Genomic DNA, 115343 nt, shown 5'->3' with positions numbered 1-115343 from the left:
TACACTAACTTATGCAATCATTAATAAGGTGAATAGTGAAACTGTTAAAACACAAACAAGCATTTCAGTTTTGCCCTTAAAAACTATTGCAAACACTAATCGTGATCATTTATTTGCTTCTGTTTATCTAAAACCATTTTTAAATGGAAGTATTGAAAATCCTTCGTATTACTTTCAAAGGAACAACAACCGAAAACGTTTTGAACTGGACTTATTACTACTTAATCAAGGTTGGAGTAAATACAATTGGAATACTATTTTTAATGCTGAAAAAACTCCAAAACTAAAAGACAATTCTGGACTTACAATTTCTGGTTATGTTGTTCCTTTTAATAAAGAACAAAACTTAAAAAATGTGTTGCTGTACTCCAAAGTCAATGAAAACATCAAAATGGTTAGCCTAAATAAAGACAACACTTTTCATATTGAAAATCTAGTATTCCAAACAGATTCTGAGTTTGAATTTTCTGCGCTTGACAATTCCGGGAAACCTGTTAAAGCCAATTTCTTTTTTACAGTAAAACCATTAGCTAAAGTTTTAGATAAAAAATTTGATATAGACGTTACAAATCCATTTTCTAAAGTTATTTTAAGTGAAAAAATTACTGATAATTTTGGAGGCGAAGTTCTAGACGAAGTGATTGTTAATGCTAAAAAATTAAAGTTTGATAAATTTACAAGAGGACGATTTGGTGTTAAAGTAGATTCTTCTTTATATGTTTATCCAACGGTTGAAGATTATTTTAAAATTATGGAAGGCTTACGATTAGTTAACCATGAAGGAGGAGGAAACGATCCTGATGGTTTTTACTGGACGTACATGGATGGTTCAAAAGCGTTTTTCATTATAAACGGAGTGCGTGCTACTCACATGAATGGTCGTTTAACAACTTCAATGAAAAATGTACTAGAACTTTACCACGGAGGACGCAATGGATATGGACGAAGAAACAGCCACTTAATTTTTACTAACGGAAAAGAACGCGAAATACCCGAACATTTAAAAACCTCCAAAGTTTTTAAACTTAAAAACGGATTTACATTTCAAAAAGAGACTTACAAACCAAAATACATTAATTACGAAAGTGATTCCTACCAAAAATTTGCAGTGATCGCCTGGGAACCTATGGTAAAGACTAACCAAAATGGCTATAACAACATATCGTTTACCAATCCAGGAAAAAACGATTTACTCTTTTATATTGAAGGCTATACTGAAACTGGAGAACCGTTTAGTACAATAACACCTTATAAAAACATGAGGAGTAACTAAAAGAGAACAAACTCAAAAATTACATAAAATTTCATTGTCTTTTTTGTTTAAGGCTTGTAATGTGAATTTAATGTAACTAACATAACTTCCACAAACAAAAAACCAGCAGAATGTGCCTTGTTAGTTTTTTGGTGTGTCTGATTCACCCTTCGAGAACCTAAGTTTTTGAACATCCGAAAACTGAGGATTCAAAATGCACAAGGACTATACCTCGACAAGCTCAGTGTGACAGCTCACCTTTCGATTATGCTCAAGGTTCGGGATACACGAGACTGAGCGAAGTCGAAGTCCGATTCGGTTTGTATTTCAAAAACTTCTCGACTCCGCTCGAGGTGACAGATTTGGTTATTTGGTCCGACAATCATTTAGATTTAAAAAACCTGTTCTCGATACACCGCGCCCAAAAGCGCGGCACTCGGACTGACGTTTTTTTTGAGTACTTCAGCCTTCAAGTCACCTTACCCTTCGAGAACACTTCGACAAGCTCAGTATAACACCTCAGGGTTCGAGTTTATTTAAAGATAGCAGGAAGTATATATTTCTCTAGTATATTCTCTGGTTGTTGTAGTAATTTTCGGCTTCTATAATTTCCAGAAGTGATTACTACTACAGATTGTAGCTCTGGGATCACACAAATATATTGTCCTCCAGCACCTCTTGCTTCTATAGATGAAATCTTCTTATCTCCTACGGTATACGTTTTATGCCACCATAGATATCCATATTCATTTTTGTCTTTTACGTCTTGTAAACGTCTGTATTTTTTAAAGGATGCATCTACCCAGTTCTCTGATAAAATCTGTTTTCCTTTCCACTTTCCTCTATCAAGATATAATTGCCCAAACTTTAGCATATCTCTTGGCGTTAAATACATACCACCTCCAAAATAAGGTGTAGTTGCTGTATTCTCTGTCTGTATGATATAATTGTTAATTCCTAATGGAGAAAATAATTTTTGATCCATATACAACTCTAATGGAGATTGCAATTGCTGATCTAAACTTACACCCAATAAAAATGGATTGGCCGAACCATAATTAGCGTGCGTTCCTGGCTCATGAGTCATTTTTGCTTCTAGCGTTGTTTTTAACCAATTATCAGAACTCTGATAGTTATTCTCCGATGCATCACCGTCTACATCCAATCCAGAACTCATTGTCAATAAATCTTCAAAGTTGATCTTAGATTTTAAAGTATCTTTTGTGTACTGAAATTCTTTAGGTATAAAATCATATAGCTTTTGGTCTACACCGGTTAGGATCTTATCATCAATGGCGATTCCAATCATCGCAGAAGAAATACTTTTGGATGCAGATCGCTGATCGTGAGAAATACTAGGATTATGTCCATCAAAATAGGCTTCAAAAATCAATTTCCCTTCTTTGGCAATAAGAACACTGTGTGTATTAGGCAACTCTTTTTTATTCACTTCATCAATCAACTTTGATAAAGAAGTGCTTATCGCTCCAACATCTCCAGTACTTGCTGTGATCCAACCGTCATTTAACGTTGCTGGTTTATGTATGCTTTGATTTTTAGGGCCACTCGGTTTTAATAATGACAAATCAATATCAGAACGTTTAAAATTCGTAACCGCTACGGTTTGCTTGCCTAATAAAGTTTCTAGTTGAATAGTATCTTCTAACAGTTTAGCCCTAAACCTAAGGCCTGTTTTATAATCCCTAAATAAAATAGCTTCTCCTTCTTTTTTGCTGCCATTAACCCAAGTTCCTGTGAATCGTTGATCACCAAAAAACGGATACATGGCAAGACCAGCATCTTCATTATTTTCTACACCTAGATACATTGCTTGTGATTGCAGGCTATCCACCATAAATGGATTCCAAACACCGCTATAGGTAACATCGTTGGCCTTTTGTAAAGTAAGGTGATACATTAAAATTCCAGATTTTATAAATCCAGTTACTGCTGTTTTGTCTGAGGTAAAAGAAAGATCAAAATGAATATCATCATCAATACTTCCCTGAAGACGTTTAGTATTGGTTACTACTAGCTTTTCTTTTATGGTCGCTTCAGGATTCGTAATGGTTAGCTCATATGAACTAGTTGGTGACTCTTCTAAAACGAGATTAAAATTTAAGGTATTTGCATTTGCTAGTGTTCCTTCCCAGTTTCCTTCATAGGTGTTCGGCTCTTGTTGAGAACAACCTGTTAGAAAAGATGCAAAAAGAAATACTATTGTCATTACATTTTTAAACATGGTTTTTTATACTTTTATGAAAGTCAAAAGTACTTTCTTACTCCTTCAAAAAATTGTATCAGATTAACATGATACCAATTTTATTATAAAATAACGTATTCATACTTGTTCATTCTTCGCGCTATTTTCTTGTTCTAAATTTCCGTAGCTAAGGCTATGCAAATTCATCACGGCGGCATAGCACAAAAAAGCAACTCCGTTTTCTATACGACATTTTACAAATAAATTGGTATTACAGATTTTTATCTAGGTCTTTTCTGTAAAAACTGGGATTCATTTCAAAATAGGATTTAAATACACGATTAAAATGACTTTGATCAGAAAAGCCCGTTTGATAGGCAATTTCGGTTAATGAGTTTGATGAATCCAACAGCAAAGGAATTGCTTTTTTGATTTTATGTTGTCTGATATATTCACCCAGACTAGCAGAAAGATATTTTGGTACGGATCTGGATATATGCACAGGATGTACACCTAATTGATCAGAAAGATATTGAAGACTCAACTCCGAGGTGTCGTAATGTAACAGTTCTCGTAATCTAATAATCCAATCAGGAATGTTCTTGGAGTCATTCTCTTTAATCTCTCCTAACCCTTCACTGATTTGCAACAATAATAGCTCTACCGAAACTTCACTATACTGATCCGACAGTACAAATTCGTGATATAGTTTTGCAAAAAGGAAATGTATTCTAGGGTTTTCTATTAATTGGCTTCCTTCTAGGAGATTGATAGTTATTCCATTACTTTGAAACCAATCTTGCTGAAATTCTAAATGAAACCCACTTGCTTTTTCAGAGTGCTTAGAACCATAATGTGCTTCTTGCCAATTATTGAACATAATGCTTCCTGATGGACACAAGGTTTTTGCTTTGGAATTACAATCCATCATATTACCTTGTAGCACAAACATAAAATACGGATTCTCATGATAGTGCCAGGCTGTTTTTTCTACCGTATACTTGTATTGAGATAGTAGAATACCATTAAAGGAAACTTCTGAGTTTTGTTTTCCATAATATGTCCCCTCCTTTAATATTTTCATTCATTGTTAGGCTTGCTCAGAATATCTACTATAAAAATTCTGTGAATTTCTAAGATAGCAAATTACATTGAATCCAGGTTTAATAGGAAAGAAGAATATATTAAAATCATCTGTTAGCTTTCGAGTTACCCCACTCTTCATCACCTTTAGGCTACCACTTCGACAAGCTCAGTGTGACAGCTCAAGGTTCGTTATTCTCGAGGACAGTACTTAGGCAAGAATCGAGTAATCGAAGTCCGGTTCGTCACCCTTCGAGAGCACTTCGACAAGCTCAGTATAGCACCTCAGGGTTCAAAATAACTGAGAGCTGTACTTCGACAGGCTCAGCATTCTCAGGATTGAAGCCTGGATCATTCGTCTACGGAAACCGCTGATGTGTCGACTACTTTTTCAGGAAAATAATTCTTGGTATTTTCATCAATCAATTCTTTCAGTTTGCTTAAATTTTCATCTTCTTGCTCCTTCATAGAACCTGTCATAAATGAAATCAAAGATTTTGCAAAAACCCCATTTCCTTTAACCATTGATTTAGAGTTGATCATAGTCTTACCATCCTGTTCTTTAAAAAACATTTCATAATCCATATCCATAAAATCCATGGTAAACGTCATTGCCATATGCTCATTTGGTTTTATAGCTGTTATGGTCTCTTCCATCACTATTTCTTCTCCTCTATCTTCTACATAGATTTTAGAAACGGCTCCGACTGTATTCGCAGTACCACTTACTAATTCGGTTTTTTTAAATCCCTCAAGCCATTTCGGCAAATTGGATTCATCTGATATCACTGCCCAAGATTCATTGGCAGGTTTATTGACTGTTATTTCACTTTCGTAAGACACTGATGGTGTTAAGAATCCTTTTCCAAAGAATATTAACGCCAGTACTATAATTAGATATAGTAGATATTTTAAATACTTCATTTTGTGGTTGTTTTTATTGTTTTTTGTTAGTTGTCAAATGGGATTCTCCATTAAATATTTAGTTCAATATCAACTTAGTTGTTGTAGTTTATTTCATAAAGAGAAGTTTTGTCTTCCTATAAATTTATTAAATTAAATTTAAATATTTTCATCACACACCACCTATTTATCAGGATGTTACATTTTATTCAGGCATTTAAGCAGTGTAAAAATCAACCTCTTCATTGATTTTTACAAGTATTTTACAAAAGACACGAATCAACATATATTAGAAAACCCAGCAAGATGAATCTTGCTGGGTTTTCTAATATATGTCAAAGTTTAGTGATTTTGTTTCCTCTCCCCCAGGGAGAGGATTAAGGTGAGGGTGTGAACTAAAACCCCTCATCCTAAATCCAACGCTCCTTCTCGCCCATCGCTAAACGCTGTCGTCCAAGGAGAAGGAACTCTAACTCAGGGTTCGTTTATTTACTCTCAGTAATCCAAGTATTGATTTTATCTTCTAACAGTGCTAATGGAACACAACCTGTTTCAAGTACTTCGTTATGAAACTTGCGGATATCGAATTTATCTCCTAACTCCTTCTCTGCTTTGGCACGTAGTTCTCTGATTTTAAGCTGTCCGATCTTATAGGATAGCGCTTGACCAGGATTAGCCATATATCTTTCAATTTCTGAAATTATTCCTGCTTCAGATTCTGCTTCGTTATCCAATGAATATTGTATCGCTTTCTCACGTGTCCAACCCTTAGCATGTAATCCTGTATCTACTACTAAACGGATTGCCCTATGCATCTCTGCTCCTAGCATCCCGAAATATTGATACGGATCTGTGTATAGTCCCAATTCTTTTCCTAATGACTCTGAGTATAATGCCCATCCTTCTCCATAACCACTATACCAAAGTGTTTTACGGAATTTTGGTAATTCTTTACTTTCTTGAGTTAATGAAATTTGATAATGATGTCCAGGAATCGCTTCGTGTAAAAACAAAGATTCATCACTATACACATTATATTTTGTTGCGTCAGGAATTGGTGTATAAAATATACCTGGTCGAGTTCCGTCTAATGATCCTGGATTATATTCTGCACTGGCAGAATTTTCTCTAAAGGCTTCTGTACGTCTTACTTCAAAAGCGGTTTTTGGTTTTACGTCAAATAACTTTTCGATCTGTGGTTTCATACGATCATGAATCGCATTAAAATTATCGATTACCTGTTTTCGTTCTTTAAAAGGCATCAACTCCTTTTTATTACGTACATAATCAAAGAATGATTTTAGATCTCCTTTATATCCAACTTGTTCTTTAATTTTCTCCATTTCACCAGAAATACGAGCTACTTCGGATAATCCTAAAGTATGAATTTCGTCTGCTGTCATATTGGTGGTTGTATATAATTTGATCTGATGTTTATAGAACGTTTCTCCATTAGGAATTTCAGAAACACCAGAGCTTTCTCGTCCAGCTTCCATATAATCAGTACTCATAAACTGATGTAAGCTTTTATAAGCAGGAATAATCTTTTCTGAAACCATGTTACTATACGCTTCCGTTAACTTCTTTTTATCTTCTTTAGAAAAACCTTCCGGAAAATTCTTAACTGGTGAATAGAATAAATGTGCTTCAAGATCTTCTACAGTAAGTGCTTCTAATTGTGGTAACACTTTAGTAATTAATGATTTTGGAAGCACATAGCCTTCTTTCATTCCTTCTTTCATTTTTTCTTCTGCAGAAGTCATCCAAGCTAAATATCCATCCAAACGTTTTAACCAGTTATTATAATCTTCTACCGTTTTAAATGGTTGTGCGCTGGCTCCGCTTGCTAATTGCCCTGCTCTTAAATTGATCGACCACATCTGATCAATAGGAAAATAGTCTTGACGATACTCAAATCCGGCCAGATTCATATCACATTCCCATTGTAGAATGGCTTTGGTCATTTGTTCACTTTTAGAAAGATCAGTTATATCAAATTCACCTAGTTTCTCTTTATAACCAGTGTAATATGTTTTTATCTTGGCTACCGTTTCGTCTGCTAACGGATTAGGAAACTGATCATTAAAACGATTATCACCAGCAAATGTAGCTTGTACAGGATTGAGTTTTAGTCCTTCTTCATAATACGCATCCAGCATTTCATTAAATGCTGCACTTATATCTACCGTTGTATTTTCTGAGGTGGTTTCTACCTTTTTTTCGTTTTTACATGCCATAAAAACGAGGGCAAAACAGGTTGCCTTAAGAATTCTTTTAATCATAATAATATATTTGATTGGAGTACAAATAATAATTTGTTCAAAGCCTAAAAGTAAGCATATCGAATTGTACAGGTGGTTAAGGTTTTCTTAATACAGAGGTTCGCGGTTTTTATATAACAAACCATCACAAAAAGTTCATGTGAATTAATAACTTTTCGAATATTTTTTCTTTTCTTCTAATTGAGTTACTTGCTTACCGTTACCTACTAGAAATTTTGTAGGGAGTGTTTCTCTATCCTTAAATCGCTGTAGAAATACGATGAAATGTAAATGCGGCCCGGTAGACCACCCTACATTACCACTGTATCCAATATGTTGACCCTTTTTTATCATTTCTCCAGGTTGCACTTTAGCACCACTCTTTTTAATATGGGTATATTCTGCAAAAGTTCCATCAGAATGATATACTAATATGTAATTATTAAACTTGGCGCAATCCTGCTCTGTACAAGTTTTATCAAAGCTTTGTTCTACAAGTACTACCTTCCCATCTCTTGCGGCATATATAGCAGTTCCTATTGGCATTTTAAAGTCCAAGGCATATTCGTTATGGTGAGAGACTACACCATTATATCCTTGTGTTACCATATACTCAGCTCCTTTCTTAAAAGGTAAATGATATGCATAATCTTTATCGTAAGAAATCTGTAAATGATTCCCGTGATTATATCGTACACTAAATCCTAATCTCAGCGCTTTTTTTCTGTCTATAACCGTAAGATCTGCTACATAGAATTTGGTGGTCTGCGCTGGTACTTCTATAATTTTAATATCTCCAATACTGGATGAAAGGTTCTCTATTTTAAAATTAATCTCTACAGAAACCGGACAAAACTCACCATTATCTGCATAGATTTTATATCCATTCTCATTTTCCTCATAATATACCTTAAAATTTTCTTGTGCAAAAGTGGATATCGATAGTAGACTACAAATCCAAAAGATAACGCTGTTCATATTCAATTCATTTCCAATTACTAGAATAAAATACAGTTTTTTAATCTATAATTCCTAATCAGAAATATTTTTAACTAAATCTCTTAATAATTAAACTTGTATGTTATACCTCCTAGCACTTGTATTCCTTGTACAGGAAAGTTAGACCAACGTTCGTAATTTTCACCGGCTAGGTTGTTTCCTTTTACAAAAACAGACAATTTATCATTAAATCGATACCCAAGATTTACATTCGCATCAAAATAAGTATCTAAAGTTATCGTAGTTTCAGGAGTTGGTGGTGAAAAAGCAACAGAAGTATTAATATCTTTTCGTTCTCCTACATAAAACAGTTGTGCACCTGCAAACCATTGATCTGTAATCTGGTAATCCAGTAATGCAGCTACTTTTAGGTCTGGTAAATTCCAAGCTTCTTGTTCATCCTCGGTGTTATAACTAAAATATTCTGCAGATACTCCCAATTTAAATTTCTTATTGATATTAAAATTCAATTCTCCATATCCACTCAATGTCAAAATATCATCATATCGATATGAAAAGGAATTACCAAAATCATACCCTTCTAATTGTAATATTTCTGGTCTATTGTTTACAAACAAAGCCTTATCATTTTCGGAAGCATAACCACCTCTAAAATTATAACTCACCACATCAGAGATTTTTCCTTTCAACCCTATGTAGGCATCAAATTGATTATGTGTGGTAGTCAAAAATAACGTTGGCGACACGTATGGATTGGCTTGTACTGCATCTCTATAAGTGTTTTGTTTTAAACCTCCTTCTAAACCTCCGTATGCAATTACGGCTTCATCCAATAATCGATAGGAAGCGGTAACTTTAGGATAGATAAAAAAATCGTTATCATTATTCTGACTATCTATACTATAAAAAACCGCTGCTCCTAGATTCAATGTCAAATTATCTCTTAGCACTACTAAACTTGGCTGAATCCCTAAATTAAGAATACTAAAGTCATTAGGTGTCTGTAGCGTAAGATTCAGTGGCCTATCAAAATTTCCTCCTAGATAATCAATGATAAAATCTGTAGTGATTAATTCATCTGCAACTTCAAACTCGAATGTTGGGGTAAAAACAGCATGATGTTCTGCTGTACTCAATGCATCTCCAAAATATCGATAGTTTAAGGAAGCTCTTTTAAAATATAAATCATCAAACTGCAATTTGCCCCCCAACTTGGCCCCAAAATAATTCTGTTGAGGGTCAATTGCATCAATTTCTGCTTGTGTCAGTACAGGAGTTTCTGGTAAACCATACCAATTATATAATTGGTGCTCCGCTCCTACTTCTATTCCGTATGTAAAATCTTTGGTTCGTGAGGTGTAGTTCAGATCTAAAAACGTATTATAAAATTTATCATCGAGCGCTACATCTTCTATTCCTCCTTGTGAGGAGTTATGATGTAAGTACAACCCCATATTATCCGTTCGGTTTATCTGAAAATTGCTATAAAATTCCGCTAATACCGAAGTGAAATTACCAAATCCTAAGGTTGCATAATTATCATACAATGGAATTTTTTTTGGTCGGTCTATATTCGCAGCTCTACCTTTTGCCGGAGTAAATGTAGATGCCACAGGAACCGAAAAAATACTATATCGTAGCTGCTTTTTCTTTTGAGTAACCGAATCATTGAGGACCGGTGTAGATTTCACTTTAAAAGCATCACTGATCGTTGGTGTATAGGTCTTCACGATAACCACACGTTCTGTTTCTATAGTTTCCTCTTCTTCTTTTTCCTGGGCAAAAGTATTACTCACTATTGTAACACTTAGACATAAAAACAGTATTATTTCAGACCTCACTGGCCTTCTTAATTTCTTACAATATCTAAACATAAGATACACTCGTTTAATAACTGATTACTATTGTTCGGTTTGGATGGATGAATTTGTTTTAGCTTCTTCGGCTTTGATTTTTTTGAGTTCGGATCGTGCTTCATCAATCACATCCTGATAATCAGTAAAGTTTTTGATAACACTTTCTAAAATATAGGTGGCTTGATAGGCGTCCTCTAATCCATAGAAGTTTTTAGCCATCAAGACTAAACCTTTGGCTCCATATAATTTATAACCCGAATAATCTTTAGCTAACTTTTGCACGGTTTCATTGGATGCTTTATAACTGCCTTCTTTGTTTTTAAAATAAGCATCGTAATACAAGGCTTCTGCTGCAAGTTCTCCAGTAGCAATTTTTCGAACCTCTGCGTAGGCTCTTTTGGCTCTGGCATCATCTGCAGTTTGTAATGCGGCACGCGCAATAAAAATCTGCGCATCACTTTTTACATCATTCTGGATTTTTGGGTTCTGCAATACCTTTTCGGCATATGCAATGGTTTCCTGATAATGTACCAGTTGATAATGGGATTTCATCAAATTAGACTGTGCAAATATGATATTCTGCGGAAAATCGGCAGCTGTTTCCAGTCGTTCTAACACAGGAATCGCTTTGTCATAATTACGATTCTCTAGATAGATTTGAGATAATCTCGCCAATGCTTGTTCCGTGAATTCTGTGCGGTCTTTTTGCAACACATATTCATAATGCGGAATCGTAGCCTGCTTATCTCCTTGTTTGAAAAACAATTGTGCCAGATAAAAATGACTCTTTAATGCGTGAAGACCATTTGGAAATTCATCCAGATATTTTTGGAAACCGGCAATGGCTCCATTATCATTATTTTCTAAAAACTGTTTTTCTGCTGCTTCATAAGATGTATTATCCAGATCTGCATCAGTTACATCTACAAAGCTTAATCCTTTTACCCAACTAGAGTATTCATCTGTTCTACCTAAATCCACATAGATCAATCTAGCTGTATTTACTGCTTGTACTGCCTCATCCGTTCCCGGATAATCGGCTACTACTCTTTTAAACTTTATTAAAGCTCTATTTCCCTGATCACCATTATAATAAATCAACCCTTGTTTTAACAATGCTTTGGGCACATACGAACTCCTTGGTACTTCCTTAACCAATCGATCATAGGCTGCAATACCATTTTGGGTTTTATTTTCTGCTACATAGGTATTTCCTAAAGCGAACATGGCATCATCGCGATAGGTAGATCGTGTATATTTTTTCAGGAATAGTTCCAGATCACTGATTTTCTTATCATTCTTTTTCACAAAACCGTAACTAATCGCTTTCTGATAATGGGCATAGTCTGCATCAGCTCCCCCATTTTTAATTGCTTTGTTATACGCTTCCATCGCCGGCCAATACTTACTGGAAATAAAATGACTGTCTCCAAGTCTAAGATATGTATCCGTTAGTCTTATCTCATCAACACCTCCTTTTTTGGAATAGGTATCAAAGAAATCTGCAGCTTGTGGATATTGTTTTAGTTTAAAGTAGGTATATCCAATATTATAATCGATTTCAGCATACTCCGTAGTTGCTGATGCACCTTCACTTCCTTTAAACTGTTTGAATCCAATAAGAGCTTCTTCAAAATTACTCTGTAAATAATCACATTCTGATTTCCAGTAAATAGCTTTTGCAGTAAATTTTGGATCCGTTTGCTGAGCCAAAGATTTATCAAAATATACTTTGGCTTCTGCATAATTACTTTCATTGTATAATTCTACACCACGGAAATAAGCTACTTTTTGATACACTACCTTATCATCAAAATTACGACTGCCTTCTAACAAGTCCATAGCCTCTTTATAATTCTTAGATGTGATATATGAACTGATCAATAATTCCTGTATCTCTTCTTTGAATTCGGAATTAGGATAGGCTTCTGCATAGGATAATAATACTTTTGGTGTACTCTCATATGAATTACCAATCTCATAACTCAACTTTGCATAATTATATAGTGCATCTTCCTTAATCTTAGCCTCAAAATCCATTTCTGAAGCATTCTTAAAGGCGTTCAGTGCTTGTTGTTTTTGATCTGTCTTTAAATATGATTCTGCTAAATGGTAATACGCATTCTGAGCAGTAGCATTACGACCATCTACAATTTTATTAAATTCTGAAATGGCATTGGTATAATCACCTCCTTTATAATAAGCATATCCTAACTGATAATAATCGGTATTGTTCCATTTTCCTTTTCGGCCTCTGTAAGCCTTCAGATGTGGTATCGCTTTATCGTATTGACCAAGATTGAAATAACTCTCACCAATAATCTTATTCAGTTCTGATTTTTCTGAAGGTTTCGATCTAGAAAGTTGTCCTAATCCATCATTGATAGCTTCCTCGAATTTTCCAGATTTAAAATTCATATCACTCTGGAAATATGACAAATTCTTATTGTATTTATCTAAATCCTTTACTTCATCAAAAAGTTTATCTGCTTCCTGATAATTATCTCCTTCATAAGCTATAAAACCAAGATAATATTTTGCCTGAGCACCGTATTTATCAGTCTCTTCTACTTTGGTTAAGAACTTTTTTGCTTCATTAAATCGCTGAATTTTAAAATATGCATATCCATTATTGAAGTTAAACTTTTCTTTTTCGGAACGGCTCATATTACCTTCATCTACCTTATCGTACCATTTACGGGCGTAGGCATATTTACCATTATCAAAATAGTAATTGGCTACATCAAGATATGCTGCATTACGTTTAATACTTGTAGGATATTGTACTACAAACTCTTCCATCAATGCATCTGCTCCTTTTTGATTAAGCCATACTGCACAATTGGCTATATAATAGGTGCATTCTGCATCAATATTCTCGTCATCTACGGCATCTCTAACTTTATCAAACAAATTCTGAGCTGCCAGAAACTGCTTATTATTATAAAGTTCTAAAGCCTGATTATACAGTACTAATTCGTTAGTGTAAATTGCCGATTGTTGCGCAGAAATCTTCGAATATAGGATCGCAACAAAAAGCATCAAAGTGATGTATTTGTTCATGTAAATATTTCTTTCAAAGTTTAGATTCCGGATTATACCAGAATACCAGTTTAATAGAAATTTCAAGGTTTCCCTTGACCAATTTTTCTTAAAGTAAATATCGCTTCCCGTGAATAAATTTTGTGTTAAAGATACCCTAATCTTCATCTTAATAACGAAATAATTTGGAGATAATTACATCAATCATCATTTTTCGGATCAGATATGATTGCATTTATAATTTTTGTATACTTTTTGGCTCCTTTATGATTCAAATGATCAGGATCATATAAATCAGATTTCTCTAATCGAGAATCTTGACGCAAATCAATATACATCACATTATTATTATTGGTTGCCAAATCATTACAGGAGCTTGTTATTTTTTCAAGCTTATTTGAATCCAGTAATTCTAAATACCCTTTATAAACGGGCATATCCACCAAATAGACATTACAATTTATCTTCTTACAATACGCTATAATGGATTGAAGTCTAATGATATTTTCTTCAAAATTTAACAAGAAATCTTCATGTCGTTCTGCTGTAGCTTTGCTTTCTATATCCAAAAGCTCTCCGCTTGTATTTTCATAATACGTCCCCCAACCATTCGCATCGCATCCTATGATTGTTCCTTTTTCTAAATATTTATGAATTAAAGAAACAGAGTTATCAAAACGGCGTGTCATTGATAAACTATACTTTTTAAAATCAAATGGACCAATAATTGGCACATCTAACTCCATTTGACTACGATAAAAATATTTCCGCCATACATCTTCTTTAGTATTTTTTAATTGACTCAAACTATAATAACCAATAGTAATAATAACATTCTGTAAGTTTGAAAGACTATCTACATGCTTCTCGAATAGTAATTGATCAAAATATAAACTTTGGCTTATATTGGATAGATTTAATGCCTTTATATCAAGGTATTCCGGATTAATACCAAAAAAAGCGTGAGAATCACCCAAAATCAATGTTTCTATATCATCATAGCTCGTTCTAATTATTTGATGTTTATAAGAGTAATTAGACTCCACAGTTATATAGAAATACTCTAAACCTCCCCATACAATTAAGATAGGCACCAGAAATACTACTATTTTTTTAATAAAAACCTTCATCATTAAAACTGAAAATATATAAAGGTTTGTAAATCTCCTCCATAATAAAACACCAAAAACAAAGTCCCATAATAAATCAAATATCTAATCGGTTTTGAAGATATATAGGAAATATCCAGTAGATGTTCTCTCTTTTCCTGAAACCATTCTATTAATAAATACCCAATCAACAAAATCAAAAACAACTTATTTCCTTCAGGTATAGAAAAGAAGGATCCAGAAAAAATCTGATCGATGTACCCAAAAGCTTCAACACTGGTTTCCGCTCTAAAAAACACCCAAGCAATGGTTACGATAAAAAAGGTAATCCCTACTCTAAAAAAATCAATAATAAGGGATTTTTGATCTTTCAGAAACACTCTTAATTTTGTATTCTTACCTATAAACACAGTACATATCAATACGATTCCGTGAATCAATCCCCAAAATAAAAAAGTAAGATTGGCACCATGCCATAATCCACTTAGTAAAAAGACTATTAGTATATTAAAAATCAATCTGGCATTTGAAACTCTATTACCTCCCAAAGGTATGTATACATAATCTCTGAACCAGGTAGAAAGTGAAATGTGCCATCGTCTCCAAAACTCGATTAGATTTTTTGATAAATACGGAAAGTTAAAATTCTTCATCAGATCAAAACCTAGCAATCTTGCAGAACCAATAGCAATATCAGAATACCCGGAAAAATCACCATAAATCTGAAAACCAAAAAATATGGCTCCACAAAACAATGTACTACCTGAATACTCTGTATAATTTTCGAATAGATTATTGGCAATCAACGCACAATTATCTGCAATCACCATTTTCTTAAACAATCCTCCAAGAATTAATCGCAATCCATCAATGCTTTTATTGTAATTGAATATTCTGGTTTTCTGAAACTGCGGTAATAGATTAGAAGCTCTTTCAATAGGCCCAGCAACCAATTGAGGAAAAAACGAAACAAATGCAAAAAATGAAACAACATCATCCGTAGGCTCTATTCGTCTTCTGTATACATCTATAGTATAACTCAATGTCTGAAAGGTGTAAAAACTAATACCTACAGGAAGAATAAGTTGTACAGAACTGTAAGATATAGGCTTCCCGAATAACAAAAAGGCCTCTGTAAACGTTTCTATAAAAAAATTAAAGTATTTAAAAATAAAAAGTACACCAAGATTAAAAAACAAACTGATTCCAAATAGTATTTTTCTCTGATTACGTAACGCGGATTTCAATTGTCTGCCAACTAAAAAATCAATCAAGGAACTCAAAAATATTAATGATAAAAATCGCCAATCCCAAAAAGAATAAAACAGGTAGCTTATTATAAGAAGAAAAACATTTTGAATCCTTATCGATCGATTAAATAAAAACCAATACAGCACAAAAACAATTGGAAAAAATAACGCAAAATCAACAGTATTAAATTGCAAAATGTATGTGATATGAATTCTTTGGAAAAGTACTTAAAATCAACGTGGATAAAAAAACATTTTTAATAAATGCATTATTGCATAAACTTTTTACTTTTACTAAAATTAATAAATTCAGAATCTCATACTATGTCAGAACCGGTTCTAAGCCTTAAAAACGCTTCAATCTATCAACGCGAAAACCTAATTCTATCAGATGTTAATGTAGAAGTTAACAAAGGAGATTTTGTATATCTGATCGGAAAAACGGGTACCGGAAAAAGTAGTTTTATGAAAACTCTTTATGGAGACATTCCTTTGATAGAGGGAGAAGGCAGTATCGTAGATTTTGATTTAAGCACATTAAAAGAAAACCAAATTCCTTTTTTAAGAAGAAAATTAGGGATTGTTTTTCAGGATTTTAAACTCCTTAATGACAGAACCGTAAAGGACAATTTATTGTTTGTACTAAAAGCTACTGGTTGGACTGATCAGAAAGCCATGGATAGTAAGATTGATAATGTACTGGATAAAGTTGGGATGAAAACCAAGGACTTTAAGTTCCCATATCAATTATCTGGTGGAGAACAACAACGAATCGCAATCGCCAGAGCATTACTTAATGACCCAGAACTCATTCTTGCGGATGAGCCAACCGGAAACTTGGATCCACAGACTTCTGTGGAAGTTATGGAAGTACTACAGGATATTAATAAAAATGGTAATACCATCTTAATGGCCACACACGATTATGCTTTGTTACTTAAATATCCATCAAAAACATTGAAATGCGAAGGCAACAAAGTTTTCGAAGTAGTACAACGAAAAGGGTAAGTGTGGAGTCAGAAAAAATCATGCCTTGGATTCATAGTAATTATAAAACAATTTATGAAGCTTCATATGATGGACATCCATAGCGAATGCTCTTAAAGATCTCGCTCATTATGGAACTGGATGATGAAAAAAGTACTGAATAAGCTTTTTGAATTTGAAGATGGATACTAAAAAAACACCACAGTGACTTTGTTTTCGGTATATACAAAAACTAATTCTTTTCTTTTGGAACCGTATTAAAATATCTATCTAAAAAAACAAAAAGAACAATAAATAGTACCCAATCGTTATAAAAAACATATCGTTTATCAGAATGAGTTGCAATGGCAAGAAGCGCAATATTAGAAAAAGTACATAATATAACAAATGAAATAAACTTTCCTAAAACCAAATCTTTTCTCCTTAATAATAACAAAATGCCAAAAGCAAAAAGTACTATATGCAACAAAAGATATTTACTATTTCCTAATGATGCCTTAATATTCTGGATATACAACTTTAGCCATTCTTTAAAATTATCCAACAATAACGGCTTATACATTTTCAGTAATAAATTATCCGTAGCTATGTATTGCATATCAGAAGACAGCCCTTTTTTCTCAAAATGTTGCAATCCATATTCATGAATAGTTTGATTACAGATATTGACATAATTTTGTCTAAAATGATCAAATGAACTTATAGAATCATAAGTATTTGCAAATGAACTTGTCCATTCTTTTTCATCCAATCTTTTTTTGACTGATTTAAAATATTCTCTTTCTTCTTTCGAATTAAAAAGCACTACATCTTCTTTATCGGAAACATAAAAAACAGCGGCTCCAATGCTTGGTCCTGTAAAAGGTGTAGCTACAAAGTGTCCATACTGATAATAATGAAAACTTTTATCGAATAAGTTCGATAAAAATGGAATTGTAATAAACAGTAATCCAACCAATGCATAACTCCTCTTATTAGTTATTATTAGCATATACGTGGTTACGATCAAACCTATCGGAACTAAAGATAAAAACTGACCTCTAACAAAAATCAGAATTAGTAGAACCATTGCTCCGTAAATCAGATTCTTTTTTTGCAATCTTACCAAACCATAAATACAATTGGCTATAAAAATTAAATACAAGGGATATGCAAGTGCTTCAGTCTGAAGTTTATTAGCAGTTAGATGAAGATATAACAATGGAGCTAAAAGTATTAATAAGCTTAGTACAGAAAATAGCTTTTGAAACTTTAAAATTCTCCTTAAACAAGTATGAAGAATCCATACACCATATATATTGATCGTTAGCTGAACAATCAACAATGGATATTCAAAATAGCTTCCGAATATTTTTTTAAAAAAAGAAAGAAATATAATATAACCTGAAGATCTATTAATCTCCATTGACAAAAAGGCGTAACTATCTAATTCGTATATAACTCCACGATATAAAACCAAAAAACAGGCAAAAAAATAAACCAAAAACTCCGATTTTATATACTGTCTTATATTTTTAAGCAAAGTATTTATCATTAGCTTTTATTTTGAGGCTTTTCAGAAGAGTCTTCTTTTTTATACACATGTGGATTTTCTCGAATTCCTTTTTTGAAGATTTTTCGAACTCCCATTCGCAGAGATGAATCTAGTTTTAGTATTTTATCTTTAAAAAATTGACCAGGCCTCCCTCTAAATGTGGTTACGTGAAAAGATGTTTTAGCATCTACAGGTTCTGTAGAAAAATAATAATTGGAAACACAACATCGTACTTGATCTTCTTTTACCTTGCCAACTGAGTGCCAAGAGTTCTTGTGAGTTGCCATAACCACCAATCTATTGAACTTCGAATTTATTGATACAGGATCGCTTTTTAATCCGTTTGGCCATAATTCCAAGCTTCCTCCATTACTAGATTCCCAATTTGGAGTAACATAATATAGTAAATTGAGTACACGCCATAGCTTTATGTCTTTATCATGAGAATTATCTAAATGTGGATTTAAGTAATTTCCTTTTCCCATCATAGAAATTCCTCCAGCATAAAGGTTTTTATCAGGCACCACATTATTATAATTACAAATCACAGCAATAAGATTAACAATTCTATCATCTTGAAATGCATATATAATCTCTTCTAATAATGGATGATACTTATTCATCTGTGCAGCTACATACTTATATTCTCGAATACTTTTTTTAACCTTTACATCTTTGGTTCTTGGAAACTTATCAAATATGTCTCTAGCCAAATCATCCGGTAAAAGATCATCTAAATAAAAATATCCAATACCTTCACTTGTCTGGTGAAAGTGATTTTTTAAAACTTCTTCATTATCTTTGAGTTTTAAAAAAATAAGATCGGCTATTTTATCTCTATTGAGGTGACTCATCTATCCAATTACAAATTTGACCTAAAAATAATTATAAACTTCTAGTAAAGCATCTTTAAATGTTATCAATTTTAATTCCTGTTTATAATTACAACACTACTTCATTAATAAATGAAATACACGAACAGGCAATTTTTTCTGGTATTGATTTTGAGATACTCGTTTTTGATGATGGATCTAATGAATATACCAAAGAAAACTGTGCGATTAATACCTTGTCTTTTTCTGAGTATAGGATATTACCCAACAACATAGGCAGAAGCGCTATTAGAAATTCATTGGCATCAACAGCTCAATACGATTTTCTTCTTTTTTTAGATGCAGATATAGAACCTTACTGTGATACATTTATCAAAAAATATGTAGAGGTACTTACTTCTAAAACAGAAATCATATCAGGTGGTCTTCTATACAAAAATACCAAACCTAAAAAAGATCAAATGCTTCGATGGAAGTATGGACATAAAAAAGAATCTGTTTTGGCAAAAGAAAGGAAAGAAAAACCTTATTTATCCTTTCTTAGTTCTAACTTTTTAATAAGAAAATCATTATTTAAGACAATTACTTTTAATGAGAATATACCAAATCTAGCCTGCGAAGACACGCTCTTTGCACTAGATGCTAAAGCTAAAGGAATCACCATAGAACATATTCATAATCCTGTATTTCACCTAGGACTGGAAAACAACAATGTGTTTTTAAAAAAATCACTAGAGTCCGTAGAAGTTCGACAATCATTAATTCAGAAAAGACTATTAAAACCAACGGATACTAAAATTACGGATTTAGCATCAAAAATTGAAAAAAACAGACTTCGCGGTCTAGTTGTAATATTTCATAAGTGTACAGAAAAATTATTCAAGAAAAATTTAATTTCTCACAATCCCTCATTACTTATATTTGATCTATATCGACTCGGCCACTATTTTCAACAACAAAAGAAATGAGTAGTAAACCACTATTTTCAATTATTATACCACTGTACAATAAAGGAAACACTATTTCTAATACGTTAACATCCGTGTTAAAACAAAGTTATGTTGATTATGAAGTTATTATTATTAATGATGGCTCTACTGATCATAGTGAAGAAATTGTTTTGAATTTCAACGATAAAAGAATACACTATTTTTTCACCAAAAACAATGGTGTTTCTATAGCTAGAAACCTCGGGATAGAAAAAGCGAATGGAAAACTTATTGCATTTCTTGATGCAGATGATTACTGGTATCCTAATCATCTAGAAATATTATCCCAATTATATCAAAAATTTCCAGATGCTGGTTTATACACAACCTCATATGAGAAAAGATTTAATTCTAAAGCTACTTTTACAGCAAATTTTAATAAGATTGATTCCCAAGGTAAGTCTTTTATGTTAGTTGAAGATTTTTTTGATTCGAGCCTTATAGACGTAATTGCGTGGACTTCAGCCTGTGCAGTTCCTAAAAACATTCTCGATACAATTGGTGTTTTTGATACTTCTATTACCCACGGAGCCGGAGAAGATACGGATCTTTGGATTAGGATTGCCCTTACCTATGAAGTAGCGCTTGCTACATATGTAACCGCCACCTATATTTTAGATGCAAACAATAGAATTTCGAATACGAATACGCTGAAAAGGAATTTTATGGATTTGAATAAGTTTAATGAAGAGGAAATAGGAAATCAAAGTCTGAAAAGATATTTGGATCAAAATCGATATGCAATATCACTGCTTTATAAATCGGCTGGGGATCACGAAACAGCAAAGAAATATAAAAAAGAAATTGACTATAAAAACCTTAATACAAAACAAAAAATATTATTGGCAGCTCCTAAATTTCTTTACAATTTTTTAAAAACTATTAAGAGTAAATTAATTTTAAATGCAGGTATCAAACTATCCGCGTTTGAATAGTGAAAAGTCGTTAAAATCTCTGATATAATCTTCTTCTTCAAAAACTTCGGAAGCTAGTACAAGGCAAACTGAACCAGAAGAAAAATTCTCTAACTCCCTCCATATTCCGGATTTAATCAATAATCCTTTATTTGGCTTATTAAGGGTAACCTTCTTTTGGTTTTCACCATCATGTAAAATCACATCAAAACTTCCACTTAACGCTATAAGAAATTGACATAAATTTATATGCGCGTGGCCACCTCTACTCGCATCACTGGGAACATCATATAAATAATACACTCGTTTCGTTTCAAAAGGAATAACATCCTTCTCCACTACCGCTATATTTCCCCTTGGATCTTTTATCTTAGGAATCTCTATGATCTTACAATCCTCAACGGTGGTTGTGTTTTTTATCTTTTGCGTGGAAGTATTGCTTGCCATTGTGGAATTATATTTTCTATTTTAAATTTTGATACACTTGCGATCGTTCCATCTTTACAATTTTTGTAAAAATCACGATCGTCTATCATTTTGTCCAAAGCCCTACTATATCCGGATGCATCTTTGAACGGTACTAAGATACCATTCTTACCTGTAACTATAACCTCTGAGGGGCCTGATTTACAGTCTACAGAAACTACAGGTGTTCCCATAGCTAAGGATTCTATCAAAACCATCGGAAAGCCTTCATAATTGCTCGTTAAAGTAGTAAACAATGCATGTTTTACATATGGAAATGGATTTTCTGAAAACTCCTTAAAAACTACATATTCTTGTATTCCACAGGATTTAACAAGGTTTTGAATCTTTGCTTTATCCGGACCATCGCCAATTATAAAAAGTTTTATTCCTTGCTTAGGTAAATTCGATTGAGAATAGGTCTTGATTAAAAAGCTATAGTTTTTTGCCTCATCCAAAATTCGGCCATAGGATAATATATATGGTTCTTCTGGTACATCAACCTTAGCTTTTGATAACATATCCCAATGAGCTTCGTCAAATGCATTATATATACATCTTCCTTTCTCTAAACCATATTTTTCCTTAAAATGAATCACCGAATCTATAGAAACCCCTACTAATTCGTATGAATTTTGATACAAATGCTTACCTAAAAGCTTATTATTAGGAAAATAACTACTTAGGTTATAATTATGAACTACAAACACCGTATCTATTTTCTTATATACAAAAGTATTAATAAACCATTGTTTAAACCACGAAGGGCGGGATGCTGCGTCAATGATATAATCAAATTTATTATTGCTCAGTGTCTTTCTGCTAATAATAAACTTACGCCAGCGTTTGTGTAATCCTCTATAAGCTGAAGTTAGCGATTCTAGATTTACTAAGTTTCCTTTATAATCATACACGATGTCATCCAAAATACTTATGATTGTTACATCATATCCTGAATCTAACAACATCTTTGATAAGATAGCACTCGATCTTTCTGCTCCTCCTACTCCTAAAGAAGAAACCATTATGCAAACTCTTATGTTGTTTTTTTGATCCACCTTAATTAAATATCTCTATCTGGTCCAAAAAATGATTTCCTGAATACCAGCATCAATAATAGAAAATAAAAGACATAATTAAAAAAATACGCCATAGAAGCACCAATAAAACCGAATTGATTTATCAAATAAATACTTGCCAGATATAAAAAACCAAACGAAATGATCTCTGTAATTATATAATACCAAAACATTCTTTTAGCCAGGAACTGGTATGCTATTACTAAAGAAGCTATTTTAAAAAAATCTCCAAACAATTGCCATAAAAACAAAGGTTCCATAGGCATAAAATCATCAGAAAAAAGAATTCTGATTATTATATTTCTTAGAAAATAGATAATTAAGAACCCAAGAACAAATACAGGTAAGATTGTCTTATAAAAATTTATGACCTCCAATCTAAAATATTTACTTCTCTTTATTTCTGCCAATTTAGGCAGCAGATAAATCGTTAACAAAGTTGTTATAAAGAGCATATATTGACTACTAATACTCTGTATCGCCTCCCAATATCCTGCTTCTTCTGCTCCATCTGTATTAATAATTAAATTTCTAATTCTAATAAGAATCGCAGGTAATATCGTAGCAGATATCAATGCCATTATCGCATAAGAACTTAGTCTTTTTATGTATTTCAAAGAGACTTTTGTAAACTTTAGAGGTTTAATAATATTTTTTAGCTTGGTCATAATCACGACTGTAATTAGAAGTGAAATTGCAGGATTTATTATGATCGCTATAAATGCACCTTCCAACCTATATTCCCATACTAAAAAGACAGTAATTAATAAACCTATCAAACTACTGGCGATATTAATCCCTATATATACCTTATATTTAGAATAGCCATTGATTATTGCCAGACATAATGTATTGATAGAATAAAAAGGTAATGCAATCGCTATCGCTTTAAAAATAAAACTATAGTCATATTCTTTACCAAATATCAGTATATTCCAAAAATTAGGATCAAGATATAACCAACCTGATAAAATTATAGTAACTACAAAACAAAATAGATAGGTAGTTGATAACATTGCTATTAACTCCTCTTTATTGCTTTTAAATTCTGCTATATATTTTACAACTCCATTATACAACCCTAAGGTACCTATGGATTGTATTGAAGTCAAAACGTTACGAAGATTACCCATCAAAGCTAGCCCTTCCGGGCCTAAGAATATTGCTATCACTTTTAGGCTTATAACACCAGTAATCATTTTTACAAAAACACCAATCGCATTAAAAGAGCTAACTTTAATTAAAACATTGTTTTTTAATTTATCAAAGTATGAGTTCACTCTATTAATATTGATTTAGTGTCTTTATTATCTGCTCGATTTGGTGATTTTCTAAGCCTATATTCAAAGGAATACTTACTACTTCTTCGTGAATTTTTTCGGTGATTGGTAATGAAAGGTTAGAAAACTGTTTTAACGCTTTTTGGTGATGTGGTGGAATTGGATAATGTATAAGGTATCCTATTCCTGTTTTTTCTAAATAATCACAAAATTCAAAACGATCAGCTATTCTTACAACAAAAAGATGAAATACATGATTTTCTGAACCATCCCAGAATGGTAACTGAATTTTTTCGTTTTTAATTTCTGACAAATATCGTTTAGCTATTTGCCTTCGTAATTTATTATCTTCCTCAAGGTCTTTAAGTTTTTCTAGCAAAAATGAAGCTTGTAATTCATCTAATCTGGAATTTACTCCCGGATAATCATTTTCATACTTTATTGACGAACCATAATTACCTAGACTTCTTACAATTTTTGCTAATACTGCATCATTTGTAGTTACTGCACCCGCATCTCCATATGCTCCAAGATTCTTAGCCGGATAAAAACTAAAAGAAGAAGCATTACAAAGATTTCCAGCCACATTATCACTATCATCTTTTGCACCGTGTGCCTGAGCAGCATCACTAATAATCAATAAATCATGCTGTTTTGCTATTGCATTAATCTCTTTCATCTTTGCTAATTGACCGTACAGATGTGTGGGAAGAATTACTTTTGTTTTATCAGTTATATACTGTTCAATTCGATGAGTATCCAGATTAAAAGTCTTTTCATCTGGTTCTACCAATACTGGTTTGAGTCCAGAATATTTTATAGACAAAATGGTTGCTATAAATGTGTTTGCTGCCACAATTACTTCATCACCAGGATTTATTTTACCTAATTCAATATATCCTCTTAGAATAAGCGTCAGTGCATCTAGACCGTTACCAACACCAATACAATATTTAGTGCCGCAAAATTTGGCAAACGTATGCTCAAACTCTTCTACAAAACCTCCTTTGATATACCTACCTGAATCTAAGAAATCAGAAAACCGACTTTTAAGTTGTTTATGATAACGACTATTAATTTTATGTAGATCTAAAAATGGAATCGACGGTTTATGTTTTGTCATTATCAAAAATATCTAACTACCTTTATTAATTCTATAAGCGCAAAAAGAATTCAGTAGGATTCTGTTTTTATTATTAAAGTATTAAAAATACCTTTACAACAAAGATATTTGTTTTTGTGTAAGCCCATAAGAACGTATCATATTTTTTTTAGAGTCTTACGCATAAAGACTTAATATTATTTTAATGAACATATTACTAGTAGGAGAATATAGTCGGTTACATAATTCGCTTAAAGAAGGTTTGATAAAAAATGGGCACCAGGTAACTATTGTTGGTAACGGAGATGTTTTCAAAAAATATCCTGTAGATATTGATGTTGATGGAACGTTTGTAAAAAATAATTTTCTTCTGAATAAAATCAGACATTTAATCTTTAAACTCACTTCGATTGATATCGCATCTATTGAAACTTTTATAAGATTCAAAAAGCATAAGAAATCTCTATTAAACTATGATTTTGTTCAATTGATTAATGAAACTCCTTTTAATATTGGATCTTATTTTGAAAAAAAACTCTTAACATTCCTTTTTCAAAATAACAAAAATGTCTTTTTACTGGCTTGCGGAGATGACTACAGATATATATCCTATTTACTTTCAGGAAAATTTGCATATAGCACAATAAGTCCTTTACTAGACAATCCGAATCTAAAAACAGCGTATCGGCATACATTAAAATTTGTATCTAAAAAACAAAAACAAATTCACGATTTTGTATTTAAACACATTAAAGGTGCTATCCCCGTAAGCGTAGAATATCATATTGCGTACGAAAACACATCCAAGACATTACCACTAATTCCTAACCCAGTAAATGTTGATAAAATTGAGGTTGTTCCTTTTGCAGATAATGGAAAAATAAAAATACTACACGGGATTAATAGGGCAAATTATTTAAAGAAAGGGAATCGATATTTTGAAGAAGCATTAGCTGTTATCATCAAAAAGTATCCAAATAAAATTGAAGTAATTACTACCGAAGACCTACCTTATAAAGAATATATAGCCCATTTTTTATCGGCTCATATTATTTTGGATCAAGCACAAGCTCATGATCAGGGATATAATGCTTTAGAAGCTATGGCTATGGGAAAAGTAGTTTTTACAGGTGCTGGAGCTGCTTTTAGAAAGTATTACAACCTAAAAGACATAGTTGCTATCAATACATCTCCGGATAGCTCTAAAATTGCGGAAAATCTAGAACAACTCATACTTAATCCTAATCAAATTCAAGAAATAGGAAGAAATGCCAGAGCTTTTGTTGAAAAAGAGCATCATTACAAGGCTATCGCAAAAAAATATGTGGATACTTGGAGAACTAACTGTTAGAAAAACCAGCCGCTTGTATTAACTAAAGACCTAATCTGTAAAAATCCTGTGTATAGATCTCACATCCCAATTCTTCTTTCTGTTTTAGTAGTCCAAAATTATTTTCGGTTACCGTTCCCATATCAAAGAATCTATATCCCTCTTCCCTATATCGATTAATCAACGAAATAAAAAGAAAATCAAGTGCTCTGTGTTTTTCGCCCTGATCCGTAACAGCTCCGTATTGAGACTTTATCACCTCTTTGGTTTTAAAAATAGTAATTCCTGCTAGAACTTCATTATCCAGGCTAATCACAAATTGTTTTATGGATTCAGGAAATTTATCTTTGAGTACATGAATTTCTTCTAATGAATGTACAGGTTTAGTACTATGCTTTTCTTCTAATCTTGGAATCAACACTTCATTCCAGAAACCAGAAAAATCATCTACTTCTGCTATCTCAAATCCAATACCTCTTCTCTTTTCGTAATGCTTCAGCTTACTTTTATGAATAGTAGAAGGCAAACTATAGTCTATTGCCAAATTGAGATCTCTACGATAGCATTCAACACCATACTCTGAAAAGAAAAAAATAAACTCATTAGATGGTTTTTTATGATAAAAAACCGGAATTGATTTAATATATAAACAATCAATTTTATTAGAACGAAGAAAATTGATTATATCAGAAAGAATGTTTCTCACTTTTTCTCCTCCAATACTAGTCGCTAATATCAATCCTCCATAGGTCAATCCCTGATGAGAATGCACCTCTTTCTCTCGAATATTAGAAGGAAAAATCGCTACTAATTTTGATTGATCATAAATCAATAAAGAAAAATCCTGAAATCGATCCGAATGATATTCCATGAAATCCCTATGAAATAAAAATGTACCGTTTTTAGAATTATCTATAAAACTATTCCATAAAGAATAATCATCTTTATGATATCTCTTAATCGTATACGTTTGCAAAATAATTATTTAGGAAAGTGAAAATACTTAATTTGTTTGAGTATTCGGAATATTAGTCTTACTTTTAGCTAACAAGAAAATTAGTTACGTTTTTTTCTTACAAAAAGGTAATAAAATTTATACCTGATATTGCTGCGTTAGTAATGATTATTGGTAACGACAAATTGAGGGACACCCCGTAAATTACAAAAGCCGCACACCCCACAGTATTTATAAGAAGAAGTTTTTTGATGTTATGCATTAGAAAGGATACAAGCACCATAAATGATGCAAAATATCCTGCTAGTTCTACTATAAAGTTTTGATTTACAAATACAAATAAATGCATTTTATCGATAAAATAAGTATTTTACCGTTACTTTAAAGGATTTTACAAGTTTTTAATCGGTTTAAGTCTTTACATTTGTCGGAGATAAAAAATATTGAAAATAAATAATTTACCCCTCAAAAACGAATTGATCCCAAAACCATAATTACCCCATAATTTCGACAAAAAATCCCGAGTTTCCTCGGGATTTTTTAATTGTATATAAATTAGAAATTAGATTAAACGATCTTATTTCTTTTACGTTCTACTTCAGTTAAGAATACTTTTCTTAATCGTAAATGATTAGGAGTTACTTCTACATATTCATCCTTCTGAATATATTCTAAAGCCTCTTCTAAAGAAAATTTGATTGCAGGAACAATCTTAGCTTTATCATCTGCACCAGAAGAACGTACATTACTTAACTTCTTAGTCTTAGTGATATTTACAGCCATATCATCTCCACGAGAATTCTCTCCGATCACCTGTCCTTCATAAATATCTTCTCCTGGATCTACAAAAAACTTACCTCTATCTTGTAATTTATCAATTGAATATGGTATCGCAGAACCTTTCTCCATAGAAACCAAAGAACCGTTGATACGACCTGGAATATCCCCTTTAAGAGGTTGATACTCTTTAAAACGGTGCGCCATAATTGCTTCACCTGCAGTAGCAGTCAATAATTGATTACGTAAACCAATAATTCCTCTTGACGGAACCATAAATTCGCAAACCATACGATCACCTTTAGCTTCCATGCTTAGCATTTCTCCTTTTCGCATAGTCACCATTTCCACAGCTTTACCAGATACACTCTCCGGTAAGTCAATGGTTAATTCTTCTATCGGTTCACATTTAACTCCGTCAATTTCTTTGATAATAACTTGCGGTTGTCCGATTTGTAATTCATATCCTTCACGACGCATTGTTTCAATCAATACAGATAAGTGAAGTACACCTCTACCAAATACTATGAATTTATCAGCACTATCCGTCTTATTAACTCTAAGTGCTAAGTTTTTCTCTAGTTCTTTCTCTAATCTTTCTTTAATATGTCTTGAAGTAACAAATTTTCCGTCTTTACCAAAAAACGGAGAATCGTTAATAGTAAATAGCATACTCATCGTAGGCTCATCAATTGCAATCGTTTTTAATCCTTCAGGGTTTTCGATATCAGCAACTGTATCACCAATTTCGAATCCTTCTAAACCAACTAAAGCACAAATATCTCCAGCTTCTACTTTATCTACTTTCATTCTCCCTAAACCTTCGAAAGTATGAAGCTCTTTAATTTTAGATTTCTTTATAGTACCATCTCTTTTAACAAGAGAAACCTGCATTCCTTCTTTCAATGTTCCTCTTTGTAAACGACCAATTGCGATACGTCCTGTAAATGATGAGAAATCCAAAGATGTAATTAACATCTGTAACGTTCCTTCTTCAATCTTTGGTGCAGGAATGTGTTCCATCACCATATCTAATAAAGGTTCTATATTATCCGTTTCATTCTTCCAGTCATCACTCATCCAATTGTTCTTAGCAGAACCATAAACCGTTGGGAAATCCAACTGCCATTCTTCTGCTCCTAATTCGAACATTAAATCAAATACTTTCTCGTGTACCTCATCAGGAGTACAATTCTCCTTATCAACCTTATTTACAACCACACAAGGTTTTAAACCAAGATCAATTGCTTTTTGTAATACAAAACGTGTTTGTGGCATCGGCCCTTCAAAAGCATCTACCAACAATAAAACTCCATCAGCCATATTTAATACACGCTCTACTTCTCCTCCGAAATCGGCGTGACCTGGTGTATCAATAATGTTAATTTTTGTCCCTTTATAGGTAACAGAAACATTCTTAGAAGTAATCGTGATTCCTCTTTCGCGCTCTAGATCGTTGTTATCCAAAATTAAATCTCCTGTATTTTCGTTTTCACGAAACAATTGACAGTGATACATAATTTTGTCTACCAAGGTAGTTTTACCGTGATCTACGTGAGCAATAATAGCAATGTTTTTTATAGCAGTCATATACGCCTGAATTTAAGGCTGCAAATGTACGTTATATTTTGATAGGTTGTATGTTAAATTGAAAATATTAAAAAAGCCTCAAAATCAAGTATTTAAAACCTTCTTTTGAAGCTCATTAAATTTTACAGCACACTATTAAATATAGAACACTATTTACCTATAACCCAACCAAGAGAGAAACCTACTATTGGAACAATAAAACTGTCTTGATTATCGAAAGAATATCCAAGTCCTAATTCTAAATTTATGTTCAATTTTGATCTATATGTTCGTTGTAAACCCCATACGGGTCCAATTGTTGTGGCGTAATCTATATCTGTATCCAGATCTCCTATTATCGGATTTCCAGGGGTGATCGAGGAAGTTAGCGCAAAATAGTTGGCTGAATTAAAATCAGTTCTTTTGTTTTTACGCACTCTCCTATCAAAATTATAATAGTATCGGTAGGAACCTGCAAAAACGGGAAAAACACCAAATTACGTATCTCGATCAGAACCTCCCGTGATCGCAAAACCCGTTCCCAAACCTAAGTTAATCGATGATTTTGAAGTAAGTCCAACTTCGTACTCTATTCCCGGAGTTAGAAGGTTAACCTTAAACATTTGGTCCTTTACCCCTATTGAACCATTTTGAGCGAAACCTAAGAAGGAGCCTAACATAAAAATAATTGCAAGTGCTTTTTTCATGAATATCGTTTTTTTGTGTGAAAGCTTTATGATTATCAAACTTCTTGCCAGATAATCTTTTTATTCAATTATTAAAACGCATATCTTTGCTTTTTTAAAATATCGTTATGGAACTTTCTAAGATCAAAAATCTAAAAAACCTTGATGCTAATAATTTTTTCCTTCTTGCCGGACCTTGTGCCATCGAGGGAGAAGAAATGGCATTACGAATTGCTGAAAAAGTGGTAGAAATCACTTCTAAGTTAAAAATTCCATTTGTTTTTAAAGGTTCTTTTAAGAAAGCGAATCGTAGTCGTATTGATAGCTTCACAGGTATTGGAAATGAAAAGGCTTTAAAGATTTTACGTAAAGTTGGAGAAACTTTTGAAGTACCAACGGTAACAGATATTCACGAGAATGAAGATGCTGCGATGGCGGCAGAGTATGTAGACATTTTACAAATCCCTGCATTTTTAGTTCGACAAACAGATTTGGTTGTAGCCGCGACAAAAACCGGAAAAACTGTAAATCTAAAAAAAGGACAATTTATGAGTCCTGAAGCAATGCAACATGCTGTTAGAAAAGTAAAAGATAGTGGTAGTGACCTGGCGATGATCACAGATAGAGGAACTATGTTTGGATATCAGGATATGATCGTAGATTTTAGAGGAATACCAACTATGAAGGAGTATGCCACCACGGTTCTGGATGTAACACATTCATTACAACAACCTAATCAATCTAGTGGAGTAACAGGTGGTAGACCCGATATGATAGAAACTATTGCACGAGCAGGAATTGTAACAGGCGTAGATGGCTTATTTATGGAGACTCATTTTGATCCTGCTAATGCAAAAAGTGATGGAGCGAATATGTTAGATCTTCAATATTTAGAAAAATTATTAAGCAATTTGGTCGCCATCAGACAGACTGTTAATTCGTTATAAATTTTTCGTTTCTGTAAGTATACGCCTGCTTAAGAATCTCCACAAAGATTTCTTCTTCAATTTCTTCTGGCTTACGATAGCGTAATGACTTAACGTATTTTCTTTTATCAGTCTCTAGCTTATCTACATAGTCTGTAAAATATTGAGCTCCCCAAAAACCAACATCCACATACCCTCTTGTTACATTTAGGTAACAAATTGGACTCTTACCTACGTAATAAAAAGGCACCCTCCATTTAAACAATAATTCAACTTCCGGTAACGTAGTTTCAATTACTACCTGTAAATGAAGTAACATCGACTTAAACGGTTCTGGTTGTTTTAGAATATACTCTTCTGCTGGTTTCATAGTATATATTTAATTTACTAAAACTAAAAAATCATTTGCACAATTCAATATTTTATTTTTACTTTGTATTTCAAAGTACTTTTAACATGAGCACAGAAGATTATTTAAAAGATATTACAGAGATCAAGGATATGATGAATAAATCATCTCGATTTTTCTCTCTAAGTGGTTTATCAGGAATCCTGGCAGGGATCTATGCAATCATCGGCGCGGCCGTTGCTTATTACCTAGTGAGTATAAGCGGAAGAGAATACTTAATTCTGGATGGTAAAATCTTTAATTACATCCTAATTGATTTAGCCGCCGTTGCTTTTTTAAGCATTGTAACCGCCGCAATATTAAGTAGCAGAAAAGCTATAAAAAATAATGAAACCTTATGGAATGGTGCTTCTAAAAGATTGCTTACTGCTTTTTTAGTACCACTAATCACAGGTGGGATTTACATTATGATTAAAATATTTAGCAATCATTATGGTATGACAGGTTCTTTGATGCTCATTTTTTATGGGTTAGCACTGGTAAATGCATCAAAATACACTATAGGTAATGTAAAATACTTGGGATATGCAGAAATTGTTTTAGGTTTGGTGTGTGCCGTATATCCCGGCTATGGCTTTTGGTTTTGGGTCTTTGGATTCGGAGTGATGCATATTGTATATGGAAGTTTAATTTACTTTAAGCACGACAGATAAACACGAATAATACATACGGTTTGTATATTTTTTTTATAGTATTAACCGCGGGAAGTCTAGATATGTTCTGAGCTTGAAAACAAGAAAATGGGTAGTATAATTAACAACATAAACAAAGCATTTGATCATAGGATACGATTAGGGATCATGTCTATTCTTATGGTCAATGAATATGCTGATTTTAAAATGTTAAAAGAACTTTTGGGTGCGACCGATGGCAACTTGGCTAGCCATACCAAAGCTTTGGAAAAAGAGGAATATATAATAGTGGAAAAATCATTTATCGGAAGAAAACCAAACACAAGATATAGTGCCACCAAAAAAGGCCGTGAGGCATTTAAAAAACATGTAGAAGCAATTGAAAAATTATTGAAACAGTAAAACACACCCAAGAAATACTAATACGATAAACCGCATTGTATTTCTATCCTTCTCAAGAGGGAATTAATAAAATATATTTTTTTATCAATTTACTTTGAAATTCAAAGTACTTTTAAAACACCAAATGAGATCAGTTTTATTAGAAATTTTATATGAATGGAGTAAAATTCCATATCAAAAATGGTTCAAAAAAGAAGAGCCTTGGGATATATCAGTATCACAATTATTGAAGTATCCTACAACCAGTCTTGGGTTTCATCTAGGAAGTTTTTTGCTACAGCATGATTTCACACCTCAACCTAAATTAGAAAACCATGATGTATTTCATGTCTTAACAAAAACAGGAATTACGGTGCCTGAAGAAATATCTATGCAGTACTATCTTCTAGGTAATGGCAAAAAGAGCTTATACCTCTACACTGTAATTACGATTGGTACGCTACTCTACCCCGATAAATTTAAAGTATTCAGAACCGCCTATAAAAATGGACGTAATGCATATGTCTTCCATCAATTGGATTTCAAAAAATTATTAGATCAATCACTAGACACTATACGAACCACATTTTTAATTTCTACATCATGCAAATAATACAATCTGTAAATAGAAATGCACTTATCATTGCAACTTTCAGCTTTTTACTTGGCACCATACTTTTATTATTACACCTTATCACCTATTGGGATCAAGTCATACTCATTGGGTTGTTTTATGTATTGATCGCTACAGTTCTTAATGGTATCACTTTCATTGGGTTATTAGCTAATACAATTATAAACCATCATTATTATAAGGAAAATCTAACAACCATATCGGTATTCTTACTCAATATTCCGATCGCCATCGGATACTTTCTTATTGTAATCAACAATCCCTTTCATAACACTTTCATATAATGAACATAATTCATAAACAATTACCTTTTATTAAAGGTTTCAGCATCGCTGTCGTATTTAGCATCATACTTCTATCTATAAGAATAGCGAAGGTAGAATCTAATTTTTTCTTATTCTTAGTTTGGAATCTGTTTTTAGCCTGTATTCCGTATGGAATAACTACGATATTAAGTTTCAGCAAAATATACAAGAATAGATTTTTGTTTGGAATAGGATTCATCTTTTGGCTAGCATTTCTTCCTAATGCTCCATATATCCTTACCGATTTACAACACATCCGTCTCAGCACGTTGCAATCCGTATGGTTTGATGTATTGCTGATTCTATCTTTTGCCATCAATGGATTGATTGTAGGATTCGCCTCTTTACGAACTATGCAGGAATTGCTTCAAAAACATTTTTCCAAAAAGACAACCAATTTCATAACACACCTCACACTATTATTATGTGGGTTTGGGATTTATATGGGAAGAATATTGCGATGGAATAGCTGGGATCTTCTCCAAAATCCCATGAATATTCTAGGAGACATATTTCAGCGAATCATATTCCCAATAGAACACATAAACACTTGGGCATTTACTATGGGTTTTGGTGGTTTCTTAATCATAACATATCACTTGTTCTATCATTATAACAAAGAAAACAACTAAAAATACAATCACTATAAATTTCAAATACTATGGAAACTCAAAAACAAAAAAAGTCCTTTGGACAGTGGATAAAAACTTCAATTACAGTTCGTATGCTTATGGTTGGAATACTAATTTTAGTATTATTAATTCCACTTTCTTATATCAAAAACCTGATACAGGAAAGAGCCTACAGACAAGAAGAAGTGGTAAGCGAGATTAACCAAAAATGGGGAAATGAAGTATTACTATATGGACCAATCCTGAAAATCCCTTACCAAACTCATAAACTCAAAAAAATCTGGGACGAAAAAACCAAATCCTATCTTCAGGAGGATATCATCTCCGTTCATCAGGCTTTCTTTTTTCCGAATACACTGGATATCAATACCAATGTAGAATCTGAGAATTTAGGAAGAAGTATCTATGAATCGGTTGTATATACTGCCGATATGAAAATTAAAGGTTCTTTTACTGCTCCCAACTTCGAAATTCAAGATATTAAAGCAGAAGATATATTGTGGAACAAAGCTACTGTTATAGTAAACTCTACAAATTCTAAGGGAATTAGAAGCAATTTAGAATTAAAAATTGGATCTGAAAATTACCCATTACAATCCAGATATACTCAAAACTCCAATACCAACAGATTCGAAACAAAATTTCTTAAAGATTCTTCTTTACCTAAAGAAAACCAGATCAATTTTGAAATGGATCTAAAAGTGAACGGCAGTGAGCAATTACGCTTTATACCTGTTGGAAGGGAAACCAATGTCGCAATGACTTCTAACTGGGCTTCACCAAGCTTTAATGGCAACTATTTACCCGATACCAAGACCAAAGAAATCACTGAAAATGGATTTAAAGCAAACTGGAAGGTATTACAAATAAACAGAGAATTCGAACAAGAGTTTTTTGGAGAACTACCTCATATCAATTCATCGGCTTTTGGAGTTAAGTTATTAATCCCTGTTGATGAATATCAAAAGAGTGAACGTGCTGCTAAATATGGATACCTGGTAATTGCATTAACCTTTTTAGTATTCTTTTTGATACAAACGGTTAGCAAGATTACCATTCATCCGTTTCAATACCTAATGATCGGATTGGCACTTACTATGTTTTACACCTTATTGATCTCGATTTCTGAGCATTCTAGTTTTCTTTACGCATATGGAATCGCCGGAATTGCAGTAGTACTGCTTATATCGATTTACTCTAAAGCTATTCTTAGAAGCTTTAAATTCATGGGATTGATTGGTGCTTCGCTTGCTGCTTTATACACTTTCATTTTTGTCATTATTCAATTAGAAAATTATGCATTATTAGTGGGAAGCATTGGATTGTTTTTAATCCTAGGAACCATTATGATGATATCCAGAAAGATTGATTGGGTAAATGATGGGGTTTGATGAGTTGTGAGTTGTGAGTTGTGAGTAAACTAAAAACTCACAGCTCGAACTCTGAATAATTTAGAATAAAATTATGTTTCATTTCATGAAAAGAAATCAAATCAAAAAAAGCGTATGGTATATTAGTATTGGAGCACTAATGGCATTATTAATCAATTATGCCGTATTAGAAGAAATTTTGATTCCTGATCGCTGTTACTATCACGTCAATGAACCCACAAAATTATTTGACATATTCTATTCGTTCCCTGCCTATAATGGCGGACATCCGGTTCCTAGTATATTCAATTTTATATGCACCGCTTTTACCGGAGCAATTATAGGGTTGATGAATTATGAATTAATTCGTTACTTAAAATCGAAAATCAAAATGCTGGTTAGTTAGTTGAGAAAGTCGTGCTTCATATTTTTGAAGTGCGGCTTTTTTTTTAACAAAGATTTGTCGCTTTCGGAATTGCGTTCAAAAATAAAACTGTTAATTTCCGACTCTAAATAGATTCCACTCTCTACCTTCACTAACGTTATGGTAGACAAGTACATTGGAATAACAAAAAGAAAACTCTAATGAAAAAGAACATTTTTATAACCTTAATAGCAATCACTACTTTAAGTATATTTTCTTGTAAACAAGAGGAAAAAAATCAAAAAATAGTAACCGAAGAAATACAGTTTACCAAAGAAGGAGAGCTTTCTATTTATAACATAGGAGATTCTATCCCTAAGCAAGTTGTTGCTTTGGATATCGAAATTGCGGATAATGATTATGAAAGAGAAACAGGCTTAATGTATCGTAAGTCTATGGAAGAAAAAAGAGGTATGCTTTTTATCCAGAAAGATTTTAAACCTCAGAGTTTTTATATGAAAAATACTTTGATCCCATTAGACATTATCTATATAGATGATGAGTTTAAAATTGTAAGTTTTCAGAAAAATGCAAAACCACTAGACGAAACATCTTTACCATCAGGAAAACCAGCAAAATATATTTTAGAAATTAATGCTGGATTATCTGATCAATGGAATCTAAAAGTTGGAGATTCCATCTATTTTAAGAAAAATTAAATTTATTAGTATCAAATAAAAACCCCTTAAAAAAATAATTTTTCAAGGGGTTTCCCTAGGGATACAATTGGAAAATTTATTTAATAACTTTCACAACCTTATTAATAGTTTTATTACTGAATTTTACAAAATATATTCCTTTTGCAACATCAAGCGGTATTGATATTGTTCCATTCTTACTAGATACAGTATCTGAGTAATACAAGCCTCCTTTTACATCTCTAACAGTAACATTGAGAGATTTAACTTCCCCTAATAGATTAAAATTAATTCCATTCTGAAAAGGATTAGGGTACGGTGAAGAAATTAGGGTTGTATTTGCTCCTGGCACCTTATTTAATGGATTACTTACCCAGCCATTATCATACCATCCTTCTCCACAGATTTCTAAATCTGCTGTCTGCTGTCCACCATTTATACTAAAAATAACTTTTGCACATTCTACACCTGATAACGTATATTCATACCATCCATCTCCATCTATATCGGTCATTTCAACGCCGGGCCAAGAAGTAGTTAAAGATGCAGGAGTTGTTTCCCAATAATACAAGGTTACGGAATTCCAATTTGTATTGTTATTATTATAATGGATTATCAATTCGTCATCAGAAACATCACCTGGACATGCAGTTGGACACACATCATACCATAGATTAGTGGATGGATCATACCACCCATCTATTACTCTAGTTAAGTCATCAGATTGTTCTCCATTGTTATTATTATTAAAAACAACACCTATTTCGGCATTTTCTTCAATCAAAAATGAATACCACTGAGAGGATTGTTCTCTATTCATTGATCTACCTGGCCAATTCCAACCTGGTAGAGGTTGATTTGTATTTTTATCAAATAAATACACACATACATCATTCCAACTAGAAACATTTCGATAATAAACAGTGTATGATTGAATTTCGGTAATACTATAATCTTCAGAAATAATAGTTGACTGACCCGTACTATTATAAGCAATAGCTTTTAAAGTAGTATCTTCTGTAAAAGTTAATTCATTTTGATATAAAGAACTTGAGTCTGAAGGTTCTGATCCATTCGTAGTATAATAAATTATTCCTTGGCTACTAGATGATAAATTAACTGATACGCTTCCTTCATAAGATCCTCCTTGCGGAGCAACTGACAATTCCGGTAACCCTAAAATCCCAGGACAATCCGAAGGACATTGATCATACCAAATATCTTCTGAATATACATACCAACCATTTACGTTTCTAAATTGATCGTCTGACTGCTCTCCATTTCCATTTGTAAAAACAAGACCAACTTCTACTGATTCTGCTATGGTAGCAATATACCACGGTGAATCTTGCTCTTTAGTCATTAACTTACCTGGCCAATTCCACCCTGGTAATGCTACATTATTATTTTTATCAAAAGCATATACATAAACTTGATTCCAGTTAGAGGTATTCTTAAAGTGAATGTCATAAGAAGGTAGGTCGCCAAATGTATAATTTCTAGTAATCACTTCCGACGCGTTTTCATCAGCATCAAATGCTATTGCTTTTAATGTGATTAGTTCACTATCACTATCTCCAATATCAAAAGAAGTTATATACTCTGTACTTGATTGATTTGGTTCTGATCCATCCGTAGTATAATAAACTTCTACCCCACCATTATCGGCAGTTGTAGAAGCTTCCATTACTACGGTGATAGCATCATCATAATTTCCAGAATCCGGAGTAACAGTAAGAGTTACTTCATCACTACTATTAAACCCTCCAACATAGACATGCTGAATAGGTGTCTTAAACACGTTTCCTTTGGTATCCACTGCTTCTACATAATAATCTACTAACACATCGGATAACCCCTTAATCTCTGCATAGCATAAATCTGCAATTGCGGTTGGCTCTATAAAGAAATCAATTTCTGGATCTTGTGTTATGTTTCCTTTAGGGAATTGTTTTTGAGTCATTGATTGACTATTCCAAGAACTGACACCTTCTCCTCCTGAATATGTATCATTAACATTATCAGAGATAGGATTTTTACCATCATTATCCGTTCTGTATTTCAATTCAACCGATGCTAATCCACTCACATCATAGGCAAATGTCCAAACATGAAAATCAGAAGTGTTTTGAACTTCTTGATATGCATATATAGGTCCAAAACCCTTACCTCCCGGGTTATATGGAAAACGCTGTGGTATAAATACAGAAGGTGCAGTATTATCCTGATTGGGAGTATCACCTATTTCTTCCTTAGCATGTTCTATCGCAATATTACCTGCTAAAGTTTGCTTTACTTCCATATCAATTGCTTTTCCGTAATACATATAACCACTCGTCAGAGATGGTAAGAAAAAATGCCAAGCTTTTTCTGCATTGGAAGCTCCGAAAGAAGGATCAATTACCTTAGCTATATCTACCCCTCCACTATTATCTTCTGCTGTTAATACGTAATTTTCCGCAGCAGTAATTACAGCCCAATTTCTAGCATCTTCTGTCCATCCATCAGGATTAAATCTATAATCGGCAGTATCATACAAAGGCCATAACCAATTAATAAATTGAGGATGTCCCCAATCATTCGCAGCATTGACCCAAGATCCATCTTCTACTTTTACAATATCACTTTCTGGAACTGGATAAGAATTTAAAAATTGCTGTATGGTAGTAGGATCGTATCCTTTAGAAGCAGCTGCATTAGCAAACCCAGGAACAGACTCCTGATAATAACTATCTCCACCTCCCCAAGCATTATCCCCGTCATGAGCTAGTAATACAATTGATGGCTGACTAGAATTACTAAAAGGAGCGATATTCGCATCTATTTCTCCTGTTCCCATAGAACTGAATCCATTCTGATAACTTAATAGATCAGCCATAGGAACTACGTCCATTTTATACGCTTGACCAGTTTCTGGATCAATATATTGTGCTTTATGTGCTTGATAACAATAAGGAGCAGCAAAAGTTCCTCCTCTTCCATCAATTTGACCCTTCCACCAATTCTGACCGTTAGTAGTTACTTTATCAGCTGCGTTAGGTGGATCGATATTTACGCCAGATGTACCATAATCTAATGGATAATCATTCAATGTACGAGACAAATGGCTATTTGCTACTACCGACCATTGAAAACCTTCTTCTACTAAAACCTTTATAATCCTTTCCGAAAATGAACATTCTGCTGGCCAAAAACCTTTAGAATATTCACCTCCAAAAGTTTCTGTCATTAATAATTTATGAGTTTTTAATTCCATTCTCAAAGCGCGTTCACTTATTAATGGCGCTAAGGCGTGATGAAATGTAAATCCTGTTAAGTCCATCCTAGGTTGTCCTCCAGATGTTTTCCAACTTTTGGCTTCTATAAAATTATTTTCCCAACCTTGGCTATACCCCCAAACACCAGCATTACCCAAGCTATTTACATTTTCTATCAGACATCCTGAATAATTAACCTGCGCACCACCATTTGGTAACCCCAATAATGTTTGAACAGAATTTTTGGGGCCGTATTGATATGCCTTTACTCGATCATACTTTCCGAAAATTTCCTCTAAATTATTTAAGGGATGACTTATTCCATCCTCGTATACATTCCAAGAGTCTCCTGAAGATTTCAAATTATGAGACTCCATAACCGTTTGATATCGATTAGGATTCTCTTTACTTTTTTCCGGCCAATAATTAGGTTGTTGCATATGCCACAAATAAGAAGTGTGGACTTCTTGCGCTACTATCCCAGAATAGAAAAATAGTAGTAGTAAAAATAAGTTAGTGTTTTTCATGAATCTTGTGTGTTAAATATATTGTATTGTGCTGTTAACAGCATTTATATATTCCAAAAAACAACTATTACCTGCAAAGAAAGTTTTCCCAGATCTTATATTTGCAAACTACTTATAAATATTTCGGTATAATTAGTATTAAAAAATAACAACTAAAATTTTCGATTATATACAACTACATAATACTAAAAGGGTGTAGATATTATTTTAAATCATGTTTTCAACTATCGATAAGCCAAAAAATTAACTATTTGATGATGATATTTTCAAATGTAAGTAATTAAAAAAGTAAACTTCTTATTCAACTGTCCCGCAAACGATATAGTGTTAACAAAAAGAAAAAGATCCCTAAAATTGTAACTTAAATATTGAGAAATTCAAATAAAAAAGCTGCATTCTTTTTAGAATGCAGCTTTTTTTTATTATTAAAGTTTCTAGAAAAGAAAGCTATTCTTCAGTTTTCTTCTTTTCTTTTAAACCTACTTTCTTCACTGTATCATACATTACAGGAGTTGCAATGAATAATGAAGAATATGTACCTACTAGCACACCAATAATTAATGAGAACATAAATCCTCTTAATGGTTCTGCAAAAATAAAGATTGCGATCAATACTAATAAAGTCGTTAAAGACGTATTTAATGTACGTCCTAATGTACTATTTAATGCAGCATTTACATTTTTATCTAATGTCCATGTTGTATGCTCTGCTAAGTACTCCCTAATTCTATCAAATACAACCACGGTATCATTCAATGAATACCCTACAACGGTTAATATCGCAGCAATAAATGCCTGATCTATTTCCATATTAAATGGCATAAATTTCCATGTTAATGAGAACACACCTAATACTACTAATACATCATGGAATACTGCAGCTACAGCACCTAAACTAAACTGCCATCTTCTAAATCGGAATAAGATATATAAGAACACCACAATTAACGATCCGATAACCGAAATAAACGCTGCTTGTTGAATATCATCCGCTATCGTCGGTCCAACCTTCATAGAACGCATAATCCCTACTTGCTTATCTTCATCTCCATTAGAAAACTGATCATAGGTCAATCCATCTGTTAAATAAGGTTTTAATGCATCGAACAATGATCTAGAAATTTCAGAATCAACTTCTTCACCAGTTTCATCTACCTTATACTTGGTTGTAATCTTTAATTGATTATTAGCTCCTAATGTTTTTGCCTGCGCACTACCAAAAACAGCTACTAAATCCTTTTCTACATCCGTAGGCACAACATCCTTAGCGAAACGAACTGTATAGGTTCTACCTCCAACAAAATCAACACCTTCATCTAAACCTTGTCCTGGTGTGAATAAAGATATAAGTCCTGCAGTAACAATAATACCAGAAATCACATAAGCTATCTTTCTTTTTGCAAGGAAATTGATATTTATATTCTTAAATAAATTCTTAGTAGCAGCTGTAGAAAATGCTAATTCTTTACCGTTTTTACCATATCCATCAATAAATAATCTAGTAATGAATATTGCTGTAAATAATGAAGTAAGAATACCAATTAATAAGGTAGTTGCAAATCCTTTAATTGGTCCTGTACCAAAGAATAAAAGTATTAAACCTGTAAGACCCGTGGTAATGTTGGCATCTAATATCGATGATAGTGCATTATTAAAACCATCTTTGATTGCATCTACCTGGGATTTACCTTTCGCAAGCTCTTCTTTAATCCTTTCGAAGATAAGTACGTTTGCATCCACAGACATACCGATCGTTAATACAATACCTGCAATACCAGGTAATGTTAACACAGCTTTTAATCCAGCTAATACTCCAAAAATAAATAAAATATTTACTACTAATGCAACATCAGCAAAAGCTCCTGCTTTTCCATAGTAAAAGATCATCCAGATTAAGATTAGCACTAATGCAATACCAAAAGACATTACACCACTATCAATAGCTTCTTGTCCTAACGACGGTCCTATTACTTCACTCTGAATAATATCTGCTGAAGCAGGTAATTTACCCGCTCTCAAAACATTTGCTAAATCCTGTCCTTCTTCTACAGTAAAGTCTCCAGAAATTTCACTTCTACCTCCAGAAATTGGTCCTTTAGAAACACCTGGTGCAGAATATACAATATTATCTAAAACTATAGCGATTTGACCTCTGGTCTGAGAAGCTCTTCCGGTCATTTCTTCCCATTTCTTAGCTCCTTTACCATCCATTTGCATGGTAACCACTACATTATTAACCTGATCATATGATTGAGCCGCATCTGTAATTACTCCTCCACTTAATTCTGGAGTATCATCACGATTCCCTTTTAATGCATATAAATCTACTCTTTCTCCTTCTTTTTCAGGCTTACTCCAAGCAAACCTAGTGTATCGTAAAGCCTGAGGCAATAAAGCTCTAATATCTTTTCTTTCTAGATACTGATCAAACTGCTCCACATCTTTAAGCGCAACAGAAATCAACGCTCCAGGAACTGATGGAGGACCTGCTAAATCATTAATTGGATTTACCTGAGTTTCTATATCAGTAGAATCTTCAGAATCAGCTAATAATTTTTCAATCTCTGCATCTGCATCAGATTTTGTAGTATCCGCCTGAACAGTATCTAATACTTTTTCTGAATCAGCAATTTCTGATTCTAAAGTATCTTTTACAACCTCTTCTTTAACTTCTTCTTTATTGTTTTTAGCTTCTAATTCTTTTTTAAGCTTTTCATTCATTCTGTTAAGAAAAAGTCCAAGTTCCTGAGAACCTTCTACATCCCAGAATTCTAATTGAGCTGTACTCTGTAAAAGTTTCTTAACACGATCTACGTCTTTTGCACCTGGTAATTCTACCAAAATACGCCCAGATTCTCCTAAACGCTGGATGTTAGGTTGTGTAACCCCAAACTTATCAATACGTTTACGTAATACTTCGAATGCAGAAGTTACAGATTCGTCAATCTTTCTTTTCAGAACCGGTTTTACTACATCATTTGTCATATCAAAAGTGATATCATCACTTAAGTTCTTATTCGCAAAGATATCTGGTGATGCTAATTGCGCATCTGGGATATTTTCAAACTCTGCAAAGAAGTCTTCTACATATGTATTCTGACTATCTTTCTGTGTTTGATCTGCAGCATCTAACGCCTGTACAAAAGCAGGGTTTTTAGAGTTATTAGCCAATCCTTCTAATATATCTCTTACTGAAATCTGAAGAATCACATTGATCCCTCCTTTAAGGTCAAGTCCTTTATTAAGTTCTTTTCCTTTGGCATCATTATAGCTAAAATTCGCAAAAATCGGATCCTTCCCGATAGAATCTAAATAATTTTTCTCTGCTGTTTCTCTTAATTTAGAAGCATCTGCTTCTGGATATTTAGCTAAGGCATAATTCTCAGCTTCCTTTTCTTTTGTGTATGTTAAATATGTGAACGATAATTGGTAAATACATACCAATCCAAATAAAATCGCAAACACTCTAACAAGTCCTTTATTTTGCATTGTTATTTATTTTAGTTAAATCTTCTGAACAAATGATTATTGCAATCACTTAAGATTCAACGATTACTAGTTTATTAATATTCTGTTGATTAGAAACCCTTGTCATAATTTTGACATTAGCTTTATTTTATAAAGTCGAAAGTAGTTCAAAGAAGTAATGATCACTCTTTGTTTTTAACTTTTAAAATTTGCTGAAATTAAAGGGTTTTGTAAAAATTCATACCCTTGTACTAGGAAATTGGCCCAGCTCTTACTTCTGGAATTTGGTATGAAGTATTATCAATCCCAATAGCGATTGCGACATTTACTTTTAAGGCAAGTTCTGTGAGATTACTTCTATTATTGTTGCTATTTTCAGTAGCGAAACTATACCCATAAGAACCTGAAGCTCTATTATCTTGTTTTTGCTTTATTTCTAAAACATAGATACCATTAAAATCAGTATCCGTGTCTGTACTTTTCTGAATTTTATAAACATCAAGATTGTAATCAGCAGAGTTCTTATCTAAAGGTAATTGATCATTTGATGTATTCTGATCATAAAAAACATGGTCTAGAGCTACGTGCTGCTCTTCTGAAAGTATTTTTTTTATACTCTCTACATCCGCATCACTATAATAGGATATCTTAAGTTTTCCATTATATAACTCTTCAGATATACGAGTGTTTTTAACTCCGATGGACTCCAATTGCTTCTTTACAATTGTTATCACATTTTGAGCTTCTAAAGAAGTAATCTCAATATCCGTAAATTCTAGAACAATTTCTTGATTAGGTACCACAGTTTGTTGTTGCATTACCACGAGTAATGCAAACGCACTGATTAAAATCTTGAAGTACCATTCCTTCTTCACGCCGCAAATATAGAAAAATTAAAACTGCATTTCTAAAGTCTTCTAATAAATATAAGTCATAATAGTTTGTACGCTAAAAAGCTTCTATTTTATTTTTTTAACTTCAACATTAATTATTTTCATTTTCGGGATAGAACCTGACATTAAGATATTAGCAAAATCCTGCGCCTCTTCTTTAGTAAAATCTCCAGATATTTCAGAACTACCTCCGTGTATTGGACCAGATGACACGCCAGGAGCACTATATACCTGATCATTCAAAACTATGGCAATATTAGATCTTTGTTGAAAAACTTTTCCTGTCAAATCTTCCCATTTTTCGGCACCCTCTTCATTCATTTGCATTGAAATCGCTGGCATGCCCAATGCATTATACGTCGGAAAAGCATCTACCACTACATCACCACTAAGAGCAGGTTTACCAAGTTTATTTTTCTTAAGAGCATATAATGGAATATATCCTGTCTCTTTTTCTTTTATACCCCATAAAAATTTTATGAATCTCTTTTTTATTGGCAATGCAGACTCCACTTTTTTAGAAGATATAAATTGATTTACCCAAACAGTATCTTTTTCTGCTACATAAAACAAAACTGCATCTCCTGAATAACTGCTTCCTTTAATCAAGTCATAAAATGGATTATCTTCAGATTCTTTATTGATTTTTGATGCTTCATTAACTTGTACAAAAAAAAGTGACAAATCCTCTGAGTTATACGTTTCATAGAAATCTAATTTTCCTGGATTTAGAATATAATTTTTAAATCTATCTTCTAGAAAATTAGTAGCTATTGTAATTTTGATATGATTTTTATTAGGTAATACTGATAGTTCAGGGTTTTTAGTTATTTTTTGCAACCTCTTATTTAACTTTAAAATGATTAAGTCAATTTGCTTATTAGAATTGATTTTTTCAGGTAATTCTAAAGTCATCTCAATAATCTTATCTGGTTGTGGTCCAAAATCACAAGAACATAGTAAGAGCGAAAAGAAAAAACTTAATGTAATTATTAGAAATTTATAGAACTGGATTTTGATCATATATTTAAATTTAAAAACAAAGAGCCGCTATTAAATAGCAGCTCTTATATATATTAACAAAAAGGATACAATAGCCTATAGCTCTAATAATCCATTTGTTTTCTTAACTCCTTCTGCACTTTCAGCGAGTTTTGCTTTTTCAGCATCACTAAGTTCAATTTCTACTATTTTTTCAATACCGTTTCTACCTAACACAACAGGCGCTCCGATACATAGATCATTTAAGCCATATTCTCCTTCTAATAATACAGAACAAGGGAATATCTTTTTCTGATCACAAGCAATAGCTTGAACTAATCCAGAAACAGCAGCTCCCGGTGCGTACCAAGCAGAAGTTCCTAATAAGCTCGTAAGTGTAGCTCCACCAACTTTAGTATCAGCAGCAACTTGTTCTAAACGATCACCAGATATAAATTCTGAAACTGGTACACTATTTCTAGTTGCTAATCTTGTAAGTGGCACCATACCTTTATCACTATGACCTCCAATAACCATCCCATCTACATCAGAAATAGGAGCTCCTAATGCTTCAGCTAATCTGTACTTAAAACGAGCACTATCTAAAGCGCCACCCATACCGATAATTCTATTTTTAGGAAGATCAGTAGTTTTATGAACAAGATATGTCATCGTATCCATAGGATTACTTACTACAATGATAATTGCATTTGGAGAATGTTCGATCAAACTAGAAGAAACTGTTTTTACAATCCCTGCATTAATACCAATCAATTCTTCCCTAGTCATTCCTGGCTTACGCGGAATACCAGACGTAATTACAGCAATATCACTTCCTGCAGTTTTAGAATAATCATTAGTAGTTCCTGTTATTTTTGTATCAAACCCGTTTAAAGAAGCCGTCTGCATTAAGTCCATTGCTTTTCCTTCTGCATATCCTTCTTTGATATCCAATAACACTACTTCTGAAGCAAAATCCTTAATGGCGATATATTCGGCACAACTTGCACCTACTGCACCAGCTCCTACTACTGTAACTTTCATTATCTATATTTTTGAATGTTAAATAAATTTTTTTTGCACCGCGAAAATACGAATTCTTTACCGATTTATTCTCCTCAAAAAATGGTTAATTACCGATAAATGACATCGGTCAGAATTCGGATTAAAATCATTCTTTTTATTACAAAAAATGATCCGTAAAATTACGGATCTTTCAATTAATCATATTTTCATACTACCAGCCAAAATTCAAACCAATAGAAAGGTTTTGATAATTCTGAAGTGTATAATCCAAATTTGCTCTGAAGAGTCCCAATTTTACGTTGGCGCCAATAGTTGCTTTAAGACCTGAAGTTTTATTATCTACAGAAATTGGATCTTCTAAAGTTTGTAAAGCTAAAGGTCCATTTTCTACTCTATAAGTACCTAAAACATCTGCTGTACTGTTTCCTGTATAATACCCAAAGCCTCCATAAAAATTAAATTTAGGAAGTTTAGTAGAAATAATACCACTAACTAACCATGAATTGGATTTTAATCGTATCTCCTGATCTGCTCCATCAGTACCACTATCCGCTGCAAAGTCATAAAATCCTCGCACACTGGTATATCCTATTAATCCAGAAAACCTAAATGGAAGTCTTTTCCAAGAAAAAATCCAATCAGTTAACTCATGCTGTACAGCCAATCCATATAGAAAAACCTCTGTATTCTCTCTTACTGCAATTTTTGGCAAAAACCTTGCTTTAATCTCTGTACTTCTAGATATTCCCATCGAGGCTTGAAGAAAACCTGTAGGTGCTATATTTACCTCTTTAGCACCAATTCCGTCAGGAAGTGTTATTTCCGCCTGTACCACACCTTGATTTAAAACTACAACAATATCGCCTTGATCACCTCCAAAAGCATTTGCCACTTGAACACTTGGCACGAAAGGATCAGAACCAGGAGAAGTATCAGGGTTTCTAATACTTAAACCATTATATTCCGCCGCATTAAGAGCAAATGATTGCTTTTCTTCTCTTACAAAAGATAGATTACCAACAAAACCAACTTCAAAACGCCATAATTTTTTAACCTTAGCGGTTTTATACCAACCGTTAGACATACTATTTACCAATGCTTCTCCAGCAGGAGCGAAGTAATCTGTACTAAAACGCTGTGCGTTCTCTATACCTAACTCTAACAACTGATCTACATTGGTTTGCGCATATGACACTTTAAGCATAAGCATCACAAAAAGTAGTATCGTTTTTTTCATCTGTTTGTATGTATTGTTTTTCAATAATCAGATGGAATTCACATAGCCAAATATTCGAACAATATCGAAATGCTTTAGCGTGCTCATTTCATAAGATTTGGGTTTTATAGGCGCAACAATATATAAAAAAATCCGCTATACAGTCTACAACGGATTTCATTCTAAATTATTTAGTGACACTTATATTAAGCATCAATATTAGCATACACAGCATTTTTCTCTATAAATTCTCTACGAGGAGGTACTTCATCACCCATTAACATAGAAAAAATTCTATCCGCCTCAGTCAAATTATCTATTGTTACCTGGCGCATAGTTCTAAATTCAGGATTCATAGTAGTATCCCAAAGTTGTTCTGCATTCATCTCTCCAAGACCCTTATAACGCTGTATTTTAGAACTTTCTCCAAACTCCTTTACAATCATATCTCGTTGATCATCGTTCCACGCATATTGCTTTTTTGCTCCTTTTTTCACCAAATACAATGGTGGAGCAGCGATATAAATATGACCTGCTTCTATTAATTCTTTCATGTAACGGAAAAAGAATGTTAGAATTAAGGTAGAAATATGACTACCATCCACATCCGCATCACACATAATCACTACTTTATGATAACGTAACTTTGATAGATTCAATGCTTTACTATCTTCTTCTGTACCAATAGTCACTCCAAGAGCGGTGAATATATTTTTAATCTCTTCATTTTCGAAGACTTTGTGATGCATTGCTTTTTCTACATTCAGAATCTTACCACGTAATGGAAGAATCGCCTGAAACATACGATCACGCCCTTGTTTAGCAGTTCCACCTGCCGAATCTCCCTCGACAAGGAACACTTCACATAAAGCTGGATCTTGTTCTGAACAGTCAGATAGTTTACCAGGAAGCCCACCTATACTCATCACAGTTTTACGCTGAACCATTTCACGAGCTTTTTTAGCTGCGTGACGAGCTTGAGCCGCAAGAATCACCTTCTGAACAATCGTTTTAGCGTCATTAGGGTTTTCTTCAAGATAGTTTTCTAACATCTCAGAAACTGCCTGAGAAACTGCAGAAGTAACCTCTCTGTTTCCTAATTTAGTTTTTGTTTGCCCTTCAAATTGAGGCTCCTGAACTTTTACAGAAACAATTGCCGTAAGTCCTTCTCTAAAATCATCTCCTGCAATTTCGAACTTTAACTTATCAAGCATCCCAGAAGCATCTGCATACTTCTTAAGTGTAGAAGTAAGACCTCTTCTAAATCCTGAAAGATGCGTTCCCCCTTCGTGGGTATTAATATTATTTACATAAGAATGAAGATTCTCTGCATAAGAATCATTATAAATCATTGCAACTTCCACAGGAATATCATTCTTCTCTCCTTCCATAGAGATTACATGTCCTATTATAGCACTACGACTCGCATCTAAAAATCGAACAAATTCTTTTAATCCTTCTTTAGAATGAAATGTTTCGGAAACATACTTACCATCATCATCGGTATGACGTTTATCTGTTAAAGTAATAGTTATTCCTTTATTAAGGAATGACAATTCCCTCATACGACTTGCCAAGGTGTCATAATTATATTCTAAGGTCTGCTGAAAAATCGTAGGATCAGGTCTAAAAGTAACAACCGTACCGTTAAAGTCGGTATCACCTGTTGACTTAACAGGATATAGCGGTTTCCCCTTTTCATATTCTTGCTCCCATACTTTGCCATCTTTATGTACTATTGCGTGCAGATGATCAGAAAGAGCATTCACACAAGAAACACCAACTCCGTGCAACCCTCCAGATACTTTATAAGAATCTTTATCAAACTTTCCTCCGGCTCCAATCTTAGTCATCACAACTTCTAATGCAGAGACACCTTCTTTTTTATGGATACCCACAGGAATACCACGTCCATTATCTTTGGTGGTTATCGAATTATCTTCATTTATTGTAACGTCAATAGTATCACAATAACCTCCCATAGCTTCATCAATGGAGTTATCAACGACTTCATATACCAAATGGTGTAAACCTCTAATTCCAACATCTCCAATATACATCGACGGACGCATACGAACATGTTCCATTCCCTCTAACGCCTGAATACTATCGGCAGAATAATTATTTTTATTTGCTTCTTCGCTCATAAATCAGCTTTAATTAATTACAATTTTTGGTCAACAAACAAAGATAAAAAAAGAGAGAAATGTACAAAGCGTTTTATAGGATATGATTTAAAGAGTTATCAACAATTAGTTAAGAACAACTACCAGAAAAAGAGAAAATGCTCTTAAAAGCGATAAAAATGGTCTTAAAATCGATTTAAGATTAAATTAATAATTCAGTTTCTTCACACAAAACAAACACAACGCTTTGTAAATAAACACATTAATAAAAAAATTCTACATAAAGAAACCAATGTTTATTTCGTATCACAAACTTAAAAAACATACCCCACAAACATATTTTATTTAAGACAAAATTAGTCAATAGAAGTTTTGATATCTACGATTTCTCAATCAGCGCTTACGAATAATAGAAACCAGACATTTTGAGAACCTTGTTTTACAATATTATCAGCGCTACTCGTTAAAACAGCAAAGCAATAATACTGCTACTATAAAATAAGAAGTAAAACACAAAATCAACTAATTTTTTAAAAATGAAAACTAAAAATTTAATGAATTTCGGTAAAGCTGCTTTCATATGTTTAGGACTTTTAGCAAGCTCCTGCACAAACGAAAGTTTTGAAGAAGTATCAGGTACTGAAGAAACCGAATTGATCAAAAAGTTCTTTAACGACGACGTTGTCTTAGTAAAGGATCTAGGAGATGGAACATTCTTGGGTGGTGACATCATTTACGAATCCAGACAACTAACAGACCAAAAGATTGGATATGAAGCTAACCCGACACCAAATGAAGAATTAGATGAAAGATTAGGTTTCTACAGAGGAGTTCAAAAGTGGCCAAATAATACCATTATTTATGTTTTTGACAGTAACTTAAGTAACAATCAAAGACAAGTATCTTTAAACTCTATGCAAGAATGGACTAGTAAAACAAACATCAAGTTCAAAGAAAGAACTAATGAAAATTACTATGTTACCATAACAAATAATGGCGATAACTGTAATTGTGCAAGCGCTAATTTAGGTGTTAATGGCACTCGTGGTAGAATTAATATGGGTGTTAGAACTAGCGAAGTAGTAATGATCCACGAAATCGGTCACACTCTTGGTTACATTCACGAACAAACTCGTTCTGATAGAGACAATCACGTAAGAATTCTTTTCGAAAATATCCAAAACGGTGCTGCTAGTCAGTTTAGAAAAAATGAAAACTCTGTAAACATTGGTGAATTTGATATCAAATCAACGATGATGTATGGCGCTTATACATTTAGTAAAAATGGACAACCTACTATCGTTCAATTAGACGGAACCACACATCCTAGAAGAAGACCTGAATTATCCGCTGGAGATATTGCAGGTACTAATCAGGTATACCCATCTGGAGATGGTGACGGCGGCGGTGACGGCGATGGAGACGGAAACGATATATGTGAAGGAATTGATGAATGGTCTCCTAATATTAGATATAGTGTTGGTGATAAAGTAACCTACCAAGGATTCTTGTATGAAAGAGATTTTAACGGCTGGAACAGATTAGGAGAGTGTGGTGACACCCAGACGGCTGATATCTGCGAAGGCATTGATGCTTATAGCAACAGTAGAAGTTATTCTCCTGGTGATCAAGTTACCTATAACGGTTATTTATATCTTTTACAAAGCAATCGAAGATGGTCTAATCAAGGTCGTTGTGGAAGCAACTAATCTATATTGTCCCAATAAAATTATATAAAAAAAAACCCTGAGAAATTTTCTCAGGGTTTTCACATCTCAATTAACTCAACTTTCAGCGACTCAAGCTGAAATCTTTAAATTTCTTCGATATACTATTCTATTGAACAACTTCTCCTAATAAATAAGCGTCGTCATGAACGTTCGCTACCGCTCTTCCACTTGGATCATTCATATTCTTAAAAGCCTCGTCCCATTCAAGGGCAATTTTTGTACTACACGCAACAGAAGGTTCTTGCGGAACACTTAATGCTGCAGCATCACTTGGAAAATGACCTTCGAATATAGTTCTATAATAAAATTCTTCTTTATTTTGCGGTGTTTGAATTGGGAACCTGAAATGTGCATTCGCCATTTGTTCATCTGTCACCTCTGTCTCCACTACCTCTTTTAAAGTATCAATCCAGCTATATCCAACACCATCGGAGAATTGCTCTTTTTGTCTCCAGGCTACGCTTTCCGGCAAATAAGATTCAAAAGCTTTACGAATTACCCACTTCTCCATTCGTTCTCCGTTGATCATTTTGTCCTGTGGATTAATACGCATGGCTACATCCATAAACTCTTTATCTAAAAAAGGAACTCTTCCTTCAATTCCCCAAGCAGCAAGTGATTTATTAGCTCTTAAACAATCATACATATGAAGTTTATCTAACTTACGAACTGTCTCCTCATGAAACTCTTGTGCATTTGGTGCTTTATGAAAATACAAGTACCCTCCAAATATTTCGTCTGCACCTTCACCAGACAGCACCATTTTTACTCCCATAGATTTAATCACCCTAGCCATCAAATACATAGGAGTTGATGCTCTAATCGTAGTGATATCATATGTTTCTAAGTTATATATCACATCTTTGATAGCATCTAATCCTTCTTGGATAGTAAATTTAATCTCATGATGTATCGTTCCTATATGATCAGCCACTTTTTGTGCAGCAGCAAGGTCTGGCGATCCTTCCAATCCAACAGAAAAGGAATGCAGTTGAGGCCACCAAGCTTCCTTAGTATCACCAGATTCTACTCTTTTCTCAGAGTATTTCTTAGCTATCGCTGAAGTTACTGAAGAATCTAAACCTCCAGACAACAACACTCCATATGGCACATCAGACATTAGCTGTCTGTGCACAGCAGCTTCCAGCGCATCTCTTAGTTCATCTATACTTGTTTGATTATCCTTTACTGCATCAAAATCCGACCAGTCTCTGATATACCATTTTGTCAATTCTCCTGTCTTACTATCTAAATAATGTCCAGGTGGAAATAATTCTATCTTAGCACAAACTCCTTCTAAAGCTTTTAACTCTGATGCCACATAAAAAGTTCCATTTTGATCCCATCCCATATATAAAGGAATAATCCCCATATGATCTCTTGCTATTAAATACGAATCTTGCTCCGCATCATAAAGAGCAAATGCAAAAATACCATTTAGATCATCTAGAAACTTAGTCCCTTTTTCCTTATACAAAGCCAAAATAACTTCGCAATCAGACTCCGTTTGAAAACTATATTTTCCTTCAAACTCCTTACGGATTTCTCCATGATTATATATCTCGCCATTAGCAGCTAAGATTAATTTCTTATCCTCACTAAACAAAGGTTGCTTACCCGACACAGGGTCAACTATTGCCAATCTTTCATGAGCTAAGATTGCCTTTTCATCAGAATAAATACCACTCCAATCGGGACCTCTATGACGTATTCTCTTTGACATTTCCAATAACTGAGGCCTTAAAATCTCTGCTTTTTCTTTTAATTCAAAAGCGCAAACAATTCCACACATATTCTTCTTTTTCTATTAATTGAGAAGTCAAAGATGCAATTATAGTTACATTATTTAAACATTAATATATTTATTGATTTCAAATTATAACAAAAACTATTATTTGAATGATTAATTAAAACATGAAACATAAAAAAACACTACCAAAACTATCAAGTTGTTATTTAACTCTTTTAACAGAACTTAATGACAGGATTAACATTTCATATGTATGTTCACATATATCTTTACAACGGTTAAAAAATAAAATCACGAATTATGAAAAAATCACTCTTACTTGCAGTTATTATGTTTTTAGGAACTGTAACTAGTATGAATGCTCAGAAATTTGCAGGAATGCAGAAAAGTCCAACAGATATTTCTTATGCAAAAGCTGATAGGAATGCTAAACCTGATATTAAGGTAATTTATAGCAGACCTCAGAAAAAAGGAAGAACCATGCTAGGAGATAAAGTGCCTTACGGAAAAGTTTGGAGAACTGGAGCTGATGAAGCTACTGAGATAAAACTTTTTAAGGACATGAAATTAGGTGATGGAACAGTAAAAGCAGGAACCTATTCTTTGTTTACTATACCTGGAGAAAAAGAATGGACTATTATCCTAAATTCTGACTTGGATGTTTGGGGAGCATATTCTTATAATGACAAAAACGATGTTGCCAAAATAAAGGTTCCAGCAGCAAAAGGTGACGAACTAGAAGCATTTTCTATTGCTTTCAAAAAAGTTGATAAAGGCTATCATATGGTACTTGGATGGGAAACTACTAGAGTAGAAGTTCCTTTCTACAACTAAGTAGCTTACAGATTAGAATAAAAAAGTAAAACGAGGTTAAAATTAACCTCGTTTCTATTTTTTTTACATCAACCTTTTGACTAGAAAGGTATAATTATTTCACTGAAATAATAACTATCTGTGGATAGCGTGACTAGACGCTCCTGGTAATTCTTTAAGAAAGTCCATGACAATCCTAAAAGTTAATCTGAATTTAGTGTAAAATAGCCCCATAATATTTCCAATTTAATTATTTACAATATAATACCTAAAAGGCTTAAAATCAATTTTTTTACAAAATATGTAAGTACTTTTAGATGTAAGGTAATTTTTGATCGATTAAAAACGCAAATTTCATTTATACTAGTAAAATCAATTCCTACATATCCATCATGTTTTCTAACATACGGTATAAAATCATTTTTGACTAAACAAAAACATTACTATTCTTTCCCTTTCTAAGTTAACTATATTAAATTAACATATATACCAATTTGATTACCTATGAATAGCATTACTACTAGCAGAAGGCAATTCTTTCAAAAAATTCATTAACGCTTTAACATCAATTGTCATTATACCGTAAAATAATTTCATAATAGTTTGATTTTTAATTTGTTATGCAAATATAAATCTCTATTAGATATGAGTAAAAAAAATTAACACACAGAAATTCAAATTTTAGATATAAAATCATCTATCTCCGACATAAAGACATAATCGAAAGCATTGATGTTAAATTACGAAGAATTACCCTACAGAAAAAGACACAAAAAAAGGGGCTTATCCCCCTGTTTTTTAAGTTGTTAGCAGACAACACTCCTCAAAAAGAAAGAAATTAGATTAAAACATGTCACTTATAAGTACCTAATGTATACCTTATCTAATATTATCAAGAGGTTTTCAATTTTGAGACTCTATAACTTATTCAATTATACCTATATAATGGAATAATTGGAAAATGTAAAAATAGCAAATTACATATAAAAAGGGATTGTCAGTTAGATAATCCCTTTTACAATTTTATAAAATACATAGAATTTGGGTTTTATGTATTATAATTATTAATGTCTTATTACATGGCTTGAAGCAGAAGGTAACTCCTTAATAAAAGTTATAACAGATTTAAATTGTAAACTTAAAATAGTGTAAAAATTTCTCATAGTATATTGTTTTTAATTATTTACATAAAATTAACAACTACTTTGATGATTTTCAAACATATATGTTAAAAAAACATAAGCATTTGATAAAAATACAATTTTTATCGACAAAAAACCATTTAATGGATATTTAATGTTAATAAAGTAGTCTTATTCCTACTTTTTATAATTAAAAATAGGGGGATATTTCCCTTATATTTACGGTTAAACCGTAATTCGCTAAGAATCAAACACTTAAATTTTCTAAAAAAAGCAGAAAACCGTAATCAAAATGCGTTAATTAAGGAATATTCAGGTACTTATGCGTCTGTAAAGACACCTTCCATTTAGGGTTTTCCATTACATAATCTACTATTAATGGAATAACTTTATCTCTAACACTCCATTCAGGTTGTAGATACAATACACAATTTTCTGAAACTTGTGCAGCTTGCTCCTCTGCAAAATCAAAATCATTCTTATTATAGATAATGCATTTTAGCTCGTGAGCTTCACTATATATTTCCTGTTTAGGCAATTTTATCTTTTTTGGTGATAAACATATCCAATCCCAATGACCAGTTAGTGTATACGCTCCTGATGTTTCGATATGAGTTTGAGCACCTTTGTTTTTTAGTCCTTTAGTAAGTTCTGTCATATCCCAAGTTAGCGGTTCTCCTCCCGTAACAACCACTACATTGCTATATTTTACTGCATTCTCTATAATAATATCGGTTGTAGTAGGTGGATGCAAATCCGCGTTCCAGCTTTCCTTTACATCGCACCAATGGCATCCAACATCACAACCACCAATTCTTACAAAATAAGCAGCAGTACCTTTATGATACCCTTCTCCTTGTATGGTATAAAATTCTTCCATAAGCGGAAGCATCTTACCCTCATTCACCAATTTCTCTGTACTTTCTTGCATAAGGCTGCAAAGGTACACAACATTAGATAATTAAAATTATAAAATCTGTATGGAAAAGTAATCTAACTTTAATTTTTAGCAGCGATACATTCTATTTCAATCTTCGCTCCGACCGCTAAACCTTTAGCCGCAAAAGTAGTTCTCGCTGGCTTCTGAGGAAAATACGTCTTATAAACCTCGTTAAACGCGGCAAAATCTTTTATATCGGCAAGTATAACTGTACATTTCACTACATTATTCATACCCATATCATGCTGCTTTAATACAGCTTTAATATTTTCGAGAGTTTGTTTCGTTTCCTCTTCTACACCTCCAGCTACTAATTTACGTGTCGTGTGATCCATCCCAATCTGACCAGAAAGAAAATATAAATCTCCCACTTGCACGGCATCCGAAAATGGAGCATTCTCTTTTTTAGGCTCATGAGTTTTATGAAAAACGATTGAAGTCCCGGAATCAGATCGATGACTGCAACTAAACGAAAAGGCAACTAGAATTATTAATAAATATATCTTTTTCATTATACTAGAGGTTATGATTTATGACATATAAAAGTAAACTATAATTTTCTACACCTCTTCTTATTGATTTAAAAATTATAAATTTACCCAAAACAAAATCACATTCATTTCGATAGAATAGGTAAGATTCCTATTTTTATCAAAATTTACATCAACTATGAGTAGTAATCAGGAATTTTTTGATCATATAAATAAAGGATATACTACCAAAGGTGATTTTATCGCCTTAGGTGCAGCAATGCATAATGGAGAAACCGTGACAAATGCTCACGTTAAGATTCCACTAAAAACATTAAATAGACACGGACTTATTGCAGGAGCTACTGGAACTGGTAAAACTAAAACACTACAAGTTCTCGCGGAGAATCTAAGTGAAAAAGGCATACCAGTTCTTCTTATGGATATTAAAGGAGATCTTAGTGGACTAGCCGCTGCTAGTCCAGGTCATCCAAAAATTGATGAACGACACGAAAAAATAGGAATTCCATTCGAAGCAAAAGATTTTCCTGTAGAAATTCTTTCGTTATCAGAGCAAGACGGAGTTCGACTTAGAGCAACCGTAAGTGAATTCGGCCCGGTATTGTTTTCCAGAATACTAGATGTTACTGAAACACAAGCTGGTATTATTTCTATTATTTTTAAATATTGCGATGATAATAAATTGCCATTATTAGATTTAAAAGATCTTAAAAAAGTACTTCAGTTCGCTACTCGCGAGGGAAAAGAAGAATTAGAAAAAGATTATGGTAGAATTTCTACAGCTTCTACAGGTGCTATTCTTAGGAAGATTGTAGAGTTAGAACAGCAGGGAGCAGATGCATTTTTTGGAGAACGCTCTTTTGATGTACAGGATTTATGTAGAGTGGATGATGACGGTAGAGGATTTATTAATATCATACGTTTAACGGATATTCAGGATAAACCTAAACTATTCTCTACATTTATGCTTAGTCTTCTGGCAGAAGTATATAGTACGTTTCCGGAACAAGGAGATAGCGGAAGACCTGAATTGATAATTTTCCTGGATGAAGCACATTTGATATTTAAGCAAGCTTCGAATGCTCTTATGGATCAAATAGAAAGTATTGTAAAATTAATACGTTCTAAAGGGGTCGGTCTTTATTTTGTTACTCAGAACCCTACAGATGTACCGGATGGTGTTTTAGGTCAATTAGGACTTAAGGTTCAGCATGCACTAAGAGCATTTACCGCAAAGGATCGTAAAGCAATCAAACTTACAGCAGAAAACTATCCAATTTCTGAATATTATGATACTAAAGAAATACTAACATCGTTAGGTATTGGAGAAGCTTTGGTATCTGCTCTTGATGAAAAAGGCCGTCCAACACCACTTGCAGCAACTATGCTAAGAGCACCAATGAGTAGGATGGATATCCTTTCAGAAACTGAATTAAAAAAATTATTAAAAAAATCTACACTTTCTAAGAAATACAATGAAGATATTGACAGAGAAAGTGCCTATGAAATTCTTAATGAAAAAATAGAAAAAGCTGAAGCTGAAGAAGCCAAAGCTGCTGCTAAAAAAGAACGAGAAAAACTTAGTAGAAGTTCCTCTAGCTCTCGTTCCAAAAGCAGAAGATCCAGTACTACCGAAAAAGCTGTCATCAAAGTATTGACAAGTGCTACCTTTATTAGAGGTGCATTGGGAGTTCTAAATAAATTATTGCGCTAAACACAATACAAATCTTTGTTTAACCTTGGGATAATTAACTTATTATGTCTAAAAAAATTAGCTGCCTTTTACTTATTTGTATAACGATATTAAGTTGTCAGAAAGACAAAAAGCAAGATCCTTTCGAAATTTCTTATAATCGAATAGGAAAACTGACCAATACTATAAAAGTAAATCAATTAGATTCAATCTACGCAAGTGATTCTATCGTGAAAATGCCTAAAAATAGTCAATTCCTAAATGTTTCTAATACAATTGAAATTTATGAAAAAGGCGGAGCAAAACTATTAACACTAGAACCCAGAGAAGAAAATGATCCAACATCAGTGATCGAAAGTGTTCAGATTATCGATCCGAGATATAAAACAGTATTAGGATTATCCGTGGATGGAGTTTTTAAAGATATTAAAGACAATTACAGTATTACCAAAATTAATAATACGCTAAGTGCTGCGGTTATATTTGTTGATAGCATACAAGCATCTATAACTATTGACAAAAAAGAATTACCAAGCGAACTTAAGTTTAATACTGATAAAAAAATTGACGCTTCACAAATACCTGATTCTGCAACAATTAAGCATTTTATTATCAACTGGGATGCTAATTAAATTTTAACGATTCATCCTATGAGTAAGAAATATCAAATTCAGAAATCGCCATTTGTGGTACCTACCACAGATGGAAAATTAATCGAAGAGCATTTTGGAAAAGCAACTGACGGTAATTCTCAGGTTAGTATTGCTCATATGATGGCACCACCAGGTTGGAGCGAACCATTCCAAACACCTGAATTTGATGAATATACTTATATCATTCGAGGAAAAAAACAGTTTATTATAGATGATGAAAAGGTAGTTCTAGAATCTGGGCAGTCGATCAAAATCGAAAAAAATACCAGAATCCAATATGCTAACCCTTTCGAATCAGCTTGCGAGTATATTTCGATTTGCCTTCCAGCATTTTCTATAGAGTCTGTACATAGAGAAGAATTATGAAGGAAAAGCTAAAAAAGTACATCCCGATTTTGATCGGAAAACAACTTTTACTCTTGTTTTTTTTTAATCAAAAAAAGGCATTACATAAAGCCTATATTTTATTCTCTACTCCATTAAAAGGAAAAGTGTTGCCTGATCAGGAATATTTTCTGGAAGAAGCAGAAGATGAAGTCATTTCTGTAAATGGAAATTATCTACAAACCTATCGTTGGCCCAATATGGGGGAAACTATTTTAATGGTCCATGGATGGGATAGTAATAGTCATCGATGGAAAACACTTATAGAAAAACTACATCAACAAAACTATAATATCATAGCTTTTGATGCTCCTGCACACGGTAATTCTTCTGGCAAAACACTTAGCGTTCCTTTATATGCAGAATGCCTCCAAAAAATAGTAGAGCTGTACCGCCCCAACTATGTTATTGGCCATTCTGTCGGTGGCATGACCACCATATTTCATCAATTTATGTTTCCAAATCTCGAAATAGAAAAGTTAGTGGTACTTGCACCTCCTACAGAATTATCTGTGATTATGGAAGGGTATCAAAAAACCCTCAAACTATCTGATAAATTTATGGGAGCTTTAAGCCAATATTTCAAGGATCAGTTTGGCTTTCATTTTGAAGAGTTTTCTATTGCAGAATTTGTAAAAAATCTAAAACATCCAGGATTATTGATACATGACAAACACGATGATATAGCTCCACATTCTGGTGCAGAGAAGATTCACAAAAACTGGAGTAATGCAAAATTCATTACTACAGAGGATTTTGGACACTCTTTATTTTTTGATGAAGTGGATGATATGATCATTGATTTTTTGAAAGATTAAATTTTATGATCACCTTTGCATTGTGGAAAACTCTAATCTTACAAGACTCAATAAATTTCTTAGCGAAGTTGGATACTGTTCTCGAAGAGAAGCAGATAAACTGATTAATCAAGGTCGCGTAACTATAAACGGTAAAGTACCCGAAATGGGCACAAAAGTAGCTCTGGGAGATGAAGTGAGGGTTGACGGTGAAATCATTAATAAGCCCAAAGAAAAACATGTATATCTTGCTTTTCATAAACCCATTGGAATTGTTTGCACCACTGCTCAAAATGAAAAAGATAATATTATTGACTACATCAATTATCCAAAACGTATTTTTCCTATCGGTCGGTTAGATAAACCCAGTGAAGGTCTGATTCTACTGACTAGCGATGGAGATATTGTCAATAAAATACTGAGAGCCAGAAATAATCACGAGAAGGAATATATTGTTACTGTAAATAAATTAATCAGTCCTCAATTTATTAAAAGAATGAGAAACGGTATTCCTATTTTAGATACGGTAACTCGTAAATGCGAAGTTGAACAGATCAATAAATATGATTTTAGAATCATACTTACCCAAGGCCTAAATAGACAGATTCGAAGAATGTGTGAATACCTGGGATATGAAGTAATACGATTGAAACGGATTCGCATCATGAATATCAGTTTAGATACTCCGGTAGGTGAATGGCGATACTTAACCGAAAAAGAATTACAGATTATCAATTCTGATGTCGGGGATTCTAGTAAAACCGAAGAAGCATCCGTCGTTGAAGAAAAACCATCAAAAAGACAACGAAATAACCCAAGAAGTTTCAATACCAAAAACCATAACGGTAAAAGTTCTGCTACCCGAGGTCCAGAAACATCAAAAAAAAGAAAGCGAAGTGACCGAAAACGCTAGTATTCGTTGTTAATTATATCCTAATTACTAATCTCTTTTATTTATAAATATTTCAAAATAGGTAAATTACATTACTAATCAATTCATAAATATTATGAGATTAATAGTAATAAGTATACTAATGCTTACCCCTATACTGTTAACTGCCCAGAGTGAATACGAACCTTCCGAAGCACATCCATTTGGAAGACCAAATCCAGAAGCCCCAAAAGAAATAAAAGATTTTGATCCTTTAATCGGAATTTGCGATTGTAGTTCTCAATCCAGAAACCCAGATCAAACCTGGGCGAAACCAAATAAAATGACATGGGAATTTAAATACATTATGAATGGTATGGGTGTTCAGGACCAAACATTAAAAGAAGATGGCAAGCATTCTGGTAGTATCAGACAATTCATTGCTGATAGCAGTAGATGGTTTGTTCACTATTATTCAAACACCTCTCCTACTCCGGTGCTATCAGCCTGGGAAGGAAATAAAAAAGAAGATAAAATTATTTTGTATCGCGAACAAAAAGCTCCAAATGGCATGGATGGTTTTTACAAAATCAATTTTTATGACATCAATAAGGATGGCTTTAAATGGTTAGGAGAATGGGTAGATACTAAGGAAACAATTTCGTTCCCTACCTGGAAAATAACGTGCATAAAACGTAATGCCACTCAAAAACTATCTAATGAAGAACAAATTAAAACCATAGCAAAATCCTTTTCTACTGCATATCTAAAACAAGATTATGAAGCAATTGCTCAAATCTATACTAAAGATGCTAAAATATTTCCAAATAATACATCAATCATCTCGGGATATGAAGCCATTAAAAAACGTTGGACAAGTTCATCCGGTTATACTCCAATCGAACATCAGATCATACCAGAAGAAATAGTAATTCTCGGTGATACCGCACACGACTATGGATATTACAAAGGAAAGAACAAAAATGATGATGGAACAGAAACAAGTTACAAAGGAAAGTATGTAGTGGTTTGGAAAAAGACCAACGGTAACTGGAAAATGTATTTAGATATCTGGAATCAAGTAAAAGAATGATTTTTCACCTCTTAAACCTTAAATTCAAAATATAAAAAATTAATCAACATATGAACACACTATCCCCTTTTCACCTGGCGATCCCCGTTGATAATTTAGATCTTGCCAGAGATTTTTACAACAGCACACTAGAATTAGAAGAAGGTCGAAGCAGTGATCACTGGGTGGACTTTGATTTTTTTGGCCATCAACTAGTGATACATTACAAACAAAAATCAGATTCAGAAACTAAGCAGCATAATAGCGTAGATGGTAAAGAAGTACCTGTGCCTCATTTTGGTATTATTTTAGAATGGGAAATATGGCAAAAATTTGCTAATATGCTTTCTGAAAAAAACGTGAAATTCGCAATCGAGCCATATATCAGATTTAAAGGAGAAGTTGGAGAACAAGCAACCATGTTTTTTTATGATCCTTGTGGAAATGCGCTCGAATTCAAATCATTTAAAGATCCATCTCAGGTTTTTGCTAAATAATAATTTTCATCTGCTAATGAATAAAAAAATAATAGTTAACTGATCAAAATAAAATGACAGACATTCACGTTTTGTTTAAAATAGAGATATTTGTGAACTAAACAAGCGTTAAAAATGCGTCTTTATCCATCATAAAATTGCAATTACTAAAACTTTGCAGGAAATTCTCACTATATTTCGATTTTCAATTGTAGTATACAAAATTAAAAATGGATTTTATTCAACCCCTAAAGTATGGAGTACCTTTATTTTTAGTACTCATTCTAGTAGAATTAGCTTACAGTAAAAATCATGATGACCATAAAAACTTATATAACTGGAAGGATTTATCCGCCAGTTTTACAATGGGTCTTGGATCAGCATTTTTAGGTCCTTTTCTTAAAACAGTTTTTTCAGTAGTTCTATTTACCTTTATGTATAACCTTTTTAACCCAGAAGTCAATGGTATTCGTACTAATATTATGGGTTGGGAATCTTTTAGTTATGCTTGGTATGTCTGGTTACTATGTCAATTAGCTGATGATTTTACATATTATTGGTTCCATAGACAAAATCACATGGTAAGAGCACTTTGGGCTGCCCATATTGTGCATCATTCATCCGATAACTTTAATCTCGGAACAGCTGTTCGTAATGGCTGGTTCACTCTTTTATACAAGCCTTTGTTTTATATGTGGATGCCAATCATAGGATTTCCTCCAGAAATGGTTATTGTTTGCCTTGGTATAGAAGCATTATGGCAGTTTCAATTACATTCTGTATTTATTCCAAAAATGGGTTTTATAGAAAAGATTTTCAATACACACACAATGCATCAGGTACATCATGCCAAGAATGTAGAGTATATGGATAAAAATCACGGAGGATTCCTGAATATTTTTGATAAGATATTCGGAACCTGGAAAGAACTAGACGATGATATTGAAGTACAATATGGAGTAACACATGCACCAAACTCTTATAACCCTTGGGTCATTCTTACACATGAGTATAAAGATATCTGGAATGACACCAAAAAATCTAAAAACTGGTATCATAAATTTATGTACATTTTTGGCCCTCCAGGATGGAGTCATGACGGCAGCACACTCACTGTAAAACAAATGCAGAAACAACTCGAACTAGAGAAACGTATGAGCGTTGAATCGTAATTCATTTCTATAGTAACTCTATATTCTCGTTATGAATTATCAAGAAATCGTTAATACTCAAAAGGCTTTTTTTAACACTAACGCTACTAAAGACATATCTTTTAGAGTTAAAGAATTAAAGCGTTTAAAAAGTATTTTACAAAAAAATGAGGAACTATTGTATGAAGCTATTTACCGTGATTTTAAAAAATCAAAATACGAAACTTATACCACAGAATTAGCTATTATTTATCACGAGATTGATCTTGCTCTGGTAAATATTAAGAAATGGTCTAAGAAGAAAAGTGTTTCTACTGGATTAGCTAACCTTCCTGGAAGAAGTTATATTATACCGGAACCCTTTGGGACTATATTAGTAATGGGAGCATGGAATTATCCTTATCAACTATCAATAGTTCCAGCAATAGCTGCAATAACTGCAGGTTGTACGGTTATTCTTAAACCTAGTGAGATCCCGTCAAATTCTTCTTCAGTAATGGCTAAAATTATAGGTGAAAATTTTGACCCTAAGTTTTTTAAAGTAATTGAAGGAGGTGTAAAAGAGACTACAGAATTATTAAAGGTAAAGTTTGATAAAATATTTTTTACAGGAAGCATTCAAGTAGGTAAAATCATCTATCAGGCCGCAGCCAAACATCTTACTCCCGTTACCTTAGAATTAGGAGGTAAAAGCCCTGCTATTATTACTAAAGATGTTAATATTGATATGACTGCCAAACGTTTAGTTTGGGCAAAATTTTTAAACACAGGTCAGACCTGCATCGCTCCAGACTATATCATGGTGGAGTCTTCGATACAAGATGAACTGTTACTAGCTATTAAAAAACATATAGAAAGTGCTGATTATAAAATAGAAAATCAAAATTATACCCAAATTGTAAATCAAAAAAACTTCGAAAGATTACAAAATTTTATTGAAGAAGATAAAGTATATTATGGAGGCCACTGCGATGCTGATAACAGAATCATATCACCCACAGTTATGAGTGGAGTTGAATTCTCTGACAAAGTAATGCAAGAAGAAATTTTTGGCCCTATTTTACCTGTGTTATCCTTTGACAACATAGATCATGCTATTGCTGACATTAAAACATTATCAAAACCTCTATCCTGTTATATTTTTACAAAAAACAAAGCAGTAAAAAATAAAATCTTAAATGAAATATCATTTGGTGGTGGAGCTATAAATGATGCCGTTATGCATTTTATGGAACAAAATTTACCTTTTGGAGGTGTAGGAGACAGTGGTATTGGTAACTACCACGGTAAAGCAGGATTCGAAGCGTTTTCTCACTACAAAAGTATTTTGCAAAAGTCTTTTTTAATAGAGTTAAATCTTAAATACTCGCCTTATACAGGTTCTAAGTTAAAATGGTTGAAGAGGCTTATTGGATAATACTTTTAGTATTGATTTTATAAACATCTAAACGATTTATAATTTCTTGCGCTACCTCATCAGTATCCCAGATATCCTCAATGTTATCAAGCTTCATAACTTCATCCATAACCTTGGCCTGTTGATCACCAATATCTAATGCCTCTGCATATGGTCTATGAGTAAACGTTACTCTGGTATAAAGTGGAATCCATTTATCAGGATATTTTTCAGAAAATCGTTTTTCTATTTTCTTTCTTAAAATAAATTCGGGATTGGCAGTTTTACTGCTCATTTCCATAAAATTACGATAAGAAAGTTCTGCAATAGCATCAGCATTTGGTTTTCTGGCTTCTTGATATTTTTCAAAAACTTCCTGCCAATTCTCGCCTTTATATGCTTCTATAATATCATCTAGCACTGAAATATCCTCAAAACCAGCATTGATCCCTTGTCCATAAAATGGCACAATTGCGTGAGCAGAATCTCCAACCAAAGCTACTTTATCCCAATAAGTCCAAGGATAACATTTCATTGTAACCAAAGCGCTAGTAGGGTTATTCTTAAAATCCTTGAGCAGAGTAGGCATGAACTCAATGGTATCAGGAAAATGTCGCTTCCAGAATTCTGTTACTTCGGCATCATTGGTTAAACTCTCAAAAGAATTTTCGCCTTCATGAGGCATAAATAAGGTACAGGTAAAACTACCATCTAAGTTTGGTAATGCAATTAACATAAACTTCCCTCTTGGCCATATATGCAATGAGTTTTTATCAAGTCTATGCGTTCCATCCTCATTTACCGGAATCCCTAATTCCTTATATCCTGCATCCAGAAAATCCTGAGAATAATCAAATCTACTTCTTCTCTGCATTTTATGTCTCACTCTTGAGAAAGCCCCATCACAACCAAAAATCATATCGTATTGATATTCTTTCCATTCGCCTTTTTCTGTTTCTCCAGTGTATATTTTAGCCTCGGGTAAGTTTACATCCCACACTTTTTCATTAAATCTAAATACAACACCAGATTCTTCTGCTAGTGTAATCATTTTACGATTTAATACTCCTCTCGAAATAGAATAGATAGCTTCTCCTTCTTTACCATAGTACTGATGATATTCAGACTGACCATTAACGTGCATGGTTCTTTTATCCATTGGGATTGCAAGCTTTCTGATTTCTTCACCGATACCAACTCTATCCAATGCTTTCCAGCCTCGAATGGACATCGCAAGATTAATAGAACGACCACTAAATTGGATTTGTCTAATATCTGGTCTTCTGTCAAATACAGTAACCTGATGATTACGTTTTCTTAGATAAATTGCTAATAGTGAACCTGCTAAGCCACTCCCTACAATAGCTATGTTTTTTGTTTGCATACTTTTTTAGTGATTCCAGTTTGTCAAAGTATGAAAAGGAACTAAGTCACAAGATCCGAGTCTTAATGTCCTTGACAAACCAGCTCTATATATTCTAGAGCTTATGCAAACATTAAAACCTTTAACAAATGTAAAAAAATTATCAAAGAATTGTTACTTAAATGCTTTAATCGCAAACAGTAATGGAAATAATTTATCAGAACTCTCGAACATTCCGTTTTTATTCTCTATCAAATCAGGAAAAATATCATATGGTGATTCGTCATATTCTCTAAGATATTCAATGGTTAATCCTGCTTCAGACAATGCTGAAACGACTTCTCCTAAACCGTGATTCCAACCATATTCCCTACTGATCATCTTAGAACTCGTATCGGCATATGTGCCTTCATATTCTTCATAGATAGCTTCTTTCTGATGATATCTATATTTAATCTTAGGAATTCCTTCTAGATAGTCAAACATCCAAACGATCGGATGAAACTCTACTATATAAAAAACACCTCCCATTTTCAATCTCTCAGCAATCATGCTACCCCAAGGTTTTAAATCTGGTAACCACCCAATAACACCGTAACTGGTAAATACGATATCGAACTGATCTTTTATATGATCAGAAGTATCTAAAACATTACAGCATACAAAATCAGCATCTAACTTCAATTCTGTATTTAATTGTTTTGCCAGTTCAATTCCTTTTTCAGAAAGATCTACTCCAGTACATTTTGCTCCCATCCTACTCCAGCTTAAAGTATCTTGACCAAAATGACATTGTAAATGTAATAGCGATTTCCCGGAAACATCACCTAATGCTTCTAATTCAAATTTCTTCAACGAAGTTTTACCTTTTCTAAATAATTCTAAATCATAAAAATCACTAGATGCATGAATTGTTACTTTCTCATTCCAGGTCTTCGCATTGGTCTTAAAATACTTTTGAAATTTCTTAGACATCATCCTTTTATTTAATGGTTCCTAAACTAAATATAACTAATCATTATAAATCTTACCTCATTATCTTCTTTTAGATAAACAAATCATAAAAAATTAGCGTTTAATTTTATACAGGTTAAATTTTATAAAAACCTTAAGACTTCTAGTCATCTCAGGTATTGCAAGGAGATTTTTTATTAACTAATTTTAAACTAATGAAACTTACCACACAAAACCTTCAACAAATCCCAGAGTTTATTCAGGTCCCAGATGATCAATTACAATGGTTAATTGACAAATCTTATGTAGAAATTTTAAAACAGGGTGAGTATCTTTTTCAGAAAGGCGACCCCATTGATAAGCTTTTTATTGTTCTGGAAGGAAAGATTGAAATCAAAGTCGAACAAAATGGCAACTACAAGCATGTATCATTAATGGATACAAACGAAATCGGTGGATTACTCCCTTTTTCAAGAGCTAGTTCAGCCTTAGGTTTTGGGGAAGTATTAGAAAATAGCGACGTTTTAGTCCTTGAAAAATCCTGTTTCAAAGAAATGATTTCTAATCACTATGAGTTAACTGAAGTTTTGGTACACAAAATGACCTCTCGAGTCAGAGAGTTCACGAAAGATAATGTACAGGCAGAAAAAATGATGTCACTAGGAAAATTGTCTGCAGGATTGGCGCATGAGCTTAATAACCCTGCTTCTGCTATGGTACGAAGTGCCAAAGCGCTAAAAGAACATCTAGGTAATGTTCCTGAAAAGTTCAAAAGAGTCGTTTCTATTAGAGCTACGGATACAGAAATAGATGTTATCAATACTATTCTTTTTGAGAAACTGAATAATCGCACAGAAAATAACATGAAACTCACTGAGCGCAATGAAAAAGAAGATGAACTAGAAGAATGGCTAGAAGATCACGGCGTAGACAATGGCTATGAACTGACCGAGACGCTTTTAGACTTTTGTATGGGTATTCCAGCAATGGAAGAGATTTATGAAGCGACTGGTCCAGAAAATTTTCCACATGCTATAGAATGGATAGAGAATGTGTTAACTACAGAAAAAATGGTTGATGAAATCGGCGAAGCCTCCGACAGGATATCTAACCTGGTAGGTTCTATCAAAAGTTATACACATATGGATCGTGCCCCCGAAAAAATCAATACAGATATTCATATTGGTTTAAAAAGTACACTTATCATGCTTAACCATAAACTGAAAAAGAAAAACATATCCTTAGAAAAAGATTTTCAAAAGAATCTTCCTGAGGCAAAGATTTTTGTTAGTGAAATCAATCAAGTCTGGACCAACCTAATTGACAATGCAATTGACGCAATGGATCACTCTGGAGTTTTGAAAATAAAAACTTCTAAAGATCAAAAATTCTTAAAAGTGGAAATTATTGACAATGGAGAAGGAATTCCAGAAGAACATCTGAACAGTATTTTTGATCCTTTTTTTACCACTAAGGCTATTGGAGAAGGGACAGGAATGGGACTAGAAGTAGTACAAAGGATTATTAATCAACATGAGGGTGATATTAAGGTGAAATCTAAAAAAGGAGAAACAATATTTACCGTTTGTTTACCAATTACTTAACTAAAACAATGAAAACAGTAACAGATATAAAAGGAACATTCCGATTACACAACGGAGTAGATATGCCGTATTTTGGACTCGGAGTATATTTATCCGATAATGACCAAGAAGTAGTTGATGCTGTTCAATGGGCTTTGGATACAGGATATCGCCATATTGATACTGCAAGTATTTATAAAAACGAAGAAGGTGTTGGGAAAGCCATACGCCAAAGTAGTGTTTCGAGAGAAGAGATTTTTGTAGTAAGTAAAGTTTGGAATTCGGATCAAGGATATGAATCAACTCTTAAAGCTTTTGATAAAAGTCTTGAGAGATTACAACTAGATTATATAGATCTGTATCTTATTCATTGGCCAGTTGAAGGAAAGTATATTGAAACCTGGAAAGCATTAGAGAAGCTGTATAAGGATGGAAGGATTAAGGCTATAGGTGTTAGTAATTTTATGCAACACCATCTGGAAAACCTTATGAAAAATTCGGAAATAATACCAATGGTCAATCAAATGGAATTTCATCCATATTTGGTTCAACAGGACTTGATTGATTTTTGTAATAAACATAAAATTCGGTACGAAGCTTGGTCACCAATGATGCAAGGAAAGATTTTTAAGCTTTCAATATTAGATGAATTGGCAAAAAAATATAATAAGACTATCGCTCAAATTGTCTTGCGATGGAATTTGCAAAAAGGAGTTATCACCATACCTAAATCTGCCAAAAAAGAAAGAATTATATCAAATGCTAATCTTTTTGATTTTGAATTATCCCAGGAAGATGTCTCCTATATTGATTCCTTAGATAGGAATCAAAGAATCGGACCAGACCCTGATAACTTTAATTTTTAGTCTGTTATAAATTAAAAAACAATGAAGAAACCTATCATATTTGCCCTTGATGATGATCCACAAGTATTACGTGCTGTAACTCGGGATTTAAAATCAGAGTATCGAAAAGAATATCGGGTTATGAGCACAGAATCCGCCAATGACGCCTTAGAAGCTTTAGAAGATTTAAAGAAGAAAAATGAGGTTGTTGCTTTATTTCTTGTGGATCAAAGAATGCCCGAGATGCTAGGAGTAGAATTTCTCAAAAAAGCAAAACATTTTTTTCCGGATGCTAAAAAAGTATTGCTTACAGCATATTCTGATACCGATGCTGCTATCAGAGCTATTAATGATGTACAACTAGATTATTATCTTACAAAACCATGGAATCCACCGGAAGAAAAACTATATCCAACATTAAATGATTTATTAGATACTTGGCAAATAAATTTTCAACCCGAGTTTGATGGTATAAAAGTGATTGGTTATCAATATTCTCCAAAATCTCATGACATCAAAGATTTTCTATCTGGAAATTTATTTCCTTTTCAATGGCTGGATGCAGAAACCAGTGATAAGGCTAAAGAGATTATTGAACTACATAAACTGACACCAACTGACCTTCCTGTAATTTCATTACAAGATGGTAATTGCTATAAAAACCCTGATATAGTAGAATTAGCTACTGCACTAGGTTTAAACGCCCATCCGCAAGACAATTTATATGATGTGGTGATTATTGGAGCAGGACCTTCAGGATTAGCAGCGGCTGTTTATGGAGGATCAGAGGGACTAAAAACGTTACTTATTGAGAAACATGCACCTGGAGGACAAGCCGGAACCAGTTCTAGAATAGAGAATTATCTTGGATTTCCGAATGGATTAAGCGGTCAGGAATTGACGCATCGTGCGATTACACAAGCTAAACGATTTGGGATAGAATTCCTATCTCCCCAAGAAGTTACTTCTATTACAGAAAAAGATGGATATAAAAGTATTTTATTAGGTAATGGTGAATGTATCAGCGCTAAAAGTGTAGTCATCACTACTGGTGTGAATTATAGAAAACTTGAAGCCGAAGGTGTTGAAAATTATACCGGAGCAGGTATTTATTATGGCTCATCTATGACTGAAGCACAAGCCTGTGCTAATAAAGAAGTATATATTGTGGGTGGCGGAAACTCTGCTGGACAGTCTGCTGTTTACCTTTCCAAATTTGCTAAAAATGTATACATCTCAGTTCGTAAAAAAGATCTTACGAGCAGTATGTCTAGCTATCTCATTGATCAAATTGATGCTATTGATAATATTACTTTATTAGGTAACACCAATGTCACTAAAGCTATCGGAGAAAACGAAAGACTTACTTCACTAGAGGTTACAAACGGTGTGACTTCTGAAACTAAAATAGTGGATGCAGATGCCTTATTTATATTTATAGGTGCAAGACCCTATACGGATTGGATCGCATTAGACATCATAAAAAATGAAAGAGGTTTTATAGAGACTGGAAGAGATCTCAATCGATATGATAATTTCAAAAAAATCTGGAAAAAAGATCGCGAACCCTTCTTACTAGAAACCTGTAGCCCAGGTATCTTTGCTTCTGGTGATGTAAGAGCTGGTGCGATGAACAGGGTAGCATCTGCTGTTGGCGAAGGTGCAATGGCCATAAAATTTGTACACGAATATTTAGCAGAAACATAATATGGGGTTTAAAACTAAAACTTGTAGTCATCTGGAAAATTTAAATACTCAAAACATCAAAAAAGATGACAGTTATAGATGTGCAGAATGTATAAAAATGGGAGATAGTTGGGTTCACCTTAGAACTTGTCAGGAATGTGGAGTCACACTATGTTGTGATTCTTCACCTAATAAACATGCTAGCAATCATTATGCAAATCATAACCATCCTGTAGTGATCTCCGCTGAACCCAATGAAAAATGGGCATGGTGCTATGAACATAAGACTTTTAAGAAATATTGAGATTTATAAAACTAGATAATTACCTGTAAGTTTAGGTTTTATACAGAATAATTAGACTTTTTATAACATATTTTGTAATAGTTAATCCTTAAATTTGTGGGGAAATTATAAGTCACAAAATGATATAAGTCTATAGAACTGATTCACTTTGTAATTTATTGTTTTTTAAATTCATCCGTATTTGTAATTTTTTAAAACCAATAACGACTTATAATTTATATTAATGAGGACACCGAATTTTTATTGTTTCAATTTACTTCTAATGACATAGGGAAGTATTGACAAGTAAGAAGGAAAAAGAGACCTTTTTAATCTACATCTTTTGCCCCAACTTTGTAGTGTAATAAATTAATTTATTAAACACGAATGTAATTTCGGGTAAAAAATATAGATATGAAAACTTTACATAACAACATCAAGGTAGTACTAACATTAGTTTTTTTTATCACAATTTTTTCTGGACATTCACAGGAGAAAATGTACAAAACTCAATTAGAAACTGTATATCTCAAAAATACCAAAGAAGTAGTTTATAAAAATACTTTTAGCAACTATAATGAAAGTTTAATTGCTTCTAATCAAATTAATTTCAAAAAAGAAATAAAAATTTCGAAGGGAAAAAACAGCTCTTTACTTTTTGTTTCAAACAAAAACAATATAGAATTAATTACAGCTTCATATCTGAAAACCATACGAAAAGCAGCAAATAGAAGCAGAGACACAGAGGCGTTTCAGACTTTTCTAATAAACAATTTACCGCAGTTATCACGTCAATTCGCTATTGACAACAATCTTAAAGAATTGTATTTTATATCCAGAAAGGATACCTTTAATGGGAAAATAGACGCTTTACCCAGCGTTCTATAATAACATACACAAACTCTAACATACTAAAATGAAGAATGCCTTACCCCTGGTATTGAGGATAATTGTTGCTATTATTCTCATACAAACCCTTAGATTTAAATTTACTGCTCATCCGGATAGTGTCTATATCTTTTCTAAAGTTGGCTTAGAGCCCTACGGTAGAATAGTTATAGGAATTGCAGAACTAATAGCCGGTGTTTTAATATTAATCCCTAAAACCGTTTGGATCGGAGCTACATTAACATTAGGAGTGATTGGTGGCGCCATCTTCATGCATATTACAAAATTGGGAATCGAAATTAATGATGATGGAGGAATCCTATTTATTACAGCAATGTTAACTTTTATTCTTAGTGCGATAATATTGTGGATTAAAAGAAAAGAAATCAAGTTTTTCTAAATAAAAAAAAACACAATATAAGATTATTAAAACCTCCTTAATTGGAGGTTTTTTTTTATGCTTAAGGAAAAATCGACAAGTAGTCGGGAAAAACCAACATTCCAAAAACCTCTTCATTCATTCATCTTTGTACTGTTAATTTAAAACAATATAAAAATGATAGTACATAATAAATCAATATTTAATTTAATAGAGATTTTCCGACAAGGGAAAAGAAAAATAGTAAACACTCTAAATGCCAAAGCACATTGTGACCAAAGAAGTCATCATGATTTTTATTGTGATGCAGAAAGACCTTATATACAAACCCAAAAATAAGAAAAGGGAAAAATTGACAAGTTGTAGGGAAAAACCAACATTTCAGAATCAACATTCCTATCGCATCTTTGTCTTATCAAATTAAAAGATAATTAAAATAATAAATATAAACCCATCCTGATATACATTCAGGATACTAAAAACAATAATCATGGCAACATTTGATGTACCAACAAGAGAAGAAGTAAACACTACAAATCAAGGAATCTTTGACAATCTAAATAAAGCATTAGGTTTCGTACCTAATTTATATGCAACCTATGCAAATAGTGAGACAGCTTTAGAAAACTACTTAAACTTTTCAAATGCTAAAACTTCATTAAAAGCTAAAGAAAAAGAAGTAGTAAATCTAGCGGTTAGTGAAGTAAATAACTGTATTTACTGTTTATCGGCACATACTGCGATTGGAAAAATGAACGGTTTTACGGATGAGCAAATACTAGAATTAAGAGCAGGATATGCTTCTTTTGATGCAAAACTAGATGCTCTGGCAAAATTAGCTAAAAATATTACCGAAAACAGAGGTCGTACAGATCAAGATGTCGTGGACAATTTCTTTGCTGCTGGATATGATAAAGGAAACTTAATAGATACTATTGTATTAGTAGGGGATAAAACAATTTCGAACTATATCCATAGTACTACACAAGTTCCTGTAGATTTCCCTGTAGCGCAGCCACTGGAGACTACAGTTGCATAAACGAAATAACCTACAATAAATAACTACTTACAAACTCTGAGAGGAAAGAAATAATCAAGAAATTCTTTCTTCTCAGAAAAACCAAAAATCATTTAAACAATAATTATAAATTTTAAAATCATGAAAAAGTTAATCACATTATTCACATTTATTTTTGCAATTACATTAAGCTCATCGGCTCAAGAAGTTAAAACGGTTTCTCTAGAGCAAACTAAAGGAGAGTTTACTCAGAAACAAGTTACTCTATCAGAAGGAAGTTATGTTTTTAATATTTCGAACAATAACTCAGGAACAGATGTAGGCTTCGTATTAGTGCCAGCAGGAAAAGATGCTTCGGATCCAAAAAATCATATTCAGGCGGCCTATGTAACTAAAGTAGTTGCGGAAGGAAAAACAGAAAGTTCTAAAACAGTAACATTACAAAAAGGAGAATATAATTACTTCTGTCCATTAAATAAAACTCCACAATACAAATTGATTGTAGAGTAATTACCCCAAAACAATTAAAAAAAGCTTCCAATATGGAAGCTTTTTTTGTTTAATTTTGTTTTATGTATCCTACTATTGAAAGACACATTTCAAAATATATTGAACTTACAGAAGAGGAGCAAAAGCGATTCACCTCTATTTTAATTCATAAAAAACTACGAAAAAGACAGTATCTTGTCCAAGAAGGAGATTATGTTGATTACGAATATTTTGTAATCAAAGGTTGCCTTAAAGCCTTTGAAGTAGATGATTTTGGAAACGAACATGTAGTACAATTTGCCATAGAAGATTGGTGGATCAGTGATTTTAAAGCTTTTTTTAAGGGAGAAAAAGCTTGCCTTAATATTGATTGTATTGAAGACTGTGAACTTATTGGTATTAAAAAATCTGATTTAGAACAATTATATCTTGACATTCCTAAATTTGATCGCTTTTTTCGTATTAAATTAACCAATGCTTTCGTTGCTTTACAGGATCGAATTCTCTCTTCACTAGAAAAAACTAGCTCAGAGCGTTATCTCGAATTTCAAAAAACATATCCTAATATCGAACAACGAATCCCCAATTACCTAATAGCCAATTACCTAGGTATCAAGCCAGAGAGTTTAAGTAGACTACGTAAGCAACTTGCCTCTTCTTAACATAGATCAATAAAATTTCATAACACACATCAATCATTTTATTATCAGTTACTTACGACATTTGTAATGTAGAAAATTATAAATCGTAAAACAGAAATAAAATGAAAAATTTAAAAGTATTATTAATTACCACATCACATGATCAATTAGGTACTACTGGTAAAAAAACTGGAGTTTGGTTAGAAGAATTAGCTGGACCATATTTTAAGTATCTAGATGAAGGAGCAGAAATAGTGATTGCATCACCAAAAGGAGGTATTATTCCTTTAGATCCTAAGAGTGAACTTCCTGAGTGGCAAACAGAATTTACAAAACGTTTTAACAGAAACACTGAAGCGCTAAATGCAATTCATAATTCCTTAAAAACTTCGGATATAAATCCATCAGAATATGATATCCTTTTCTTTCCAGGAGGACACGGACCCATGTGGGATTTAGGAAACAATCCTGAAGTAATAAAAATAGTTAACGCCTTTAATGATCAAGATAAACCCATTGGTCTTGTATGTCACGGGGTTGTTGCTCTAAAGGGCGCAAAAACAAAAAATGGAACCCCTATTGTAAAAGGCAGACGACTTACCTCTTTTAGTAACACCGAAGAAGCAGCTGTAGGATTGGCCGAAGTAGTTCCATTTTTATTAGAGACAGCACTTATAAATGAAGGTGCTATATATCGTAAAGGAGAGAATTGGACAGAATTTGTAATCGAAGATGGAAACTTGATTACCGGTCAAAATCCTCAATCCTCAGTACTTACTGCTCAAAAAACTATAGAATTAATAACCGTAAAATAATTATCAACTTTAAAAAACATAGAAATCATGATAACAGCAACACAAATTGAAAACAGAAAAACTCTCGCAACATTATTCTTTAATGCATATAAAAATCACGATCTTGAAACTGCAGTTTCTTATGCTACTTCCAATGGAACTTTTAGGTATGTTCCCCTTGGTGAGAACGGTATTGGAAAAATCAACGCCGATGAAGGTACTACTTGGAAAGGTATCGCTTCAGCTCTAATAGAAGCTTTCCCTGATCTGACAAATGATGTAAAAAGTATCACTATTGACAATGAAGGAAATGCAATAGTACGAGTATTCATTGGAGGAACTCAAAAAAACGAAATTCTGGGTATTCCAAGTAAAGGCAAATATTACAACACAGAACATTTATTTATTCTTAAGATTAATGATGATAACAAAATTGAGGATATATTGTCTTTCTGGGATAATTGGGATTGGTTTCAGCAAATTGGTTTTAATCCAAACGCTAGCTAAAAACAAAAGCTTCTAAACCCTAAAACCTTGTTAATTGAATTTAGCAAGGTTTTTGTTTTCTATATTTTAGCCAAAAACTAACTCAAGATGAAAAATATCATACTGTTATCCATATTTTCTTTATTTATGATTGCTTGTAAACAAGAAGCAAAAAAGGAATATAAATATGAAGATGATACAGAAATAAAAACCACCGAGACTACTAAGAATAAGATCCCAACTACTGCAGAATCCATCGCAAATGCTAATGGCTTTGAACATTGGAAAAAGGTGAAAGAAATAAAATTCACTTTTAATGTAGATCGAGATAGCAGTCATTATGAACGTTCGTGGAGTTGGAAGCCTCAAAAAAATGAAATTACTTTAACCACTGCCGAAGATACTATCTCTTATAACAGAGCACAAATAGACAGCACCTCATTAAAAGCTGATCAAGGCTTTATTAATGATAAATATTGGTTATTAGCACCCTTTAATCTAGTTTGGGATCAAGACAGTTTTACATCAGAACATCAGTCAAAAGCGATTGCTCCCATAAGCGCAAAAGAAATGCAAAAATTTACTATTGTTTATAAAAATGAAGGAGGCTATACTCCTGGAGATGCGTATGATTTTTATTTTGAAGGTGATTTTAAAATAAAAGAATGGGTCTTCAGAGAAAAAAATAAGGAAGAAGCATCTTTAATAACTTCCTGGGAAGATTATGAAGCCTTCAACGGAATCAAAATTGCCAAAACCCATAACCGTAATGAAGGTAGCTGGAAACTTCATTTCACCAATATTGAAGTTGTTATAGACTAGTTTTAATGTATATCATTTAGATACTCTTTTAGAAATAAAGAATGTAACTATTAATGCAATTATTGTTGCGATTAATAAAGCCGTAAAACTAAGTTTTAAACTATCTATTTTGGACAATAGTCCCAAAAATGGAGGGCTTATTAAAAATCCAAGATAACCAAAACCCGCTACAAAGGATATTCCCTCTGCAGAAGAAACACCGTTGGTTTTTCCGGCTAATCTAAACAACTCTGGTATAATTACCGAAAATCCCAGCCCCACTAATCCAAAGCCAGTTACAGTTAATATTAATGTAGAACTTAATACCGCAAAAAAACCAAAAGCGCTTATTAAACAGCCACCAATAATTATTGCAAAGGATCCAAAATGTTTGCTTACTGCATCTCCAAAAAAACGACCTAAGGTCATCATCACAGAAAAAGCGACAAAACCAAATCCAGAAACCTTTTCTGAAGAGATCATCACAATATCTTGCATATAGAGTTTACTCCAATGTTCTATTGCTCCTTCACTACCCATGATTAAAAATGCAATGATCGTAAGCCCTAAAAGTGGCTTTATAAGTTTTAGATCGAAAGACTTTTTTGAACCTTCTTCTTTTTTTCCTTTTATAGTTATGTACCCCCTACAAACTAAGATGTTTGTTATAATCACAAATAGTGTAGCACATAGCATATGTAATAGTGGAATCTGAAAATATGTAATTAAAAAGCTTCCAATACCAGCACCAATAACTCCCCCTAAGCTAAAAAAGCCATGAGATGCAGACATAATATGAATATCATCCTCTTGTTCAATATCCGATACTAGAGCATTCATTGCGATATCTGTTAAACATGCAAACAAACCAACTGCAAATAAGACAATACATAATAGTAAATAACTTGGAGCTACTATGGGCATAAGAAATAACAAAGAAAATAGTATGATTCCTATAATAGTTACCTTTCCCACACCAAGTTTTTCTATGATCAAAGAAGATAAAGGAATCATCACTAATGTTCCTAATGCAAAACAAAAAAGTGCAATACCTAATTGTGCGTCATCAATTAATAATTTTGCTCTCACTGTAGGAATATATAATACCCAAGTACCGGTCATAATATTTAATGACGCAAAAACCCAGGCCGGTCCAAAGTATCGTAATTTTGTAATAATTAGGTATAAAGAATTCAAGATGTGCTATTTAACATATTTACTATATATCAAAATTAGCTACAAAAAACACCTCCATATTAATACAAAATATTCTAATACTAAAGTAATTTATTCATAATGATAAAATTAATCATATAAATATGATAATTTTGTTTTATGAAGCCATCATACGAACAGATTTATCTGGAACAATCAAAATCTTTGAAAATAGAAAGCTATACCAAAGATTCTCTCTGTAGTGAAGTGAATTGGCATTTACATCCAGAATATGAGATAGTGTTTATTAGAAACGGTAATGGAATTATTCAGGTTGAGTCAAATATTGAAAAATATCAAGATGGATTACTGATTTTTCTCGGACCAAACATGCCTCATATGCCTTTTGGGAATAAGGATTTCGAAGATAACGTAGAAGTTGTTATTCAATTTAATGAAAGCTTCATCAAAGAAAAATTAAAACATTTCCCAGAGTTCTATAGTATCCTGGAATTCATCCGAAAATCACCTAAAGGTTGTATTTTTTCTAAAGCGATTAAAGAAAAATTGTCTGACTCTTTTTTAAAACTTTCAGACCAGAATAACATAGAGAAATTATTAAACTTTATATATATCCTATATGATCTCTCTATTTCTAATTATAGAAGGCCTATTGTAAAGTCTAACCATCTCGAAATTGACAAAATAGCTTTACCAAGAATATCGAAGGTTTTTGATTTTGTAAATAAGAATTATGCTAAAAAAATTCAATCTAAAACTATTGCTAAACAATTAGGACTAACTACGAATTCATTTTGTAGAATGTTTAAATCGGCTACAAATAAAACTTTTATTAGCTTCCTGAATGAATTTAGAATCAAAAAAGCACAAGAATATTTCGAAAATAAGAATACTTCTATATCCGAAGTTCTATATCAATGTGGATTTAATGATCCATCCTATTTCTGCAAACAATTTAGAAAACACACCGGTGTTTCTCCTTCTACATACATCAAGAAGCTACGCTAAAGTATCACTTTACTTTCTTCCTAAAATTCCTTTTTTTAGAATCTGACCAAATTCATACATATCTTCATACGAACAATAAAAAGGAGCAGGCGCTAATCTGATTACATTAGGTTCTCTCCAATCCGTAATCACTCCATTTTTCATCAAATAATCAAACAATTTCCGTCCTTCTCCGTGAAGAAAAACAGAGAGTTGTGTTCCTCGTTCTTCTTGATTTGACGGAGTAATGATTTCAAAAGAGCTATCTACCTCTGCATCAATTGACTTTAGGATAAACTCTAAATACGCTACAATTAGGTTTCGCTTTTCTATTAACGCATCCATACCAACCTCATCAAACAATTCTAATGAAGCTAAATAGGGAGCTAAAGATAAAATGGGCGCATTACTCAATTGCCAAGCATCTGCATTGGGCATAGGTTCAAATTCAGGTTTCATAAGAAACCTGGATTCTTTTTTAGTTCCCCACCAGCCCTCGAAGCGAGGAATATCTTTTCTGTCGTGAAACCGCTCATGTATAAAGCATCCTGAAGCATTTCCGGGGCCGCTATTCATATATTTGTAACTACACCAAGATGCAAAATCCACATCCCAATCATGAAGTTTTAGCTCAATATTACCTGCTCCGTGTGCAAGATCCCAGCCTACAAATGCTCCTATGTCATGACCTGCTTGTGTTATAGTTTTCATATCGAAAACCTGACCCGTATAATAATTAACTCCACCTATTAAAATTAATGCACACTCCTCTCCTACGGATTTGATAGTGGAGAGAATATCCTCTATTCTAAAATTATGTTCTCCTTTTCGTTTTTTAATTTCTACAATAGCATCTTTTGGGTCATATCCGTGAAATCGAACCTGACTTTGTAACATATATTGATCACTAGGGAAGGCTTTTTCTTCGCATATGATCTTATATCTTTTCTCGGTTGGTCTGTAGAATGAAACCATCAAAAGATGAAGATTTACTGTTAGTGTATTCATCACAGTAATTTCTGAAGGTTTAGAACCAACGACCTTACTTAATGGTTTTGCCATTCGCTCATGATAATCCCACCAAGACTTATCTGCATAAAAATGTCCTTCTACCGCAAGTTCTGCCCAATCCTTCATTACCTCATCAACGTACTTCTTTGTGTTTTGGGGCTGAAGTCCTAAGGAATTTCCTGTAAAATATATGACTTGCTTATCATTCACTTTAGGAAAAAGAAATTGACTTCTATAAGATTTTAGCGGATCTTGTTCGTCTAATTTCTTAGCAAATTCTCGATTATTTTCGAATTGCATTTTTGAGTTTTGATTCAAAAATACATATTAGAACCGAGATTATATAATCTTTTAAAAACTACCCTAAAAGGATGGGGAAAATTACCGTATAATTCTTATATTGATACCAACCAAATTTATACTAAACAAGGTATAATACATAGACATACATCCTGAGTGTCTCTAAATGTTCGGGTATACAATATCATCTTAAACTCATATTACAATGAAAGAATTAAAGAAATTAAATGGTGTGAAAAAAATTAGTAAAACTGCACAAAAAGAAGTTGTTGGAGGATGCCCTACTCATGGTGGTGGATCTGGTTGTCCTAACGGTATGTGTGGTCAAATCATTTTTCCTGGACCGGATTTTTTATGTGTTGAATGCTAAGCGTTTTCTAATTCAGAAAAAATAAAACAACAATAAATTGCAGTGGTTAATTTTATAGCTACTGCAATTTTTTTAATAAAGCCTGTGCTTTATCAAAATTATAGTTTTGCTTGTCTTTAAGAATAATTTCTAAAACTTTTATCGCAGTATTCTTTTTATCTTGTTTTAGATATACTAACGCTTTATACCAATACCCTTTTGACTGATCAATCGTATCGGAATTTATTATTTGATCAAAATAGGAAATTGCTTCTGTATACTTATCGAGTTCCAATGCAGAAAGCCCGGAATATATTAACACAGATGGTAAAAGTTCATTTTTATCTTTTATATATTCTTTAAATAAAACATAACTCTCATCATATTTCTTTTGTTCGAATAATCGTTGCCCTTCTGCTAATTGACTTTCATCACTTCTACTTGTAAGAGAAGGTAAATCCTGCCATTCGCTATATCCTGCATACAAATCCTGAGAAGAATCGTTAGAATTCATAGTATATAACACCACAAATATTGTAATAGAAGCAGCTGCAAGTACTGAAAGAAATAATCTATTCTTCAAAAAAGAAGTATTATTTTTTTTCTGATAATTGGCTTGAACTTTAGCAATGGTATCTTTTAATTTTTTAGCTTCTGCACTCCTAAAATAGTTTTCTACTTCTTTTACTTCTTCTATATCAGGAGTAAAAGACTTATCGATCCAAACAGATTCATCAACCTGAGCAAACAACTCTTGATGTACCTTGAATTCTTTCACCAATTCAGGATCATTTTGTAATAACTGTTCAAAAAGAGCTCTATCCTCTATAGAAAGTTCATCTCTGAGGTACGCATCGATTTGATCGTGATATATTGAGTGGTCTTTAGCGTCCATTATGATATCAGATTTTTAAATCGTTCATCGGATTTTACACTTTTAATTAATCTTGCTTTACACTTAAAAACACGCTGCCTAGCAACTGTTTCCGAAGAATATGACAATTGAACAACGATATCTGCATAAGATACTTTCTTTAGAAATAACATTAATACCTGTTTACAATTATCAGATAGTTTTTCTAATTTTTCTTTGAACAATTCCCATCTTTCTTGTTCGAGTAAAGCGTACGTAATATCCGATTCTTCACTTACCAGTTCCTTTACCTCTATATTTGTTACCCGTTTTCTTTTATTTAATTCTCTACGCCATAAATTTTTACAGGCTGTAAACATATAAGCTTCAAAAGTAGAGTTGATAGTTTTTAACTCTCTACATCTAATTCTAGCCGAAATTTGCATTAATACTTTCTGAAAAATATCTTCTGCATCTGCTTGTTGTCCTTTATTATGCAGCACAAATTTTAAGCATTTAGGAAAGAACGAAGTATAAATATCCATAATGACCTTTTCATCAGATTGCAATATTCCCTCAATAAAATACTCGTTATTCTTCATTAATTATATGCTAAAATCTTAGATCTGGGTAACAAAGCTAATTATTTTGAACTACAGTGTGAAAACTATTTATCATAAGGTTTTCAAAACGAATAAATATTAATAATTTTAAACAAACTTACGCGATGAAAAAAATTGTAAATATTCTATTGATCGGATCAGTTTTATTTCTTTTTCAAAATTGTTCTTATGACGAACAAGATTTCTTTGAAGAAAGCATAGATATAACTACAGAATACAATGGAAAATCGCATTACGGTTATCAACCACCTGTTATAGAAGGCTGTGAAATTGAATTTACATTTAATGATCCTAATCTAACACCTGCTGAAAAAGCGGCTATTAGAAACTCGTATAGTTTTTTTCTAGGTCTTAAATCAGTGAATGGTAATACGGAAATATGGTATACAGATTGCTCAGCTTTTCATGATTATAATGATTTAAATCCAGGAGGTGATGAGAATGGTACTTATATTGAAACGAGTGGATGTCCCAGAGGAGGTTGCCCTTCTACCCCGCCTACACCAGATGAACCAACAGATCCTTTTGGAAATGAACAATAGTATTTAAATGTAATTATACTTCAATAAAAATATGATTAAAATAAAGCTTTCTAAAAAGTATATAAGTATATTTTTATTGTCATTTTATTACATAGTTTGTTTTGCTCAAAGACCATCGGTAGCATATTATAAAATCAGAAATACAGAAAGTTATACTGATATTAATAAAATATCTACAATTGAAGAGTTATTAAAAAAACACGTAAAGGATAAAGACTCTTTACAGTATGGAATTGATTTAACTGCTTTTTCATTTTGGTTGTATCAAAACGAATATTTTGATTTAGGTACTGCAAAATCCGAAAAAGCAGTTAAGTTCTTTAAAACGCATACACCACAAAATGATAAACTTTATCTATATAATCTTGGACTTTTAGCAGACTTCTATTCAAGAGTTGAAGATTATACTAGTTCTAATGATATTCATTTTAAAACCTTAAAGATCAAGGGGAATAAAAAGAAATCAGGAGAGATTTATAAAAAAATTGCAGCAAACTATAACGCTGAAGCTAACTTTCATATAGCAACAACTTATTATCTGAAGGCAATCGAAAAATTTAGAGAAGAGCAAAAATATCGGAAGTTATTTGATACTACATTACTGTTATCTGACAATTATCAAAATATACTAGATGACACCAATATTATAAAAGGAATTGAATGCCTAAAAAAGTTAGATACCATAAAGAATAAAATAGATTACTCTTTATTCGATGAATATCTAATAAATCAAAGGTTAGGAAATCTACATAATTATGAAAATCTTTTTGACCCTTGTGCAAGTTTACCTTATTACAAAAAGGCTTTGTCAATTGCAAAAGAGTTAAATAACAACAGAAACTTATGTCTGATTAATAACAACATTGGCTATATTTATCGAAATGTCGATAATGATTCTACATTATTTTATTTTAAAAAAGCTTTTACTTACACTCACCAAGATAAAAACCTAAATGCTGCAGTATTATCCAGTTTAGGGCTTGCCTATCTTGACCAAAAAGAATATGACAAAGCCTATACATCATTAAATCTCTCTCTGGATAAATTAAAAATTAATCAAAAAAAAGGAAAATTTTCTGAGAAACATACGATTAAGTTAAGTGATAAGAATCTAGGGATAGAGCTTTTGAAAAACATTGCAATTACCCAAATTAAAAGATATGAGGATGAAAACTCTAAAGAATTATTAGAAGACGCTTTATTGCATTTAAAACAGGCGGACCAACTAATCGACCTCATAAAACTAGAGAGTACACATCAAGAGTCGAAATTGTTTTGGAGAGGTCTGGCATCTGATATTTATATAAATTTGGTAAAAGTTTGTTATTTACTTAATGATTCAGAATTAGCATACTATTATTTAGAGAAAAATAAAGCTTTATTATTGTTAGAAGATCTAACCAAAGAACGTTCTAAAACCTTTTTTAATATTCCTGATAGTGTAATTAAAAGAGACCATTTTTTAAAACGTAAGATCGCAAGGATTCAAAATAAATCATTGTCAGAAGAATTTAATGACGAAATTCGTTCACTTCAACTATTTGACATTAAAGAACAATATAAATCCTTTATAGATTCTTTACAAAATATGTTTCCTAAATACTATAAGCACAAAGGAAAAGCTAATATTTTACCTTACCAAAAAGTAATTAAAGAAGCCTCAAAAACAAATACAACTTTCATCCATTATATTCTTAATGACGAGTCAGGATATGGATTAGTTATTTCAAAAAATGGACAAGAACTCTTTGAAATACATAATATCCCATTAATTCAAAAATACATTACCAAATTTAATGCGCTTGCTTCAAAGCCATTTGCATCAAAAACAGATCAAAAAGAATTTAAAAAAATTGGTAAAGAATTATACCATAAACTTTTACCAAACAGTTTATTTTATCATAATGAGAATAAAATCATTGTTATTCCTGATGAAAACTTGTTGAGTATCCCTTTTGAAATATTAATACAGAAAAACGATAATTATTTAGTAGAAGATTATGATATAAGCTACGCCTACTCTATTTCTTTTTTAGAACAGAATAAACAACTAAAAAGATCATATAGAAAAGATTTTTTAGGTTTTGCTCCTATACGATATAATGTATTATCGACTCTTCCTAATAGTACAAAAGAAATAAATACGATTGCAGAAAAATTTGATAGTGATATTTTACTAGAAGAAAATGCTTCTAAAGAAAACTTAATCAATTCTTTATCTGATTATAAGATTATTCATCTTTCTACGCATGCTAACGCTAACGATTCTATTACACCATGGATAGCTACTAATACTAAAAATATTACAATACACGATATACATAGCACTAAAAATAATGCAGAACTCGTAACCTTAAGCGCCTGTAATACTTCTATTGGTAAATTACAAAAAGGAGAAGGTGTTATGAGCCTTGCTCGTGGGTTTTTTAATACCGGTGCAAATAGTGTGGTTTCTACTCTATGGAAAGCAGATGATCAATCTACACAGGAGATTATTACAGACTTTTATACATATCTAAAAAAAGGGAAATCCAAGTCTGAAGCTCTTAGACAAGCCAAACTCACCTATCTCAAAAATCATTCACTCAGTGAAGTTTCTCCTTATTACTGGTCTTCACTTGTTCTTATAGGAGATCCTAACCCCATGTATTCTTCCATAAATATTTGGTTTTTAGTATTCGGAATTCTGATTTCTTCTCTAATTATATTTCTTATTTATAAAAGAATTTCAAAAAAATAATTTTTTTCTGGGTAACAGAATAATTCTTCTTGAACTACTCTATGAAAACTCATTCGCGAAGAGTAGACAAAAACTTGATTGTCTATAAATGATCAAAAATAATTCTAATAAAAATCTTTTGTAAAATGAAATCTAAATTAGAAAGACTTAAAAAGTACAAAATAAAAAGAGAAGAATTGAGGTATATTAATGCCTCAGGCGGGGCTTGTGAGCAAGGCTGCTGTAACACTTGCGAACATTTTGCTGAAACATGGGGTAGCGCAATTTATTGTTGCCTTGAATGCAAATATCATTGCAGACAAATAGCATCTTAGAACATAATATTAAAATGCAATTTGTTTTAGGATTGCCTTGAATAATAAAAAGCTATGATAGTATCATGGCTTTTTATTTCTTAAAATCGACCTAGCTCTGTTTATTATTGGTTATTTTTTTGTCTTGTAATCAAGATTTTCTGTTTCTTTCTCAGTAACAACTACTCTTTACATAAAAATTTCTAAAAAATTAAAAAAACCTGGGTAACAGAATAATTCTTCTTGAACTACTCTACGAAACCTCATTCGCGAAGAGTAGACAAAAACTTGATTGTCTATAAATGATCAAGAATCATAAAATTAAAAATCAAGAAACATGTTAAAATCAATTTTAAATGTAAACGTAGTATTTAACTTAATAGATAACCACAAAAAGGAGGATTAGGATTAGCTAGAGAAACCTACGATTGTAAGTGTGACCCTCAATCTTTTACAGTGAGAGCTAGTTCTATAAGAAATGCTGAAAGAAAAGTAGATAGTAAATGTTCTGTAGGAACTGTCTCTTCTTTCAATGATAGAATTATAGCACCTGCATCATAGAGACTATTTTCCTTAGACAAATAAGAATTTACATAATCATTTTTAAAATTAAAAATCATGAATAATTACAAAATAAAAACTTTATTCCTCTTCACTTTTATCTTTGCAACTTTTTTTATAGCCTGTAATAGAGATGAAATTAATGAAGGATTAACAGATCAAGAAAGTGAAATTACACAAGATGAAAATTTATTATCTAAAGATCAGCTTGGATTGGAAGTCGCAAAAAATTTAGCAAAAAACTTAAAAAATGTTGAGTTAAGAAACTTCATTAAGACCAAAGCTTTAGAAGCTTTTGATGGAGATTACAATTTTTTAATTGAAACTTCGAAAAATGAAAACATCACCAATAAAAAAAGTGGTCAACAAATAATCTTTTCGAACTTTCTTTCTGAAGGAGACATCAATGATTCGTCAAAAAAGAGCAGTACAACTTCTCAACTAATGAATGCTATTAAAGTAACCTATCCTTTATTACAAATTGCTTTACCGGAATTTGATAATCATAAAGTAGCAGAGTGGGATACAGAATCATCTATACCACTAGTTGCTTATCTTCCTTTACGTATAAAAAATGACATTATACCTGCTTATGATGCAGAAGGAAATTATTACGAGCTTAGTGCTTCTACGCCACCAGAAAACCTAGTTATTGTAGTAAAACAAAATGAAAGAGTGACTGTTATAAACAAAAACTCTAAAAAAAGAACAGAAATATTATCAAAAATGTTTGGTGATGATTGCGAAATCATTGCGCCGGCATTTCATCAAAATGACACCAATGAGTATCATTTTACTGATGATCTTATGAACCAGGCTAATCTTTGTTCTGGTGGTGGCGGTGGCACCGGAGGAGGATCTGGATCTGGCGATAACGGATGTGATAGAAGTAGAAAATCAACAAAAGACCGATTAAATAAATTAAAATTTAATTCTATGCCATCATTTAGAGAAGTTGCAGAATGGCATGATGGAGCTCTGGAGATAGAGGTTACTGCTTTTTTTGGTATTTCAGAAGATAGTGAAGTTAGCATTACAAAACCGTTTCGAGGATCAAGAGGTCAATTTAAAAACTGTGGAGTATTTAATTGCAATCCCGATTGGTTCGACTTATTTAATACTGAAATTTACACTTGGGACAAGGATACTTATGGAGATAAGATGTTATATGTCTGGATTGAAAAAGATGGCGGAGGTGAATTAGAATTAGATTTAAAATTAGAATTCTCAACGAAAATCAAAGGAGTTGACATCAAAATTAAACCAGAATTCAAAATAACATTCGAAGACGATGAAATAGGTCAATCTATTATCGAATACTGTGACAATACAGATGGTGATGGTTATACTTATAATACTGGATTAATGAAATTTCAGGTTAAGCAATAACTAATTAAAAGTAGATTTCAATACTAAATTAATTTCTAAAAACTTGATCAGCTCTTTACTCAATAATAAGGGTAAAGGGCTTATTTTTTAGTTCATAAGCCATAAAACATTTAGCTTTGCAAAAAAGTTAGACCATGCACTTCATACCGGAAGCACTAGATACCTATGTAGTAAATCATACCGAAAAAGAACCTGAATTACTACAACAATTAACCAGAGAAACGTATCAAAAGATATTACAACCGCGTATGCTTAGTGGTCCTTATCAGGGTCGTGTTTTGAGTATGCTTTCTAAATTGATCAATCCAAAAACTATTTTAGAAATAGGAACCTATACTGGTTACTCCGCTTTATGCCTGTCAGAAGGGATGCAAAAAGATGGTGTTTTACATACGATTGACATAAACGAAGAATTAGAAGATTTTCAGCGTAAATATTTTGATCTTTCTTCTTATGGCAATCAAATACATCAACATATAGGTGATGCCACCGAGATTATTCCAAACCTGGATATAAAATTTGATTTAGTTTTTATTGATGCTGATAAACCAAATTATTCAACCTACTTTGAATTAATAATCGATAAAATGAATCCGGGTGGTATTATTTTATCCGACAACGTTCTTTGGAGTGGAAAGGTGATTGAAGATATTGCCGAAGATGATCTTTCTACCAAAGCACTTTTGGCTTACAACAAATTACTTGCAGAAGACAAACGTATAGAAACAGTATTATTACCCATTAGAGATGGACTAACAATTAGTAGAGTTATATAACCTCACGAATACTTGAAAACGGAATAAAAAAAGTGGAATCTCTAAAGATCCCACTTCTTACATGTATTAGTAACTACAATTGCTAATTCACTTATTATTGTACCGCTTTCAGAGCATCTATATTGCCATAACCGAACTTACTATTACGATTAGGATAAAACTCTCCAGCTCTTTTTAACTTATCCAATACTTGTGCTCTAGACATATTAGGATTACGTGCCCATACTAATGCCGCAATACCGGCTGTCATAGCTGTTGCTACAGAAGATCCACCAACATAAGATTCTGTACCACTATTAAATCCTAATACTGGTACTGTTCTACTAGTATTACTAGCTCTCTGCATAATAATAGTAAAATCAATTTTATTACCATCGTGACAAATATCACAACGATTATATCCATTATCTTTTAATCCTGTCACTGCCACTGTTTCACTCATACTTGCTGGAAATATAACACCATACCAATTCGTAAAAGTGGTAGAAGTTCCACCTGCAGCCATGATCATTTTACCTTTTCCGTATGCATATTTTACAGCGTCTTTTACATTACCAATTGACCAAGGATATCCAACCGACATTGAAATTATTTTAACATCACTTCTATTTCCTAATGCTTTTAACGCGTTACTTACTCCTTTACGCTCATGATAATCGTTTAAAACAACATCCTCTGTTCCTCTATACGCTACCAAATTAGAATTGTATGCAACACCAACTGGCATAAAATCATTATTACGTGGTGATGCTATAGCGGATGCCATCTGAGTTCCGTGACCACATCTATCATTAGGTCCATCAACATTATTAGACCACCACCAAGGAGAATCAATAAATGTCCCAAAACGTTGCACAGATCTACCATTAGAAGCACCATCATTAAATCCGTTTCCTAAAAGATTTTGGTTAGCCGATAAGCCAGTATCTATGAGACCTACGGTAATTCCAGCTCCAGTACTAAGACTCCAAGCATCATCAATATTATGATTTTTGTAGTTCCAAGGTAGTCTCGCATTAGGAGAGATCACACTATAATCACCGCTATTGATTGATTGTCCACTTTGACTGCAACCAGCAGACTTTTGTTGCACTTCTTCCTTAAGGTAGAATCCGTAGCCATTTGGTTCCAGGTAACGAATATTGTCCATTGCTTTTAACTCTACAATGGTTTCTAATTTCTTAACTTTTACATCCAAGACATTCAATGTACCATCTTGTGATACCTGAACATTGGAACGTGTAACTCCTTCAATACTTTGTACGGTATTATATATACCTTCTATAATATTGTTTAATCTAGGAGATCGTTGAGTTCCATCAATAAAACTTTCTCCCTTTTCCCCAAAACCGATTGTCAACACTTCACCTCCATGCATTACTGCACTATATAATATATGTGCTGATGCATCTGTAGTCCAATCTAAATCACCATTCTGCTTAAGTTGTTTTTCTATAAAAGAGTTTATTTCTTCAACGGAGAGAATTTTTTGAGATTCTGAGCTTTCATCAATAATTTCGGTGGAATCTTCTTGAGAACATGATAGGACGAGGAAAAGCCCTAATACTAGTGTAATAATTTTTTTCATTTTAGTATAAATTAATGAGTTTGTGTGTTATTGATTTTTTGAGGTAGTCATTCCCTGAAAATATCAAATAATTATCATTTAGTTAATTTCACTCCTAATTTATTAAATAAAATCCAAATATTAATGCGTTATATTGAAAGAATCTCAAAAAAATTATTGTTACTATGCTTGCATAAGACCAAAAAACGGTGTCAAATACCAATGTTTATAAGGGTTTTACAGAAAAAGACTACAAAATAAAATTAACTTAAAAAAAAGGTGATTTTTTTGAAGAAGAAACAAAAATAAAGGTTGATTTTATCGAAATGATAAAAATTGCAGAAGTAGAAATTAGAATTTACGTTTTACAGGACCTGTAACGTCTTCAATATCCTTTTTTACCTGTGTTATTTCCTTTTTAATATCCGAAGTAATAGAAGTAGGGATATCGGTATCGATACCATGTTTTTCTGCACTCTTGGTAATTTCTGACTTAATATCGTTAGTAGCATCCTTAACAATGCGCATTCCTTTGCCTAAACCTCGAGCGATTTCAGGTATTTTATCAGCGCCAAAAACCATAACCAATATAAATACTATAAAGGCGATCTCTGTTCCACTTATGAATAATGGTAATGCTATCATAACATTGCAAATATAGCTACAATAATGTACAGAAAAAAGCCGTTCGCAATCACGAACGGCTTTAATTTATAATTTAAAGGTTTTTTAACTTATTGACCTTTTACTTTATTTTTGAATTTATCAAACTTACCTAGTTTTTTATTCTGAGGCCAGCTATTGTTCGAAGTATCTATATCCGCCGTTTCTTGGTTAGGATCTACCACAATCTTAGAAATTGCTTTTTCTGAAGCTATCGCTCTTTTAACTGCTGCATCATTCTTTCTCCATATTTCTGCAGGATACGTTATGGTTTCAGAAGTTCCGTCTTCATATGTATACTCTACTATCAATGGCATCACTAGACCTCCAGGTTTTTCGAAAGTAACTTCATAAAAATACTTTGGTTCTTTAATCACTTCTCTCTCTTGAACTGAGAAATTATCTATTAAGTATTCTTTCAATGTTTTTGCATCATCGATAATGTTACCATTCTTCTTAATCGCTTCATATTCATCACTGCCTTCTTCTACCATAAATACTAATGGTCCGAAATCCTCAATTTTAGCTCCTCTTGCGGCAGCAAAATCTTTTGCTCTTTGGTTTGGTTCTTTAGAAACTACATATTTCTTTACATCTTTTACACCAATATCCGTATAATCCGTTGTATAAAACCATCCTCTCCAGAACCAATCTAAATCTACTGCAGATGCATCTTCCATTGTTCTAAAGAAATCTTCTGGTGTTGGATGTTTAAACATCCATCTCTGAGAATATGTTCTAAATGAATAGTCAAAAAGATCTCTACCCATTACAGTTTCTCTAAGGATATTTAATCCGGTAGCCGGCTTAGAATATGCATTAGAACCAAACTGATGAATATTATTAGACTGTGACATAATCGGCGAAATAAAACTCTGATCACCACTCATGTAAGGTACAATTTTAGGTGCAGGACCTCTTCTTGATGGGTATTTTTTTAAAGGTGCAATCGCATCAGGATACCACTCTCCAAAATCTTGCTCCGCTACGTACTGTACAAATGTATTAAGACCTTCATCCATCCAAGTCCATTGACGCTCATCACTATTAACGATCATAGGGAAGAAATTGTGCCCTACTTCGTGAATAATCACACTCATCATTCCGAATTTTGTGCGATTACTAAATTTTCCTTCTTTATCAGGTCTTCCATAATTCCAGCAAATCATCGGATACTCCATCCCTTGATTCTTAGCATGTACAGAGATAGCTTTGTGATAAGGATAATCAAAAGTCATTCTACTATATGATTTTAACGTACTGGCTACAGCTTTAGTTGACCAATCTTCCCATAATGGATTTCCTTCTTTTGGATACATAGAAACTGCCATTACATCCTTTCCTCCTATTTTCACTGCCATCATATCCCAGATAAATCTTCTGGACGTTGCAAATCCAAAATCACGTACATTTTTAGCGCTTAGTTTCCAGGTCTTTTTGCTTTCAGAAAAAGTCTTCTCTTTAGCTTCAGCTTCTTTTTGAGTTACTATAACTACTGGCTCATCGTATGATTTTTTCGCTTTCTCATAACGATTCATCATCTCTTTAGAAAAAACTTCTTTTCTATTTACCAACACACCAGTAGCATCTAAAATATGATCTGAAGGAACTGTAATATTTACATCAAAATCTCCAAATGGAAGTGCGAATTCTCCTCTACCCCAAAATTGGTGATTTTGCCAACCTTCTACGTCATTATAAACTGCCATTCTTGGATAAAACTGGGCAATTACATATGCTCTGTTACCATCTTCAAATTCTTCGTAACCTGATCTTCCTCTGCCGTCAACGTGATTATTGATATTGTACCACCAATCTATTGAGAACACAAATTTTGCTCCAGAAGCCAAGTCTTTTGGCATCTCTACACGCATCATTGTCCTATTGATAGTATATTGTAATGGTTTACCACTAGCATCTTTAACCGCAGTAATATTAAACCCTCCATCAAAACCTTCTCCCAAATACTTACCAACAAATCGACTTGGTGGATCTGCTGCATCCACACCTGTTGGTTGGATTAAAGGAGTTTTAGATTCTCTGGATCTCATATTTTGATCTAGCTGTACCCACAGAAATTCTAAATTATCAGGAGAATTGTTCGTATATGTTATCGTTTCTTTACCGGTAAGCTTTTTGTTTTTATCATCAAGCTCAATATCCATTTTATAATCTGCCTGTTGCTGGTAGTATGCAGATCCTGGAGCTCCGGAAGCAGTTCTGTACATATTAGGAGTTGCAAACTCATCATACATTTGCTTAAATTTATTTTGATTTGTATGCCCCAACTCACGAGTTTCTTCGCTTTCATTTTGGTTTTGTGCATACAATCCTGAGGCAGAAACAAAAAAAGTAACTGAAAGGATAAAAAGTATTTTTTTCATTAGAGTGTAATTGTGTTAACTAATAAATCGCAAAATAGTTGTTTTTTAAAAGTTTAATGATTTATTCACTAAACTTTAACATGCCTTTATCCTTTTCTTTTTCGAGGATAAGACTTTTGCGTTTTTTCCCTTTTTTCACGTGTACGATATTCTGTTGTTCATCAAAAAAGTCCATCAAAACTTGATTAGAAACTGTTATTGTTTCGAGTGAGGGAATATTGTCTACTTCCAGGTAGCATAGTACAAGATCGTTATCATATTCTTTTCCGATGAAATTAAAAAACACTTCTTGACCATTAACAGTAATGGCTAATTTTTGATTTAAATATGTGCTCAAATATTGATCTACTTTGGTTTCTTGTTTTTCTGAAACTAATTCTATGGTTTCATCATATCGTTTTCTAAGCACTTCCTCAATATCATCGATAAAAATTCTTGAAATAATTTGCAATGACTTTTGTTCCTCATTATATTCTATTTGAGTGACGCTAACATAAAATTTATGGAGCACCGTAAAAGAACTTAGAAAAACCAGAAGTACAGGTAAAATAAATAGTAATTTCTTCAATTTATTATAATTTTAAAAGATGGTAAATGTACTATTTTGACATAAAATATTGTGCCAAAAATATCTTATTGTCTAAAAAGAGAATATTTATTAATCAATTTCTTTATGCTCTTTGTAAAATTTCGCTTTTTCTTGGAAGAACTCTAGCAAGGATAATCTTTTTGTATTCTCTAATAAGTTTTCGAAGTACTTATCTTTTGCACAATAGTACATAAAATCAGAGATTAAGGTCTCTGGTATTCCCAAATCCTTTGTAAAAAAACTCATACTAAATGAGGCCTCTCCTTTTTGAATCAGCCTATCTAAATCTTGAAGAGCTTTTATCCGTTTTAGTTTTTTTAATGTCCCATTTAAGTAATTGATAGGTCGATCAATAATACCTGATTTTGCAGTATAAATTTTTCTTTCTATTTGTGTCGGCTGTTTTATATCTCTGAATGGCAAGCCTAAACTTTTATTATTTACAAAAGGTTTAATTTCTATATACTTCGTATCCTTATCTATATTTCCTGAAAGATTTACATTACTCACGTTTACCTCTTCAAGTTTACGAATAACTGGATTCAGCTTTACTTGAAAATTTTCATTATTCAGATCATCATCTTTAACTAAAATGGAAATCACCTCATATTGAACTGAAGAAAAAATAATTGAATCATTAACGGTTGCAGGAATTTCGAAATTACCTCTCTGATCATTTGTGGTTCCTATTTTCTTAGTGTAATTCACAATGTTAATTGCAAAATCTTCTAACGAGTCGGCTATAATTCTACCCTTTAATCTTTGAGATTGACCAAAAGTATTTACTAAAACGAAAAGAAAAAATAAAACGGGTAATATCCTAGTCATACACTGAATTAGTTTCATGACTAAAATCAAAAGGAAAACTTCACACCATTAGTTTTCTTTAGATAAAGCGATCCTTAGTACTTCGTCACATCACCACAAAAGACGAAGAGAAACCAAAAGTGTTGCGCTGTCAATATCTAGATACTATTTACGATCCTTATATGCTTTGCTTTGAGAAACCAAAAATTCTATCAAATTAAGTTCATTTCCTTCTTCTAGATATGAATTATTAAGTCCGTTTTCTTCTGCAAAAAATATAAAGTCATTAATCTGATCCATTTCTAATGCTAAATTTGTTTTAAAAAATTCATCATTATATATATTTCGAACTTGAACATCAATATCCACTGGCTTTTTACTATCTTTTTTATCTTTATCCTGAAAAACAACCTTAAAAAGATTGACAAAATTAAGTCCATAAATCATTCTATCTTCTAAAAACACTTTATTCTCTAATTCAGAAAGTTCATCTGCCGTCCAATCGTAATCTGTATCGTTAATCCTAGCAGATGTTAATTTAGCTACTTCTTCAATTCCGCTATCCTCCACACCAATTTTTTTTACATCAATGGAGACATTTCCTAACAAGTCATAAGGCGTTACTATTACTTCGTCCAAAAGATTTACAGATTCATTTAGGAAAATATTCAACCTTTTATTATCTAAAACTCCTTTATCAATCAACACTACAAATTTCTGATACTGCATAGCTATAATCTCTATTTTATCATTGGCACCAACACTGATTCTAAAATCACCTTTATTATCAGTAATAGTTCCTTTTTTAGTAGTAAGATTATACACAACTACCCCTTCTACATCGTCGCCTATTGGCGCACTAATACGTCCGTCAATCATAACTCTAGAGGTAATCTGCGCGAATGAAAAACTCATTGCACAACATATAAAAAGTAAGGATAATTTCATTTTCATAGTAAGCCGAATTAAATTTGTTTTTATTGAAGATACTACATTTTTTCAATATGCTGAGAAGATTTCTTTATAAGAAAACGTTAAACTACCTTTACTAAAAAAACAACTTCATGCAAAACTGTATAATAGCCAGCACCTCTACTATTCACGGAAGCGGTCCATTAGAATATTTATTTGAGGCCTTAATTGAGCTTTTTGTTGATTCTGATGAAATACTATTTATTCCTTATGCTCGTCCTGGAGGAATTTCTCTTGATGAATATACTATTGGTGTTAATAATATTTTTAAGAAAATTAATAAAAAAGTACTCGGTATACATATGTTTTCAGATACTGTAGAAGCTTTTAAAAACACACAAGGTATTTTTACAGGTGGAGGAAATACATTTCTTCTGGTGGACCAGTTATACCGAAATAAAGTAATAAAACCTCTAAAAAGAGCAATAGATTCTGGCGTACCATATTTAGGAACCAGTGCCGGAAGTAATATATGCGGGCTTACTATGCAGACAACCAATGATATGCCAATAGTACATCCTCCAAGTCTTAAAACTTTAGGAATCATGACTTTTAATGTAAACGCACATTATCTGGATCCTGATCCCAATTCTACGCATAAAGGTGAAACCCGAGAAACACGTATTAAGGAATTTCATACGATAAACCCACAGCCTGTAGTCGGACTTAGAGAAGGAAGTTGGTTAAGAATTCATAAAAACGATATTACCTTAAAAGGTAATTTATCTGCAAGAATTTTTGAACAAAATAAAAGTCCTTATGAAATAACACCTGGTAGTTCTTTATCAGAATTAAACTAATTGATGTATGCAATACCAGAAAATTCTTGATACAATTAAATCTGAAACATTAGCCAAACCTACTACAGGAAAAGTGGCTACTTATATTCCGGAATTAGCTAAGATTGATCCTGATAAATTCGGAATGCATTTATACTGCATTAATTCCGGACATTATGGTTTTGGTAATGAGAACGAGCGTTTTTCTATCCAAAGTATTTCTAAAGTATTCTCATTAACACTGGCAATGTCTTTATTGGATGATGAATTATTTGAGCGAGTAGATGTAGAACCATCGGGAGACCCTTTCAATTCATTGATTCAGTTAGAGTATGAAAATGGAATCCCAAGAAATCCTTTTATTAACGCAGGCGCACTTGTTATTGCTGATATCTTAGTTTCTATATCAGAAAACCCTCAACAAGAGTTCTTGGATTTTATACACAAAATTACAGGAAACACGGGGATTAATATTAATTCAAGAGTTTTTGATTCTGAAAAGAAATATAGTCATCGAAATGCTGCTTTGCTGAATCTTATGAAATCTTTTGGCAACATAAAAAATGATATAGAAACTGTTTTAGATCTTTACATTTATCAATGTTCCGTTGAGATGTCATGCAAAGAATTAGCAACTGCCTTTATGATTTATGCTAATGCCGGAAAAACCTTATCTGATGACACTCAAATAATTTCGGGTAGAAAAGTAAAGCGTATTAATGCAATTATGCAAACCTGTGGTTTTTATGATGAGGCAGGAGAATTTAGTTTTAGAGTGGGTTTACCAGGTAAAAGTGGCGTAGGTGGAGGAATTGCAGCTATTCATCCAGGTCAATATGCCGTAACTGTATGGAGTCCACCTCTTAATCCTAAAGGGAACTCAGAATTAGGAATGTATGCGCTAGAAAGGTTGACGACTTTGACTGGGTTTTCTATTTTTTAAAAAGTATTTTAGTAATCTTATTATATTTGAACTCATTCGGAAATTAGATAATACTATGGACAATAAAACCAAGAATAAAAAAATATTTATAGCACTTGAGTTTCTCATTTTCTTGATAATTCCATCTGCCATTTTCTTTATAATTACCTCCAAAAACAAAAGTAAAATTGAAGATAAAGCTGTTATAGTTCAAGTAGAAAAAACACTCAATCAAGAAGAATTACAGAAAGAGAACTCTTTAATACAACAAGGAGTTCAATTTATGATCCAAAAAAAATACAAAGAGAGTATTAAAACAAACCTGGAGGTGTTATCCATAAATGAAAACAACAAAGTTGCTCATAATAATTTATGCTTTGCCTATGGAGAGATAAGACAATTCGAAAATGGAATTAAGCATTGTAATAAGGCTATTGAATTGGACCCTAATTTTCAATTAGCCAAGAATAACTTAGAGTTAATAAAAAGGTTGATGTCTAAGTAAATTTATATAGAACTAAATCATTGTTGTTTTTTCAAAGATTCTTTAGCCCATTTGAGATTATTTTTTGCCATTTGAAAATTCGGAGCTAACGCTATCGCTTTTTCGCACGCCTCTATTCCCTTCTTATATTCTCCCAATAGGTTATAAGATGTACATAAGTTATTAAATGCAATTGGGTTATTAGGATCTTTTTCTAGTAGTTCTAATGAAGCATTAATACTTTTTCTTTGTTCTCCTAATTTATAATAATTGTCACTAATTAAATTATACTCCCGAACTGTTAAGTTTTTAGCCTTTCTTTTTTGAATACCACGAATAGAAACCCTCATATTGTTTTTTGCAAGTTGCATATTTGATTTTATTAACAAGGCCTTTTCACATGCCAATCTGGCTTCATCAAAAAGTAAAAGGTTATTATAAACTGAACATAAATTATTAAATGCTAAATAATTATTTGGATCCAATCGAACTGCTTCTTTTAATGCATTAACACTATTGTAGTAATTTCCTTGATCATATTCTAACAAAGCCAATTGTCCATATTTATTTGAAGATGGTTTTTTTTTCAACTCTGATCGTAACTCCGTTATATGTCTATCAGCATTTTTATGATTCTTTATAATAAAGCAAATAGGTATATCATCAATCTTTACCTCGTGTATTGTATTTTCTTTAGACCAGTTTACGTTTATATGATCTTTATTATATTTTCCTTCGGCTAATAAAACGATAGAATAATCCCAATCTAAAGATGACCTGCGGTCTTTTATATACTTTAAACCTATTTTTTCTTCATTCTGATAATTCAGCTTTGTTTGACTTCCATAATACATACGCACTTTTGGCGGATCGTCTTTATCGCCAACATTTTCTTCTAACCAGTCTACAGCAGATTTTACTGCAACCCCATAATAATCTATCTCATAATTACCAAATGCCCCAGACACACCTCCTACTATTGGGCTAAAGTATAGTGCTTGTAAGGGATGATACTGCACCATAAACTTCAAGGGTTGTAACATTAAGAGCACCATTATCCCGAAAACCAGTCTAGTTATATTTTTAGTGGGTAAAATTTTAAATAGCTTATACCAACCGAATGCACTTAATATTACTATTGGTAAAACTGTAAACATAAATTGCCTCGAACCATCATGACTATTAGGATTTGCTACAGCTATCAAAAACATAGGGAAAACGGAAGCAAATAAAACAATTGAAATAAGGAGTATATTTTTTTGCTTGACATTTTTATAGTAAAGTAAAGGGATAAGAAAAAAGCCTAAAAAAGCGTGTAACGGCATCATGATAATAAATAAATTTTTTATCGCATAATACCAAGGCATATCGAAACTGCTTTTCCAGATTCCTTCGAATAGTTGTAAATTCTCAAAACCTCTAAAATCTTTTGCAGCTATAAATACTTTAATTGGATTCAATAAAGGATTTATTTGGGCATATGGCCATAACAAACTAATACTTATATATGCAATACAACATATAGCTATTGTCTTACTCATCAGGATTAATGTATTCTTAATATGAATATTTTTAAATCCTTTATGATAATTTTCAAGAACCCACCAACTAAAAACTGCTAGTAAAAGATAGCCAAAAACAAGAAACCCAATAAGTCTGATATTTACCAAAAGTGACATATTTACAATCAAAAACAGTGCTCTTTTGATTGTAATTACAGGTAGTTCCTTTACTAATTTTACGATATGAAATATGGAAAACAAATAGAAGGCTGCAGCTGGAATATCCTTAGGATTATTCATAGAATATCCGAAAGTTAGAGGAACTAATACAATAAATATTAATGTTAACAAACCAACTCTCCATCCTCCTAACTCCTTACCTAAAAGACCGCAGAATAAAAAAAGTAAAAAACCAAAAATGGCGTTTAAAAAGTTCTTAAACTCATATTTATTACCTAAAAAATCAAAATACTGATGCAAAAAGCTAGATAATAAATCAAAAAAGCCCCCAAAACCATTCATCCCCTTATGCTCATACTCTTTATTTCTGCCTACATCTACCAATGTTCCATCTTCATGAATAGGACTAAGTAAAGCACTCTCATCAATACCTTTAAAATAATTTAATATTCGTTCTCCATGCTCCATATGAATTCGAGCATCTTCCAATGGACCATAATCAAAGCTTAATACAGCCATTGTTATTCCTATAATAATTGCTACAGCAATAAAAATTACACGATCTGTAATTTTTGGAATCCACGCATTCTTCATAAAACCTTATCTTTTATTGAAAAAATCATTTATCAAACTAATAATTTTTCTTTGATCTTCCATGTCCAATTCATAGTACAATGGTAATCTTAACAGGCAGTCTGCAAAATTGTCACAGTATATCAATCTTTTTGTTTGATTGTTCTCTTCATAAAAAGGACTTTTATGTAATGATAAATAATGAAACACGCAGTGAATCCCATATTCTTTTAAGAATGAAATTAGTTCACTTCTCTGTTCAATTGAATCACAAATCAAATAAAACAAATGTCCATTTGTTGTCGCATAATCAGGTATATGTGGAAGTTTTACCAAACCGCCTAATGCTAATTCCTGAAAACCTTTATAATAAAAATCCCAAAGATGTTTTCTTCTGGATTGAATTTTTTCTAAGTTCTCTAATTGAGCATACAAAAAAGCTGCGGTAACATCCGAAGGTAAAAAAGAAGAACCAATATCTACCCAAGAATATTTATCTACTTCCCCTCTAAAAAAAGCTGAACGATTCGTTCCTTTTTCCCAGATGATTTCTGCCCGTTGATCAAAAAATTCATCATTAATTACTAACATACCTCCTTCTCCAGAGATGATATTTTTTGTTTCGTGAAAGGAAAATGCAGCTAGATGCCCTATAGCTCCTAAAGGCTTGCTTTTATAATAGGAGTCAATTGCTTGAGCAGCATCTTCAATAACAAATAAACCATTTTTATTGGCAATTCCCATAATTTTATCCATATCACAAGCTACGCCCGCATAGTGAACTACTACAATTGCTTTTGTTTTATCAGTTACCAATTCTTCTAAGGTATCCGCATTAATATTAGGATTATTATGATAACTATCCGCAAACACTATCTTAGCTCCTCTTAAAACAAAAGCATTTGCAGTAGATACAAAGGTGTATGAAGGTATAATAACCTCATCCCCTGGCTTAATATCGATAAGTATAGCAGCCATCTCAAGAGCATCGGTACAAGATGATGTTAGAAGACAATTCCTAAAACCAATATTTTGTTTAAAATATTCATGGCATTTTTGTGTATAATATCCATTACCTGAAATTTTACCTCGAGCAACTGCATCCTTGATATAGTATAATTCATCCCCAGTCATATAGGGTTTGTTAAAAGGAATCATCATTTATAGTAACTAATTTTATTTTGTTTTATAATTTTATTTAGTTCCATATCAACTTAGGAGTTTCATTTTCCCATATCAAGTTACCCACTTTTTCCCAAGGAGAATCTATGTTATTTTGTAATAAATCTTCTTCCCATTCAAAAGGAACTCTAATTTTTTTCCGTACGATTTCGAATTCTTGTTTTTCAGAAAGGTCTATTTTGTTTTTGTGGGACCAAAACGAAGAGTATTCTACAAGCCCTTTTCTTATGGTAGGCGTACTCTTAGAAACATATGGGCTATTCACTCTCCAGGTCCAATTAACCCAAGTAGCGCCGGACAAATAATTTCCAGGCATTCCTTTTTCATTTAATAATGGCAGAAATGAATCTTTATATTTAATTCCATAAACATTACTATATCCTCTAAAATGCATGTCCATAAAAACCGGATGTTTACAAATTCCAAAATGTTCTACCAAAAAGCGATCAACTTTTAAGGTGGTTTCTTTTTTGTCAAAAAAACTATAATGAACTTGTATTTGCGCTAAACACGATACAAAGAAAAACATTACTAAGATACCATTGGTAATTATACTTCGAGTTTGGTAATTCTGATCTTTTAGTTCAACAAAATTCATGAGCATTCCCGAACGTTCATCGATTACCTCTTCTTGTCTTAATGGGTTTTTATATATAAATAATGTATCTAAAAAAACTATGAAAAAACAAAATGGTGATACTTTCACGATTTTTTTCATCAAAAAGTTTTTTGAATATTTATTTTCGTTTAAATCTACTCCATAAGTGAATGCCCCGTTGTTGTTTTTATCCAACGAACTAGATTTAGTTGTATTTATTTTTTCATATTTAATGCGATTAAAAATATCTAATGATTGGACTATCATCTGAAATTCTCGAGAATATATGTTAGATTTATCATAATAGATTGTAAAAATCTCTTTATTCCGAAATAATTTACCCGATAATTTTTCCCAAAAAGATACAGGAACCATTAATAAATAAATCGTGGCACAGCCCCATCCAAAGTGCGGAATAGGATATTCCACAACTATTCCAATGTGTAAACCAATGCCTATAATCAATAGTGGTAGCCTAAATCGTTTATTCCAAAACAAGAAAATGAATATAAACTCAAAATACATTGTCAGATACGAAAAAAACTTGATCAAATACTCCTTATTTAATAACCACTGATTATCTGATATAGTCACCTGAGGTAATGAAGAAGGTAACCATAACCCTAAGCCTCTTAACCACATGGGAGATTCCAACTTATAAAAGATAACAGAATCAAAATACACAAGTCCTAATGCAATAAATATAGGAATTAGATAATTTAATTTAGAAACTTTTGGTCTTACATATAAAAAACCTTGCCTTAAACAACTTATTTTCTTTCTTAATGCATCAATCGAAATTGATGAGTAAATTGGTAAAAAAATAAGCATGAAATTAACCCCCGAATACACATAGAACATATGATACTCATATGAAACAGCGCTAGATATAAAAACAAGTGTAAAAATATAATTGACAATTGTCATAATTCTGGTTAGAAACCCTAAAATCAGAAACACAATTATAACCATCCAGAGAATTAACAAAGCACTTATATCTGGAAAATGAGGATTTAAAAATGGAAGTGTATCATAATAAAGTTGTCTATAATTGAATATTCTTATTACTTCCGATAAGAAAACTAAACAATAAGCTATCCGAAATACGGACAAACCATTTGGGGAAATTTTTTTAAATAGTATTTCTTTTATCAAATTCAAAAATTATTAGTTTTAATAAAATTACACTTTTGTATTCATACTATCTAAATGATAAATAGTTGTTCCTTTCGTTGAGTAAACTCCATTTTTTCTAGTATTCTTTTTAATAACAGCTCCACAACCAATAATACAGTTCTCTTCAATAATAACATGATCTCTAATAGTTGCATTAATACCTATAAAGCAATTATCTTTAACAATTACTTTTCCCGAAATTGTAGCAGATGGAGCCATAAAACAATGCTTGCCAATAACAGAATGATGAGCTACTACACTTCTTGACCACATAACGGTATTATCTCCAATAATTGTTTCAGGTTCCACAACACAACCATCAAAAATAAAACAGCTCTCACCTATATTTTTAGGATCCCAAACAAATGCTCTAGGACTAATATACGTAACTAAATCATAACCTAGTTCTTTCGCCATCAAATATAACCGCGCTCGAACACTACTAAGCCTATTAGGTCCAATAGCAATAAGTAATTCAGTTCTTTCCGGAGGGTAACTATCTATTAAATCCTCAAAATTTACGACAGGCAACCCACAAAATTCTATAGCTGTGTTATAATCTTTTTCTACAGAAAAAGCTACAATTTTATTTTCCAGATCTCTTCGAAGATACTGGATAGCTATTTCTGCTAAATTCCCTGTCCCAATGATAACGATTGATTTCATCTTTACAAAATGATTTAAATAGTAGTAAATTACTAAATAAATGATAGTAATTAAACTCTTTATTAGAACTTAATTATAAATCCATAAAAACTGAATCGAAGTAATTCTTACGATTAGTTTTGAATTCTATTAAACTCTATAATGTAATTTCCATTATAATTTAAAACCACCTTAGGTTCCACTTTAATATTGTTATTTTCAAGAATACTATTAGTTATCTGCCATACTGCCAGCTTATAATATCTTTTATCTACTAACACTCCATAATTATCAATCAAATCATCAAAGGACTGAAATCTATCTTTATGAAAAGGAATATTTGTGAACCAACCTCCTAAATAAATCCTATCTGTATAAAAACTAACAGAAACTCTAAATGGGTTTAAATATTCCAACCTATAATTTCCTGAATAAGGAACTAACTTTTTAGATTCATCTTTCAGATACTCTGCGACAATCTTAGATTGATTTTGCTTAACTTGAAAAGCATAGTTTTCATTTTTTAAAGTGTCTTGAATATTATTATAAAAATAATATGTAGAAACTAATACCGAGATTAATATAATTTTCTTTTGAATTGAAGAAGAAAAATTAACCAGCAAATATGGCAATACCAATATAAAGCTTACAAAAGCCACAAAAAACACTCTATTTTTTACAGCTCCATTAAGAGACACATAAATCAAAGCTCCCATCAATAAACCAAACATCCATGCGATACCAATATTGGAAGGACTGTTTTTTTCTTTGTTATACCTAGCAGCAATAACAATAAATGCTAATAACAAAATAGGCAACAAATAATAATGTAGGCTAAAAATATATCTAATTTTTGTAAACGGAGGAACTTTATTTAATTCTAAATTAATTTTTTTGACTGCTTCATAATCCATTGTGTCTGGATTAGGAAAAAACGAAAGTAGTGCATCATAATCTGCTGGAGCTATACCTTCCGGCAAATTGTTAAACACGCTCCTTGCGTTTGGATTATCATTAATTTTACCCCTTAACTTATTATATTTTGAAAAATACTCCCATTCCGCATCTTGGGCATAGTAGACATAATCAATTGCTTTACAGACAAAACTTATCATTACAGTAACCAGCAACACTTTAATTCGAAAATTAAAACGAAATTTTCTATCTTTAAAAAAGTCAAGAAAAAATATCGGCATAACAATAAGCAACACTAAAAGAGTTGCTTCAAATCGAATAATAGACGCTAATATAATCAGAGACATCCCTCCATATAACATTTTGCCTTTAGTCTCTTTTAATAGAATTACACCTGACACCGCCGCTATCGCTGCAGTTTTCGTAAATTGGAGTTGTACAGTTATTTCCAGAAAAACCAGTAATAAAAAAAGTAAAAAAATGAGTTTTTCTAACTTATTATTAGTAGTTCTTAAAATAGTCCAACTAATTAAAGTAACAGATAAAATATTTATAATTACAAAAGATATAGGATACCATTCATATGCCGGAATTAGATAATAAAAAAGATTAAGAAGAGATCCATAAAGCATATTGATAAATACTAAATGATTATCAATATCTCCACTATAGGCACCTGATGAAATCAATGCCATTACAACATCATCATTGGACTCGAACTTAATCGTAAAAAATAAATGAATAATAAAAAAAAGTAAAACAGATACGATTAGTAATAGTGAAAAAAGATATTTTCTTACAAACTCTACATTTATTTGTCGTATCATATAGAACTTATAAAAAATGAATCAAAAAAGAAAAACAAGTCTATATATTTAATCATAAATTTTAGAAATTACTGTTAACGGTCTTTGTTTAACTTCGTTGAATATTTTAGATAAATAAATACCCAATATACCAATACTGATAATAATTAAACCACTCAAAAACCATATAGAAACTATTAATGAAGGCCAACCTTCTAAGTAATCTTTATAAAACACTGCACGAATTACAAAATACACAAGATAAGCAAATGAAGTAATACTGACTATCAAACCTAAATAGAAAACATAAATCAAAAGTCGGTTAGAGGTAGCCGTAATTGCATTCACTAAAAGACTCATTTTTTTCTTAAACGTATATGTAGTATCTGGTCTTGAACCCTTAGCAACAGGAATAGAAACCTGCTTATAACCTACCATAGCAAAAACACCTCCCAAAAACAACTCTTTTTCTTTGTACTTTTTCAAAGCATCTAGGTATTCTCGATTCATTAAACGAGCCATTAAAATATTTTCTTCTATAGGTATTTCAGACATTAAATTAAACATCCTATAAAAGAACTTGCCTGTCATTTTTTCAAAATATTTTCCTTTTCTTTTTTCTTGTACTCCGTATACCACATCAACCTTTCGCTTTATTAAATTAGCATAAAATTCTCTTAACAACTCTGGTGGTTCTTCTAAATCAATATCCAAAAGATATATATAGTCTCCGCTAGCATACCTCAATCCAGTCATTACTGCTTTATGATGACCAAAATTTCTAGAAAGTTCTATAAGCTTAACTTTTTTATCAGATTCTCTGACACTTAACACTTCTAAATTAGAACTATCTGGAGATCCATCATTTACAAAAATCAGTTCATAATCATCAGTAATTTCTTGAACAACTTTTGTTATCCTCTCATAAAATTCTTTTACAAATCGTTCAGATTTATATAAGGTTGTAACTACAGATAATTTCATGAGTTAAATGTTTTTAGAAATGTCTTTGCTTCATCTCCTTTGTTAAAAATCAAATCTAAGACACTTACACCATGTTCAAATGGCTCCCACATTTGCTTATATTCTTTATAACCAGAATAGTCGATCCATTCTATGGAAATAGCACTTTTTCTGAACAAATGTTCATCAATATAGGCTTTTGCTGCTGGTCCGGAAACGTATGTTGTTGCCTCCAATTTTTCACAAGCATCAATCAATCTTTCATTCGCATCTCCCTTTAGAAAAAGTTCTCTGCTATTAATAATTTGTGTTTTAATTTCTAATATATCACAAATCTCTAAAATAAACTTTTTATTAATCTCACTTAGTAAATGTGTATCTATACCTAAATACAAATTTTCAAATCTTTCTTTATACTGTTTAAAAAAAGGTGACTTACCATATATAGCTTGTAAAGTCCCCCAATGTTTACGATTCCATTTTTGCAAAAAAACTTCTGTTTCGTCAATCGTTTGATGAAGGTTATTTTGTTTTACCGAAATAGTAATCCATTCTAAACCTTTTTTAGTTTTTAAAATATTTCGGTTTCTCCAATCATTTTTAGTATACTGGACTTCATCATAAATAACAAAGGTGTCTACCATATTAATCATATCAAAATATCCTTTCCATGGTATATAGTTTGATTGAGATATAGCTATTTTCTTCATTATTATCTTTTAATTCTAAAAAAGTTATCCATTTAACCTATCAAAAAAAATAAACTAAAAACTTTGTAATAAGTTTTAGCTTCTTGTGTAAAAACATTTTTAAATATAAACTTAAAGAAATTTTCTGGTAATTTATTTAATACGCTCTATTATATAAAAAGAACTAATACTTTCATTATTTAATTTCCTTTACAAAAGGATGATAATCCTCTTGTAAAGGAGAAATCTCAGCATTTCTAATATCATGTACAATTTGTATCGAGGTTTTAGCATCCAAAAGTCCATATCCTTTACCTTTTAATATTCCTTCATAACTTCTTGTATGTAATTCTGTAAATCCAGTACTAAACTCAATCTCTTCATTATCAATAGTTATAGATCTATATGTTCTCTTACCCTGTGCTTTTATAGCATCGGGAATATTATCATAATTAATAGACAAAAACCATCGTACTCTAGCTTTTTCGAATTCTAAGTACCCCGAAGCACTATCATTCGTCAACAAATGAACCTTATTACTTTTCACTTCTCCAAAAACCCATGACAACATATCATAAAAATGTACACCAATATTTGTAGCTACACCTCCTGATTTAGAAACATCTCCCTTCCAGGAAGCATGGTACCAATTGCCCCTAGAAGTTAAATACGTTAAATCAAAATCATATACTTTATCTTTTGGTCCATTGTCTACTTTTTCTTTTAAAGCAATAATACTAGGATGCAATCGTAATTGTAAAATAGTATTTACATTTCCTTCAGATTCTTTTTCAATTTCAACCAATGCGTCAATATTCCAAGGATTCAGTACTAGAGGTTTTTCACAGATAGCACTTGCTCCTCTTCTTAATGCCATTCTAATATGAGAATCATGAAGATAATTTGGTGTACAAATACTTACATAATCAAGCTGGATACTCCTTCTTCTTTTTAGTTTCTCAATATGCCGATCAAAACGTTCAAATTCTACAAAAAAATGTGACTCAGGAAAATAACTATCAATAATACCCACACTATCAAATTTATCAAGTGCCGCAATCAAATTATTATTCGTATCCTTAATCGCTTTTAGATGTCTGGGAGCTATATAACCTCCAACACCCATAATAGCAAAGTTTTTATTCTCCATGTATTATATTTTAAAAACGTTTCCATCAATAAGTTCATATCTCTCATTACTTTCTGAGCAAATAGCGGTTTGATTTATATCAAAATGTAGTCTATGCCCATACTCACTCATCCATCCTATTTGCTTTGCAGGATTGCCTACCATTAAAGCATATGGTTTAACTTCTTTAGTAATAACAGCACCGGCACCAATAAAAGCATAGATACCTATATCATTACCACAAACTATAGTAGCATTTGCACCAATTGTTGCTCCTTTACCCACATGAGTTTTAGCATATTCACCTCTTCTATTTATTGCACTTCTAGGATTGATAACATTGGTAAAAACACAAGAAGGGCCTAAAAACACATTATCGTCACAAATAACACCGGTATACAAAGAAACATTATTTTGAATTTTTACATTATTACCCAAAATTACTTCAGGTGAAATCACAACATTTTGACCTATATTACAATTCTCACCTATTACAGATCCAGACATAATATGGGAGAAATGCCAGATTTTAGTAGTATTTCCAATTTGACAATCAGAATCAATAACAGCTGTTTCGTGAGCAAAATATTCATTATCCATCCGTACAATTTAATTATTCTTAAAAAAGTATACTTTGATTTAATCTCTTTATTTAAGATTCTCAAATATAAAATAATTCGTTTTGTTTTATTTCAAAAATTCAAGTACATGGATAAAACCTTACCATATCCCGAAAATATTTATTTACATCAATATCTAAAACAACTTAAAACTATTATATTTAACTCCTAAATCTATATATACTCACAACCTGTGTTCAACGGAAAAGAATATTAAAGTAAAGCTTACATATCATTAATACTAATTTTCTAACACCTCAAGATTCATATGCTTAAAGATTTTGCTTCTAGGAAATTTGAGATTTTATTCTTGATATTTATAATTACGTCTACTATAGTAGTGTATTTAGGTCATTTTGATAACCCATTTTTTTTTGATGATAAACATACGATCTCCGAGAACGAATCTATTCGAAGCTTAGAAAATTGGACTAATTTTTTTACGGATGCTGATACCTTTAGCGCATTACCTGCCAATAGGGCTTACAGACCTCTGGTAACACTAATGAATGCGATAGACTATTCGATAGCAGGAGGTTTAGATTCCAGATATTATCATTATCATATCTTTTTTTGGTTTATTGTACTCATAGTTCTTGTTCATATATTATCGAAACATCTATATCGAATTTCTTTAATAGATAACAGGTATGTTGGAGTAATCGCTCTTTTTGCAACAGCCTGGTTTGCATTACATACCGCCAATGCGGAAACCATTAATTACATCTGTGCCCGTTCTGACTCATTCTCTACTTTATGCATTGTTGCTTCTCTCCTACTTTACATCCATCCTGTTGGTAGAAAATGGTTTTTATACATTATAACTATGATTATTGGAATCTGGACAAAACAAACCGGAGTTATGTTTTTTCCTATTTTAGGAGTATATGTATTATTATTTGAAGAAGATTCATTAATAGCTAATTTTAAAAAAGATACTTTTAAAAATGTCGTATTACTTGCTAAAAAAATTGCACCTGTTGGAATAATCGCTATATCACTTTTTATATTTAATCAATACTTTCTAACTCCATCTTCAACCAATTCCACAAATTATGGAGTTTCAAGGTTCGAGTATTTTAGCACACAATGGTATGTAACGGTTCATTATTTAGCAAACTTCTTGCTACCTATTAATTTAAGTGCGGATCCAGATCTTGCTATAATAAAACCTTGGTATCATATTAAAAATATCTTTGGATTATTAATCATTATATCCATGTTTACCTTAATGATTAAAACATCTCTTAAAAAGAATCTAAGACCAATTTCTTTTGGGATAGCGTGGTTTTTTATCGCTCTATTGCCAACAGCTATAAACCCTTTGTTCCAAATTGCAAATGATCACAGAACTTTCTTTCCGTATATAGGCCTTTTTATAGCAATACCGTATGGAATATTTTATCTCTTAAAGAAATATGAATTATTCAAAAAACACAAAATTATTATCATTTCAACATCCATATTGGTTTTTATAGCACATGGAATAGGCACAATAAACAGAACAGAAGTGTGGTCCTCCTCAGAAACCTTATGGCTCGATGTTACTCAAAAAAGCCCTAATAACGGAAGAGGTCTTATGAACTATGGACTTACTCATATGGCAAAAGGTAATTATGAAAGTGCATTATTATATTTTAACAAAGCACTTAAACTTTTACCTAATTACTACGTACTACATATTAATCTAGGCATACTATTTCATTCGACCAATAACGAATCCAAAGCTATAGAACATTTTAAGAAAGCACTCAATCTAAACTCATCTTCTCCAGATCCTGAATACTGTTATGCTATTTTTCTAATTGATAAAAAAAGGTATGCCGAAGCTGAAAAATATCTTAACCTAGCTATTCAAAAAAGTCCTAACCATATAAGATCAAAACAACTATTAGCTAAAATTTCTGGAAAGGCAAATAACTATCAACAAGAAATAACAGATCTTGAAAACAATATAAAAGAGGCTAATTCTATTGAAAATTACACAGAACTTAGTTTAAAATATTATGATGCCAGAAATTATAATAAGGCGATAGAAACTTGCAAAGAAATTCTAAAAATCGATCCAAACAATGCAAATGCTTATAATAACTTATGTGCTTCTTATAATCAATTAAAACAATGGAAATTAGGAGCTGAAGCTTGCAAAAAAGCTTTGGAGATTAGTCCTAGTTTTCAATTAGCCAAAAATAATTTAAAGTGGGCAACAGATAATATTGACAACTAATACAATTACAAAAAAATACAATGCTTAATAATAAAACAATCGCAGTAGTAGTACCTTGCTACAATGAGTCTCAGCAAATAATGATGGTTCTTGATAGCATGCCATCATTTGTCGATCGAATTATAGTAGTGGACGATGCATCAAAAGATGATACCATAGGCACGGTTATGAAACATTTAAGTAACAACGCATCCGACCTTAAACTAACTTCAAACCTAAAAAATGAGATTGTACCAAACATTTATAATCGTGCAGATATAGAAGTTAAGCAAAAAAGTATTGATGAGATCCAAAAGTTCACTCCTTCGGAAATTGTAAACAAAAATCCTGATCAAGAGAAAATTGTAGTGATCAAGCATCTTACAAATGGAGGTGTTGGTGCTGCTATTGCTACTGGATATAAATGGTGCAAAGATCATGACATTGATTGTACTGCGGTTATGGCTGGAGATGGACAAATGGATCCTGATGAGTTAGAATCCATTTGCAAACCAGTGGTTGATGAAGGAATAGATTATGTAAAAGGGAATCGGTTAATTCATAAAAGTGCCTGGGTAATAATACCAAGAGTGCGCTTTTTAGGAAATTCAATTCTTAGCATTCTAACAAAAGTTGCTTCAGGATATTGGGGAGTATCCGATACCCAGAGTGGATATACAGCCATATCTAATAACGCACTAAACTCTGTACCTTTATACGACATCTACAAAAGGTATGGAATGCCTAATGATTTATTAGTAAAACTAAACATAGCATTTTGCACTATTCGAGAAGTAAAAATAAAACCAATATATGGCGTAGGAGAAAAATCAAAATTAAATATTATCAAAGTTTCTCTACCCATTTTGTTTTTATTAATTCGATGCTTTTTTACAAGACTCCAAACAAAATATTTATATCGTAGCTTTCATCCACTATATTTATTGTATTGGGTAGCATTTATTATCGGTATTATAAATAGTTATTTTCTATATCAGTTAATTGCTAACTTTTTCATACCAAATTCGAAAACACCAACAGATTACCTAATCATATTTATTTTTCTAACAATATCCGGTTTCCAATCTCTATTATTTGCAATGTGGATGGATATCCAGGATAATGAAAGATTATCAAAATAATAGCTGTTATTTTACTTGTTTTAAATCCTTTAACCTTATAGGCGAAAGATAAAACCAAATAGCTCCGGGAATGAAAGAAATAAGTTGCAGTAGAAAAATAATTAACGATAATGCAATAGCATCTTCAGCCGGAAGGCTATACAATTGAAAAATTACAACAAGAGATGTTTCTCGTACTCCAATTCCTAATACAGTAATTGGAAGTAATGTTAGTATTCCTAAAATAAAAGTCCCAAGAAATAGCCCCAAATGATCAATCTCAATTCTCATTGCCCAAGCTATATAATTAAAAACTCCATAAATTAACACCATACTAAGACAAGTAATCACAAAACCTTGACCACTTTTAAGCCATCCTAAATCGTGGGAATTAAATGCTTCCCACCAAGGTTTGATAATTTTTCTAAACTTCTTTCTGTATCTAAAAAGAATTAAAAAGAATCCTAGCACTCCCAATAGCCAAAGAACAATTCCCCCATATTCTTTGGGTAGTTTCATAATATAAAAACTAAACTGATAATAAATAATAGCAGAAAAACTAAAAAGCAACAAACAAATTAAATCAAAAAGACGATCCATAATTAGACTGGACCATCCAATTTTTTGAGAAGGTAAATCATCCTTAATATAAAGTAGCCTTCCAAAATCTCCCAAACGTCCTGGTGTAATATTCGCCAAAAAAAGACCTATAAAAAAAACTTTTAAAGCTTTATATTTTCCTAATGGAATTCCATAAGAATTGGAGATAATTTTCCATCTTGCACTTTTCAAATAAAAAGCGATCCATAAAATTAACACTCCTACCAGTATATGAAAAAAAGAAACTTTCTTGATTGAATCTAAAGTTTCTTTCCACCCCACTTTATAGATTAGATAAGAAAGCAGGATAATTCCAAGGAATTTTAACCAAAAGCTAATATTTATAAAATTTCTATTTCCCATAAATAAAACAACAACTATTTAAAGTCAAAATAACGAATGTAAGTATTACTGCGCAAAAATCTCTTCTAACTATAAAAATCAGCTCAAGAAAAAACCCTTAAAAACCCTTATGACTTGAAGAATATAAACTAAAAAAGCCTCATCGTTACGAAGAGGCTTTTGAGCGGGAGACCGGGTTCGAACCGGCGACATTCAGCTTGGAAGGCTGACGCTCTACCAACTGAGCTACTCCCGCTTTAACTGACCGCAAATGTATTAGATTTCTTCAAAAATAAAAATTAAAAATTAAATTATTTTTAACATATTTATTTATACACTATATACTTTAAGATCAAATAAAATGGTTATTCACGCTGATTAACAACAACTTAATTAAATACTAAAAATCAGCAAAAAAGCATTTTATCGAAAAAAAATGCTTTTAATCGGATAAAATATGTATTTTTGTAGTTAAGAAAATATTAATATATTAGCAACTTATCTATATTTGCTTAGATAAGAGGTTAATTTTGTTCAATTAAACTAAGTTACGTGATAACCCCAAACAAAAAGAGGTAAAACTCTTTTTTAAAAAGAAATTTCCTACAGCCTATGAAGGTAAAATTACTTCTTTTTATATGTATATTGTCGTCATTTGCTCATGTATATGCTCAGGTAAAAGTTGGTGACAATCCTAATCAAATAGACACTTCCTCTATATTAGAGTTAGAAAGCGTTGACAAAGCTTTTGTTTTGACACGGGTTACTACCTCACAAATGAATGCAATTACTCCATTGAATGGAGCTTTGGTATATAACATTGACGATAGTTGTATTTTTCAATACAATAATAATAGTTGGACAAGCCTTTGTTCAGGTAATGATAATCAAGCACTAACATTTAATTCTACTACCAATATACTTACTCTTGAAAATGGAGGATCCGTTGATTTAACTTCTTTAATTAACGATCCCGATTCAGATCCTACTAATGAAATACAGATACTAAGTCAAAGCGGAAACACTATATCCTTATCCAACGGAGGTGGCAGTGTTGCTGAAACGATATCTACACTTATTGATAATGGTGACGGTACTTTTACTTATACAGCTGAAGATGGTACAATAACAAATATAGGAACCATCGGTCTTCCTGGACCTACTGGCCCGACAGGATTCACAGGTGCTACTGGTAGAACTGGATTTACAGGTAGAACTGGTTTCACAGGTGCTACCGGACGTACAGGATTTACAGGTAGAACCGGATTCACAGGTGCTACCGGAAGAACAGGATTTACAGGTAGAACTGGATTCACTGGTGCTACCGGACGTACAGGATTTACGGGTAGAACTGGATTCACAGGTGCTACCGGAAGAACAGGATTTACAGGTAGAACTGGTTTCACAGGTGCTACCGGAAGAACAGGATTTACAGGTAGAACTGGATTCACAGGTGCTACCGGAAGAACAGGATTTACAGGTAGAACTGGTTTCAC

At 32.4% G+C, this 115343-nt stretch carries 102 protein-coding genes and 1 tRNA gene (1 of these 103 running past the window's edge); 50 read left to right on the top strand and 53 right to left on the bottom strand.

From position 1 onward, the window contains the following. A protein-coding gene (locus Q0910_RS19500) for a hypothetical protein (RefSeq protein ID WP_299220149.1) crosses the window boundary here: on the top strand, positions 1 to 1273 show its 3' portion. The gene continues 1064 nt to the left of window position 1, outside the view; only the last 1273 of its 2337 coding nucleotides appear in the window; its start codon lies beyond the left edge, outside the window; its stop codon occupies positions 1271 to 1273. Between the two features lie 511 nt (positions 1274 to 1784). Here the strand turns inward: Q0910_RS19500 and Q0910_RS19495 are convergent. The 9 genes from Q0910_RS19495 to Q0910_RS19455 form a co-directional block, all read right to left on the bottom strand. Next, a complete protein-coding gene (locus Q0910_RS19495; RefSeq protein ID WP_299220145.1) occupies positions 1785 to 3479 on the bottom strand; it encodes a serine hydrolase in 1695 nt (564 codons plus the stop codon). Between the two features lie 247 nt (positions 3480 to 3726). Then, positions 3727 to 4539, bottom strand: coding sequence for an AraC family transcriptional regulator (locus Q0910_RS19490; RefSeq protein WP_299220142.1), 813 nt, complete (start codon positions 4537 to 4539; stop codon positions 3727 to 3729). Positions 4540 to 4889: 350 nt separating this feature from the next. Next, a complete protein-coding gene (locus Q0910_RS19485; RefSeq protein ID WP_299220140.1) occupies positions 4890 to 5462 on the bottom strand; it encodes an SRPBCC family protein in 573 nt (190 codons plus the stop codon). A gap of 464 nt (positions 5463 to 5926) precedes the next feature. Further along, on the bottom strand, positions 5927 to 7723 hold the full coding sequence (locus Q0910_RS19480) for a DUF885 family protein (protein WP_299220137.1): 1797 nt from the start codon (positions 7721 to 7723) through the stop codon (positions 5927 to 5929). 144 nt (positions 7724 to 7867) lie between these two features. Further along, a complete protein-coding gene (locus Q0910_RS19475; protein ID WP_299220135.1) occupies positions 7868 to 8680 on the bottom strand; it encodes a M23 family metallopeptidase in 813 nt (270 codons plus the stop codon). Positions 8681 to 8763: 83 nt separating this feature from the next. Then, positions 8764 to 10458: a TonB-dependent receptor gene (locus Q0910_RS19470; RefSeq protein ID WP_299220134.1), complete on the bottom strand. Its 1695-nt coding sequence runs from the start codon at positions 10456 to 10458 to the stop codon at positions 8764 to 8766. 105 nt (positions 10459 to 10563) lie between these two features. Further along, complete coding sequence (locus Q0910_RS19465; RefSeq protein WP_299220131.1) at positions 10564 to 13581, bottom strand: tetratricopeptide repeat protein; 3018 nt, start codon at positions 13579 to 13581, stop codon at positions 10564 to 10566. A 179-nt stretch (positions 13582 to 13760) separates the two neighbouring features. Beyond that, positions 13761 to 14693, bottom strand: coding sequence for a hypothetical protein (locus tag Q0910_RS19460; protein WP_299220128.1), 933 nt, complete (start codon positions 14691 to 14693; stop codon positions 13761 to 13763). Then, positions 14693 to 15943: an MBOAT family O-acyltransferase gene (locus Q0910_RS19455; RefSeq protein WP_366142687.1), complete on the bottom strand. Its 1251-nt coding sequence runs from the start codon at positions 15941 to 15943 to the stop codon at positions 14693 to 14695. The genes Q0910_RS19460 and Q0910_RS19455 overlap by 1 nt, the downstream gene beginning before the upstream one ends. Positions 15944 to 16243: 300 nt before the next feature. On the opposite strand from Q0910_RS19455, the gene Q0910_RS19450 reads away from it, so the two are divergent. Further along, positions 16244 to 16927, top strand: a complete 684-nt coding sequence (locus Q0910_RS19450) for an ATP-binding cassette domain-containing protein (protein ID WP_298548268.1) — start codon at positions 16244 to 16246, stop codon at positions 16925 to 16927. 211 nt (positions 16928 to 17138) lie between these two features. Here the strand turns inward: Q0910_RS19450 and Q0910_RS19445 are convergent, their stop codons facing one another. Both Q0910_RS19445 and Q0910_RS19440 read right to left on the bottom strand, forming a co-directional pair. Further along, complete coding sequence (locus Q0910_RS19445) at positions 17139 to 18440, bottom strand: hypothetical protein (protein ID WP_299220121.1); 1302 nt, start codon at positions 18438 to 18440, stop codon at positions 17139 to 17141. Further along, positions 18440 to 19294 (bottom strand): 2OG-Fe(II) oxygenase, encoded by an 855-nt coding sequence (locus Q0910_RS19440; protein ID WP_299220118.1) that lies wholly within the window; start codon positions 19292 to 19294, stop codon positions 18440 to 18442. The genes Q0910_RS19445 and Q0910_RS19440 overlap by 1 nt, the downstream gene beginning before the upstream one ends. Positions 19295 to 19353: 59 nt before the next feature. Between Q0910_RS19440 and Q0910_RS19435 the strand changes: the two genes are divergently transcribed. After that, positions 19354 to 20241, top strand: coding sequence for a glycosyltransferase (locus tag Q0910_RS19435; protein ID WP_299220115.1), 888 nt, complete (start codon positions 19354 to 19356; stop codon positions 20239 to 20241). Then, complete coding sequence (locus tag Q0910_RS19430) at positions 20238 to 21197, top strand: glycosyltransferase family 2 protein (protein ID WP_299220113.1); 960 nt, start codon at positions 20238 to 20240, stop codon at positions 21195 to 21197. The genes Q0910_RS19435 and Q0910_RS19430 overlap by 4 nt, the downstream gene beginning before the upstream one ends. Here the strand turns inward: Q0910_RS19430 and Q0910_RS19425 are convergent. From Q0910_RS19425 to Q0910_RS19410, 4 genes are read right to left on the bottom strand one after another with little or no spacing between them, the layout of a single operon-like run. Continuing rightward, positions 21180 to 21623, bottom strand: coding sequence for an FdtA/QdtA family cupin domain-containing protein (locus tag Q0910_RS19425; RefSeq protein ID WP_299220110.1), 444 nt, complete (start codon positions 21621 to 21623; stop codon positions 21180 to 21182). The genes Q0910_RS19430 and Q0910_RS19425 overlap by 18 nt on opposite strands. After that, positions 21593 to 22666, bottom strand: a complete 1074-nt coding sequence (locus tag Q0910_RS19420; RefSeq protein ID WP_299220108.1) for a glycosyltransferase — start codon at positions 22664 to 22666, stop codon at positions 21593 to 21595. The genes Q0910_RS19425 and Q0910_RS19420 overlap by 31 nt, the downstream gene beginning before the upstream one ends. 38 nt (positions 22667 to 22704) lie before the next feature. Beyond that, positions 22705 to 24000, bottom strand: coding sequence for an O-antigen translocase (locus tag Q0910_RS19415; RefSeq protein WP_299220106.1), 1296 nt, complete (start codon positions 23998 to 24000; stop codon positions 22705 to 22707). A gap of 4 nt (positions 24001 to 24004) precedes the next feature. After that, a complete protein-coding gene (locus Q0910_RS19410) occupies positions 24005 to 25123 on the bottom strand; it encodes a DegT/DnrJ/EryC1/StrS family aminotransferase (RefSeq protein WP_299220103.1) in 1119 nt (372 codons plus the stop codon). Positions 25124 to 25307: 184 nt separating this feature from the next. On the opposite strand from Q0910_RS19410, the gene Q0910_RS19405 reads away from it, so the two are divergent. Then, positions 25308 to 26453, top strand: a complete 1146-nt coding sequence (locus Q0910_RS19405; protein ID WP_299220099.1) for a glycosyltransferase — start codon at positions 25308 to 25310, stop codon at positions 26451 to 26453. Between the two features lie 22 nt (positions 26454 to 26475). Here Q0910_RS19405 and Q0910_RS19400 read toward each other — a convergent pair whose 3' ends face one another. From Q0910_RS19400 to Q0910_RS19380, 4 genes are all read right to left on the bottom strand, one after another. After that, positions 26476 to 27408, bottom strand: a complete 933-nt coding sequence (locus tag Q0910_RS19400) for a GNAT family N-acetyltransferase (protein WP_299220097.1) — start codon at positions 27406 to 27408, stop codon at positions 26476 to 26478. A 546-nt stretch (positions 27409 to 27954) separates the two neighbouring features. Then, complete coding sequence (typA, locus tag Q0910_RS19390) at positions 27955 to 29754, bottom strand: translational GTPase TypA (protein WP_299220094.1); 1800 nt, start codon at positions 29752 to 29754, stop codon at positions 27955 to 27957. Between the two features lie 149 nt (positions 29755 to 29903). Continuing rightward, complete coding sequence (locus tag Q0910_RS19385) at positions 29904 to 30170, bottom strand: hypothetical protein (protein WP_299220089.1); 267 nt, start codon at positions 30168 to 30170, stop codon at positions 29904 to 29906. Between the two features lie 60 nt (positions 30171 to 30230). Then, positions 30231 to 30440 carry a hypothetical protein gene (locus tag Q0910_RS19380; protein ID WP_299220087.1) on the bottom strand — a complete coding sequence of 70 codons (210 nt, stop codon included), beginning with the start codon at positions 30438 to 30440 and terminating at the stop codon, positions 30231 to 30233. Positions 30441 to 30547: 107 nt separating this feature from the next. Here Q0910_RS19380 and kdsA point away from each other — a divergent pair, with 107 nt between their 5' ends. Beyond that, the gene (kdsA, locus tag Q0910_RS19375) at positions 30548 to 31366 is read left to right on the top strand and encodes a 3-deoxy-8-phosphooctulonate synthase (protein WP_299220083.1); all 819 of its coding nucleotides are present in this window, start codon (positions 30548 to 30550) and stop codon (positions 31364 to 31366) included. Here kdsA and Q0910_RS19370 read toward each other — a convergent pair. Beyond that, entirely contained in the window at positions 31353 to 31715 is a 363-nt protein-coding gene (locus Q0910_RS19370) for a DUF1801 domain-containing protein (protein WP_299220081.1), read from the bottom strand. The genes kdsA and Q0910_RS19370 overlap by 14 nt on opposite strands. An 86-nt stretch (positions 31716 to 31801) precedes the next feature. Here Q0910_RS19370 and Q0910_RS19365 point away from each other — a divergent pair, with 86 nt between their 5' ends. From Q0910_RS19365 to Q0910_RS19330, 8 genes are all read left to right on the top strand, one after another. Beyond that, entirely contained in the window at positions 31802 to 32407 is a 606-nt protein-coding gene (locus tag Q0910_RS19365; protein ID WP_299220078.1) for a hypothetical protein, read from the top strand. An 87-nt stretch (positions 32408 to 32494) separates the two neighbouring features. Continuing rightward, complete coding sequence (locus Q0910_RS19360; RefSeq protein WP_299220073.1) at positions 32495 to 32788, top strand: transcriptional regulator; 294 nt, start codon at positions 32495 to 32497, stop codon at positions 32786 to 32788. A gap of 124 nt (positions 32789 to 32912) precedes the next feature. Further along, positions 32913 to 33380, top strand: coding sequence for a Coq4 family protein (locus tag Q0910_RS19355; protein WP_299220070.1), 468 nt, complete (start codon positions 32913 to 32915; stop codon positions 33378 to 33380). Beyond that, entirely contained in the window at positions 33371 to 33685 is a 315-nt protein-coding gene (locus Q0910_RS19350) for a hypothetical protein (protein ID WP_299220068.1), read from the top strand. The genes Q0910_RS19355 and Q0910_RS19350 overlap by 10 nt, the downstream gene beginning before the upstream one ends. Further along, a complete protein-coding gene (locus tag Q0910_RS19345; protein ID WP_299220065.1) occupies positions 33685 to 34338 on the top strand; it encodes a DUF1361 domain-containing protein in 654 nt (217 codons plus the stop codon). Before Q0910_RS19350 ends, Q0910_RS19345 begins: the two co-directional genes overlap by 1 nt. Before the next feature lie 29 nt (positions 34339 to 34367). After that, positions 34368 to 35729, top strand: coding sequence for a cell envelope integrity protein CreD (gene creD / locus Q0910_RS19340; protein WP_299220062.1), 1362 nt, complete (start codon positions 34368 to 34370; stop codon positions 35727 to 35729). Between the two features lie 85 nt (positions 35730 to 35814). Beyond that, positions 35815 to 36114 (top strand): hypothetical protein, encoded by a 300-nt coding sequence (locus Q0910_RS19335; protein WP_299220058.1) that lies wholly within the window; start codon positions 35815 to 35817, stop codon positions 36112 to 36114. A gap of 179 nt (positions 36115 to 36293) precedes the next feature. Continuing rightward, positions 36294 to 36791: a DUF192 domain-containing protein gene (locus tag Q0910_RS19330; RefSeq protein ID WP_299220055.1), complete on the top strand. Its 498-nt coding sequence runs from the start codon at positions 36294 to 36296 to the stop codon at positions 36789 to 36791. Between the two features lie 76 nt (positions 36792 to 36867). Here the strand turns inward: Q0910_RS19330 and Q0910_RS19325 are convergent, their stop codons facing one another. The 7 genes from Q0910_RS19325 to gyrB all read right to left on the bottom strand — a co-directional run bounded on the left by Q0910_RS19325 (position 36868) and on the right by gyrB (position 50285). Beyond that, a complete protein-coding gene (locus Q0910_RS19325) occupies positions 36868 to 40554 on the bottom strand; it encodes a starch-binding protein (protein WP_299220052.1) in 3687 nt (1228 codons plus the stop codon). A 447-nt stretch (positions 40555 to 41001) separates the two neighbouring features. Beyond that, positions 41002 to 44043: a protein translocase subunit SecDF gene (gene secDF, locus Q0910_RS19320; protein WP_299220049.1), complete on the bottom strand. Its 3042-nt coding sequence runs from the start codon at positions 44041 to 44043 to the stop codon at positions 41002 to 41004. 230 nt (positions 44044 to 44273) lie between these two features. Continuing rightward, positions 44274 to 44840 carry a hypothetical protein gene (locus tag Q0910_RS19315; RefSeq protein ID WP_299220046.1) on the bottom strand — a complete coding sequence of 189 codons (567 nt, stop codon included), beginning with the start codon at positions 44838 to 44840 and terminating at the stop codon, positions 44274 to 44276. Between the two features lie 141 nt (positions 44841 to 44981). Continuing rightward, a complete protein-coding gene (locus Q0910_RS19310; protein WP_299220043.1) occupies positions 44982 to 45938 on the bottom strand; it encodes a hypothetical protein in 957 nt (318 codons plus the stop codon). A gap of 75 nt (positions 45939 to 46013) precedes the next feature. Beyond that, on the bottom strand, positions 46014 to 46940 hold the full coding sequence (gene mdh / locus Q0910_RS19305; RefSeq protein ID WP_299220039.1) for a malate dehydrogenase: 927 nt from the start codon (positions 46938 to 46940) through the stop codon (positions 46014 to 46016). 193 nt (positions 46941 to 47133) lie between these two features. Then, positions 47134 to 48159, bottom strand: a complete 1026-nt coding sequence (locus Q0910_RS19300; protein WP_299220035.1) for a DUF6588 family protein — start codon at positions 48157 to 48159, stop codon at positions 47134 to 47136. A gap of 185 nt (positions 48160 to 48344) precedes the next feature. Then, the gene (gene gyrB / locus Q0910_RS19295) at positions 48345 to 50285 is read right to left on the bottom strand and encodes a DNA topoisomerase (ATP-hydrolyzing) subunit B (RefSeq protein WP_299220033.1); all 1941 of its coding nucleotides are present in this window, start codon (positions 50283 to 50285) and stop codon (positions 48345 to 48347) included. Positions 50286 to 50800: 515 nt separating this feature from the next. On the opposite strand from gyrB, the gene Q0910_RS19290 reads away from it, so the two are divergent. Continuing rightward, positions 50801 to 51973, top strand: a complete 1173-nt coding sequence (locus tag Q0910_RS19290; RefSeq protein ID WP_299220029.1) for a M12 family metallopeptidase — start codon at positions 50801 to 50803, stop codon at positions 51971 to 51973. Between the two features lie 127 nt (positions 51974 to 52100). On the opposite strand, the gene asnB is transcribed toward Q0910_RS19290, so the two are convergent. After that, positions 52101 to 53786 (bottom strand): asparagine synthase B, encoded by a 1686-nt coding sequence (gene asnB / locus Q0910_RS19285; protein ID WP_299220026.1) that lies wholly within the window; start codon positions 53784 to 53786, stop codon positions 52101 to 52103. Positions 53787 to 54044: 258 nt separating this feature from the next. Between asnB and Q0910_RS19280 the strand changes: the two genes are divergently transcribed. Then, positions 54045 to 54578, top strand: a complete 534-nt coding sequence (locus Q0910_RS19280; protein ID WP_299220023.1) for a DUF2911 domain-containing protein — start codon at positions 54045 to 54047, stop codon at positions 54576 to 54578. Positions 54579 to 56000: 1422 nt separating this feature from the next. Here Q0910_RS19280 and Q0910_RS19275 read toward each other — a convergent pair. Continuing rightward, complete coding sequence (locus Q0910_RS19275) at positions 56001 to 56630, bottom strand: 7-carboxy-7-deazaguanine synthase QueE (protein WP_299220020.1); 630 nt, start codon at positions 56628 to 56630, stop codon at positions 56001 to 56003. 68 nt (positions 56631 to 56698) lie between these two features. Further along, positions 56699 to 57151 (bottom strand): RidA family protein, encoded by a 453-nt coding sequence (locus Q0910_RS19270; protein WP_299220016.1) that lies wholly within the window; start codon positions 57149 to 57151, stop codon positions 56699 to 56701. A gap of 157 nt (positions 57152 to 57308) precedes the next feature. On the opposite strand from Q0910_RS19270, the gene Q0910_RS19265 reads away from it, so the two are divergent. The 9 genes from Q0910_RS19265 to Q0910_RS19225 all read left to right on the top strand — a co-directional run bounded on the left by Q0910_RS19265 (position 57309) and on the right by Q0910_RS19225 (position 65644). Next, on the top strand, positions 57309 to 58844 hold the full coding sequence (locus Q0910_RS19265; RefSeq protein WP_299220012.1) for a helicase HerA-like domain-containing protein: 1536 nt from the start codon (positions 57309 to 57311) through the stop codon (positions 58842 to 58844). A 44-nt stretch (positions 58845 to 58888) separates the two neighbouring features. Further along, positions 58889 to 59455, top strand: coding sequence for a hypothetical protein (locus Q0910_RS19260; RefSeq protein WP_299220011.1), 567 nt, complete (start codon positions 58889 to 58891; stop codon positions 59453 to 59455). Between the two features lie 18 nt (positions 59456 to 59473). Beyond that, the gene (locus Q0910_RS19255) at positions 59474 to 59842 is read left to right on the top strand and encodes a cupin domain-containing protein (RefSeq protein ID WP_299220008.1); all 369 of its coding nucleotides are present in this window, start codon (positions 59474 to 59476) and stop codon (positions 59840 to 59842) included. Then, positions 59839 to 60678, top strand: a complete 840-nt coding sequence (locus Q0910_RS19250; RefSeq protein WP_299220005.1) for an alpha/beta hydrolase — start codon at positions 59839 to 59841, stop codon at positions 60676 to 60678. Before Q0910_RS19255 ends, Q0910_RS19250 begins: the two co-directional genes overlap by 4 nt. A gap of 22 nt (positions 60679 to 60700) precedes the next feature. Continuing rightward, a complete protein-coding gene (gene rluF / locus Q0910_RS19245) occupies positions 60701 to 61570 on the top strand; it encodes a 23S rRNA pseudouridine(2604) synthase RluF (protein WP_299220002.1) in 870 nt (289 codons plus the stop codon). 94 nt (positions 61571 to 61664) lie between these two features. Continuing rightward, positions 61665 to 62621: a DUF4440 domain-containing protein gene (locus tag Q0910_RS19240; RefSeq protein ID WP_299220000.1), complete on the top strand. Its 957-nt coding sequence runs from the start codon at positions 61665 to 61667 to the stop codon at positions 62619 to 62621. A 50-nt stretch (positions 62622 to 62671) separates the two neighbouring features. Next, positions 62672 to 63097 (top strand): VOC family protein, encoded by a 426-nt coding sequence (locus tag Q0910_RS19235; protein WP_299219997.1) that lies wholly within the window; start codon positions 62672 to 62674, stop codon positions 63095 to 63097. 209 nt (positions 63098 to 63306) lie between these two features. Continuing rightward, entirely contained in the window at positions 63307 to 64248 is a 942-nt protein-coding gene (locus Q0910_RS19230) for a sterol desaturase family protein (RefSeq protein ID WP_299219994.1), read from the top strand. Positions 64249 to 64279: 31 nt separating this feature from the next. After that, the gene (locus tag Q0910_RS19225) at positions 64280 to 65644 is read left to right on the top strand and encodes an aldehyde dehydrogenase family protein (RefSeq protein ID WP_299219990.1); all 1365 of its coding nucleotides are present in this window, start codon (positions 64280 to 64282) and stop codon (positions 65642 to 65644) included. Here Q0910_RS19225 and Q0910_RS19220 read toward each other — a convergent pair. Further along, positions 65634 to 67007: an NAD(P)/FAD-dependent oxidoreductase gene (locus Q0910_RS19220; RefSeq protein WP_299219987.1), complete on the bottom strand. Its 1374-nt coding sequence runs from the start codon at positions 67005 to 67007 to the stop codon at positions 65634 to 65636. The two genes, Q0910_RS19225 and Q0910_RS19220, sit on opposite strands and share 11 nt — an antisense overlap. Before the next feature lie 153 nt (positions 67008 to 67160). Continuing rightward, complete coding sequence (locus Q0910_RS19215; RefSeq protein WP_299219984.1) at positions 67161 to 67961, bottom strand: class I SAM-dependent methyltransferase; 801 nt, start codon at positions 67959 to 67961, stop codon at positions 67161 to 67163. A gap of 194 nt (positions 67962 to 68155) precedes the next feature. Here Q0910_RS19215 and Q0910_RS19210 point away from each other — a divergent pair, with 194 nt between their 5' ends. The 13 genes from Q0910_RS19210 to Q0910_RS19150 all read left to right on the top strand — a co-directional run bounded on the left by Q0910_RS19210 (position 68156) and on the right by Q0910_RS19150 (position 77854). Continuing rightward, entirely contained in the window at positions 68156 to 69544 is a 1389-nt protein-coding gene (locus Q0910_RS19210; protein WP_299219982.1) for an ATP-binding protein, read from the top strand. 8 nt (positions 69545 to 69552) lie between these two features. Further along, positions 69553 to 70389: an aldo/keto reductase gene (locus tag Q0910_RS19205; protein ID WP_299219979.1), complete on the top strand. Its 837-nt coding sequence runs from the start codon at positions 69553 to 69555 to the stop codon at positions 70387 to 70389. 21 nt (positions 70390 to 70410) lie between these two features. Beyond that, complete coding sequence (locus Q0910_RS19200; protein ID WP_299219978.1) at positions 70411 to 72075, top strand: response regulator; 1665 nt, start codon at positions 70411 to 70413, stop codon at positions 72073 to 72075. Between the two features lies 1 nt (position 72076). Then, on the top strand, positions 72077 to 72358 hold the full coding sequence (locus tag Q0910_RS19195) for a UBP-type zinc finger domain-containing protein (protein WP_299219975.1): 282 nt from the start codon (positions 72077 to 72079) through the stop codon (positions 72356 to 72358). 393 nt (positions 72359 to 72751) lie between these two features. Beyond that, positions 72752 to 73225, top strand: a complete 474-nt coding sequence (locus tag Q0910_RS19190) for a hypothetical protein (protein WP_299219973.1) — start codon at positions 72752 to 72754, stop codon at positions 73223 to 73225. Between the two features lie 28 nt (positions 73226 to 73253). Beyond that, positions 73254 to 73625 carry a DoxX family membrane protein gene (locus tag Q0910_RS19185; protein ID WP_299219970.1) on the top strand — a complete coding sequence of 124 codons (372 nt, stop codon included), beginning with the start codon at positions 73254 to 73256 and terminating at the stop codon, positions 73623 to 73625. A gap of 156 nt (positions 73626 to 73781) precedes the next feature. Further along, positions 73782 to 73943 carry a hypothetical protein gene (locus tag Q0910_RS19180; protein WP_299219967.1) on the top strand — a complete coding sequence of 54 codons (162 nt, stop codon included), beginning with the start codon at positions 73782 to 73784 and terminating at the stop codon, positions 73941 to 73943. Between the two features lie 151 nt (positions 73944 to 74094). Continuing rightward, positions 74095 to 74643, top strand: coding sequence for a carboxymuconolactone decarboxylase family protein (locus tag Q0910_RS19175; protein ID WP_299219964.1), 549 nt, complete (start codon positions 74095 to 74097; stop codon positions 74641 to 74643). Positions 74644 to 74763: 120 nt separating this feature from the next. Then, on the top strand, positions 74764 to 75132 hold the full coding sequence (locus Q0910_RS19170; protein WP_298548141.1) for a cupredoxin domain-containing protein: 369 nt from the start codon (positions 74764 to 74766) through the stop codon (positions 75130 to 75132). 62 nt (positions 75133 to 75194) lie between these two features. Next, positions 75195 to 75773, top strand: a complete 579-nt coding sequence (locus Q0910_RS19165) for a Crp/Fnr family transcriptional regulator (RefSeq protein ID WP_299219961.1) — start codon at positions 75195 to 75197, stop codon at positions 75771 to 75773. 101 nt (positions 75774 to 75874) lie between these two features. Then, positions 75875 to 76567, top strand: coding sequence for a type 1 glutamine amidotransferase domain-containing protein (locus Q0910_RS19160; protein WP_299219959.1), 693 nt, complete (start codon positions 75875 to 75877; stop codon positions 76565 to 76567). 27 nt (positions 76568 to 76594) lie between these two features. Beyond that, entirely contained in the window at positions 76595 to 77053 is a 459-nt protein-coding gene (locus Q0910_RS19155; protein ID WP_299219956.1) for an ester cyclase, read from the top strand. Between the two features lie 87 nt (positions 77054 to 77140). Further along, positions 77141 to 77854 (top strand): hypothetical protein, encoded by a 714-nt coding sequence (locus Q0910_RS19150; RefSeq protein ID WP_299219952.1) that lies wholly within the window; start codon positions 77141 to 77143, stop codon positions 77852 to 77854. Between the two features lie 12 nt (positions 77855 to 77866). Here the strand turns inward: Q0910_RS19150 and Q0910_RS19145 are convergent, their stop codons facing one another. Next, positions 77867 to 79030 (bottom strand): MFS transporter, encoded by a 1164-nt coding sequence (locus Q0910_RS19145; RefSeq protein WP_299219949.1) that lies wholly within the window; start codon positions 79028 to 79030, stop codon positions 77867 to 77869. A gap of 138 nt (positions 79031 to 79168) precedes the next feature. On the opposite strand from Q0910_RS19145, the gene Q0910_RS19140 reads away from it, so the two are divergent. Beyond that, positions 79169 to 80017 (top strand): AraC family transcriptional regulator, encoded by an 849-nt coding sequence (locus Q0910_RS19140; protein WP_299219945.1) that lies wholly within the window; start codon positions 79169 to 79171, stop codon positions 80015 to 80017. A gap of 9 nt (positions 80018 to 80026) precedes the next feature. Here the strand turns inward: Q0910_RS19140 and kynU are convergent, their stop codons facing one another. After that, positions 80027 to 81307 (bottom strand): kynureninase, encoded by a 1281-nt coding sequence (gene kynU, locus Q0910_RS19135; RefSeq protein WP_299219941.1) that lies wholly within the window; start codon positions 81305 to 81307, stop codon positions 80027 to 80029. 205 nt (positions 81308 to 81512) lie between these two features. On the opposite strand from kynU, the gene Q0910_RS19130 reads away from it, so the two are divergent. After that, complete coding sequence (locus tag Q0910_RS19130) at positions 81513 to 81677, top strand: hypothetical protein (RefSeq protein WP_299219938.1); 165 nt, start codon at positions 81513 to 81515, stop codon at positions 81675 to 81677. 58 nt (positions 81678 to 81735) lie between these two features. Here Q0910_RS19130 and Q0910_RS19125 read toward each other — a convergent pair whose 3' ends face one another. Then, positions 81736 to 82551 (bottom strand): tetratricopeptide repeat protein, encoded by an 816-nt coding sequence (locus tag Q0910_RS19125; protein ID WP_299219936.1) that lies wholly within the window; start codon positions 82549 to 82551, stop codon positions 81736 to 81738. Further along, positions 82551 to 83111, bottom strand: a complete 561-nt coding sequence (locus tag Q0910_RS19120) for a sigma-70 family RNA polymerase sigma factor (RefSeq protein ID WP_299219933.1) — start codon at positions 83109 to 83111, stop codon at positions 82551 to 82553. Before Q0910_RS19120 ends, Q0910_RS19125 begins: the two co-directional genes overlap by 1 nt. Positions 83112 to 83236: 125 nt before the next feature. Here Q0910_RS19120 and Q0910_RS19115 point away from each other — a divergent pair, with 125 nt between their 5' ends. The 4 genes from Q0910_RS19115 to Q0910_RS19100 all read left to right on the top strand — a co-directional run bounded on the left by Q0910_RS19115 (position 83237) and on the right by Q0910_RS19100 (position 89433). Then, positions 83237 to 83674 (top strand): hypothetical protein, encoded by a 438-nt coding sequence (locus Q0910_RS19115; protein WP_299219930.1) that lies wholly within the window; start codon positions 83237 to 83239, stop codon positions 83672 to 83674. A 31-nt stretch (positions 83675 to 83705) separates the two neighbouring features. Next, entirely contained in the window at positions 83706 to 86414 is a 2709-nt protein-coding gene (locus tag Q0910_RS19110) for a CHAT domain-containing protein (RefSeq protein ID WP_299219927.1), read from the top strand. Between the two features lie 911 nt (positions 86415 to 87325). Further along, entirely contained in the window at positions 87326 to 88657 is a 1332-nt protein-coding gene (locus Q0910_RS19105) for a hypothetical protein (RefSeq protein ID WP_299219922.1), read from the top strand. 134 nt (positions 88658 to 88791) lie between these two features. Beyond that, positions 88792 to 89433 carry an O-methyltransferase gene (locus Q0910_RS19100; RefSeq protein ID WP_299219919.1) on the top strand — a complete coding sequence of 214 codons (642 nt, stop codon included), beginning with the start codon at positions 88792 to 88794 and terminating at the stop codon, positions 89431 to 89433. 94 nt (positions 89434 to 89527) lie between these two features. Here Q0910_RS19100 and Q0910_RS19095 read toward each other — a convergent pair whose 3' ends face one another. The 6 genes from Q0910_RS19095 to Q0910_RS19070 all read right to left on the bottom strand — a co-directional run bounded on the left by Q0910_RS19095 (position 89528) and on the right by Q0910_RS19070 (position 96358). Then, complete coding sequence (locus Q0910_RS19095) at positions 89528 to 91021, bottom strand: S8/S53 family peptidase (protein WP_299219916.1); 1494 nt, start codon at positions 91019 to 91021, stop codon at positions 89528 to 89530. A gap of 330 nt (positions 91022 to 91351) precedes the next feature. After that, positions 91352 to 91645, bottom strand: a complete 294-nt coding sequence (locus tag Q0910_RS19090; RefSeq protein ID WP_118458160.1) for a twin-arginine translocase TatA/TatE family subunit — start codon at positions 91643 to 91645, stop codon at positions 91352 to 91354. 89 nt (positions 91646 to 91734) lie between these two features. Beyond that, a complete protein-coding gene (locus Q0910_RS19085) occupies positions 91735 to 94047 on the bottom strand; it encodes a M1 family metallopeptidase (RefSeq protein WP_299219913.1) in 2313 nt (770 codons plus the stop codon). A 61-nt stretch (positions 94048 to 94108) separates the two neighbouring features. Continuing rightward, positions 94109 to 94615 carry a DUF6702 family protein gene (locus Q0910_RS19080; protein ID WP_299219912.1) on the bottom strand — a complete coding sequence of 169 codons (507 nt, stop codon included), beginning with the start codon at positions 94613 to 94615 and terminating at the stop codon, positions 94109 to 94111. Positions 94616 to 94705: 90 nt separating this feature from the next. After that, entirely contained in the window at positions 94706 to 95464 is a 759-nt protein-coding gene (locus Q0910_RS19075; protein ID WP_299219910.1) for a hypothetical protein, read from the bottom strand. 144 nt (positions 95465 to 95608) lie between these two features. Further along, positions 95609 to 96358 carry a carboxypeptidase-like regulatory domain-containing protein gene (locus tag Q0910_RS19070; protein WP_299219908.1) on the bottom strand — a complete coding sequence of 250 codons (750 nt, stop codon included), beginning with the start codon at positions 96356 to 96358 and terminating at the stop codon, positions 95609 to 95611. 149 nt (positions 96359 to 96507) lie between these two features. On the opposite strand from Q0910_RS19070, the gene pepE reads away from it, so the two are divergent. From pepE to Q0910_RS19055, 3 genes are read left to right on the top strand one after another with little or no spacing between them, the layout of a single operon-like run. After that, positions 96508 to 97215: a dipeptidase PepE gene (pepE, locus tag Q0910_RS19065; RefSeq protein ID WP_299219906.1), complete on the top strand. Its 708-nt coding sequence runs from the start codon at positions 96508 to 96510 to the stop codon at positions 97213 to 97215. 7 nt (positions 97216 to 97222) lie between these two features. Further along, the gene (locus Q0910_RS19060) at positions 97223 to 98137 is read left to right on the top strand and encodes a glutaminase (RefSeq protein WP_299219903.1); all 915 of its coding nucleotides are present in this window, start codon (positions 97223 to 97225) and stop codon (positions 98135 to 98137) included. A gap of 55 nt (positions 98138 to 98192) precedes the next feature. Then, on the top strand, positions 98193 to 98621 hold the full coding sequence (locus tag Q0910_RS19055) for a hypothetical protein (protein ID WP_299219901.1): 429 nt from the start codon (positions 98193 to 98195) through the stop codon (positions 98619 to 98621). Between the two features lie 17 nt (positions 98622 to 98638). On the opposite strand, the gene Q0910_RS19050 is transcribed toward Q0910_RS19055, so the two are convergent. The 9 genes from Q0910_RS19050 to Q0910_RS19010 form a co-directional block, all read right to left on the bottom strand. Beyond that, on the bottom strand, positions 98639 to 100876 hold the full coding sequence (locus Q0910_RS19050) for a hypothetical protein (protein ID WP_299219899.1): 2238 nt from the start codon (positions 100874 to 100876) through the stop codon (positions 98639 to 98641). A gap of 6 nt (positions 100877 to 100882) precedes the next feature. Then, positions 100883 to 102013: a dTDP-4-amino-4,6-dideoxygalactose transaminase gene (gene rffA / locus Q0910_RS19045; RefSeq protein WP_299220341.1), complete on the bottom strand. Its 1131-nt coding sequence runs from the start codon at positions 102011 to 102013 to the stop codon at positions 100883 to 100885. 40 nt (positions 102014 to 102053) lie between these two features. Beyond that, positions 102054 to 103748 carry an HTTM domain-containing protein gene (locus tag Q0910_RS19040; RefSeq protein ID WP_299220336.1) on the bottom strand — a complete coding sequence of 565 codons (1695 nt, stop codon included), beginning with the start codon at positions 103746 to 103748 and terminating at the stop codon, positions 102054 to 102056. 69 nt (positions 103749 to 103817) lie between these two features. Further along, positions 103818 to 104477 (bottom strand): acetyltransferase, encoded by a 660-nt coding sequence (locus tag Q0910_RS19035; RefSeq protein WP_299219898.1) that lies wholly within the window; start codon positions 104475 to 104477, stop codon positions 103818 to 103820. 113 nt (positions 104478 to 104590) lie between these two features. Then, positions 104591 to 106198, bottom strand: a complete 1608-nt coding sequence (locus tag Q0910_RS19030; RefSeq protein WP_299219896.1) for a hypothetical protein — start codon at positions 106196 to 106198, stop codon at positions 104591 to 104593. A 48-nt stretch (positions 106199 to 106246) separates the two neighbouring features. Then, on the bottom strand, positions 106247 to 107161 hold the full coding sequence (locus Q0910_RS19025; RefSeq protein ID WP_299219894.1) for a glycosyltransferase family 2 protein: 915 nt from the start codon (positions 107159 to 107161) through the stop codon (positions 106247 to 106249). Then, on the bottom strand, positions 107158 to 107850 hold the full coding sequence (locus tag Q0910_RS19020; protein ID WP_299219891.1) for a WbqC family protein: 693 nt from the start codon (positions 107848 to 107850) through the stop codon (positions 107158 to 107160). Before Q0910_RS19020 ends, Q0910_RS19025 begins: the two co-directional genes overlap by 4 nt. A gap of 175 nt (positions 107851 to 108025) precedes the next feature. Then, entirely contained in the window at positions 108026 to 108979 is a 954-nt protein-coding gene (locus Q0910_RS19015; RefSeq protein WP_299219888.1) for a Gfo/Idh/MocA family oxidoreductase, read from the bottom strand. A gap of 3 nt (positions 108980 to 108982) precedes the next feature. Continuing rightward, on the bottom strand, positions 108983 to 109558 hold the full coding sequence (locus Q0910_RS19010; protein ID WP_299219884.1) for an acyltransferase: 576 nt from the start codon (positions 109556 to 109558) through the stop codon (positions 108983 to 108985). A 288-nt stretch (positions 109559 to 109846) separates the two neighbouring features. On the opposite strand from Q0910_RS19010, the gene Q0910_RS19005 reads away from it, so the two are divergent. Together Q0910_RS19005 and Q0910_RS19000 are read left to right on the top strand one after the other, a co-directional pair. Further along, complete coding sequence (locus Q0910_RS19005; protein WP_299219882.1) at positions 109847 to 111805, top strand: tetratricopeptide repeat protein; 1959 nt, start codon at positions 109847 to 109849, stop codon at positions 111803 to 111805. Positions 111806 to 111825: 20 nt separating this feature from the next. Next, positions 111826 to 112926 carry a glycosyltransferase family 2 protein gene (locus tag Q0910_RS19000; protein ID WP_299219880.1) on the top strand — a complete coding sequence of 367 codons (1101 nt, stop codon included), beginning with the start codon at positions 111826 to 111828 and terminating at the stop codon, positions 112924 to 112926. Between the two features lie 6 nt (positions 112927 to 112932). Here the strand turns inward: Q0910_RS19000 and Q0910_RS18995 are convergent, their stop codons facing one another. Together Q0910_RS18995 and Q0910_RS18990 are read right to left on the bottom strand one after the other, a co-directional pair. Then, positions 112933 to 113868, bottom strand: a complete 936-nt coding sequence (locus Q0910_RS18995; RefSeq protein ID WP_299219879.1) for a lysylphosphatidylglycerol synthase transmembrane domain-containing protein — start codon at positions 113866 to 113868, stop codon at positions 112933 to 112935. 162 nt (positions 113869 to 114030) lie between these two features. Continuing rightward, positions 114031 to 114103 (bottom strand) — tRNA-Gly (locus Q0910_RS18990). 356 nt (positions 114104 to 114459) lie between these two features. Between Q0910_RS18990 and Q0910_RS18985 the strand changes: the two genes are divergently transcribed. Beyond that, the coding region (locus Q0910_RS18985; protein WP_299219877.1) for a hypothetical protein at positions 114460 to 115343 on the top strand (884 nt) is incomplete at its 3' end.

This window comes from uncultured Aquimarina sp., assembly GCF_947495315.1.
In the GTDB taxonomy this organism is placed as follows: Bacteria; Bacteroidota; Bacteroidia; order Flavobacteriales; family Flavobacteriaceae; genus Aquimarina.
Note: the sequence above shows the minus strand (reverse complement) of the source record. Positions and strands in the feature narration are given on the sequence as shown.

Bases quoted from the DNA above. Each gene is read 5' to 3' on its own strand.
- Q0910_RS19270 (WP_299220016.1), bottom strand. From the start codon at position 57,151: ATGAAAAAGATATATTTATTAATAATTCTAGTTGCCTTTTCGTTTAGT.
- Q0910_RS19205 (WP_299219979.1), top strand. From the start codon at position 69,553: ATGAAAACAGTAACAGATATAAAAGGAACATTCCGATTACACAACGGA.
- Q0910_RS19060 (WP_299219903.1), top strand. From the start codon at position 97,223: ATGCAATACCAGAAAATTCTTGATACAATTAAATCTGAAACATTAGCC.
- Q0910_RS19425 (WP_299220110.1), bottom strand. From the start codon at position 21,623: ATGGCAAGCAATACTTCCACGCAAAAGATAAAAAACACAACCACCGTT.
- Q0910_RS19380 (WP_299220087.1), bottom strand. From the start codon at position 30,440: ATGAAAAAAGCACTTGCAATTATTTTTATGTTAGGCTCCTTCTTAGGT.
- Q0910_RS19215 (WP_299219984.1), bottom strand. From the start codon at position 67,961: ATGTCTAAGAAATTTCAAAAGTATTTTAAGACCAATGCGAAGACCTGG.
- Q0910_RS19280 (WP_299220023.1), top strand. From the start codon at position 54,045: ATGAAAAAATCACTCTTACTTGCAGTTATTATGTTTTTAGGAACTGTA.
- creD (WP_299220062.1), top strand. From the start codon at position 34,368: ATGGAAACTCAAAAACAAAAAAAGTCCTTTGGACAGTGGATAAAAACT.
- Q0910_RS19460 (WP_299220128.1), bottom strand. From the start codon at position 14,693: ATGATGAAGGTTTTTATTAAAAAAATAGTAGTATTTCTGGTGCCTATC.
- Q0910_RS19330 (WP_299220055.1), top strand. From the start codon at position 36,294: ATGAAAAAGAACATTTTTATAACCTTAATAGCAATCACTACTTTAAGT.
- Q0910_RS19195 (WP_299219975.1), top strand. From the start codon at position 72,077: ATGGGGTTTAAAACTAAAACTTGTAGTCATCTGGAAAATTTAAATACT.
- Q0910_RS18995 (WP_299219879.1), bottom strand. From the start codon at position 113,868: ATGGGAAATAGAAATTTTATAAATATTAGCTTTTGGTTAAAATTCCTT.
- kynU (WP_299219941.1), bottom strand. From the start codon at position 81,307: ATGCAATTCGAAAATAATCGAGAATTTGCTAAGAAATTAGACGAACAA.
- Q0910_RS19055 (WP_299219901.1), top strand. From the start codon at position 98,193: ATGGACAATAAAACCAAGAATAAAAAAATATTTATAGCACTTGAGTTT.
- Q0910_RS19255 (WP_299220008.1), top strand. From the start codon at position 59,474: ATGAGTAAGAAATATCAAATTCAGAAATCGCCATTTGTGGTACCTACC.
- Q0910_RS19275 (WP_299220020.1), bottom strand. From the start codon at position 56,630: ATGCAAGAAAGTACAGAGAAATTGGTGAATGAGGGTAAGATGCTTCCG.
- Q0910_RS19480 (WP_299220137.1), bottom strand. From the start codon at position 7,723: ATGATTAAAAGAATTCTTAAGGCAACCTGTTTTGCCCTCGTTTTTATG.
- Q0910_RS19110 (WP_299219927.1), top strand. From the start codon at position 83,706: ATGATTAAAATAAAGCTTTCTAAAAAGTATATAAGTATATTTTTATTG.
- Q0910_RS19235 (WP_299219997.1), top strand. From the start codon at position 62,672: ATGAACACACTATCCCCTTTTCACCTGGCGATCCCCGTTGATAATTTA.
- Q0910_RS19220 (WP_299219987.1), bottom strand. From the start codon at position 67,007: ATGCAAACAAAAAACATAGCTATTGTAGGGAGTGGCTTAGCAGGTTCA.
- Q0910_RS19240 (WP_299220000.1), top strand. From the start codon at position 61,665: ATGAGATTAATAGTAATAAGTATACTAATGCTTACCCCTATACTGTTA.
- Q0910_RS19165 (WP_299219961.1), top strand. From the start codon at position 75,195: ATGTATCCTACTATTGAAAGACACATTTCAAAATATATTGAACTTACA.
- Q0910_RS19150 (WP_299219952.1), top strand. From the start codon at position 77,141: ATGAAAAATATCATACTGTTATCCATATTTTCTTTATTTATGATTGCT.
- Q0910_RS19175 (WP_299219964.1), top strand. From the start codon at position 74,095: ATGGCAACATTTGATGTACCAACAAGAGAAGAAGTAAACACTACAAAT.
- mdh (WP_299220039.1), bottom strand. From the start codon at position 46,940: ATGAAAGTTACAGTAGTAGGAGCTGGTGCAGTAGGTGCAAGTTGTGCC.
- Q0910_RS19410 (WP_299220103.1), bottom strand. From the start codon at position 25,123: ATGACAAAACATAAACCGTCGATTCCATTTTTAGATCTACATAAAATT.
- Q0910_RS19200 (WP_299219978.1), top strand. From the start codon at position 70,411: ATGAAGAAACCTATCATATTTGCCCTTGATGATGATCCACAAGTATTA.
- Q0910_RS19160 (WP_299219959.1), top strand. From the start codon at position 75,875: ATGAAAAATTTAAAAGTATTATTAATTACCACATCACATGATCAATTA.
- Q0910_RS19485 (WP_299220140.1), bottom strand. From the start codon at position 5,462: ATGAAGTATTTAAAATATCTACTATATCTAATTATAGTACTGGCGTTA.
- Q0910_RS19490 (WP_299220142.1), bottom strand. From the start codon at position 4,539: ATGAAAATATTAAAGGAGGGGACATATTATGGAAAACAAAACTCAGAA.
- Q0910_RS19435 (WP_299220115.1), top strand. From the start codon at position 19,354: ATGTTATCAATTTTAATTCCTGTTTATAATTACAACACTACTTCATTA.
- Q0910_RS19345 (WP_299220065.1), top strand. From the start codon at position 33,685: ATGAACATAATTCATAAACAATTACCTTTTATTAAAGGTTTCAGCATC.
- Q0910_RS19465 (WP_299220131.1), bottom strand. From the start codon at position 13,581: ATGAACAAATACATCACTTTGATGCTTTTTGTTGCGATCCTATATTCG.
- Q0910_RS19230 (WP_299219994.1), top strand. From the start codon at position 63,307: ATGGATTTTATTCAACCCCTAAAGTATGGAGTACCTTTATTTTTAGTA.
- Q0910_RS19420 (WP_299220108.1), bottom strand. From the start codon at position 22,666: ATGGTTTCTTCTTTAGGAGTAGGAGGAGCAGAAAGATCGAGTGCTATC.
- Q0910_RS19190 (WP_299219973.1), top strand. From the start codon at position 72,752: ATGAAAACTTTACATAACAACATCAAGGTAGTACTAACATTAGTTTTT.
- Q0910_RS19185 (WP_299219970.1), top strand. From the start codon at position 73,254: ATGAAGAATGCCTTACCCCTGGTATTGAGGATAATTGTTGCTATTATT.
- secDF (WP_299220049.1), bottom strand. From the start codon at position 44,043: ATGCAAAATAAAGGACTTGTTAGAGTGTTTGCGATTTTATTTGGATTG.
- Q0910_RS19300 (WP_299220035.1), bottom strand. From the start codon at position 48,159: ATGAAAAAAACGATACTACTTTTTGTGATGCTTATGCTTAAAGTGTCA.
- Q0910_RS19015 (WP_299219888.1), bottom strand. From the start codon at position 108,979: ATGGAGAATAAAAACTTTGCTATTATGGGTGTTGGAGGTTATATAGCT.
- Q0910_RS19370 (WP_299220081.1), bottom strand. From the start codon at position 31,715: ATGAAACCAGCAGAAGAGTATATTCTAAAACAACCAGAACCGTTTAAG.
- Q0910_RS19335 (WP_299220058.1), top strand. From the start codon at position 35,815: ATGAAAAGAAATCAAATCAAAAAAAGCGTATGGTATATTAGTATTGGA.
- Q0910_RS19090 (WP_118458160.1), bottom strand. From the start codon at position 91,645: ATGATAGCATTACCATTATTCATAAGTGGAACAGAGATCGCCTTTATA.
- Q0910_RS19325 (WP_299220052.1), bottom strand. From the start codon at position 40,554: ATGAAAAACACTAACTTATTTTTACTACTACTATTTTTCTATTCTGGG.
- Q0910_RS19075 (WP_299219910.1), bottom strand. From the start codon at position 95,464: ATGACTAGGATATTACCCGTTTTATTTTTTCTTTTCGTTTTAGTAAAT.
- Q0910_RS19000 (WP_299219880.1), top strand. From the start codon at position 111,826: ATGCTTAATAATAAAACAATCGCAGTAGTAGTACCTTGCTACAATGAG.
- Q0910_RS19130 (WP_299219938.1), top strand. From the start codon at position 81,513: ATGAAAGAATTAAAGAAATTAAATGGTGTGAAAAAAATTAGTAAAACT.
- Q0910_RS19360 (WP_299220073.1), top strand. From the start codon at position 32,495: ATGGGTAGTATAATTAACAACATAAACAAAGCATTTGATCATAGGATA.
- Q0910_RS19440 (WP_299220118.1), bottom strand. From the start codon at position 19,294: ATGAGTCACCTCAATAGAGATAAAATAGCCGATCTTATTTTTTTAAAA.
- Q0910_RS19495 (WP_299220145.1), bottom strand. From the start codon at position 3,479: ATGACAATAGTATTTCTTTTTGCATCTTTTCTAACAGGTTGTTCTCAA.
- Q0910_RS19005 (WP_299219882.1), top strand. From the start codon at position 109,847: ATGCTTAAAGATTTTGCTTCTAGGAAATTTGAGATTTTATTCTTGATA.
- Q0910_RS19475 (WP_299220135.1), bottom strand. From the start codon at position 8,680: ATGAACAGCGTTATCTTTTGGATTTGTAGTCTACTATCGATATCCACT.
- rffA (WP_299220341.1), bottom strand. From the start codon at position 102,013: ATGATTCCTTTTAACAAACCCTATATGACTGGGGATGAATTATACTAT.
- Q0910_RS19450 (WP_298548268.1), top strand. From the start codon at position 16,244: ATGTCAGAACCGGTTCTAAGCCTTAAAAACGCTTCAATCTATCAACGC.
- Q0910_RS19445 (WP_299220121.1), bottom strand. From the start codon at position 18,440: ATGATAAATACTTTGCTTAAAAATATAAGACAGTATATAAAATCGGAG.
- pepE (WP_299219906.1), top strand. From the start codon at position 96,508: ATGCAAAACTGTATAATAGCCAGCACCTCTACTATTCACGGAAGCGGT.
- Q0910_RS19085 (WP_299219913.1), bottom strand. From the start codon at position 94,047: ATGAAAAAAATACTTTTTATCCTTTCAGTTACTTTTTTTGTTTCTGCC.
- Q0910_RS19140 (WP_299219945.1), top strand. From the start codon at position 79,169: ATGAAGCCATCATACGAACAGATTTATCTGGAACAATCAAAATCTTTG.
- Q0910_RS19265 (WP_299220012.1), top strand. From the start codon at position 57,309: ATGAGTAGTAATCAGGAATTTTTTGATCATATAAATAAAGGATATACT.
- Q0910_RS19355 (WP_299220070.1), top strand. From the start codon at position 32,913: ATGAGATCAGTTTTATTAGAAATTTTATATGAATGGAGTAAAATTCCA.
- Q0910_RS19430 (WP_299220113.1), top strand. From the start codon at position 20,238: ATGAGTAGTAAACCACTATTTTCAATTATTATACCACTGTACAATAAA.
- Q0910_RS19405 (WP_299220099.1), top strand. From the start codon at position 25,308: ATGAACATATTACTAGTAGGAGAATATAGTCGGTTACATAATTCGCTT.
- Q0910_RS19250 (WP_299220005.1), top strand. From the start codon at position 59,839: ATGAAGGAAAAGCTAAAAAAGTACATCCCGATTTTGATCGGAAAACAA.
- Q0910_RS19120 (WP_299219933.1), bottom strand. From the start codon at position 83,111: ATGAAGAATAACGAGTATTTTATTGAGGGAATATTGCAATCTGATGAA.
- Q0910_RS19030 (WP_299219896.1), bottom strand. From the start codon at position 106,198: ATGATACGACAAATAAATGTAGAGTTTGTAAGAAAATATCTTTTTTCA.
- Q0910_RS19210 (WP_299219982.1), top strand. From the start codon at position 68,156: ATGAAACTTACCACACAAAACCTTCAACAAATCCCAGAGTTTATTCAG.
- Q0910_RS19035 (WP_299219898.1), bottom strand. From the start codon at position 104,477: ATGAAATCAATCGTTATCATTGGGACAGGGAATTTAGCAGAAATAGCT.
- gyrB (WP_299220033.1), bottom strand. From the start codon at position 50,285: ATGAGCGAAGAAGCAAATAAAAATAATTATTCTGCCGATAGTATTCAG.
- Q0910_RS19070 (WP_299219908.1), bottom strand. From the start codon at position 96,358: ATGAGTTTTTCATTCGCGCAGATTACCTCTAGAGTTATGATTGACGGA.
- Q0910_RS19010 (WP_299219884.1), bottom strand. From the start codon at position 109,558: ATGGATAATGAATATTTTGCTCACGAAACAGCTGTTATTGATTCTGAT.
- Q0910_RS19095 (WP_299219916.1), bottom strand. From the start codon at position 91,021: ATGAAAAAAATTATTACACTAGTATTAGGGCTTTTCCTCGTCCTATCA.
- Q0910_RS19365 (WP_299220078.1), top strand. From the start codon at position 31,802: ATGAGCACAGAAGATTATTTAAAAGATATTACAGAGATCAAGGATATG.
- Q0910_RS19025 (WP_299219894.1), bottom strand. From the start codon at position 107,161: ATGAAATTATCTGTAGTTACAACCTTATATAAATCTGAACGATTTGTA.
- Q0910_RS19180 (WP_299219967.1), top strand. From the start codon at position 73,782: ATGATAGTACATAATAAATCAATATTTAATTTAATAGAGATTTTCCGA.
- Q0910_RS19170 (WP_298548141.1), top strand. From the start codon at position 74,764: ATGAAAAAGTTAATCACATTATTCACATTTATTTTTGCAATTACATTA.
- Q0910_RS19315 (WP_299220046.1), bottom strand. From the start codon at position 44,840: ATGCAACAACAAACTGTGGTACCTAATCAAGAAATTGTTCTAGAATTT.
- Q0910_RS19020 (WP_299219891.1), bottom strand. From the start codon at position 107,850: ATGAAGAAAATAGCTATATCTCAATCAAACTATATACCATGGAAAGGA.
- Q0910_RS19310 (WP_299220043.1), bottom strand. From the start codon at position 45,938: ATGATCAAAATCCAGTTCTATAAATTTCTAATAATTACATTAAGTTTT.
- Q0910_RS19155 (WP_299219956.1), top strand. From the start codon at position 76,595: ATGATAACAGCAACACAAATTGAAAACAGAAAAACTCTCGCAACATTA.
- kdsA (WP_299220083.1), top strand. From the start codon at position 30,548: ATGGAACTTTCTAAGATCAAAAATCTAAAAAACCTTGATGCTAATAAT.
- Q0910_RS19100 (WP_299219919.1), top strand. From the start codon at position 88,792: ATGCACTTCATACCGGAAGCACTAGATACCTATGTAGTAAATCATACC.
- Q0910_RS19350 (WP_299220068.1), top strand. From the start codon at position 33,371: ATGCAAATAATACAATCTGTAAATAGAAATGCACTTATCATTGCAACT.
- Q0910_RS19260 (WP_299220011.1), top strand. From the start codon at position 58,889: ATGTCTAAAAAAATTAGCTGCCTTTTACTTATTTGTATAACGATATTA.
- Q0910_RS19115 (WP_299219930.1), top strand. From the start codon at position 83,237: ATGAAAAAAATTGTAAATATTCTATTGATCGGATCAGTTTTATTTCTT.
- asnB (WP_299220026.1), bottom strand. From the start codon at position 53,786: ATGTGTGGAATTGTTTGCGCTTTTGAATTAAAAGAAAAAGCAGAGATT.
- Q0910_RS19290 (WP_299220029.1), top strand. From the start codon at position 50,801: ATGAAAACTAAAAATTTAATGAATTTCGGTAAAGCTGCTTTCATATGT.
- Q0910_RS19225 (WP_299219990.1), top strand. From the start codon at position 64,280: ATGAATTATCAAGAAATCGTTAATACTCAAAAGGCTTTTTTTAACACT.
- Q0910_RS19105 (WP_299219922.1), top strand. From the start codon at position 87,326: ATGAATAATTACAAAATAAAAACTTTATTCCTCTTCACTTTTATCTTT.
- typA (WP_299220094.1), bottom strand. From the start codon at position 29,754: ATGACTGCTATAAAAAACATTGCTATTATTGCTCACGTAGATCACGGT.
- Q0910_RS19125 (WP_299219936.1), bottom strand. From the start codon at position 82,551: ATGGACGCTAAAGACCACTCAATATATCACGATCAAATCGATGCGTAC.
- Q0910_RS19050 (WP_299219899.1), bottom strand. From the start codon at position 100,876: ATGAAGAATGCGTGGATTCCAAAAATTACAGATCGTGTAATTTTTATT.